We start from the raw sequence: 114,933 nt of genomic DNA on the forward strand, positions 1-114,933 counted from the left end.
CTCTCAGATCCCGCAAGCTCCGCCGCCCACGTTTCTCTTTCTTCCAATCTTCAATTGTCAAATAACAGACGACACATAAGCCGTCGRCAAAACCCGCTCCAAACCTAAGCCCAGAACACAAACCAGCATCAGCCAATCCGCTTGAGTTTCACTAGAACGAGTAACTTCGTCGCCAGCAGCGCCGCCGCCCTCGTCAGTGAGTGGGCTTATAGAACTAACCCTCCCAAACAGTCAACACTCATTCCAAAAGTTTTTTGACATTTTTGTAACAGGTTGATTCGGCAGGCATTTTTGCCGCTCAACTTTATCCACAGGCGGCCTTTTCGGATCAGATTCCCGAAAATTCTTTTATCGGCCGGTCAAAAAACCATCGAAAGCCTGCTCTCCACCGCCGAAATATGACTAGAAAACAGCGCCTTGAGCGAATTTATGGTTAATGGAGGATTAAAGCGCCTCCGACCGGCGCGCTTTAAATTTCCGTCACAAATCAACGACCGACATTCGGAACCTATCGCGGTCTGGAGTGTTGTTTCTCCCATTGTAAGGAAGGAGACCGACATGGCTGCCAATACCGATGATATCAGAGCATCTGTGAGCAAGGACATTGCCGCACTCCAGCAGGAAGTATCCCGCCTGCAGAAGATGATTTCCGCTCAGGGCGCCGAAGCCTATTACGAAGTGCGCGGCCGCGCCGGCAAAGCCTATGAGGATGCCCTGCCCCGCGCAAAGAACGCCGTCGCCCAGATCCGGGCGGAAGGGGCGGCTGCCGCCGGTGCCGCCCGCGAGCACGTGGCCGTGACCACCACTGCACTGGCGCTTGCAGGCGCCATCGGCTTTCTTGCCGGATATCTGCTGTCCGGCAATTCGCAGCCACAGCCGCGCCATTGGTGGCACTGAACGTCAAGTCCGTTTAAAATCAGCTTTTTTACGCACCCGCCGATCCATTTTTCGGCTGGGTGCGTAAAGGCTTATGTCTCAGAAAAACCAATTTTTAATGCAAGTGGTGGGAACATAAAAAACTAAAGGGAGGACGACAATGGAAAACAAGAGGGCCAATTGCATCATTGAAGTCAGCGTCGACGGCGCCAACGGCCGTTACGCGGTCGGTATCATGAATATGCGCCAGGCACTCGAACTGCCGGAAATGCCGAGCCTGTCCTACACACATCCCGACCCTGTCAAAGCCGCCGCCGGTATCGTCGTGAGCCGCAAGGAACTGGCCGGCTTCATGGCCTGCCGTTAAGGCAGCGCGGCCTCCTATCCTGTCTGACGGCGCTTTTCTCCAAGCGCTGATGATTTCTGACGACGCCTGTTTTCCCGATCTTTGATTGCCTTGCCGGCATCCCTGGCGTGCCTTACTGGCATCGTTGCGCCGTTCATGCCAAGAAAAGGCATCGAGGCAGACAAGGACGACAGATGAGGGAGCGGCGCCCACCGCATAAAAGGCGCGAGCGGGCAAAACCCGCCGCCGAGGCCGCAGCCAAGCGAGTCACGCTTTCCCGCGCCCTTTCCAAGCTCGGTTATTGCTCCCGCACGCAGGCCGAGCGGCTGATTGCCGAAAGCCGCGTCGCCGTCGACGGCCGTATCGTCAGCGATGCCTCCGCATGGCTCGATCTCGCCACGGCAAGGATCAGCGTCGACGGCTCCCCCGTCGCCGCAGAGGCGAAGATCTATCTGATGCTCAACAAACCGCGCGGGCTTGTCACCACCCGTCACGATCCCGAAGGCCGGCCGACGGTCTATGATTGTCTCAAGGGTTTCGACATTCCGCATCTCTCTCCCGTCGGCCGGCTCGACAAGGCGAGCGAAGGCCTGCTGCTCTTTACAAACGACACGGAATTCGCCCAGGTCCTGCTCGATCCGGTCACGCATGTCACCAAGACCTATCATGTCCAGGTCGACCGCATCATGGACGACGAAACGCTGGCCGCCATGACTTCGGGCATCCGCCATGACGGCGAGCAGCTGACGGCAACGGCGGCGCGGCGGCTGCGCCAGGGCGACAGGAATTCCTGGATCGAAGTCGAGCTCGACGAAGGCCGCAACCGCCAGATCCGCCGCATGCTGGAGGCGCTCGGAGCCGAATGTTTGCGCCTCGTGCGTGTCGCGATCGGCGGGCTCGAGCTCGGCGAATTGCCGAAAGGCGCCGTGCGTGCGCTGACCGATGCGGAATTGCAGGCGCTGCGCCGCAAAGCCGGCATGGAAAGGACGAGGCGCAATTGAGCGATGTGACTGACATGGCGCCGCACGATTTCTGGCAGAAACTTCACCCGCCCGGCACCTTTGCCGAGGAGACGGAGTTCACTTCCTTCTATGTCGCCGTGCTGGAAGATGGCCGCCAGCTTCGCCTGCCGATCCGGGTGCTCGCCGATGGCGATCGCGCCCTCGCCTCGCTGATCGTCAACCAGGCGAGCTTCGCCGTGCTCGATGCGCTTGCCGAAAGCCTCGCCGACAGGATCAGGCCTCTGCAGATCGATATCGTCGCCGGCCTACCGACGCTCGGCCTGACGCTCGCCGCCGCCGTCGCACAAAAGCTCGGCCACCAGAGATATGTTCCGCTCGGTACCTCGCGCAAATTCTGGTATCGCGACGATCTCTCGGTTGCCCTGTCCTCGATCACCACGCCGACGCAGCAGAAGCGCCTCTATATCGATCCACGCATGCTGCCGCTGCTTCTGGGACGGCGCGTCGCTCTGATCGACGACGTCATCTCCAGCGGCGCCTCGATCGTCGCGGGCCTGGACCTGCTGACGGCCTGCGGCATCGAACCCGCCGCCATCGGCGCGGCAATGCTAGTCGGAGCGCTGGCGCGAAAGTCTCGCCGCCGCCGGTCCGCAATGGGCGGCGCGTATCGTCAGCGTCTTCGCAACGCCCATCCTGGAGCGCAATGCCGCGGGCCGGTGGCAGGCGGCACCGTAACGAAATATCGGGATTGCATCTCGCCGGCCGGCACCGCTTTATAGCGAACCGGACGACCACAGTCCGACCGATAGACGCACTACGGATCCGCCCATGTCGTTCGAACAAGCATCCCTGCTGATCCTTCTGCTGGCGATGCTCATTCTCTTTTCGCTCGGTCGCATCCGTATCGAGGTCGTCTCGATCGCCGGCCTGCTTGCCGGTCATGCGCTTGGCCTTTATCCGGCCGACCAGATCTTCACGGGCTTTGGCAGCCCCGTCGTCATCACCGTCGTCGAAATCCTGCTGATCGTCCAGGTGCTGGCGCGCGCCAAGCTCTTCGACAGCCTTGCCGCGCGTTTCTCAGCCGCAAGGCCCTCAAACTTCAAGGTGATCGCTGGCACATCGGCGCTTGCCGGCTTCATTTCCATCTTCATGAACAATATCGGCGCCTTCGCGATCACCCTGCCGGTGACGCTGCGGCTCGGCACGGCGCTCACCATCCCCCGTCGCCAGATCGTCATGCCCCTCTCCTTTGCAGCGCTGCTCGGCGGCCTCGTTTCGCTGATCGGCACGCCGGCCAATCTGCTCGTCAGCGACGGGCTCGCCAAGGCAACGGGAACAGGCTTTCGTTTCTTCGATTTCGCCTATGTCGGCCTGCCGGTGGCAATCGCCGGCATTCTTCTCATCACTTTTCGCGTGCAGCGTCTGTTTCCCGAACCTGACGAAGCGCCGGCGACGGTCTCCCCGGCGGTTCGCCGCATCGTCGTCGAGCGCCGTGTTCCCGACGTCTCACCGCTGATCGGCGTGAAGCTTTCCGATTGTTCGGCGCGTTTCGGCATCAAGCCGCACGCGCTGATCCGGGCGGACAATTTCGTCTTCGGCCCGCTCGATCAATCGGTGATCGAAGCCGGCGATGTCCTGCTTGCCGAAGGCGGCGATACGATTTTTGCCGGCCTTGCCGCCGCGCAGGCGCTGGTGGCCGATATCAATCCGCACGGCCTTCAGCCGGATTTCGCCCGCGTCGAAAGCGTCGTCATGCCGGAAAGCACACTGGTCGGCTCGCGCATCCGCTCGCTCGAAGTCTTTCACAGCCGCGGCGTCGCGGTCACCGCTCTTTCCATGCGCGCGCCGCGCATCGAGGGACGCTTCCTCGACCTGCAATTGTCGATCGGCGATATAGTGACGCTCGAGGGACCGCGTATGGCGATCGCCGAAGCGCTCGAGGAAAGCGAGTGCCTGCCGCTTGCCCCGACAACTCCGGCCGAACCGATCCTCCTCTCATGGCGGCCCTTTGCCCTCTTTGCCTGCGGCGTCGCCGCCTCCGCGGCCGGCCTGCGTCCCGACATCGCCTTTGCCTGTGTCGTGCTCGTGCTCGCCCTGCTCAATCATCTGAACATCCGGCAGGCGATGGCCGACCTCAACTGGCCGATCATCATCATGCTCGCGGCGATGATCCCGCTCGGCCAGGCGATGGCCACCACCGGAGCGGCCGAAACCATAGCCGGCTGGCTGAGCATCGTCGTGCCCATCGCCCACCCGCTTGCCGGCATCGCCCTCATCCTCTTTCTCGCCATGGCATTGACGCCCTTCGTCAACAACGCGACCGTCGCGATCGTCCTGACCCCGATCGCATTGGAATTCGCAAAGACCGGCAGGCACGGGCCGGACGCCTATCTGATCGCGGTCGCCGCCGGCGCATCGCTCGATTTCCTCACGCCCTTCGGCCATCACAACAATACCTTGGCGATGGGGATCGGCGGCTACCGCTTCGGCGATTTCCTGCGCGCCGGCTGGCCGCTCACCCTTGCAAGTTATGGCCTCGCCCTCTTTCTCCTGGCCCTGTTCTGGCTGTGATGCGATAGTTGGCTCGACTTGACTTCCCCGGCAATGAAACTAGAGCAGGAAAACTTCACTCAATCATAAGGACCGTCGAGCGCCGTGCGAATCCTCTCCGAAGCCTATTTCCCGGAACTGCCGAACTACTACCGCGGCAAGGTGCGCGAGAATTACGACCTCCCGGACGGACGCCGCATCATCATCAGCACCGACCGGCTGAGCGCTTTCGACCGCATCCTGACCTGCATTCCCTATAAGGGCCACGTGCTGACGCAGACGGCGCGCTACTGGTTCGAAGCGACCAGGGATATCTGCCCGAACCACGTGCTCGACTATCCCGATCCGAATGTCGTCATCGGCAAGCGGCTCGATATCCTGCCGGTCGAGATCGTCGTGCGCGGTTATCTCGCCGGCACCACCGGCACCTCGATCCTGACTCTCTATAAGAAGGGTGAGCGGGAAATGTACGGCATGCGCCTGCCGGACGGCATGCGTGACAATCAGATCCTGCCGGAGCCCGTGATCACGCCGACCAGCAAGGAATTCGACGGCGGTCATGACGAGCCGCTGACCCCTGCCGAAATCGTCACGCGCGGCCTTCTGACCAAGCAGCAATGGGAGACCCTGTCACAATACGCGCTCGCCCTCTTCGCCCGCGGCCAGGAGATGGCGGCCAAACGCGGCCTGATCCTCGTCGATACCAAATATGAATTCGGCACCGATGGCGACGGCAACATCATCCTCGCCGATGAAATCCACACGCCGGACAGCAGCCGCTACTGGCTTACCGAAAGCTATCCGGCAAGCTTTGCCGCCGGAAAGCGGCCGGAAAGTTTCGACAAGGATTTCGTCCGCGCCTGGGTGGCGGAGCGCTGCGACCCCTACAAGGACGAAATCCCCGAAATTCCCGTCGACCTGATCGAGCAGACCTCGGCCGTCTACATCAGGGCTTACGAAGCGATCACCGGCGAACGCTTTGTTCTCGACGACAGCGGCGAGACGCCGCTTGCCCGTGTCCGCAACAACCTCGCCCCTTATTTCCCTTGAAAAGACGACACGCGAAAGCCGCCGGGCCTGGCATCGGCTTGGCAGTTTTCGCTCAACAGCGCTAGCATTGGAAAAAAGGGAATACCGGGCGCGGCCCGGCGGGGGATAAATGGTAAGAAGGCCGAGACGCAAGGCCGAGGAAACGCGACAGGACATCCTCTCCATGGCGGAGATGCTGTTTCGCGAGCGCGGCTTCGTGGCCGTGTCGATCGCCGATATATCAGGCGCGCTGCATATGTCGCCCGCCAATGTCTTCAAGCATTTCCATTCCAAGATCGCGCTGGCCGACGCCATCGCCGGGCGCCATCTCGACAACGCCACCGAGCGTTTCGTCGCCGACCCCAACTTGCCGCCGAAGGAGCAACTGCTCCGCTTCGTCCTGCGCCTGCTGGAGGGCCATCTACAGGACATCCAGAAGAGCCCTTACATCTTCGAAATGGTGCTTTCCACGATCGAGGCCAAACTCGAGGCCGGCAATCGCTACCGCGCCCGTATAGAGGAAAAGCTCGGCGAGATCATTCGCGAAGGCATCGCGGAGGGCAGCTACCATTGTAGTGATCCCGGCAACGCGGCACACACCGTCGCAGACCTCCTGACCTGCGTGCTGCACCCTGTTCTCATCGTTCGCGACGACAAGGAGACGCTGGTGCGCCGCGCTGAGAATATCGTGTGCTTCGTCGATGCCGCACTGCAAAATAGCGCTTGCTAAGTGACGGTTGCTGACTTACGTCACTTCGTAAAGCTTTTCTTAGACTCGGACAATGGCATTTGAAGCCAAGCCAATCCTGACGCTTATATAAGCCTGCGCCCGGCCCGCCGAGCCCGTGGATCGAACGGCGATTGCCACCGCATGAGGAAATTCAGAATGATCCGGCGTGCCCTCCTCATCTCCTCGGCCCTCGTGGCCGGCGCATTGCTTGGCGCCTGCAGCGACAACGCCGGCAAGCCCGCCGGCAATGCCGGCGCGAGCGCGGCGCAGCAGGCGACCCCGGTCGGCGTGGTCGCCCTGACGAAGGCAAGTTTCCCGATCACGACGATCCTTCCCGGCCGCGCCGAAGCCTTCCAGACGGCCGATATCCGGCCGCAGGTCAGCGGCATCATCCGCGAGATCGCCTTTAAGGAAGGCGGCGAGATCAAGAAGGGCGCTCTTCTCTATCAGATCGAGGATGCGCCCTATATCGCCGCCGTCGAGCAGGCCAAGGCGGCCATCTCCAAGGCCGAGGCAAGCGTTCCGAGTGCTGAAAGCAATCTCGAACGCTACCAGCGCCTCGTCGGCAGCGGCGCGACACAGATCGAATACGAGACGGCCAGGACGACGCTTCTCCAGGCGAAGGCCGAGGTCGAGTCGGCAAAAGCAGCCCTTTCCGCCGCACAGATCGACCTCGATCATACGAAGATCGTCGCGCCCTTCGACGGCGTCATCGACCAGACCGCCTACAATATCGGCAACGTCGTCTCGGCCAACCAGACCACGGCGCTGACGACGATCCGCCAGCTCGATCCGATCTACATCTCTCTGACGGAATCGAGCACGAACCTCCTGAGGCTGCGCGATGCGATGGCCGCCGGCGATATCAAGGGCGCGGAGAACGTCGCCTTTCACCTGATCCTCGAAGACGGCAAGGAATATAATCAGCAGGGCAAGCTCGACATGTCGAAGCAGGTGGTCAGCGAGACCACGGGCACCTTCATCATCCGTGTGCTCTTTCCCAATCCCGACCGTATCGTCCTGCCCGGCATGTATGTCCGCGCCACGGTGGAGCTCGGCGCCGAAACCGGTTACGCGCTGCCGCAGCTGGCAACGAGCCGTGACGCCAACGGCCGGCTGACGGCGCAGTTCGTTTCCGCCGACGGCAAGGTCGAAATCCGGGCCTTCGAGAACAGCTCGCCCTCCAACAATTCCTGGCTGGTGACCGAAGGCATCAAGGACGGCGATCAGCTGATCGTCAGCGGCCTGCAGTCGATCACCGCAGGCATGCCGGTGAAGCCGGTTCCGATGAAGATCAACGACAATGGCGTGGTCGTGGCTGCCGAGCAGCCCGCGGCCGGTGACGCTGAGAAGCCCGCAGCGAAGTAATCGCTCCGAGCCCGCATCGTCACCGTCTCAGCCGCACAGGAACAACCGATGGCCAAGTTTTTCATCCGACGTCCGATTTTCGCCTGGGTCATTGCGATCACCATCATGCTCGCCGGTCTTCTGGCGATCTTCACCCTGTCGATCTCGCAATATCCCGACATCGCCCCGACGACGGTCCGCATCAACGCCACCTATCGCGGCGCCAGCGCCGAGACCGTCGAGAAATCGGTGACGACGATCATCGAGGACGGCATGACCGGCCTCGACGACCTCACCTACATGACCTCGACCTCGTCGACCGGCTCGGCCAGCATCCAGCTCACCTTCGGAACCAGCATCGATCCCGATATCGCCCAGGTGCAGGTGCAAAACAAGCTGCAGCTCGTTCAGTCGCAGCTTCCAGGCGACGTCATCGATGCCGGCATCAGCGTGACGCGCTCGACCTCGAGCATTCTTCTCGTCGGCTCGCTCGTTTCAACCGACGGCAAGCGCAATTCGGTCGACCTCGGCAACATCATGTCGACCTCCATCGAGGATCAGATCCAGCGCCTGGAAGGCGTCGGCAGCATCAACGTCTTCGGTTCCGGATACGCCATGCGCGTCTGGCTCGATCCCTTCAAGCTCCTGAAATACCAGTTGACGCCAAGCGACGTCACGGCTGCGATCCAGGCGCAGAACACCCAGGTTTCCGTCGGCTCGCTCGGCGCCCAGCCGACGATTTCAGGTCAGCAGCTCAACGTCACCATCACCGCGCAGAGCCAGCTGACCACCGTCTCCGATTTCGAACACATCATTCTCAAGGTCGAAAAGGACGGCGCGACGGTACGCCTGAGCGACGTCTCGCGCATCGAGATCGGCCAGGAAAGCTACGGTGGCGGCTCGCGCTACAACGGCCAGCCCTCGACCGGTTTCGCCGTCAACCTCGCAATCGGCGCCAACGCCATCGATACCGCCGCCCGCGTGCGCTCCGCGCTCGACGTCATCGGCCGCACCCTGCCGGAAGGCGTGAAGATCACCTACCCCTACGACACGACGCCCTTCGTGGAACTGTCGATCGAAAAGGTCGTGCATACGCTGATCGAGGCGATCGTGCTCGTCTTCGTGGTGCTGCTCGTCTTCCTGCAGAACCTTCGCGCTACGCTGATCCCGACCATCGCCGTTCCCGTCGTCCTGCTCGGCACCTTCGGGGTGCTGGCGGCCACCGGCTATTCGATCAATACGCTGACGATGTTCGCCATGGTGCTGGCGATCGGCCTTCTCGTCGACGATGCGATCGTCGTCGTCGAAAACGTCGAACGCATCATGTCGGAAGAGAAGCTTTCGCCGCTCGAAGCGACGGAGAAGTCGATGGGCGAGATCACCGGCGCCATCGTCGGCATCGCGCTCGTGCTGACCGCCGTCTTCATTCCGATGGCCTTCTTCGGCGGCTCCACAGGCATCATCTATCGCCAGTTTTCGATCACCATCGTCTCGGCCATGCTGCTGTCGGCGCTCGTCGCCATCGTGCTGACGCCGGCGCTCTGCGCCACGATGCTGAAGCCGGTCGGCGAACACAGGAAGCACCGTGTCGGCGACTGGTTCAACCGCAATTTCACCCGCTCGACCAACGGCTATGTCAGGAGCATCGGCTATCTCCTGAAACGGCCGATCCGCGTCATGCTGGTCTTCCTTCTCGTCGGCGCCGGCTGCGCCTATCTCTTCACCCGCCTTCCGAGCTCCTTCCTGCCACAGGAAGACCAGGGCGTGCTGCTGACCATCGTCACCACGCCGCCGGGCTCGACCACGCAGCAAACCCAGGCGGTCGTCGAGAAGGTCGAAAATTACTATCGTGAGAATGAGAAGGACGCCGTCGAGTCGGTCTTCGGCGCGCTGGGCTTCGGCTTCAACGGCTCCGGACAGAACAGCGCCATCGTCTTCACCAAACTCAAGGACTTCTCGCTGCGCACCGATCCGAACCTGAGCGCGCAGTCGGTCGTCAACCGTGCGCTGCGCAGCTTCTTTGCGATGCGCGAGGCGCAGGTCTTCGCGCTTCTGCCGCCGGCGATCCAGGGTCTCGGCGTATCGAGCGGCTTCTCCATGTATCTCGTCGATACCGGCGGCCACGGCAACGACGCCCTGACGGCCGCCTCCAAGCGGCTGATCCAGATGGGCAACTCGTCAGGCAAGGTCGTGGCGCTGCGCAGCAGCAGCAAGGAAGTCGAGCCGCAGATGCGCATCGTGCTCGATCAGGAAAAGATCGGCGCCATGGGGGTTGATATCGCTTCGGTCAATTCGATGCTGTCGATCATCTTCACCGGCCGCGACGTCAACGACTTCACGCTGAACGGTGAGATCAAGCCGGTCTATGTCCAGGGCGACGCGCCCTTCCGCATGCAGCCAGACGATCTCAATCACTGGTATGCGCGCAACAATGCCGGCGAGATGGTGCCCTTCTCCGCCTTTACCAAAACCGAATGGGTGAAGGGCGCGCCCTCGCTTGCCCGTTTCAACGCCGTCAGCGCCATTCCGCTCGACGGGGCTTCGGCTCCCGGGGTTTCCTCCGGCGATGCGATGAACGAAATGGAAGCGCTGACCGGGCAACTCGGCGGCGGTTATACTGTGGCCTGGCAGGGCATCTCCTATCAGGAGCGCCTCTCCGGCTCGCAGGCGCCGATGCTCTATGCGATCTCCGTCCTCGTCGTCTTCCTCTGCCTGGCCGCACTTTACGAAAGCTGGTCGATCCCTTTCTCGGTGATCATGGCGGTGCCTGTCGGCATTCTCGGTGCGCTGGCGGCGGCAACGCTCTTCGGCCAGGCGAACGACGTCTATTTCAAGGTCGGCCTGCTCACCACGATCGGACTGGCGGCCAAGAACGCGATCCTGATCGTCGAGTTCGCCAAGGACCGCATGGAAACTGGCATGGGACTCTACGAGGCGACGCTGGAAGCGGCGCGATTGCGCCTGCGGCCGATCATCATGACCTCGCTCGCCTTCATTCTCGGCGTCGTGCCGCTGGCGATCGCGACGGGCGCGGGCTCGGCCGCACAGAACGCCATCGGCATCGGCGTTCTCGGCGGCATGCTGGCGGCGACGATGCTGGGAATTTTCTTCGTGCCGTCCTTTTTCGTCGTCATTCGACGCATCTTTGCCACACGCGCCAAAAATGCGGCAGGACTGTGATATAAATGCACTGTGATAATGCTGTTCCGATTGCTACATTGCGCCCGACTGCTTCGGTGTGTGTGTTTGTGGTAGAACGAGGCGCGGCTGCGATAGTGAAGCATGAAGCTTTGGACAAGAATTGACTTGCTCGAGTACAGGATGAAATGAATGGTATCTCTTCGTTTTGCCACGCCGGCATTATTGTTATTACTGTCGGGCTGTGTTGTTGGCCCGGATCATGCTCCTCCTGAAATGCCGCTGCCCGCCAAATTCGGGGAAGGTGGAACGAAGAGTGTTGGCGACGTTGCTACCGCAGCCTGGTGGACCGCCTTCAACGACCCCAAGCTGAATGGCTATGTCCATGCCGGCCTCGATCAGAACCTGTCGGTTCAGCAGGCGATCGAACGCATCAATGCGGCCTCTGCAAACGTCACCACCGCCGGCGCAGGCGGCCTGCCGAGCCTGAACGTCGGCGCTTCGCACACGGTCAGCGGCCAGAAGGGCGAACTGCGCACGCAGGTCGACACGCGCAACACCAGTGCCGGCGACGTCCAGCTGAGCTGGCTGCTCGATCTCTTCGGCCTCTACAAGCGCAGCACCGAGAGCGCGCTCGCTTCGCTCGATTCCGCATACGCATCGGCTGATGTCGCCAAGCTGACCCTCGTGCAGGACCTCGTCTCGAGCTATATCGACGTTCGCTACTATCAGCAGCGCCTGGCGCTTTCGAGGGCCAACCTGAAGTCTCGTCAGGAAACCTACGAACTGACCAAGTTCCAGCTTGAAGCCGGTGCGGCCTCGCGTCTCGACGTCGTTCAGGCCGAAGGCCTCGTACAGTCGACGCTCGCCGAAATTCCCGGCCTCGAAACCAACATCCGCATATCAGCCCATCACATCGCCACGCTGCTCGGCCTGCCGGCCTCGGCCCTTGTCGATGAACTGCTGAAGGGGCGCGGCCAGCCGGTATTCCGCGGCGGCATCAACTCCGGCATCCCGGCGGACCTGATCCGCAACCGTCCGGACATTCGCGTCGCGGAGCGTGATCTCGCCGCCGCAACGGCCAATATCGGTGTTGCCGAGGCGCAGCTTTATCCGAGCATCTCGCTCAGTGGCTCGATCTCGCCGTCCTTCATCAACCAGCGCGGCATCCATGGCGACCTGACCCCCTGGTCCTTCGGTCCGACCCTCAACCTGCCGATCTTCGACGGCGGCCGCCTGCGCGCCAACGTCAAGGCGACGCAGTCCGACGCCGCAACCGCCTACCTCAATTGGAAGTCGACGGTGCTGACCGCGGTCGAGCAGGTGGAGAACGCACTCGCGGCTGTCCGCCGCGACGCCCAGACGGTCGCCGCCCTCCAGGCCCAGGTGAAGACCACGCAGGAAACGCTCGAACTGTCGACCGCGTCCTACAAGGACGGCGCCTCCTCGCTGCTCGACGTTCTCGATGCGCAGCGCCAGGTTTCGCTTGCCCAGGCAAGCCTTGCCCAGGCCGTCCAGCAGATGGCCAAGGATTACGTCTCGCTGAACATCGCAGTCGGCGGCGGTTATGCGCCCGGCGGCAAGACCACCGCGCCGGTGAAGCCTGCGCCGGCGAAGGCCAAGAGCTGATCGGCATTTTGCCTTTCTGGAAATACCAAACCCCGCGATCGCCTCGCGGGGTTTTTTCATGCCCGGCGAATTCGGGAAATAATCCCGCATGAGCAGGATTTGGATTCGACAAGCCAAAAGAGCTGCTATAGGACTGATTAAACGATTAATCAGAATGTTCTCAATCATGGCTTCATCGCGCCCGGGACCGAACCTCAGCAGGATAGCGACCTCGCTCGGCGTCTCCATCGCGACCGTCTCCAATGCGCTCTCCGGCAAAGGCAGGGTCTCCGGCCAATTGGTCGAAAGAATCCGCGAACATGCCGCCGAGCTCGGTTATGTCCCGAGCCAGGCCGGCCGCGCGCTCCGGACCGGCCGCAGCGGCGTTCTCGGCCTGGTGCTGCCCGATATCGCCAATCCTCTGTTCCCGAAGATCGCGCAGGCGATCGAATTTGCCGCCTCCGCAGCAGGTTACGGTGTGCTGATCGCCGATTCCCGCGGCGACGCCGCCGCCCAGGCCGAGGCGATCAATCGCCTGGTCGAGCGCGGTGTCGACGGCATGGTCGTCATTCCCCGCCGCGCTACCCGCATTTCGTCCGCCGCCTGCCCGGTCGCAGTCATCGACACCCCCTCGACGCCTGGCAATACCGTTTCCGCCGATCATTGGCAGGGCGGCCGCGAAATCGCCCTCCATCTCGCCGATCTCGGCCATCAGCGCATTCTCATCATCGGCAACAATCAGGAGTCCAGCGTCCAGAACGACCGCGCCGACGGCATCCGCGCTGGCATGCGCCCGGGCATGTATTCCGAGACGCTATGGATCGAGAAGGTGGAGCTGGATGGCGGCAGGGGCTGCCCGCTCGGCCTCGCCGAAAAAGCCCGGCAGGGTTTCACCGCTTTCGCGGCCCTCTCCGATCTGCAGGCGCTACGCGCGCTGACGGAGCTGCAGCAGGCCGGCATCAACGTTCCCGCCGATGTCAGCGTCACCGGCTTCGACGATCTCATCTGGTCGCCTGTTGTCACGCCGTCGCTGACGACGGTCAGGATGGACATGGATAGGATTGCCGGGATTGCCGTGTCGGCGCTGGCCGATACCATCAGAAAAAGCCGTTCCCGCGAGGGCGTGCTCGTTACCGCGGAGATCGAACGCGTTGCAATGCAGCTGGTCGTCCGCCAATCATCCGGGCCTGCGAGCCCGGCACTAAAAACCTCAGAGATGGAGAACATGTAGATGAAAAAAGCTCTCTTTGCGTCGGTGGCGCTCGCCGCACTCTCTCCGCTCGGCGCCTCCGCGGCCGAACGCACACTGACCATTTCCGTCTATGCCTTCGCACAGGACGATTTCAAAACGCTGGTCTACGACCCTTTCGAAGCCCAATGCGGCTGCAAGCTGGTGGTCGAGACCGGCAACAGCGTCGAGCGGCTGGCTAAGATGGAGGCGAACAAAGCCAATCCCGTGGTCGATCTCGCCGCCGTTTCGATGGCGGATGCGCTCGCCGCATCGCGCGCCGGCCTGATCGAGAAGGTCGATACCGCCAAGCTTGCCAACTTCGCCAAGCTCTATGACGTCGCCAAGGATCCGAACGGCGACGGCATGAGCGTCGGCTATACCTTCTATGCCACGTCGATCGCCTATCGTTCCGACAAGATGAAGATCGAGTCCTGGGCCGACCTCCTGAAGCCGGAATATGTCGGTCATGTCGCCTTCCCCAACGTCACCACCAATCAGGGCCCGCCAGCGCTCTATATGCTGGGCCTGGCGCTCGGCAAGGATACGCCTGATCTACAAGGCCCGATCGCAGCGCTGGGCGAGAAGAAGGACGACATCGTCACCTTCTACGAAAAGTCCTCGCAGCTCGTGCAGCTGATGCAGCAGGAGGAAATCTGGGCAGCCCCCATCGGCCGGTTCTCCTGGGCAGGTTTCACCAAGCTCGACCTTCCCGTCGCCTGGGCAACGCCGAAAGAAGGCCAGACCGGCGGCATGAACGTGCTGGTGCTGACCAAAGGTTCGCAGAACCAGGATCTAGCCATGCAGTTCATGGATTTCTGGCTCTCGACCGAGACCCAGGCCAAGCTCGCCGAAAAGCTGATCGACAGCCCTGCCAACAGCGAGGTCAAGCTTTCCGAAGCCGCCGCCGGCAACCTCACCTATGGCGAGGAAACGGCCAAGAGCCTCAACCTGATCCCTTCCGCCATCGCCCTCGACAACCGCGCCGGCTGGCTGAAGACCTGGAACGAGAAAGTCGGCCAGTAAAGCCCTCGTGAATCGGTCCCGGCGTCTCCCGCCGGGGCCGCCCCTCCTCTCCTGGAAAGGCGCCTCATGTTCCAGAACCGCGCGGAAGCCCTGGCGCTTGCCTTGCCGGCAGCCCTCTTTGCGACGGTGGTCTTCCTGCTGCCCGTCGCAATCCTGCTGTCGGAGGGTTTTCGCGCCGGCGGCGCCTGGACGCTGTCGGCCTATACCGGCTTCTTTTCCGAGACGCTGAACCGCACCGTTTTCCTGCGCTCCTTCCGGCTCGGCCTCGAAGTCACCGCCGTCTCGGCCGTCATCGGCTATGCCGCAGCCTTTGCCATCGTCAACCTGCCGCCGAAGGGCAAAGGCCGCATGATCGGCCTCATCACCTTGCCGCTGATGATCTCGCCGGTGGCGCGCACCTATGCCTGGATCGTCATTCTCGGCCGCACGGGCATCGTCAACCAGGCGATCACGGGCCTCGGTTTCAGCGCCGAGCCGCTGCGCCTGCTCTTCACCGAGACCGCCGTCTTCATCGGCCTCCTGCAGCTTTTCCTGCCGCTGATGATCCTGTCCTTGATCAGCGCGCTCGAAAACATGCCGAGGGATGCGATCCCCGCCGCCCGCGTGCTCGGCGCCAACTGGTTCCAGGTCTTTTGGAAAGTCGTCCTGCCGCTGACCAGAGAAGGCCTCGTCATCGGCGGCACGCTCGTCTTCACCGGCTCGCTCACCGCCTACATCACGCCGGCCATCCTCGGCGGTTCCAAGGTGCTGATGCTCGAAACGCTGATGTACCAGCAGGTGTCCGTCGCCAATGATTTCGTCTCGGCAAGCGTCATCGCCTTCATTCTGATCGTCATGAGTTTTGCCGCCAACATCCTGCTGAAACGCCTTGCGACGGCGAGGAGCCGCAGATGAGCATCCGTCTCTTTTCGCCCGTCGTGCTCTTCCTACTGCTGGTCTTCTTGATCGGCCCGTTCCTGATCATCATCGCCGCCTCGCTCTCGGCGGGCGACACGCTGGCCTTCCCGCCGCAGGGCCTGTCGCTGCGCTGGGTGATGAAGGTCTTCACCATCGAAAGCTTCCGCGACAGCTTCGCCATGTCGATGTTCCTCGCCGTCTTCGGAACGCTGGCAGCCCTCATTCTCGGCATCCCCGCCGCCTATGCCCTGTCGCGTTACCGGTTGCCCGCAGCCGAAACCGTCCGCACCATCGTCTCGTTGCCGATCATCGTGCCCGGCATCATCGTCGGCCTGGCATTGCTGCGTTATCTCGTCGTGCCTTTCGGCTTCAACATCACGCTCGCCCTCTTCTTCGCCCATGCGGCCCTCGTGCTGCCCTATGCCGTGCGCGTCGTCTCGGCGAGCCTCGACAATCTGCGCTCGGATATCGAGGAAGCCGCCGTCCTGCTCGGCTCCTCCAGGCTCGGGGCCTTCTTCCGCGTGGTGATGCCGAATATCCGCGGCGGCATCCTGGCCGCCTTCATCCTCGGCTTCGTCACCAGCTTCAATCAGGTGCCGGTCTCGCTCTTCCTTTCCGGCCCGGGTGTACGGACGCTGCCGATCGACATGCTGGGCTACATGGAAACCACCTACGACCCATCCATCGCGGCGCTCTCCGCCCTTCTCGCTTTCCTGTCGATCGGCATCGTCTTCCTCGCCGAACGCTTCCTGGGATTTTCGCGTTATGTCTGATGCCTACCTCCAACTCGACAAGCTGACGCTTGCCTATGGCGATACGGTCGCCGTAAGAGAGCTCGATCTCGCGATCGGCAAGGGCGAGCTCGTCGCCCTTCTCGGGCCCTCCGGCTGCGGCAAGACGACGACGATGCGCGCCATCGCCGGCTTGCTGACGCCGGCATCCGGCCGCATCGGCCTCGATGGCGCCGATATCACCCGCGTCTCCGCCAACAAACGCGCCGTCGGCCTCGTCTTCCAATCCTATGCCCTCTTCCCGCATCTGACGGTCTACGAAAACGTCGCCTTCGGCCTGCGCCTCAAGGGCATCTCGGGCACCGATCTCGATGCCCGGGTCGGCGCCGGCCTGAAATCCGTCGGCCTCACCACCTTCGCCGCCCGCAAGCCCGCCGAACTCTCCGGCGGCCAGCAGCAGCGCGTAGCACTCGCGCGATCCATGGTGATGGAGCCGAAGGTGCTGCTGCTCGACGAGCCGCTCTCCAACCTCGACGCCCGGCTTCGCCTGGAAATGCGCGCGGAATTGCAGCGCGTGCAGAAGGAGACCGGCGTCACCATGATCTTCGTCACCCACGATCAGGTGGAAGCCCTAGCGCTTGCCGACCGCATCGTCGTGATGCTGAACGGCGGCATCGAGCAGATCGGCACGCCGGAGGAGATCTACAACCATCCCGCCTCCGCCTTCGTCGCCGATTTCGTCGGCTTCGACAATGTCTTCGCGCTGAAGGAAGGAAAGCTTGCGACGCCGAATGGTCCCGTCGCTCTTTCTGTTCCGGCGCCGCAAGCCGCGGCCGGCCTGGCCTGGCGTCCGCGCGCAGTGACTCTCGGCTCCGGCCCTTTCCAGGGCACGGTTCGCGGCACGTCTTTCGCCGGCAACAGCCGCGAATATCTCCTCGATACGCCGCTCGGGGCCATCAAGGCCGAGATCGACGCAAGCCTGCCGACGCACGCGATCGGCAGCGCGCTCGCCTTCGACCTGCCGGTTGCCGGTGCAGCCAATCTCAAACGCTTCGGGTGACATCATGGGTGTGTGGATCGATACCGACATGGGCTTCGACGACATCGCCGCCATTCTGGTGGTGGCGCAGTCGGAATATGCAATCGACGGCGTCTCGCTGGTTTTCGGCAATGCGCCGCTGCCGCAGGTGAGGGCGAATGCCGCCGGGGCGGCGGCCGCCTTCGGCTGGACCTTTCCCATCCATACCGGCCGTGCTGCGCCCGTTCTCGGCAAGCTCGAAACCGCCCAGGCGATCCTCGGTGAAACCGGCATCCCGACATCAGGCAAGAACCTGCCTGATGCCCCTGCCCTTGCCGAGAGCGATGCCTTCCCCGCGCTCTGCCGCTGGCTCGAGGGCAACGGGCCACACCGCATCCTGGCGCTCGGTCCGCTCACCAATATCGCCGCAATAGCGCTCGCCCGCCCCGATCTTGCCGCCCGCATCACCGACCTCGTCTGGATGGGCGGCGGCGTCACCACGGGCAACCATACGGCCTCGGCCGAATTCAACGCGCTCGCCGATCCCGAGGCACTGGCAATTATCATCGCCCATGGCCTGCCGCTGCGCATGGTCGACCTCGACCTCTGCCGCAAGGTAGTGGCAAAGCCCGAGGATGCCGAGCCGGTGCGCAATGCCGGCGGCGTCAATGCCGAACTGATCGCCGACATGTTTTCCGGTTATATCAGCATCGGCACCAGCCGCGGCCGTCCCGGCATGGCGATCTACGATCCCTCCGCCGCCGTCGCCTTCGTCGCTTCCGACATCGTCAGCTTCCGCCCCGCGCGCATCGACGTCGAACTGCACGGCGCCTTCACCCGTGGCCGCACCGTCGTCGAGACCCGCGCCACGCATGCGACCTTCAACGCGCAATTTGCCGCCGACATCGACGCCGACAGCGCGCGCGCCATCATTCTCACCGCTTTGGTCAACGAGGCCCGCAAATGAACGCCACACCTCGTCAGGAACCTTTCGATCTCAACGATCCCGCCTTGCGCGCCCGCGCCGTTGCCGCCGCCCGCGGCGACGCCCCATTCAATATGCTGATTACCGGCGGCCGCCTGCTCGATGCCGTGACGGGCCTGATCCGAGAGGCTGATATCGGCCTCATCGGCGCGCTGATCGCAAGCGTCCATGCCCCCGCAAGCCGCACGGACGCGCTAGAAATCATCGACGCAACTGGCACCATCCTCACGCCGGGCCTGATCGACACCCACATGCATGTCGAAAGCTCGATGGTGACGCCTGCAGAATATGCGAGCGCGGTGCTTCCGCGCGGTGTCAGTACGGTCGTCTGGGACCCGCATGAATTCGGCAACGTCCATGGCCTCGACGGCGTGCGCTGGGCGATCGAGGCGGCGCGCGCCCTGCCGCTGCGCATGATCCTGCTCGCCCCCTCCTGTGTGCCCTCCGCACCGGGCCTGGAGCTTGCCGGCGCCGATTTCGACGCTTCCATTATCGCCGAGATGCTGCGCTCGCCTGCCGTCGGCGGCGTTGCCGAGGTCATGAACATGCGCGGCGTCATCGATGGCGATCCACGCATGAGTGCCATCGTCAACTCAGGCCTTGCCTCCGGCAAGCTCGTCTGCGGCCATGCCCGCGGCCTCGAAGACGCCGACCTCAACGCCTTCATGGCAGCCGGCGTCACTTCCGACCACGAACTCACCTCGGGCGCCGACCTCGCCGCCAAGCTTTCCGCCGGCCTGACGATCGAGCTGCGCGGCTCCCACGATCACCTCTTGAAAGAATTCGTCGAGGTGCTGAACGGTCTCGGCCACCTGCCCCCGACCGTGACGCTCTGTACCGACGACGTCTTTCCCGATGAACTCTACCAAAGCGGCGGCCTCGACGACGTCATCAGACGCCTGGTGCGCTACGGCATGAAGCCGGAATGGGCGCTGCGTGCAGCGACCTTCAATGCGGCACAACGGCTGAAGCGCTCCGATCTCGGCCTCATCGCCGCCGGCCGCCGCGCCGATCTCGTGCTCTTCGAAGATCTCACGGAATTCCGCGCGCGCCTCGTCATATCAGGCGGCCGCATCGTCGCCCGCAATGGCGGCATGGAGGCAGCCGTTCAACCGCTCGATACCGCGCCGCTCACCAATTCCGTGAAGCTGCCGCCGCTCACCGAGAACGATTTCCGCATCCCTGCGAAAGGCGCGCGCGTCCGCGTCGCCACCATCGACCGCCCACGCTTCACGCAATGGGGTGAGGCCGAAACGGAAGTCCGGGACGGCTTCGTCGTGCCGCCGGCGGGAAGCGCCATGATCGCCGTCGTCCATCGCCATGGAAAGGCCAGTGGCATCCCGCGCATCGGCTTCCTCACCGGCTGGGGCGAATGGCGCGGCGCCTTCTGCACCACCGTCTCGCATGACAGCCACAACCTCACCGTCTTCGGCGGCAACGCCCACGACATGGCGCTCGCCGCCAACACCGTCGTCACAGCCGGGGGCGGCATGGCCGTCGCCAGGGACGGCCGGATCGAGGCGTTCCTGCCCCTGCCGCTCTCCGGCCTCGTCACCGACGCCTCGCTGCAGGACACGGCCCTCGCCTTCGCCAACATCCGCAAAGCCATGGACAAAATCGCCGACTGGAAACCGCCCTACCGCGTCTTCAAGGCCTGCTTCGGCGCAACACTCGCCTGCAACGCCGGCCCGCATCAGACGGACCGGGGGATCGCGGATGTGGTGACGAGCAAGGTGCTGGGGAGTCCGGTGCTCGAGGTTTTGTAAGTCGGGACGCACGGACCGCAAACGAGAGCGAGTGCCGTGCAGCCCCCTCTCGATTCCCCCTTCGCCCCAGCGGGAGAAGGTGCCCGTAGGGCGGATGAGGGGGCCGCAAACGCGACCTATACCTTCAACTCCCGCTCCACCAACGCCACCCAATAAGCCGCCCCATATCCAAGCGCCCCATCGTTGAAATCATAAGCCGTGTTGTGATGCAGCGCCCCGTCCACCGCCGGCCCATTGCCGAGCCAGACATAACAACCCGGTGCGTTCTCAGCGAAGAAAGCAAAATCATCCCCCGCCGTCGAAGGCGGAAAGCTCGTCCGCACCTTCTCGCCAAAAACAGTGCCCGCCGCGGCGAGCGCCCGGGCGGTCGCATCCGCATCATTGAGGACAGGCGGAATGCGCCGCTCGAAACGATATTCGGCTGATATGCCGTACATCGCGGCCGTTCCGCTGGCCAATCGGCCGATCTCGGTTTCCAGCTGGTCGCGCACCTCAGGCGAATAGGCCCGCGCCGTCCCGCCGATCTCGACGCTATCCGGAATGACGTTCAGCGCCTTCGCATCGCCTGCCTGCAGGAAACAGGCGCTGACGACGGCCGGCTGCAGCGGGTCGACCACCCGCCCGACGATCGTCTGCAGCGACGACAGGAAAGTGCCGGCCGCCGTGATCGGATCGCGGCCGAGATGCGGCTTGGCGCCGTGCGTGCCCACGCCGCGAAAAGTGATGCGCCAGCTGTCGGAGGAGGCGAGCTGCGGCCCTTCGACCACGGCAATCTCGTCGACATCCAGCCCCGGCATATTGTGCAGGCCATAGACGGCATCGCAGGGGAAAAGCCGGAAGAGCCCCTCTTCCACCATGCGCTTTGCCCCGCCGCGGCCCTCTTCGGCCGGCTGGAAGATGAAATGCACCGTGCCGGAAAAATTCCGCGTCGCCGCAAGATGCCGCACAGCGCCGAGCAGCATTGCCGTATGGCCATCATGGCCGCAGGCATGCATCTTCCCCGGCACGGTCGATTTATAGGGCCGCTCAGCCATTTCAGGCATGGCGAGCGCATCCATATCGGCCCTCAGCCCGATCCGGCGCGTACCATTGCCGACCTGCAGCGTGCCGACGACGCCGGTGCCGGCAAGCCCGCGATGCACCGTGATCCCGGCCTCTTCGAGAAGCCTCGCGACGATACCAGCGGTGCGCTCCTCCTCGAAGCCGAGTTCCGGATGGGCGTGCAGATCGCGGCGCAAGGCGGTAAGGAACGGCAGATCGTCCTTGATCCCAGCGGGAATGCTCATGGGAATATCCCTTCATGCGAAACGGGCGCCGAACGGCGCCCGCCTCAGATCATTCCTTGTTCATCAAACAAGCTGCGACTTCAACCCTCAAGCCTCTTCGACGAACACCTCCTCGCGCTTCTTCCTGACGCTCGGCAGGAAGACGACGATGAGCACGGCCAGCGCGATCGCCAGAAGCGTGGCGCTGATCGGCCGGGTGATGAAGGTGGTGGCGTCGCCGCGCGACAGGATCATCGCGCGCCGCAGGTTCTCTTCCAGCAGCGGGCCGAGCACGAAGCCGAGCAGCAGCGGCGCCGGCTCGCAGCGGAGCTTTGCCAGCACGTAGCCGATGAGCCCGAAGAAGGCGACGGCATAGAGGTCGTAGACGTTGGAATTGACGCTGTAGACCCCGATCGAGCAGAAGGCCATGATGATGGGGAAGAGCACGTAGTAAGGCACGGTCAGCAGCTTCACCCAGAGCCCGATCAGCGGCAGGTTGAGGATGACGAGCATCAGATTGCCGATCCACATCGAGGCGATGATGCCCCAGAACAGCGCCGGCTGCTCGGTGGCGACATTCGGGCCCGGCACGATGCCCTGGATGATCATCGCGCCGATCATCAGCGCCATGACGGGATTGGCCGGGATGCCGAGCGTCAGGAGCGGAATGAACGAGGTCTGCGCGCCGGCATTGTTGGCCGATTCCGGTCCTGCGACGCCCGCAACCGCACCCTTGCCGAATTCCTCCGGCGTCTTCGAGATGCGCTTTTCCACCGTATAGGAGGCGAAGGAAGCAAGGATTGCTCCGCCGCCGGGCAGGATGCCGAGCGCCGAGCCGATCGCCGTGCCGCGAATGACGGGAGCGATCATCTCCTTGAATTCCTGGCGCGAAGGCAGGAGGCCGGACACCTTGGCCATCAGCACCGTGCGCGTGGACTCACCCTCGAGATTGCGCAGGATTTCCGCCACACCGAAGACACCGACGGCGAGTGCCACGAAATTCAGCCCGTCCGCATATTCACGGATGCCGAGCGTGAAACGCGGCGTGCCGGTGTAGATATCGGTGCCGACGAGGCCGAGCAGCAGCCCGAGCGCCACCATCGCCAGCGCCTTGATGACCGAGCCATGCGCCAGCGCGATCGAGGAAACGAGGCCGACGATCATCAGCGAGAAATACTCGGCCGCACCGAATTGCAGCGCGATGTCGGTGAGCGGCGGCGCGAAGATCGCGACGAGGAAGGTCGAGACCGTGCCGGCGAAGAATGAGCCGAGAGCCGCGATCGCAAGTGCCGCCCCCGCCCTGCCCTTGCGGGCCATCTGGTAACCGTCGATCGCGGTGACGGCGGACGAGGATTCGCCCGGCATGTTGATGAGGATCGCCGTCGTCGAGCCGCCATACTGCGCGCCGTAGTAGATGCCGGCGAGCATGATGAGCGAGGAGACCGGCTCGAGCTGGAAGGTGATCGGCAGGAGCATGGCGATCGTCGCCGTGGCGCCGATGCCCGGCAGCACGCCGATCAGCGTGCCGAGCAGGACGCCGATCAGGCAAAAGAGAAGATTGTCGAGTGTCGCCGCTGTGGCGAAGCCGAGCGCGAGATTGCTGAAAAGATCCACCGTCGCCTCCTAGAACCGGACCCAGGGACCGAAACGCTCGAACGGCAGCCCCAGCCCATAGCTGAAGACAGCGACCGAAAAGATCGTCAGCAGCAGCGAGAGGATGACCGCGGACACCACATTCATCTTGCGCGACGCAAAACAGGCGATGAAGGCGGTGAAGAACAGAGCCGGCGCAAATCCGAGCCCCCGCACCGTCAGCCCGAAGAAGACGGGAGCCGGCAGGATGAAGAGCATGCCGCGCCAGGCAAAGGGATCGACCGGCTCACCCTCCACGCGCAGCGCCTGAATGAAGATGATCGCGCCGAGAAGTATCAGCGCGCAGGCAAGGATGAACGGGAAATAGCCCGGGCCCATGCGAAAGGCGGTGCCAAGCTCGAGCCCGAGCGACTGGAAGGCGAAAAAGGCGCCGGTCGCGACAAAAAGCCCGCCACAAATCGCATTGGTGGTATCGAAACTGATGGATTTCATGGTGTCTCCTGGAGTTGGAGATGGTTGATGTCGTACCGTGGCGCCCCCTCATCCGCCCTGCCGGGCACCTTCTCCCCGAGGGGAGAAGAAGACTCGCGGCACGCTCTTCCCGTCTTTCGACAGCGACGACATTGCGGCGGATGCGGCCTACACATGGGACGTCCCCTCTCCCCAGCGGGGAGAGGGTAGGGTGAGGGGGCTCCTGGCACCCCCTCACGACTAGTCGGCATATTCCTCGGCAGCCTCGATCACCGGCTTCCAGCGGGCGATCTCGCTTTCGAGCTTGGCTTTCAAAGCGGCGGGCGTCGCATCGGCGTCGGAAGACGGCGCGGTGCCGAGCTCGGCGAAGCGGGCGCCGACATTCGGGTCCTTCAGCGCCACCTGCAGCGACTTCGACAGGCGTTCGTTGATCTCGGCCGGCGTGCCCTTCGGCGTGTAGATGCCGTGCCAGATGCCGACCTCGAAGCCCGGCAGGCCGGCTTCGACAGCCGTCGGAACGTCCTTCAGCACGTCGAGGCGCTTCGGCGAGGTCACGGCATAGGCCTTGATCGTGCCGCCGGTGATCTGCTTCGTCGTGTTGGTGGTCTGGTCGCACATGATATCGACCTGGCCGCCGAGCAGATCGGTCATCGCAGGGCCGGTTCCCTTGTAGGGAACCGTCGTGAGCGGCGTCTGGATGGCGCTCATGAACATCATGCCGCAGAGATGCGAAGCCGCGCCGATGCCGGCATTGGCGACCGTCACCTTGTCCTTGTTGGCCTTGACGTAGTCGATCAGCCCCTTGAGGTCGGTCGGCTCGAAATCCTTGCGCGCGACGATCGTCATCGGCACCTCGGTGACGAGGCCGACATAATCGAAGGCGCCGAGCGTGTCATAGGCGAGCTTGCGGTAGAGCGTGGCGCTGGTCGCCATGCCGATATGGTGCAGCAGGATGGTGTAACCATCGGGATCGGCACTCGCCACGCGGCCGGCGCCGAGCGTACCGCCGGCACCGCCGACATTTTCGACGACGATCTGCTGGCCGAGATCCTTCGACATGGATTCGGCGACGAGGCGCGCAACCGTATCGGTCGGGCCGCCGGCGGCGAAGGGCACGACCATGGTGATGGTGCGTTCGGGATAGGTCTGCGCCGAAGCGACGCCGGCGAGAAGAGAGACCGCGGCAGCCGCGGTCAGTCCGAGCATGGCCTTCAGGATTTTCATCGTTTCCTCCCTGATGAAATAAGCGAGCCCGCCGACACATCCTCCGCGCCGGTTCGGATTGCCTATTTGCCGCCGGGAAAAATCGGCCCGCAATCATCGCCACCGCTTTTGGAAGAGGATTCTGCGACAGTGCGATGCAGCATGGGTCGATTTGGAAACAAACGGCGGATGCGCTGGGTGGAATTCCACCCATCGCACCTGGAGAGAAAGCACAGCCCAACTGCTGAAGACTAACTTTCGGTGATCATCATCCGCTTATCCAGGCCGTATTTCTGCATCTTTTCGTAGAGGGTCTTCCGGGAAATCCCGAGCGACTCGTAGACCGGCTTGAGGCTGCCGCCATGCGCCACCAGCGCGCTGGCGATGACCCCCCGTTCAAATTCGGCGACCCGCTCCGCAAGCCCGGTCGCCTCTTCGGCCTGCCGTCCGCCATTGTCGAGGCCGAGAACCAGACGGTCGGCGGCATTCCTGAGTTCCCGCACATTGCCGGGCCAGTCGCGCTGGGCAATGTCGGAGATCACCTCCGGCAGCACGGCAATCTCGTCACGGCCGTAGCGGGCGGCCGCTTCCCGCACCAACTGCAGGAAGAGCAGCGGAACATCCGCCCGCCGCTGCGACAGCGACGGCACGTGCAGCGTCGCGACGTTCAGCCGGTAGAAAAGATCGGCGCGGAAGCGGCCGGCGGCAACCTCCGCCTCCAGATCGACCTTGCTCGTCGCGATGAAGCGCACGTCGAGCGGCACGACCTCGTTCGATCCGAGCCTGGAGATCACCCGCTCCTGCAGCACCCGCAGGAACTTCGCCTGCAGGTCGAAAGGCATGGAGCCGATCTCGTCGAGCAGGATGGTGCCGCCGCGCCCATGTTCGAATTTTCCGTAGCGCGGCCTGACCGCACCGGGGAAGGCGCCGGGCTCGTGGCCGAAGAGCTCGCTCTCGATCAGGTTCGCCGGCAGCGCGGCGCAGTTGATCGCAATGAACGGCCGGCTCGCCCGGGCGCTGATATCGTGAAGCGCGCGCGCCACCACCTCCTTGCCTGCCCCGGTCTCGCCGACGATGAGCGTATCGGCATCGCTGGCGCCGATCGCGCGGATGCGGTAGCGCAGATCCACCATCACCTGGGTGCGGCCCGGCAACCGCGCCTCGATATCGTCGCGTTTGCCGGCGACTGCCTTCAGCAGCCGGTTTTCGAGCACGAGGCCGCGCCGCTCCATCGCCCGGCGGATGACGCCGGCGAGCATTTCAGGCGTGAACGGCTTCTCGATGAAATCATAGGCGCCTTCACGCATCGCCTTCACCGCAAGCTGCACGTCGCCATGGCCGGTGACGAGAATGACCGGCACCTCCTGATCGATCTCGCGGATCTTCTGCATCAAGGTCATGCCGTCCATGCCGGGCATGCGGATATCGCTGACGACGACGCCGGGAAAGCTGTAGCCGATCAGCTCCAGCACGTGATCGCCGTTCGAAAAAGTCTCGACGCTGAAGCCGGAGAGCTCCAGCGCCTGCGCCGTCGAGCGGCGCAATTCTTCCTCGTCGTCGACGAGCAGGATTTTCGCATCATTCATTCCGCTGCCTCCGGCATCAGCCCTGCCGCCGATTGCAGCTCGATACGGAACACCGCGCCCCCTTCGGGATGATTGGCAGCCGTCAGGCTGCCGCCGAAATCCTTGACGATGTTGTAGGAGATCGAAAGCCCGAGGCCGAGCCCCTTGCCGACACCCTTAGTCGTGAAGAAGGGATCGAAGATACGCTCGGCGATTGCCGCCGGCACGCCGGGTCCGTGATCGCGCACCGTCAGCACCACCTTGCCGGCCTCCTCGAAGGCCGAAACCTCGATACGCCTGTCATCCAGGCCTTCCACCGCATCGGCCGCGTTGGAGATCACATTCACCAGCACCTGCTGGAGACGCACCGAGCCGGCACGCACGACCGGCGGCCGCATTCCGAGATCGAGCCGGAGCTCGGCGTCGGCCGCCTTCAGCCGCCAGGCGATGATCTCCAGCGTATCGCGCATCGCCTCGTCGAGGGGAACCGGCCCGAGCTTCTCGTTCGGTTTGCGGGCGAAGTTGCGCAGGTGGCGGCTGATCGAGGCCATCCGGTCGATCAGCCCGCCGATCCGCCTTATATTGTCGCGCGCCTCCTCCGTCCGGCCGCGATCGATCAGCACGGAAGCGCTGTCCGTATAGGTCTTGGCGGCGGCGAGCGGCTGGTTGAACTCATGCGAAAGCGCAGCCGACATCTGCCCGAGCCCGGCAAGTTTACCGGCCTGGATGAGATCGGCCTGGGTCTGGCGAAGCTGCTGCTCGGTCAACCGCCGCTCGGCGATCTCCTCCTCGATGCGGCTGTTGACGCGGGCAAGATCCGCCGTGCGCTCCTCCACCCGCCGCTCGAGTTCACCCCGCGCTTCGGCCTGCATCTGCATGCGCTCGGCCAGCCGCGCCCGCCGCTGGCGAATGACCGCCACGGCAAGCCCGGCAATGCAAAGGATGAGAAAGACGGCAACAAGCGCGGTGCGCGCCTGGGCGCGGATGGAACTCGTCTCCATCAGCACATTCACCGTCCAGTCCTCGGCCGGCATGTAATGCGACAGCACCAGATACTCACTTGAGCTCCGGTCGCCCGCAAGCGTCATCAGATCATGCGGCTCGAAGCGATGGCGCGTCACCGGCAGCGCCGTGAGCTTCGCATTGGCATAGCGCCGCGACGCTTCCGTGCGGGCGATACGGTCGGCCGTCAGCGGCAGGATCGCGCCGTAGAGCCATTCCGGACTGCCGGACATGAAGATGATGCCTTCCGGATCTGAAACGAAGATCTTGTATTCCCCGCCGCTCCAGGAGGATTCGATCATGTCGATATCGACCTTGAAGACGATGACGCCGCGAATATCCGCGCCGACCCTGATCGGGGCCGAAAAATAATAGCCGCGCTTCAGGGACGTGGTGCCGAGAGCGTAGAACCGGGCCTGCCGGCCTTCGATCGCTTCCTGGAAATAGGGGCGGTAGTTGAAATTCTGGCCGACGAAACTTCCCGGTCCATCATAATTGCTCGCCGCGATCGTCTCCCCGTCCGGCTTCACCACATAGATGTCGGAGGATTTCAAGAGCCCGTTGATCTCCTTGAGATAGAGATTGGCGGCACCGCGCAGCACCATGTCGTCAGGCGCGCTGACCAGTTCCTTGATATCGTCGTGATCGGCGATCAGCGCCGGCAGCGCCTCGTAGCGGTTAAGGTGGCCGCTGAGCGCCGAGACGGCAAGGCGCAGCGCCGTTCCCGCCTGGGCCGAAGCTTCCTGCATATAGGCACGCGTCGCAATCGCGCTTCCATAGGTGAAGAAGGCGAAAATAACGAGCGGCACCACCAGCAGCGCCGCTATCGCACGATATCTCGAAGACAGATCCGGCTCCTCCCTTTCTGCCTTCACTCCCCAGCAAGGCATGCCCGACGGGCTCAGTTTAATGAGGCAAGCGAGGTTTTCCAAGAGCGCGCCGAAACTTGACACTCCGCAGGGGTGAATGTCCTATTGCGGCACCGCAAGGAGACCCCTTCCATGAGCGACGACCAGACGCCCGCCGACAGCAAGCTCACCAGCTCCAAGCGCCGCTGGGCGGCAGAGGGCAAGTTCCTGACCGGCCGCATCAGCCGCCCCGAGGCCGAGCGCCTGCCGCCCGGCCAGCACCTCGTCAAGAACTGGCCGGTGCTCGATCTCGGCCAGCAGCCCGTCATCTCAACCGAGAGCTGGCGGCTTGAGGTACGCGGCCTTGTCGAAACGACTCTTACCCTCACCTGGGCCGATTTCCAGGGGATCGAGCAGAGCAGCAAGATCAGCGATATCCACTGCGTCACCACCTGGTCGCGCTACGATAACAAATGGAAGGGCGTTTCGACGCGCGATCTGCTCGATCGTGCCATGCCGAGGCCGGAAGCAGCTTACGTCATGCTGACGAGCTACGACGGCTATACCACCAACCTGCCGCTTGCCGATTTCGCCGCCGAGGACGCGATCCTCGCGACCTCATGGGAAGGTCTGCCGCTGACACCAGATCACGGCGGCCCGATGCGCCTCGTCGTGCCGCATCTCTATTTCTGGAAGAGCGCCAAGTGGCTGCGCCGCATCGAGCTGATCGCTGCCGATGAGGCCGGTTTCTGGGAAAAGAACGGCTACCACATGCTTGGTGATCCGTGGCGCGAGCAGCGTTATTCCGACGATTGAGCCTTCGGCCGCAGGAAACGGCGAAGCGCCAGGACGGCAAACCCCAACAAGGCGGCAAGCCCCGCCAGTGACGCCATGCTGGCGAAATGAAGTGGTATCTTGCTCCAGCGCGGCTTGATGATATCGGCCGTGTTAAAGGCCTCGCCGCTGAACTGGCAGGTGACGAGCGCAAGCCCACGCCGCACCATATCGGCGTCGACGGCGGAGATGATTTCTCCTGCTGCAGGCGCCTCCAGCGGCATCTCCCGCATCGCCATCAGCACGGCTTTCGTTGCCGCGAGATAGGCATGGGCGCATTCGTTGAACGGACTTTCCTCGTCCGTCACGCTGCCCGGCACCCTGCCCCACAGGCAATAGGAATATTGGATCTCGGCATAGTTCAGCACGCGGCGGAACGGCTCGTTGGTATCGACTGCACGGGATGCGAGGTCGATGATCCCACGGCGATAGTCCGAAATCACTGCCATCTCGCCGTGGGAAATTTCCGGGATATCGATACCGCCATGGCTGCCGCCTGCGCTGCGAGAATGCGCGCAGGCGTCACCGGCGATGATGAGAAGCAGGCTTGCCCCAAGGAGAACACCAAGCCTGTCGTCGCGCCGGATCACCGGAAAGCTGGCCGTAGACCACTCTTGGCGCCGAGACGCCTTTCGGCCAGCGCTCCGAAAACAATACCGAGCGCTGCCCAAAGGATCGCGTGCATTCCGAGCGTGGTCGTGCGGAACCGCCAGAGCACCATCGCCGAGAAATTCTCCGGCACCTCGTTGATCGGCGGCAAGAGATAGAGAACCGCACCGATGAAGACGAGATAGGCGGAGCCGGCGATGATCGCGCCGTTCCAGAGACCGAAGCGTCCGGCAAGGCGGCGCGAAAGCGCCACCGCCGCAATCAGCGAGGCGAGCGAAACGACGATCATCAGGAAGAACAGCTCGGTCCTGACACCGATCGTATCGGGATTGCCGACCGCCGGCGGATTGGCCGGATATTTGACGGCAGGAACCAGAACGACCGCCACGAAGGCGGCAATGGCGATGACGGCCGAGGTGCCGCGCGGCGAAAGGCTGCTGAGGCGGCCGTGCACGAAAGCGAAGGCAAGCGAAAAAAGCCCGCCGACAGCAATGCTGTAGGCCATGACGCCGGTGAAAAGGCCGAGACCGGCCTGCGTGGCCCGGCTGACGATCTCAGGTTCGGCGGCTTCGCCGGCCGCCTGGGCACTCGCCTCCTCGAAGGCGATCGCCGCATCGACCAGCGGCTCGCCGAAGGTATGGGCAAAGGCAAAAATCAGGATGCCGGCAATCACGCCCGCGAGCATGCCGCGAAGCAGAAGATTTCCAACCATGTCAGTATCCCCCTAAGCATGTCGCGCAAAACTGTGCAGCGGTTTTGCGAGAACGACATGCGTAAAACAAAGACCTAAAGCGCGAGAAGCGAATCTGAAAGATCGCGATGCGCTTTAGTGGCAGGGAAAGCCGAGGAGATGGCGGGCGTCATGCACGAATTCGTGCACATACATGCCGTTGAACAGCGCCATCGCGCCTTCCTCGGTGCCGACAAAATAGAGAACGATCAGCATCAGCAGGCCGCCAAAGATCGCCCAGGGCAGGATTTCCCCTACCGGGATCGGCGCCGGTGCCGCGACAGGTGCAAAAGTAGTGTCAGACATGTATTCCTCCGGAATGACGCGTTCAGTCGAAAGAGTGTTGTGCGGCAGGGTCTGACTTCCAGCGCGAAGAAGTTTCGACACGCTGGTCACAGTGGCGCGACCGCGCCGGATTTCCACCGGCTTCCAAACCCGCAACGCCACGGTTATATCTGCACGCCGGAGAGACTGTCAACGAAACTTCACGAGCCGGCAAAGCGCCGTCCCCACCACATTGCGGAGATCGGAACGATGGTGAATACGCGCCTCACCTGGATCTGCCACGGCGCGACGGCGGCAAGCCGCAAGGCCCTGTTTCCGCTCGACGAACCGCTGGAAGACAAAGCGGTCGAGGAAGCCGGCAGGATGGCCCGCCTGCCCCACGCCGACCGTATCGTCACCAGCCCGGCTTTGCGCGCCCGCCAGACCGCTGCAGCACTCGGTCTCGAAGCCGAAATGGAACAGCGGCTTGCCGACTGCGACAATGGCCGCTGGGCCGGCAGATCGATAGCGGCGATCGGGACTGAAGAGCCGGAGAATCTCGTGGTCTGGATGAGCGATCCGGAAGCCGCCCCACACGGAGGCGAGAGCTTTCTCGGCCTGCGCAGGCGCGTCGCCGGCTGGATGGACGAGCAATCCCTGCTCGGAGGCCATGTGATCGCCGTCACCCACCCGGCCGTCATCCGGGCGGCGACCGCGCATGTGCTTGAGGCGCCGCTCCCGTCCTTCTGGCTCATCGACGTCGAGCCGCTGGCGGTCGTTCGTATGACCAGCAATGGACAGCGCTGGTCACTGCGCTTCTAGAGAATTAGATACCCCTCATACTGTCCAGCCTTACGCAAGCAAATAGCGTCATCTCTATTGAACCGGGTTTGACCGGGACTACTTCCTTGTCCCAAGGAGATGGAAGACATGACATATGATTGGAGTGGGGAGCGTACGCGGCGCCTGCGTTTGATGCGGGTTGCGACGTTCACCGTAATTCTGGTCGGTCTGGTCGTCAGCGTCCCGCTGCTGATCGTCACCGCCTGAAAAAGCGAGACAGGGCGAGCGATGCGGCAGCACGCTCGCCCTCGTTCTTCCCGCTCTCTCCCCTCGCCGTTCAACCCGACTCCCCTGTCTTCCCAGCCGCGCCGACGAACGGCCGCAGCGCAATCGCTGCCCCTGTAGCGCCGAAACAGGCTGCTTCTCCAACAATTCGCCTTCTGGTTTCAACGAACATTTCAGATTTTCGTGATACCTCGGCGCAGGGTGGAGATGGAGAAGGCAATAATGCCGGCGTTTTTCCAAAGCAGGGCCGGAAGGCAATGCGTGTCAGTCGTGGTGTTCGGAGTAACCCTCTGGATCCTCAGCACGCTGCTGCACTTCGACGACGGCCTCGTCTCCTTCATGACCGGTTTCGGCAAGTACGGAGCGAACAAGCTCATTCTTGCCCTCGGCATCGCCGGCGCCATGAGCTTCATCTATTCCGTGCTGCGCATCGCCGACCTGCGCAAGGAAATGGAGCTGCGCGCCACCGCACAGGCGAAGGCCGACTGGACAGCCACCCACGACCATCTGACCAGACTGCCGAACCGCTACGCCTTCGAGCGCAAGATCCTCTCGCGGCCGATCCTGGACGAGGAAGCCGAGATCGAGGAGTGGGCTCGCAACGTCACCATCTTCTCCGTCGATCTCGACGGTTTCAAGAAAGTCAACGATCTCGTCGGCCACAAGGGCGGCGACGTCCTGCTGATCGAGGTCGCCAAGCGTATCTGCGCAATCGGCAATGCCGATTGCGTCTATCGTTTCGGCGGCGACGAATTCATCATCGTCGCCTTCGGCCTGACGGCGCAGCGCGAGGAGCGTTTCGCCAAGCTTTTGATCCAGGCCGTCACCCGGCCGATTCACATAGACGGCTTTGCCGTCGAAGTGGGCGCCAGCGTCGGCTACGACCGCTGGGCCGAGGGAGCCGAACCGCTTGAGAATGCCGCGCACCGCGCCGACCTTGCCATGTACGAAGCAAAATCGCGCGGCCCCAACCACCATCTCGTCTTCGAAGCCTCGATGCAGGACAAGGTGGCGGAACGCGCCGCGCTGGAAACGAGGCTGCGCGCCGCGATCTCCAAGAAGGCGATCAAACCCTTCTATCAGCCGCTGATCGACCTCAAGACCGGCCAGCTCTGCGGCTTCGAGGCGCTGGCCCGGTGGATCGGCGAGGATGGCGTCAACATTCCGCCGCCCGTCTTCATCGGCATCGCCGAGGAAACCGGCATGATCACCGCTCTGTTCGAGGATCTTCTCGCCCAGGCCTGCGGCGACGCGCTCGCCTGGCCCGAGCAGGTGATGCTGTCCTTCAACGTCTCGCCGGTGCAGATGGAAGACAAGCTGCTGACCTCGCGCATCCTCAAGGTTCTCTCCGCAAGCCGGCTGCCGCCGCAGCGCCTTGAAATAGAGATCACCGAAAACGCGTTGATCCAGGACCCTGCTGTCGCCGCCCTCGTCCTCGACGAACTGCACGCGGCCGGCATTCAAATCGCGCTCGACGATTTCGGCACGGGCTATTCGAGCCTCGCCCAGCTCGCCCGCTACCGCTTCGACAAGATCAAGATCGACAAGAGCTTCACCGCCACCTGCCGCGACGACGAACGGCAGGAAAAGATCGTCCGCGCCATGCTCGGCCTCGGCAGGAGCCTGAACATCAAGACGACAGCGGAAGGTGTCGAGGACCACGGCCAGCTCGCCTTCCTGCTGCAGCTCGGCTGCGATATCGGCCAGGGCTATCTCTTCGGCAAGGCGATGCCCGCCGCCGAGGCGAGCATCTTCATTGACGATCGCAAGGCCAATCTGGCCTCCACGGCCTGACTCACCGACTGCGAGCTATGTAGCGAAAATGCCCGATCGGCGGACAAATGCCTTTCCGTCCGAAGCCCCGGCGCTAAGTTCGGCCATCGTGACGCCTCGTGCGGAGTCTCTGAAGACATGCCATCGACCGACCTCCTCCTGACCTTCAACGCCGGCTCATCGACCGTGAAGATCGGCATCTTCGCGATCGAGGGAGCCAGAGCGCGGCGTATCGGCAAGGGGGTGATCGATTTCCGCGCCGAGCCGCTTTCGCTCAATCTGACGGAAGGACCGCAGAGGTTCGAGGTGCCGTTGAAGTCAGAGGTGACGGAAGACCTGCATGACGTCATCGACGAGACCTTCGCTCTCCTCGCCGATCATTTCGACATTGCCGCCGTGCGCGCCGCCGGGCACCGCGTCGTCCATGGCGGCGACCGCTTTACGGGGCCGGTCGCGCTCGACGCCGCCGCCATCGATGCCGTCGATGCGCTGACCCCGCTTGCGCCCCTGCACCAGCCGCAGGCGCTGCGCTTCATCCGTGCGCTCAGGCATTTGAAGCCGCACCTTCTCCAGACGGCGTCCTTCGACACGGCCTTCCATGCCACACAGGATGATCTCGTCCGCCGCTTCGCCATCCCCCGGGCGCTGCACGAGGAGGGTATCAAGCGTTACGGCTTCCATGGCCTCTCCTATAAATTCATCGCCGGCGAACTCCGCCGCAGGTCGCCGCAAGCGGCAAAGGTGGTCATTGCCCATCTCGGCAGCGGCGCCAGCCTCTGCGCTTTGGACCATGGTCTCAGCCGCGATTGCAGCATGGGCTTCTCGACGCTCGACGGCATCCCGATGGCGACGCGTCCGGGCTGGCTCGATCCCGGCGTCGTCCTGCATCTGGCCTGCGAGAAGAAGCAATCCCTGGGTGAGATCGAGGACCTGCTCTATCACCGCTCCGGCCTGCTCGGCGTTTCCGGCATCAGCGCCGATAGCCGCGACCTGTTGAAGGACGACCGGCCGGAGGCACGGCAGGCAATCGACCTCTTCACATTGCGCATTGCCGGCGAAATCGGCCGCATGGCGGTCACACTCGGCGGCCTCGACGCCGTCGTCTTCACGGCCGGCATCGGCGAGCATCAGCCTGAGATCCGCGCCGGCGTGGTGAACCGGCTGTCATGGCTCGGCGTCACCATCGACGAAAAGACCAATGCTGCCAATGACTTCGCCATCAGCGCCGGGGATAGCCGCATCGCCGTCCATGTCATCGCCACCGATGAGGAGCAGGTCATCGCCGACGAGGCGATCTCCATTCTGGGCAGTGACTGATTCAGATCAACGACAGGCGGGCAGCCCCGCTCGTATTTGACGTGAACAGGTTTTCGAACGGGAGAAACCGATGGAAAAGCATGTCTCGACCGCCGCTCTGACCGACGCCGAACTCACCCTGATCGACCGCTACTGGCGGGCCGCCAACTATCTCTCGGTCGGCCAGATCTACCTGCTGGCCAATCCCCTGCTGCGCGAGCCGCTGAAGGCGGAACACATCAAGCCCCGCCTGCTCGGCCATTGGGGCACGACGCCTGGCCTCAACTTCATCTATGCGCATTTGAACCGCCTCATCCGCGCCAGCGATCTCGATATGATCTATATGTGTGGCCCCGGCCACGGCGGACCGGGCATGGTCGCCAACACCTATCTCGAAGGCACCTACAGCGAGATCTATCCCGATATTTCCGAGGATGCCGAAGGCATGCGCAAGCTCTTCCGGCAATTCTCCTTCCCCGGCGGCATCCCGAGCCATGCAGCACCCGAAACGCCGGGATCGATCCACGAAGGCGGCGAACTCGGCTACGCCCTCGTCCATGCCTATGGCGCCGCCTTCGACAATCCCGACCTCATCGTCGCCTGCGTCGTCGGCGACGGTGAGGCCGAGACCGGGCCGCTGGCCGCCAGCTGGCATTCAAACAAGTTCCTGAACCCCGCCCGCGACGGCGCCGTCCTGCCGATCCTGCACCTGAACGGCTACAAGATCGCCAACCCCACGATTCTCGGCCGCGCGAATGATGACGACCTCAGGCATCTCTTCGAAGGCTACGGCTACGAACCGTTCTTCGTCGAAGGCCATGAGCCGCGCGACATGCATCAGAAGATGGCCTCGACCCTCGACCGGATCTTCGACCGCATCGGCGAGATCCGCAGGCAGGCCCGTAACGGTGAGGCCGGGGACGGTTGCCCGCGCTGGCCGATGATCGTGCTGCGCAGCCCGAAAGGCTGGACCGGCCCCAAGGAGGTCGACGGCAAGAAGGTGGAAGGCTTCTGGCGCGCCCATCAGGTGCCGGTCTCCAACTGCCGCGAGAATGAGGCTCATCGCAAGATCCTCGAAGACTGGATGCGCGGCTATGATCCGGAAGATCTGTTCGGCGCCGACGGCCGGCTGAACCCGGAGCTGCGCGCGCTCGCCCCTGCCGGCAACCGCCGCATGGGCGCCAATCCGCATGCCAATGGCGGCTTGCTGCGCAAGGAATTGGTTGTTCCCGATATCCGCGACTATGCGGTCGATATCGGCAAGCGGGGCGGCGCCATGGTGCAGTCGACGGAGATCCTCGGCCAATACCTGCGCGACACGATGAAGCTCAACACGGAGGCTGCCAACTTCCGCATCTTCGGCCCCGACGAAACGGAATCGAACCGTCTCGGCAGCGTCTTCGAAGTCACCGAGCGCGTCTGGATGGAGGATATCGAACCCTACGACGTCAAACTCTCCCGGGACGGACGCGTCATGGAGGTGCTCTCCGAGCATCTCTGCCAGGGCTGGCTGGAAGGCTACCTGCTGACCGGCCGGCACGGCCTTTTCTCCTGCTACGAGGCCTTCATCCACATCATCGATTCCATGTTCAACCAGCACGCCAAATGGCTGAAGGTGACGCGCGAGCTCGAATGGCGAAAGCCGATCTCATCACTGAACTATCTGCTGACCTCGCATGTCTGGCGCCAGGATCATAACGGCTTCAGCCACCAGGACCCGGGCTTCATCGATCTCGTCGCCAACAAGAAGGCCGATATCGTCCGCATCTACCTGCCGCCGGACGCCAACACCCTGCTCTGGGTCGGCGACCACTGCCTTCGCACCTATGACCGCGTCAACGTCATCGTCGCCGGCAAGCAGCCGGAGCCGCAATGGCTGTCGATGGACGAGGCGGTGAAACATTGTGAGGCCGGCATCGGCATCTGGCACTGGGCAAGCAACGAGGACGACACGATCGCTCCTGATCTCGTCATGGCCTGTGCCGGCGATGTCCCGACGATGGAGACGCTCGCCGCCGTCGACCTCTTGCGCAAGGCCGTTCCGGAACTGAAGATCCGCACCGTCAACGTCGTCGATCTTCTGGCACTGCAATCCAGCGACCAGCATCCCCACGGCCTTTCCGACGAGGCCTTCGACGCGATCTTCACGTCGGACAAGCCTGTCATTTTCGCCTATCACGGCTATCCCTATCTCATTCACCGCCTGACCTATAAGCGCACCAACCACGAGAACATCCACGTCCGCGGCTTCATCGAGGAAGGCACGACGACCACACCTTTCGACATGACCGTCCTCAACCAGCTCGACCGTTTCCACCTCGCCATCGAAGCCATCGAGCGCGTACCGGGCCTGAAGGAGAAGGCAAAAGACGCGCTCGCCGCCTTCCAAGGCAAGCTCGCTGAGCATCACGACTATGTCAGGGAGCACGGCGAGGACATGCCGGAGGTGCGGAACTGGGTGTGGCCGGCAGCGTGAGGCGAAAATTTGCGCCGGCGCACCCGAACCTATGCGCCCTCGAGCCGAACCTTCTCTCTCACGCGCCAGATGCGCGGCGTTTCTCCCGCATATTTCAGGAAGAAGCGCGAGAAATAGGCGGGATCGGCAAAGCCGAGCCGAAACCCGATCTCCTGAACGCTGCCAAGCGTGAAGACCAGCTGTCGTTTCGCTTCCTCGATGAGTTTGCCGGCGATCAATTCATGCGGCGTGCTGCCGGTCATCGACCGGACGATACGCGTGAGATGCGTCGGCGAAACGCCAAGTTCTCTGGCGTAGAAGGAAGCAGGCCGATGCGATCGGAAATGCTGCTGGATGAGTTCGTTCAGCATCTCCATCCGCCTCTCATTTTCGTTTGACGGAAGCTCCTGCGCATTCCCCTCATGGGAAATGCGCGCCGTCAGCCGCAACGCCAGCCCGACATAGGCGGCCAGCACCTCGTTGCGGCCGCTGCGGCGGTTTTCGAATTCGTCGCCGAGCCGTCTCAACGTCTGCATGACATAGGCCGCCTCGGCATTGCCGGGATCGAGCGGCGTCAGATGCGGCGTCGCCAGCCATTCTCCGAGATGGCTTCGCTCGCCGGGCGGGTGGCTGAGATGAGATCTCAGCATGGTGATCACGAGGCCGTCGATATCACGTGAGAAGCGAAAACCGTGATGGAGGCCAGGGGGAACCGTGATGACCGCCGGCGGGCGGATGGCATGGCTCTTCTCGCCGAAAATCGCATCGCCCGAACCGGCCCCGATGTACAATATCTGAAAGAAGCTCTCGTGGCGGTGGAGCCGGATTTCCCATTGATGCAGGCTGCTGCGGGAGCGAATTGTTTCGCAATGCAACCAAAACTCCGGCGCTTGTCCCGTGTTTTCGCCGTAGAGCTCATAAGTAGGCACATGTCTGCTCATGGGGATCCTCCCGCGCCAATGTTCGATTAGTGCAATTTTTAGGCTGGAATGTCCATTGTTGCGGTGATGGCGGCGCGGCAAAATCTGACAAAACGCAAAAAATGTGAGGGAGGAAGCATTTGCGAACCCAGGTCGCCATTATCGGTTCGGGTCCATCCGGCCTGCTTCTCGGCCAGCTTCTGACCGAAGCCGGAATCGATAACGTCATCCTCGACCGCGTGAGCAAGACCTATATTCTCGGCCGGGTGCGCGCCGGTGTGCTGGAAGAAGGCACCGTCGGGCTGCTGGACGAGGCCAAAGCCGGAGCGAGATTGCATGCCGAAGGGCTGCCGCATGACGGCTTTTCCCTCGCCTTTGACGGGCGCGACCATCGCATCGACCTCTCCGAATTGACCGGCGGCCGGCACGTCACCGTCTACGGGCAGACCGAGGTGACGCGTGACCTGATGGAGCGGCGCGAAATGAGCGGCGCCCTATCGATCTACGATGCCGCCGATGTCGCGCCGCATGATTTCGACGGTCGCTCCCCCTTCGTGACCTATGCAAAGGACGGCGCCGCCAAGCGCATCGATTGCGATTTCATCGCCGGCTGCGACGGCTTTCATGGAGTGAGCCGCAAATCCGTTCCCGAACGGGCGATCCGAAGTTTCGAGAAGGTCTATCCCTTCGGCTGGCTGGGCCTGCTGGCCGACGTGGCGCCCGTCAGCCATGAACTGATCTACGCCAACCATCCAAGGGGCTTCGCGCTCTGTTCGATGCGCTCGGCGACGCGCAGCCGCTACTACATCCAATGCCCGCTCGACGAAAGGGCCGAGGACTGGAGCGACGAGCGCTTCTGGGACGAACTGAGACGGCGCCTGCCGGCGCATCATGCCGAGGCGCTGACGACTGCGCCCTCCTTCGAAAAATCGATCGCTCCCTTACGCTCCTTCGTCGCTGAGCCCATGCGTTTCGGCCGGCTCTTCCTTGTCGGCGATGCCGCCCATATCGTACCGCCGACCGGCGCCAAGGGGCTGAACCTTGCAGCGAGCGACGTCCATTACCTCTTCTGCGGGCTCATCGGGCATTATCGCGAAGGCTCCGATAGCGGCATTGACGGCTATTCGCAAAAGGCGCTCGCCCGCGTGTGGAAAGCCGTCCGATTTTCCTGGTGGATGACGTCGATGATGCATCGTTTCCCCGATACGGGCGATTTCGACCAAAAGATCCAGGAGGCCGAACTCGATTATCTCACACATTCCCGCGCGGCCTCGACGGCGCTCGCGGAAAACTATGTGGGATTGCCTTTCTGATGCGCGGTTGGCGTCAAATCATAATCGCACGGTGATGCATTACGGCATTTATTTCATTTTACATCACCACTTCGCATGACAAGCTGGCGCTGAAACCTCGGTAGCTAGGAAGTACGGCGCGGGAGTGCGCCAAAAGGGAGAGAGAAACATGAAGAAACTGCTTCTGGCCGCCGTTGCGGCAATCGCCATGGGCGCGAGCGCCTATGCCGACACCATCAAAGTCGGCGTCATCGGGCCGTTCTCCGGTCCGTTCGCGCTCCAGGGCAAGAACTTCAAGGCCGGCATCGACGCCTATATGGCCGTCAACGGCAACAAGGTCGGCAGCGATACGGTCGAGATCGTCTATCGCGACGTGCCGCAGGCCGATCCCGCCCAATCCAAGGCGCTGGCCCAGGAACTGATCGTCAAGGAGAAGGTCCAGTATCTCGCCGGCTTCTACTTCACGCCGGATGCCATGGCGGTGACGCCGATCCTGAAGCAGGGCAACGTGCCGATGGTTATCATGAATGCCGCGACTTCGGCGATCGTCACCAAGAGCCCGCTCGTCGTGCGCACCTCGTTTACCACCTGGCAGACCTCGACGCCGATCGCCAAGGTCGCCTTCGACGCCGGCGTCAAGAAGGTGATTTCGGTCGTCAGCGATTATGGCCCGGGCATCGATGCCGAGAACGCCTTCAAGACCGGCTTCGAAAAGGCCGGCGGTCAGGTGGTCGAGGCGATCCGCATGCCGCTTGCGACCAACGACTTCAGCCCGATCATGCAGCGCATCAAGGATTCCGGCGCGCAGGGCGTCTTCGCTTTCCTGCCGTCCGGCCCGACGACGCTCGGTTTCGTCAAGGCCTATAACGAAAACGGCCTGAAGGCGGCCGGTATCAAGTTCTTTGCGCCCGGTGATCTGACGCAGGAATCCGACCTGCCGGCGCTTGGCGATGCTGCGCTCGGCATCCAGACGACCTTCCACTATGCGGTGTCGCACGATTCCCCCGAGAACAAGGCTTTTGTCGAAGCCGCCGCCAAGGCGATCGGCAACAAGGCCGAACTCTCCTTCCCCTCCGTCAGCGCCTATGACGGCATGTATGTCATCTACAAGATGATTGAGGCGACGGGCGGCAAGCAGGATGCCGCAAAGGCTGTCGATGCGGTCAAGGGCCTGGCCTGGACGAGCCCGCGCGGCCCGGTTTCGATCGACCCGGAAAGCCGCCACATCACGCAGAACATCTATCTCCGCGAAGTCGCCAAAACCGATGACGGAACCTACATCAACAAAGAGGTCCAGACCTTCGAAAAGCAGGGCGATCCGGGCCTGGCAGCAGCCAAGTAAATATCCGAAGTCCGGTGACGCGGCGGGCTCCGCATCGAGCCCGCCGCGCCGAAGCAAGGTATTTCCATGCAGACAGTCTTCAGCATCGCCGTCGACGCCTTTGCCTATGGCATGGTGCTCTTCGTGATCTCGATCGGCCTTTCCGTGACCATGGGGCTGATGCGTGTCGTCAACCTGGCGCATGGCGCCTTCGCCATGATCGGAGGCTACATCGCTTCCTATGCCGCCCGTGACCTCGGGCTCGGTTACGCGGTCGCAGTCGTCGCGGCCGTCATCGCCACGATCATCATCGCAATTCCGCTCGAGCGTTTTCTCTACCGCCGGATCTATGGCGCGCCCGAACTGACCCAGGTGCTGATGACCATCGGCATCACCTTCTGCGTCATCGGCATCGCAAATTACGCAATGGGGCCGACGCTGAAAACCATACCGCTTGCCGGCGCCCTGCAGGGATCGGCCGATCTCGGCTTCCGCACCATTCCCGTTCACCGGCTTTTCGTTATCTTCTGCGGTCTCACCGTTGCGTTCGCCCTCTGGTTCGCGATCGAGCGAACCAGCTTCGGGGTGAAGCTGCGCGCCTCCGTCGACGATGCGGCGATGGCGGCGGCCCTCGGTGTGCGCACCGAGATCATCTACGCGGTGAGTTTCGCCATTGCCGTCGGGCTTGCCGCCTTCGGCGGCGTGGTCGGCGCCGAACTCCTGCCGGTCGAACCTTATTACGCGCTGCGCTACATGGTCACGTTCCTGGTCGTCGTCTCCGTCGGCGGCGCGGGCTCCATTCCCGGTGCACTGATCGCCTGCCTGCTGCTCGGCGCGATCGATACGACAGGACGCTATCTGATGCCGGAATTCGGCGAGTTCTTCTTCTATCTCGCCGTGATCGCCATCATCTGCGTCTTCCCACGCGGCCTTGCCGGAAGGGTGAAATGAAATGACGCTGGTGATAGATAACGAAAACGCACGCCTCCGGTCTCGGCGCGGCGTCAGCGGCGATTTCGCCGGCGTGGCGGTCATCACAGCCATCGCCGCGATTGGCTATTTCGCCTTTCCCGACAATCTGGCGCTTCTGACACGGATGATCACGATCGCCCTGCTCGTGCTGTCGCTCGATCTCGTCACCGGTTATTGCGGCGTTGCAACGCTCGGCCATGCCGCCCTTTTCGGCTCCGGCGCCTATGCCGCCGGCATCCTGTCGGCGCATTACGGCATCAACGACCCGCTGCTGATGATGCTCGCCGGCATTGCAGGCGGCGCGGTTGCCGGGCTGCTCTGCGGCGCGATCATCCTGCGCGCGCATGGGCTGCCGCAGCTCGTGCTGTCGATTGCGCTCATCCACCTCTTCCACGAATTCGCCAACAAGGCCTCGTCCTGGACAGGCGGCAGCGACGGACTTTCCGGCATCGCGCCGGATCCGGTCTTCGGCCTTTTCGAATTCGATCTCTACGGCCATACCGCCTTCTTCTTCGCAATGGCGCTGCTGCTTGTCGTCTTCGTGCTGCTGCGGTTGCTGGTCCGCTCACCCTTCGGCATGCTCTGCCGCGGCATCCGGCAGGACCCGCTGCGCATTCGCGCCATGGGCGGCTCACCCAAGGCCACGCTGATCAGGATGTACGTGATCTCTGGCGCCGTTGCCGGCGTCGGCGGCGCCCTGAATGCGATCTCGACCCAGGTCGTCGGCCTCGACAGCCTGTCCTTCACGCAATCGGCCGAAGCGCTTGTCATGCTCGTGCTCGGTGGCACCGGTTCCCTCTTCGGCGCGCTTTCCGGCACCGTCGTCTTCATGCTCTTCGAGGATTACGTCTCGGCAGCCAATCCCTTCCATTGGCTGACCATGGTCGGCGCGCTGCTGATCGCCGTCGTGCTCTTTGCACCGAAAGGCCTCTACGGAACGGCCGCCGCCTTCCTCAGCCGCCGGAAGGAGGCGCGCGCATGAGCCCCGTCTTCGAAGTCGCCAATCTCAGGAAAGCCTTCGGCGGCTTGGCCGTCACCAGTGATGTCTCGCTCGCCATGTCGCCAGGCGACCGCATTGCACTGATCGGCCCGAACGGCGCCGGCAAGACCACCTTCGTCAATCTCGTCACCGGCAATCTCTCACCAGACTCCGGCGAGGTTCGCCTCGGCGGCGAGGCGGTGACGAAGGTCGATGCGATCGGCAGGGTCAAGCGCGGCCTCGTCCGCTCCTTTCAGGTAACCCGGCTTTTCCAGGACATGACGCCCGCCGAACATGTCGGGCTCGCCGTGCTCCAGCGCGACGGAAAGACCCGCAGGATGTTCGGGAATTTCCTCGCCATGCCCGGCGTCATGACGGAGGTCGACGATCTCCTCGGAAAACTCGGGCTTGCCTCGCTGATGCATCGCAAGGTCAGCGAAATCGCCTATGGCCAGCAGCGGCTTCTCGAAATCGCGGTGGCACTGGCGCTGAGGCCGAAGGTGCTGCTGCTGGACGAGCCGGCGGCGGGCGTGCCACAGAGCGATACCGGCCGCATCGAGCAGGCGCTTGCCGATCTGCCCGCCGATCTCGCCGTCCTGATGATCGAACACGACATGGACCTCGTCTTCCGTTTCGCCAAACGCGTCATCGTGCTGGCGGCAGGCGCGATCATCTTCGATGGCCTGCCTGAAGACGTCACCAAGGATGCGCGTGTGCGCGAGGCCTATCTCGGGAGCTATGCCAATGCCAGCCATATCGCTTGAGGTCGAAAATCTCTCGGCAGGATATGGGCCGACACGCGTGCTGGAAGGCGTTTCCTTCTCCGTGCCGGCAGGCGCGCGGCTCGCCGTGCTCGGCCGCAACGGCATGGGCAAGACCACGCTGCTGGCAACGCTTGCCGGACAGACCAGGCGATATGACGGCCATATTCGCCTCGGCGGGTCGGATGTCACCGCGGCGCCAAGTGCTGCACGGGCGCATAAGGGCCTCGGATATGTTCCGCAGACGCGCTGCATCTTTCCGACGCTGACGGTCGAGGAAAACCTGTTCGTCGGATTGAAGGCGCGGCCGAAAACGGCACTTGAGGAAGCCTATGCCATGTTCCCGCGCCTGAAAGAGCGCCGCCGCAATCTCGGCAGCCAACTCTCCGGCGGCGAGCAGCAGATGCTCTCCACCGCCCGCACCATTCTCGGCCGCCCGTCGGTTCTGCTCCTCGACGAACCGCTGGAGGGCCTTGCACCCGTCATTTGCGAGGAGCTGATGGCCGCCTTCGCCGAACTCGCCAAATCAGGCGACATGACCATCCTCCTCGTCGAACAGCGCATCCAAAGCGCCCTCGACTTCGCCGATCAGGTCATCATTCTCGAACGCGGCAAGCTGGCCTGGGCGGGAACGCCGGCGGACCTATCCAGGGATCACGAAGCGGTAGAAAGCTTGCTCGGAGTGGGCGGCCTGCATTGAAGCAATCAATGCAGTATATCGTCATGATCACGTCATCATTATTCTGGCATTGTTACGCCGCCCGAAAGATTTCTTCCGGCAGAAATTGATAGAACGCCTGCAGAAAAAGAAATACCCCGCGCGCCGAAACAGCATCAGCGTAAGACAGGGCATAAATCTTTCTTGCCAAGGGAATAGACGCCGACATCGATGCCTCTATTGGAATATTTGAGCTGCAGACAAATTGCGCCTGTTGGATTTGACAGGCTGAATTGATCTGACACTCCGTCAAATTTCGTTGCCAAGCACCCGATAGAGTTGCATATTCGAACAGATATTTCAGACGGGAGGTAGAAATGGCAAACCACAAGCCGGTCGCAGGTGACGTATACCAGCCTATTTTCGACGTCGACAACCCGATCGACGGCAACATCCTGGACAGCACCAGTTCCACAGATGCCGACGGAGATCTTGTGCGTCTCAACTTCGTGAACGGACAGCGAATTCCGCAACCGGCCAATCCGGATGGACCGGCCACGACGACGACGATCGAGGGAAAATACGGCACGCTGACCGTCTATTCCAACGGCAACTACACCTATGAACTCGATCACTCCAATCCGGTGGTATCAGCGCTCGGCCCGGGAGATCAACTCGTCGACCAGTTCAATTTCAAGATCTCGGACGGCAAAGGCGCCACCGACTTCGGCTTGCTCAATATCGCGGTCGACCTGCCGGAACGCGGCGACGTCTTCGTCAATTTCGAGGATGTCGGCAAATACGACTTCCCCACCGGCTACAAAGGCTTCGATTGGGGCGCCTGGCACGATGGTGACGACGCAACGGTACACAAGGAAGCCGACGGCAACCATTATCTGTCAGGCGGCGTGTTCTGGACGCCCATCCAGGCCGCCGATGGCGGCACCTTCCAGATCGAACAATTCAGCGTGGCAAACGGCACATCGGACTATGACAACGTCCTGACGATCGAAGGCCGCCTAAATGGCGATACCGTATTCTTGGTCACGGTCAACGTCACCGCCGACAATATCCATGACCCGCAAGTGATCGATCTCAGCGCCTACGGCTCGATCGATTATCTCATACTCGACACCGAACCCGTCATCACAGAAACGAGCGGTCCTGACTATTACGGCGCGCAATACGACAATTTTCATTTCATTGTTTGAGGGATTGGGCGAGCGGCGCGGGGGATCTCCCCGCGCTGGAAGGCGGGATTGGCGATTGGCGGATTCTGTTCACGGAAGACGGACAAGTGATCTCCATTATTAAGGTCGCCCCGCGAGGTAGTGCTTATGAATAAGCGAAATAGCTTCATGAACGCTCAGTTCATCACCACCGCATCCGGAGAACGGATGGCAGTTCGCCGAGAACGATTATCGCCGGCTTCTCGACAACTTGGAAGACGCTCTCGATGGGATCGCCGTAGCTTCCTTCCGGGAGAAACTTGCGTCCGGCCAGGAAGAGCTTGTCCCGGGCGAATTCGCAAACCGGCTGATCGACGGAGAAAACCCGAGCAAGGTGTGGCGCGAATATCGTGGGATGACATCCCGCGACTTGGCCGCAAAGGCTGATATCAGCCCCGGCTTTCTTTCGCAGATTGAGAACGGCGCACGCGATGACAGCTTCGAAACGATCAGAAGATTGCCGCTGCCCTGAATGTGGCCTTAGAGCATGTCGCGCAAAAGTGTGCAGCGGTTTTGCGGCAAAGACATGCGCAAACCAAAGACTTAAAGCGTGGCAAGCGAATCTGAAAGATCGCGACACGCTTTAGACGACCTCGCATAGCGACAACGCCTGCATCGGGCAACCGAGAGCCAAGCTACTACTATCCATCTGTTTTATAAGAAAGAATGGTAGCGGAGGAGGGATTTGAACCCCCGACACAAGGATTATGATTCCTCTGCTCTGACCTACTGAGCTACTCCGCCACTGGTCAAACGATACCTGCTCGCGAAGCGCTGCGGGCTCGTGGGATGAGCGGCTTATAAGGTGCGGCTCGGCTTTGTGTCAAGCGCATGATGGAGAAAAACGGTGGGCCTTTGTCGCCCGCCCGCTCCTACCGGTTTCAGGCGGCGACGGGGCCGGCCAGCAGGGCCTTGAGTGAAGCCTCGGCCGAAGGTTCGCGCTCGGAGCGCTCGATGAAACCGCCGCCGAAGACGCGGGCGTCGTCACCGGGCGCGGAATAAAGCGCACAGGCCTGGCCGGGCGCAATGCCCGCCTCGCCGACCGTCAGGTCGACATGGATGCCGGTCGTATCGACGTGCAGCACGGCGGGCGCCGGCGCCCGCGTCGAGCGGACCTTGGCGTAGCAGGCGAAGCCTTCGCCGGACGCGGCTTCCGCAAGCGTCTCGTCGCCCAGCCAGTTGACGTCGCGCAGATAGACGCGGTGCGTTTCCAGCGCCTCCTTCGGCCCGACGATGACGCGGCGCGAGCGGGCATCGAGATAGACGACATAGAGCGGCTCGCCGGTGGCGATGCCGATGCCGCGGCGCTGGCCGATCGTGAAGTGCAGGATACCTTCGTGGGTTCCGAGCACGCGGCCGTCGAGATGGACGATCTCGCCGGCGAGCGCCGCATTCGGCTTCAGCTTGGTGATGATGTCGGAATATTTGCCCTGCGGCACGAAGCAGATGTCCTGGCTGTCGGCCTTCTTGGCGACGACGAGGCCCATCTCTTCGGCGAGCCTGCGGGTCTCGGCCTTCGGCAGGCCGCCCAGGGGAAAGCGGAGATAGTCGATCTGTTCCTGCGTCGTGGCGAAGAGGAAATAGCTCTGGTCGCGGTCGGCGTCAGCAGGCCGGAAAAGCGCCCGGCGGCCGGGCTTCTCAGCCGAAGGGTTCGGCCGCGAGCGGATATAATGGCCGGTCGCCAGCGCATCGGCGCCGAGTTCCTTGGCTGTCGCCAGGAGATCGGCAAACTTGACGGTCTGGTTGCAGGAAACGCAGGGGATCGGCGTTTCGCCCGCCACATAGCTTTCGGCGAAGGGATTAATCACCGTTTCGCGGAAGCGCTTTTCGTAATCGAGCACGTAATGCGGAATGCCGAGCGTCTCGCAGACGCGGCGCGCATCGTCGATATCCTGGCCCGCGCAGCAGGAACCGGCGCGGTGAACGGCCGCTCCGTGGTCGTAAAGCTGCAGCGTGATGCCGAGCACATCGTAACCCTGCTGTTTGAGAAGGCCGGCAACGACGGATGAATCGACGCCGCCCGACATGGCGACGACGACACGGGTCTCTTCCGGCTTCTTGTCAAAATCCAGTGTGTTCAACGATAGTGCCAATTCTGCGCTGTTTCGATCCGCCGTTCTGACTTCGGAATGTGGCGGATTTCCTGCATTTCCGGCGGGATCGGCCGCCAGCTTTCATGGGCGACGGATATAGAAATTATTGCGCCCGCGCGCAAGTGCCGGCGTTTCGGTTGGAGTTGCCGGCGTCATACGCCGCTCATGCATTGCAGCTATTCGCAATCGGTCTTTGCCAGCCCGCATTTCGTCGCGTAGATGAACTGACCCACCTTTAGAAGATTCGAATACATGACAACCGCCTCAACCACGCTTCGCGGCGTCCTTGTCGCATTTGTCGGCTATGCCGTCTTTGCCTTCAGCGATGCATCCATCAAAGCCCTGCACGGCGCCGTTCCCTCCTTCCAGATCGCCTTCACCGGCGCGGTGCTCAGCCTGTCGGCCCTTCCCTTCATCAAGGGGCCAGGCGATTCATGGCTCGACATATTCGCAACGACGAACCGGCCGCTCTGGATGGCGCGATTTGCCGCCGGCGCCACCGGCTCGATCGCTTCCATCATCGCCTTCACCAAGCTGCCGATGGCCGAGGCCTTCTGCCTGCTGTTCCTGCTGCCGTCGGTCGTCACCATCCTTTCGGTGATCTTCCTGAAGGAGGATGTGCGCTGGCAGCGCTGGGCTGCCGTCATCGTCGGCTTCCTCGGTGTGCTGGTCGTTCTCCGGCCGGGCTTCCGCGAACTGTCCGCCGGCCATCTGGCGGCAACCATCGGCGCTGTCTCCGCCGCCGTCGCCATCGTCATCCTGCGCGCGCTCGGCCCGGCAGAGAAGCGCCTGTCGCTCTATGGCGCGTCCCTGCTCGGCACGCTTATCGTCAGCGGCGTTCTCATGCTCTCCGAGATCGTCGTGCCGAGCCCGCAGCAATGGGTCTTTCTTGCAGGCTACGGATTGCTCGGCGCTGCGGGAAACGTGATGCTGATGACGGCCGCGCGGCTCGCCCCGGCAACGCTCGTAGCGACACCGCAATACAGCCAGATGATCTGGGCCATCGGCTTCGGCTACCTCTTCTTCAACGATCGTGTCGACCTGCCGATGGCGGTCGGCATCGTGCTCATCATCTGCTCCGGCCTGCTGACGCTGATCCGCGAGCGCAAGCGCCACGTACCCTTGCCCGCAGCCGTGGCCTCCGGCGACGCGCAATCGCCGCTCGCCACGACGCCGGCCGAAGGCGATGCGCAGGCACCCGCGCGATAGGCTTATTGCCCCTGACGTCGATTTTGCGCCGGTGTTCGTTATCAGGCCTCCTGCGCCCTGGGATTAATCCGATCTTACTAAAATAATTGATGCGCCATGGAACGATTCCTTCGATCATGCGTTGCAGGGACATAAATGCCGCAATCGAATTGCTGAGGAGGGTTTCATGGGCAGGTTCGGCACGACGACGGAGTACAGCAGAATCAAACATTGGATCGAAGAGCGCGGCGGCCATCCCGTGCGCATCAAGAACGCGAGCGACAGCGAAACGGTCCGCGTCGATTTCTCTCCGGAAACGCAGGAGGATATTTCCTGGGACGAATTCTTCCAGGGCCTCGACGGCAGCAGGCTCGCCTTCCTTCACCGCACGAAGGCTGAGGACGAAAGAGCTCGCTTCGGCAAGCTCGTCCGCCGGAAACGCTTGCCTCACTGAAATTCATTCCGTTCCTGACGCAGAAAACCCGGCGCATTTCCCGCGCCGGGTTTTCAGTATTTCCTTGGGAGGGAAACTTGGAGCATGTCGCGCAAAAGTGTGCAGCGTTTTTGCGATAACGACATGCGTAAAAACAAAGACCTAAAGCGCGAGGAGCGAATCTGAAAGATCGCGACGCGCTTTAGTCGATGTTGAAGGTCAGCAGCTTTGCCTGGCGGATCGCCTGGTGCGCCGTCAGCTGTGCCAGCACAGTGTCATCCACCTCGCCGTCGACATAGAGCAGCGCGATGGCGTCCCCGCCCTGCTTGTCGCGGCCGAGCTGGAAGTTGGCGATGTTGACGGCGGCAGTACCGAGCGTCGTGCCGATGAAGCCGATCATGCCGGGAACGTCGGTATTGGTGATGTAGATCATGTGCGAGCCGACATCGGCATCAAGGTTGATGCCCTTGATCTGGATGAAGCGTGGCTTGCCGTCCGAGAACACCGTGCCGGCAACCGAGCGCGTCATGCTTTCCGTCGTCACCGTCAGCTTGATATAGCCGTCGAAGACGCCCGTCTTGTCGCGCTTGACCTCGGAGAGCACGATACCCTTTTCCTTGATCATGATCGGCGCCGAAACCATGTTGACGTCGGCGACCTGCGGGCGGATGAGGCCGGCGAGCACCGCGCTCGTCAGCGCCCGCGTGTTCATGCCGGCGGTGATGCCGTCATAGAGGATTTCGATTTCCTTGATCGGCTCTTCCGTGACCTGGCCGACGAAGGCGCCGAGAACGTCGGCAAGACGGATGAAGGGCTTCAGGATCGGCGCTTCCTCAGCCGTGATCGACGGCATGTTGATGGCGTTGGAAACGGCACCCTTGACGAGGTAGTCCGACATCTGTTCGGCCACCTGCAGAGCGACGTTTTCCTGTGCTTCGGTCGTCGAAGCGCCGAGATGCGGCGTGCAGACGACGTTCGGCAGGCCGAAGAGCGGGCTTTCCTTGGCGGGCTCGACTTCGAAGACGTCGAAAGCGGCGCCGGCGACATGACCGGACTTGATGGCTTCGGCAAGGGCCGCTTCATCGACGAGACCGCCGCGGGCGCAGTTGATGATGCGCACGCCGGGCTTGGTCTTCGCCAACGCTTCCTTGTTGAGGATGCCGCGCGTCTTGTCGGTCATCGGCACATGCAAAGTGATGAAATCGGCGCGGGCGAAAAGCTCGTCCAGCTCGACCTTGGTGACGCCCATCTCCTCGGCGCGCTCCTTGGAGAGGAAGGGATCGTAGGCGACGACATGCATCTTGAGGCCGATGGCGCGGGCGCAGACGATCGAGCCGATATTGCCGGCGCCGATGACGCCGAGCGTCTTGCCGGTGATTTCGACGCCCATGAATTTCGACTTCTCCCACTTGCCAGCCTGCGTCGAGGTATCGGCGGCCGGAAGCTGGCGGGCGACGGCGAACATCAGCGCGATCGCATGTTCGGCCGTGGTGATCGAATTGCCGAAGGGCGTGTTCATGACGATGATGCCGCGGCGCGAAGCGGCCGGGATATCGACATTGTCGACGCCGATGCCGGCGCGGCCGACGACCTTGAGGTTCTTCGCCCCTTCGATGATCTTTTCCGTCACCTTGGTGGCGGAGCGGATGGCGAGGCCATCATACTTGCCGATGACTTCGAGCAGACGGTCCTTGTCCTTGCCGAGCTGCGGTTCGAAATCGACTTCGACGCCGCGGTCGCGGAAGATTTGGACGGCGGTTTCCGACAATTCGTCGGATACGAGAACGCGAGGTGCCATTGTGGCCTCCTTCAAAAGTGTTCAGCGATGAATAAAAATGGGATGCTGGGCTCCGCCCTCAGGCGGAGCCGGATGCGATCACGTCAGGCGGCGGCCTGAGCGAGCTGCGCCTTCTGCGTTTCGAAGGCCCAGGAAAGCCAGGGCATCAGCTTCTGCATGTCGGACGCCTCGATCGTGGCGCCGGCCCAGATGCGCAAGCCCGACGGCGCGTCGCGGTAGTGGCCGACGTCGTAAGCAACGCCTTCCTTTTCCAGGAGGCCGACCAGGCCCTTGGCGAAATTCGCCTGGCCGTCTTCGTCGAGCGCCGCGATATCCTTGTCCACGATCTTCAGGCAGACGGAGGTATTGGAGGCCGTTTCCGCCTTGACGGCGAGATTGGCGATCCAGTCGTTTGCCGCGACGAAATCGTGGATGACCTTGGCATTGGCATCGGCGCGCGCGATCAGCGCCTTGAGGCCGCCGAGCTCCTTGGCCCAGACAAGCGCATCGATATAATCCTCGACGCAGAGCATCGACGGCGTGTTGATCGTTTCGCCCTGGAAGATGCCTTCCGTCAGCTTGCCGCCCGAGGTCATGCGGAAGATCTTCGGCAACGGCCAGGCCGGCGTATAGGTGGTGAGACGCTCGACGGCGCGCGGCGAAAGGATGATGACGCCATGCGCGCCCTCGCCGCCCAGAACCTTCTGCCAGGAGAAGGTGACGACATCGAGCTTGGCGAAATCGAGTTCCTGCGCGAAAGCGGCCGAGGTGGCGTCGCAGATCGTCAGGCCCTTGCGGTCGGCTGGGATGAAATCGCCGTTCGGCACGCGCACGCCCGAGGTGGTCCCGTTCCAGGTGAAGACGACGTCGCGGTCGAAATCGACGGCGGAAAGATCGGGAAGCTCGCCGTAACCGGCTTCGAGCTTGCGCACATCCTTGAGCTTCAGCTGCTTGACGACATCAGTCACCCAGCCTGCGCCGAAGCTTTCCCAGGCGAGCATGTCGACGCCGCGTTCGCCGAGCAGCGACCAAAGCGCCATTTCGACGGCGCCGGTGTCGGACGCCGGAACGATGCCGATGCGGTAATCCGCCGGCACTTCGAGAATTTCACGGGTAAGGTCGATGGCCTGCTTGAGCTTGGCCTTGCCGACCTTCGCGCGGTGCGAACGGCCGAGAGCCGCGTCGGAAAGGGCTTCGAGCGACCAACCGGGGCGCTTCGAGCAAGGGCCAGAAGAAAAATGAGTATTGTGCGGACGGATGTCCGGCTTTGCGGTCTTCGCCATGATGCTATCCTCTCAGATAGAAAGCCCTTCGTTGGGGAAGGGTGTCCCGCCGCCGTGTGTATGGATCGGAGGCTTCACAGTCAAGATCGAAATGTCGCAAGAGGAGGATATTTTGACGCAGAGAGGTCGTCAAAATGAAAAAAGCCGTCCGGAGGTCGGACGGCTTTCTGATGCAAGAGATTGGATTTACTTGTAGACCGGCTGCTGCAGCGGGATTTCCGGCGGCGGTTCGTAGCTCGCCTGGGCGCATCCGCCGAAGAGGTAGCGGCCACCGACGCGGACTTCATGGGCGCTGAGGCCCTTGTCGCGGCCCGGACCGCCATTTTCGGCATAGCCGAACATGTTGCCGCCATCGATATGCAGGTATCGGTAGCCGACATCGGCCTTGAAGTTGCAGGTGACGTCGACCGACGCGCCGGCCATGAGGGCGTAGGTGAAGCGCCAGTTGCCCTTGCCGCCATGGGTGACCTCGTCGTCGCAGAAGCTGCCGTCATCGGCGCAGGCGACGTTGCGCAGGTTCTTCCATTTCACGTAGGAACCGCCGATACCGGCGCCGACATAAGGCGTCACGTAGCCGTAAGTGCCAAGGTCGACATAGGCGTTGGCAAGCAGCGTGTAAGCGGTCAGCGAAGAGCGGTCGCTCGAGGTGCAATCCACCAGCGGGAAGCCGCACTGCCCGACCGTCGAGCCGCGGAAATCAGCCTGCGTGAGATAGTCGAAAGTCAGATCGGTGCGCAGATAGCTGTTGATCTGATAACCGACACCGCCGCCGATGGTCCATGCGTCGTCGAGGTCGGCATCGTCGAAATCGACTTCCGTGGCGTTGCTGCCCTGGAAATAGCGCGCGCCGCGCAGATCGGTGAAGGCATAACCGACATCGCCGCGCAGATACCAGCCGGTCGCTTCGGTAACCGCCACCTCGGGCGGCTGTTCAGGGATGGGTTCGGCAGGAGCGAGATCCGCGGAATAGGCGTTTGTCGCTATCAACAATGCGGCGAGGATGCCGGACAAGCTTCTCTTCATGGATTTCACTCCAAAATCCGGTTGCGTCGGCAGGCTCAGTCGCTGCCAATCTGATACGCTTTGCATGGATAATGAATTGAAAACGTTAAAAGCTGCTTAACCACGATTATTTACTGTATTTGGCAGATATTCCTGAAGGAAAAACTAGAGCATGTCGCGCAAAAGCGTGCGGCGATTTTGCGATAACGACATGCTTAAAAACAAAGACCTAAAGCGCAAGGAGCGAATCTGAAAGATCGCGACGCGCTTTAGGATCGTATCGATAAGAATTCGGTCTGCAGCGACCATATGCTCTGGCTGAACCAATCCGCATAACGAAAAAGCCGGTGCTTGTGCACCGGCTTTCGATAATCTGCCCTCGCTGGGATCAGGCGGCGGTGCGAACGTTCGAGATCGTGCCGATCAGCTCGTTGACGATGCGCTCGATCTGGGCGCGGTCGTCGCCCTCGGCCATCACACGGATCAGCGGTTCGGTGCCTGAGGGGCGGATGACGAGGCGGCCGTTCCTGGCGAGCTCGGCCTCGGCGTCGGCGATCGCCTTCTGCACCTGGATATCCTCCAGCGGCTTGCCGCCGCTGATGCGGACATTGCGCAGGAGCTGCGGCACCGGCTCGAATCGGCGGCAGACCTCGCTGACGGTGCGCCCCGTGCGCTTGACCGCGGCAAGGATCTGCAGCGCGGCAACCAGGCCGTCGCCCGTCGTGCCGTAATCCGAGAGCACGATATGGCCGGACTGCTCGCCGCCGACATTGTAATTGTGCTGGCGCATATGCTCGACGACATAGCGGTCGCCGACCTTGGTGCGGGCAAGCGCCATGCCGCGATCGTCGAGGAAGCGCTCGAGACCGAGGTTGGACATCACGGTGGCAACGATGCCGTTGCCGCGCAGCTGCTGGCTCTCGGCCCAGCTCTCGGCGATGACGGCCATCAGCTGGTCGCCATCGACGATCGAACCGTTCTCGTCGATGATGATGACGCGGTCGGCATCACCGTCGAGCGCGATGCCGATATCGGCGCGGACCTCGTCGACCTTCTTCTGCAGCGCGACGGGGCTGGTGGAGCCGCAATTGAGATTGATGTTGGTGCCGTTCGGCTCGTTGCCGATGGTGACGACGTCGGCGCCAAGCTCCCAGAGCACGGCGGGCGCCACTTTGTAGGCAGCACCGTTAGCGCAGTCGATCGCAATCCTCAGGCCCTGCAGCGTCACGTCGCGCGGCAGCGTGCGCTTGGCATGTTCGATATAGCGGTCGTGAACGCCGTCGACGCGCTTGGCGCGGCCGATGTCGTCGGATTTGGCAAGCTGCGCGTTGAGGTCTTTTTCGAGCAGATCTTCGATCTCCGCCTCGATATCGTCGGACAGCTTGTAACCATCGGGGCCGAAGAGCTTGATGCCGTTATCCTCGTAAGGATTGTGCGAAGCGGAGATCATCACGCCGATATCGCAGCGCAGCGAGCGCGTCAGCATGGCGACGGCAGGCGTCGGGATCGGGCCGAGAATGAAGGCATCGAGGCCCGCGGCCGTGAAGCCCGCAACCATGGCGTTCTCGAGCATATAACCGGAAAGGCGCGTATCCTTGCCGATGACGACGCGATGGCGATGGTTGCCGCGGCGGAAGATCGTGCCGGCGGCAATACCGACCCGCATCGCGAGATCCGGCGTCATCGGGAAGACATTGGACTGGCCACGAATGCCGTCGGTCCCGAAATAGCGTCTTTTCATCTGCACTCCTAAGCTTTCCGCGCGCCATTCAAGGCTGCGCATCGTTCCAAGCGATCTGGTCCCACCGGTCTGTCGTCAGTCCGGGAACCTTTGAATCACACTTGCTTCCATTCATCGGGATGCCACAAAACATGAGCATCAGCACGTAAATTACCGAGAAAAATGATTATATCCCGTTACCAATGAAAAAGGCCGGCTTTCCCTCGCGGGAAAGCCGGCCTTTTTCGGAGTGATGCTGGCCGCTCAATGCGGCTGCGGTTCGAGGCCGCCTTCGGGCTCGTCGCCCTTGGTGGCGGGCCGCGCGCCGGCCTTCGGAACGGCCGAGCCACGGCTCGGCGGAGAATCGTCGCCGAGATCACGCGACGGCTTCTCGCCGCGGATCAGCGCCTTGATCTCATCGCCGGTCAGCGTTTCGTATTCGAGCAGGCCCTCGGCAAGAGCGACGAATTCGTCGTGCTTTTCCGTCAGGATCGTGCGGGCCTGAGTATAGGCTTCGTCGATCAGGCGGCGCACTTCATTGTCGATCTTCTGCGCGGTCGCCTCCGAAACGTTCTTCGACTGCGAAACCGAGTGGCCGAGGAAGACTTCCTGCTGGTTTTCGCCGTAGGCGACCTGACCGAGCTGATCGGAAAAGCCCCATTGCGTGACCATGGCGCGGGCAAGCTTGGTGGCCTGCTCGATGTCGGACGAGGCGCCCGAAGTGATGTTCTCCTTGCCGAACGTCAGCTCTTCGGCAACGCGGCCGCCCATCATGATGCAGAGGCGCGAAACCATCCACTTGTAGCTCATCGAGTAGCGGTCGCCCTCAGGCAACTGCATGACCATGCCGAGCGCACGGCCGCGCGGAATGATCGTCGCCTTGTGCAACGGATCGGCGACGGCGACATTGAGCGCGGTGATGGCGTGGCCGGCTTCATGGTAAGCGGTGAGCTTCTTCTCCGCTTCGGTCATCGCCGAAGAGCGGCGCTCGGCGCCCATCATGATCTTGTCCTTGGCGTCCTCGAATTCCTGCATGGTGACGACACGCTTGTTGCGGCGTGCGGCCATGAGGGCCGCTTCGTTGACGAGGTTCATCAGGTCGGCGCCGGAGAAACCGGGCGTACCGCGGGCGAGAACCTTGAGATCGACATTCGGCGCCAGCGGAACGTTGCGGGCATGCACCTTGAGGATGCGCTCGCGGCCGACGATATCCGGGTTCGGCACCACGACCTGACGGTCGAAACGGCCGGGACGCAGCAGCGCCGGGTCGAGAACGTCGGGACGGTTGGTGGCGGCGATCAGGATCACGCCCTCATTCGCCTCGAAGCCGTCCATTTCCACCAGCAACTGGTTCAGCGTCTGCTCACGTTCGTCGTTGCCGCCGCCGAGACCGGCGCCGCGATGGCGGCCGACAGCGTCGATTTCGTCGATGAAGATGATGCAGGGCGCATTCTTCTTCGCCTGTTCGAACATGTCACGCACGCGGCTTGCGCCGACGCCGACGAACATTTCGACGAAGTCGGAACCGGAAATGGTGAAGAACGGCACATTGGCTTCGCCGGCGACCGAGCGGGCGAGCAGCGTCTTGCCGGTGCCGGGAGGACCGACGAGCAGCACGCCGCGCGGGATCTTGCCGCCGAGACGCTGGAATTTCTGCGGATCACGCAGGAATTCGACGATTTCTTCGAGATCCTGCTTGGCCTCATCGACGCCTGCGACGTCTTCAAAGGTCACGCGGCCATGCGCTTCGGTCAGGAGCTTGGCTTTTGACTTGCCGAAGCCCATCGCGCCGCGCGAACCACCCTGCATCTGCCGCATGAAGAACAGCCAGACGCCGAGAATCAGAAGCATCGGCAGCAGCGTGCCGAGATAGCTCAAAAAACCCGAAGAACCGTCCGTTTCCGGACGGGCTGAAACCAGAACATTCTTCTGCTGCAGGCGATCGAGCAGACTGTCGTCGATGACAGGCGAATAGGTCTGGAAGGTGCTGCCGTTTTCAACATAGTTTCCGGACACACGGTTGCCCGTGACCACGACTTCCTTCACCCGGCCCGCATCGACCTCACGCAGAAACTGCGAATAAGGGATTTCGCGGGAGCCCGTCTGCGCCGGCGCCGTCTGAAACATACTGAAAAGGGCGATCAGCAGAAGCGCTATGATTGCCCACAAGGCGAAATTACGTAAGTTAGGGTTCATCGAACTCCCCAGCACTGGAACAGCCGCCTCATGGCGACCGTCTTATTTGGTTCTAACATAGGGTTGCGCCGTGCGATTGCCAAGGCGACACCCCAGGTCAGATGGTTTTTCCGTCAATACTTCTTAAAGGCAGCCCCGCATAGGGCGCCGTTGCGAAAACCGCCGAAAGCCTGTCGGCAAAGATGAAATCAAATCGTGTCAAAAAGCGGTCGAAGGGTGCGAAATACGGCGTCAGATCGATCGAGCGGGAGGATTCCGGAGCCAAATAGGCTCCTTCTGAGGATAAGGCGGGCGCCGAGGCGATTGCGCGCTTCCATGCTGCTTTGGGAAGGTGCTGCATACTCTCCCTCATTCCTGTGCTCGTCACAGGAATCCAGCCACCGCGCGTCTGCGCGATGACCGACTCAACGAAGCGCAAAGTGCCTTTTGCGCCCAAGGACTTGGGCGCGCTGGATTCCTGTGACAAGCACAGGAATGAGGGAGCGCGTGGAGTAGCGGCCTCGGCCTCTATCGACGTGGTCAACCCATTCCACACATAAAACCTCCCATCCCAAACCCCAGCCTCTCCCGGCCTCAACACCAGAGGCAATATCCCCCGGCTCTCCCGCGCCAGATAAAGCCCGTCACGCCGCAGATCGAACACCACCCTGCCGGCGGTCATTCGCCCCGGCTTACCGCCGGCGGCAAATGCCAGAATCCGTTCCATCTGTCCTCTGCCCGGCACGAATGGCTGGCCGCCGAAGACGGCCGTCAGACGGCCGAGCGCGTAATCGAGCACTGCACGATCCTCACGCAACCCATCAGGCGCTACCTGCCCAAGCAGGCCGCCATGAAGCATGAAATGACGATCCAGCCAATCGGCGGCTCGGGACGACAGGGCCAGCCGCTCCTCCCAGGTGGCGCGAATATCCGTCTCCGCTGCCGCATCGGCAGGTGGCTGCCGGCGAACCCGAACGCGCTCGTACTTCTCATCCTCGTTGCTTGGGTCGTCGATCCAACCCACGCCCCGCTCCCGCAGGAAAGCGCGGATATACGCTCGGGTGGAGAAAAGAAGCGGCCGTAAAATCCAGAATCGCCGGTCGAAGAGCACGGCGTCGGCGATACCGGATGAAACCTGCTCCGTTCGCATCCCGCGCATCTCAAGTGTTTCGCGCTGGTCGTCGAAAGTATGGCCGGTGACGATGAGATCGGCGCCGAGCGCTTCCGCCGCCTCGGCCAGAAGTCCGTAGCGGGCTTCGCGGGCAGCTGCCATGATTCCGGTCTTCGGCTTTTCGCCCTGCCAGATCCTGACGGAATGGGGAATGCCGAGCGACGCGCAAAGGGCTGCGATCTCTCGCGCCTCCTCTGCGGAGCCGGCGCGCAACGCGTGGTCGACGGTCGCGGCGCATAGGGAAATTTCGGGATTGGATGCGGCCTTCACGGCTTCATCGAGAAGGAGAAGCAGGCCGGTGGAATCGCTGCCGCCCGATACCGCGACGAGAATGCGCGCGGGGCGTCGAAGCGAGAAGAGAAACTGGCGGATCGCCAGCCGAGGCAATGACGTGCCGTCCGCAGACATGGCGGAAAGCCTTAGCAGGAGAGGCGCTTCTGTTCGCTCGCAACCTTGCTTATGACGGCGCGTGAAGCCTTCGGATAACGCTTCGAGACTTCGCGCAGCGTCGCGCACGCCGTCTCGGTATTGTCGAGGGCGGCAAGCGACATGCCGAGCTTCAGGAGCATTTCGGGAGCCTTTTCCGATGTCCCGTATTTCTGATGCGCATTGAGGAAAGTTTTGGCCGCCTCATTGTACTTGCCCTGTGAATAGAGCGCCTCGCCGAGCCAGAAATTGGCATCCGCCGCCCGCGCGCTGCTGGGGTAGCGGGTAATGTACTGCTCGAACTCCTGTTCGGCCGTGCCGTAATCGCCTGACAATACGTGGCCGTAGGCCGCCTTGTACTGATCGGCCTCGCTGCCGAGCGAGGCGGTCTGCTGCGGCGTTCCGCTGCTGGCATCGGGAAGCGGCGCGGAGCCGATGGTGGCGTTTTCATCCATGGTTTCGCCAACCTGGTTGCCGTTCTGATCGAACTCGATCGAACCCAGCTGCTTCGGCGGCTGCCCGAGCCCGGTATTGGCGGGTACATCGGTGGAGGGAGCCGTTTCGGCTCCCTGCGGTGCTTGGATCACCTTGGCGACATCGTCCCCGCCGGAAGCTGCCGGAGCGGTTTCGGTCTCGCTCTTCTTGACGGGTGTCTTGGCGGCACCGCCGCCGGAACCGGTCTTTTCGAGCTGCTGGAAGCGGAATTCATTGTCTTCCTGCTGTTTGCGGATCGTCTCCTGCATCTGCAGAAGCTGGAAGCTCATCTCCTCGATCCGGCCGTTCAACTGCCGCAACTGCTCTTCGAGCTGCTGCACGCGGACCTCCGCGTCGCCGCTCTGCACCTTGACAACAGGCGGCGCCGACTGGCTTTCCGCGGGTCGGCCGCCGAGATGCAGCCCAAAGAACGAGGCCGAATAGGCCACCCGTTCGCTCCCGGTCACAGCCGCGAGGCACAGCATGCCTGCCACGACAAGTTTCTTCATATGTATCGTCCTGTCCCAGTGATTCTTCGCGCCTTAAGGCACGAACAGGAGATTTTTCCAATTGCTGTCAAAAAGCAACGGAGTCTGGCCAAAGTGTGGTCAAAAAGAAAAGGCGGCCCGCAAGGGACCGCCTCGTCAAGATCCGGCTTTTGCCGGGATTTACATGCCGGCGCCGCCGAGAACGGTGACTGCGCGGCGGTTCTGCGACCAGCAGGAGATATCGTCGCAGACGGCGACCGGGCGTTCCTTGCCGTAGGAGATCGTCTTCATGCGCTGTGCCGGAACGCCGCGCGAAGCGAGGTAATCCTTGGCAGCGGCGGCACGGCGGGCGCCGAGAGCCAGGTTATATTCGCGCGTGCCGCGCTCGTCGGCATGGCCTTCGACGGTGATCTGGTAGTTGGGGTAGCGGCCGAGCCACTGCGCCTGACGATCGAGCGTCTGCGAGGCATCGGCGCGGATCGACGAGGAGTCGGTGTCGAAGAAGATGCGGTCGCCGACATTGACCGTGAAGTCCTGGGCCGAGCCCGGCGTCGCAGCACCTGCACCGAGGCCCATATCGCCGGCGCTGTTCGGCATGCCGCCGTTCTTCTTGTTGGCGCAACCCGCAAGCGCGAGACCGGCGACGAGCGCGATCATGACGGGGTTGCGGGCGAAATTCTGCATGCGGCTCATTGCCGGGGTGTGAATTCGGCTCATGGCCGGGTCTCCTTGCGATTTCAGGGTTTCCGGACAGTAACCGCACTCGGTTAACCGCCCCTCAAAGTTTATGGTTAACAATTTACTGATTTGTCCCGTAGTCGCCCGGTTTTCATGATTCTGAGGCGACATGAAGGCATTGCCGCGCCTGCTACTCCAGAAGCGGCGACCAGGCCGGGTCGGAACCGTAGGTCGGCGTCTTGACGAGCTGCTCGTTGTAACCGGTCAGATCGATCGAATAGAGCTGCGGACCGCCTGCCCCTGCCGCCTGGCGGAAGAACATCAGCACGCGGCCGTTCGGCGCCCAGGTCGGACCCTCGTTGTGGAAGCCGGTCGTCAGGATACGCTCGCCCGAGCCGTCCGGCTTCATCACGCCGATCGAGAACTTGCCGCCGGCCTGCTTGGTGAAGGCGATGAGATCGCCGCGCGGCGACCAGACCGGCGTCGAATAGGAGCCGTCCCCGAAGGAAATGCGGGTCTGGCCCGATCCGTCGGCGTTCATCACGTAGATCTGCGGCTTGCCGCCACGGTCGCTTTCGAAGCTGACGCGGGCACCATCCGGCGAATAGGAGGGCGAAGTGTCGATCGCAGCCGTCGAGGTCAGGCGCGTCGTCGTTCGCGAGCGCAGGTCCATCGTGTAGATGTTGGAATTGCCTTCCTGCTGCAGGCTCATGATCACCTTCTGGCCATCCGGCGAAAAGCGCGGCGAGAAGGTCATGCCCGGGAAGTTGCCGACGACCTCGCGCTGCCCGGTTTCGAGCTGCAGCAGATAGACGCGCGGCTGCTGGTTGGCAAAGGACATGTAGGTGACTTCCTGCCGGCTCGGCGAGAAGCGCGGCGTCAGCACAAGATCGCTGCCGTCGGTCAGCATGCGCACGTTGAAGCCGTCCTGATCCATGATCGCCAGCTGCCGCTTGCGCTGCTGCTTGGTGCCGGATTCGGAGACGAAGACGACGCGGGTATCGAAATAACCCTCTTCGCCGGTGATCTGCTTATAGATCGCGTCGGCGATGATATGGGCGACACGCCGCCAGTTCTCCGGCTGGGTAAAGAACTGCTGACCGGTCATCTGCTGCCCGGCAAAAGTATCCCACAGGCGGAATTCGGCGCGAAGACGGCCATCCGCTTCCTTGGTAACCCGGCCGGTGACCAGCGCCTGTGCGTTGATGACCTTCCAGTCCTCGAAGCGCGGCGCGGCATCCGGATTGGAGATCTTTTCGATAAAGGCGGTCTTGTTGATCGGAGCAAACAGGCCGGAACGCTGCAGATCGGCGGCGATGACCTGCGAGACCTGCGCACCTATGTCGCCCTGGAAGTCCGTCACCGCAATCGGCATCGGCTGGACATTGCCTTTTCGAAGGTCGAGGGTGACCAACGCGTTCGCCGGCGTCGTAAAGGCTGCGACCCCAATCAGGCCTGCAATGACCATCAGAGCGCGGATGAGGGAACACTTGACCATATCAAACAAGCCTTTCAGCATCTTATTGGGCAAAGCCGCTGGTGTCGAAGTTCAAAACGACTTCCTTCCAGACATCGTATTTTTCTTTCGGGAGCATGGTGAATGGCGCGGAACGCCGAACGGCGCGGAGGGCCGCAGCCGACAGTCTTTTCCGAGCGGCTTCGGTGCCGCCCGAAGCTGTTACCTTAGGTGAACCAACGATCGCGCCAGTCTTATCGAGCCACAGGTGGATAGTGATCACGACTCCGCCGTCGCTCGCCCGCACGGGAGGAACATTGAAGGAGGAAGCGATTGCGCGCTGCAAATCCACGGCCGACTTATCAGAGATCGCCGCGTCGACCGGCTGCGCCAACACTTCAGGCGCACAGGCCAGAATCGTTCCGAGCATGATGACGGCTGCAATAGACTTGTTGCCATGGGACAGGTCCATCAGCATTCAGATCCCCATATCGCTGGGATGAAAGTTAAGGACGACCTCGTTCCACACGTCATACTTGTCCATCGGAAGCGTCGTACGGAACGAGGGAGCAGATTTCATCACGGCACGGTAAGCGCCACTTTCCAGCGCACGGCGCGTTGAATCGGTGCTGCTTCCGCCGGAAGACTCGATGTCAGGCTGGCCGATAATGTTTCCATCTTTATCGAGCTTGAAATGCACCGTGATGACCATGCCGGAAAGGCCTTCCATTCCCGGAGTGATAAGCCAGTTACCCTGGATCAAACCCTGTAGCGCATCTTGTTCGCTTTGGCTGAGCTTGGAACCGCCATTGCTCTTCTTCGCCCCCAGCGATGCTTCCTGTGTCGAGCGCTTCGCACCCCCAGCGGAAGGATCGGTCTTGTTCAGCAAGGCCGAAATCTCATCCGCATTGAAATCGCTTTTCATCGAAGAGGCCGCTTTCGCCACTTCCTGCTTCTTGTCGGCCTTCTTCTTGTCCGTCGGCGTGTCGGCGGTCTTCGGTTGGTCCTGGGTCTTTTCCGGTGGCTTTTCGGCGGGCTTCTGAGGTTCCGGCGGCTTCACCTGCGGCTTGGCAACAGGGGTCGGCACATTGTCCGGCAATGCTTCCGCATCCGGCTTCGGCGGCTCTTCAGGTTTGGCCTGCTCTTCCGGCGGCTTTTCCTCCGGCTTCGGCGGCGTCACTTCGACAGGCTTCGGCGGCGGAATGGAAGCGACTTCCTTCGGCTGCTCGACCTCGGTCTCTTCCTTGTTGACTTCCTTGACGTCGTTCGGCTTGGGATCGATCGTCGGCAGCGGTTTCTCGCTCGAATTCGCCGCCGCAGCTTCGCTGTTGCTGGGCTTGGCGTTCGGGACCGGCGGCGTCTTCAGGTCGGCATTGTTGTCGCCGGCATTCTCCGCCGGCTGCGCGATCGGCGGCCGGGTCGTCGGCACCGGGGCTGATGTCTCCTTCTTCGGAGCCTTCTTGTCGCCCTGCTGCATCTGCGTGATGGATTCCACCGGCACGAGATCGACCGGCATCGCCTCGAAATCCTCCACCTTGAAGGATTCCGGCGCGCTCAAAGACACCATCGCCCAGGTGAGCACCAGGCAATGCAGAACAGCAGATGTGACGACGCTGGTCTTCATCTTGAGCGCTATTGGTCCTTCTTCTGCTGCGTCACGAGGCCGATATTCTTGAAACCGGCCCCCTGGATGCGAGCCATGACGTCGGCGATGACGCCGTAGGGCGCCGTTGCATCGCCGCGCACGAAGATACGTTCGTTATAACCGGTGGTCGCGATCGCCTCGAGCTTGGCGGCGATCTCGGCTGCCGGGATCGGCGTTTCCTGCAGGAACACTTCGCCGTCGTTCTTGACCGAAATCGTGATCGGCTGCGTCTCGGAATTCAGCGCCTTGGCCTGCGTTTCCGGCAGGTCGATCGGCACGCCGACCGTCATCATCGGTGCAGCCACCATGAAGATGATCAAAAGCACGAGCATGACGTCGACGAGCGGCGTCACGTTGATTTCGGAGATCACGGCCTTGTTCCGACCGCCGCGACGGCGGCGTCCGCCGCCCCCGCCGCCATTGCCTCCAACAGCCATACCCATGTCAGAATACTCCGTTGGTTACTGAGCGGCAGCGCGCGGCTGCAGCTTCTCGTCGATCTGGCGCGAAAGTATGGCGGAGAATTCATCCGCGAAACCTTCCATGCGCGCCGAGAGCTTGCCGGCGTCAGCGGAGAACTTGTTGTAGGCGATAACCGCCGGGATAGCGGCGACGAGGCCGATCGCCGTGGCGAGAAGCGCCTCGGCGATACCGGGCGCCACGACCGCAAGGTTGGTGGACTTCGAACCGGCGATCGCCTGGAACGAGGTCATGATGCCGACAACCGTGCCGAAGAGGCCGATGAACGGGCCGGCCGAACCGATGGTCGCGAGCGATCCCAGGCGGGCGCCGAGATATTCGGTTTCACGGGCGAGCGTCACGTCCATGGCGCGGTCGATACGCATCTGCAGGCCGATCGGCGAACGGGCGCCGCGTTCGAAGGATTTCTTCCATTCGCGCATGGCCGCGACGAAGATCGACGCCAGGCCGGTATTGTTGCGTTCCGACAGCGAGCGGTAGAGCTCTTCCAGCGACTGGCCCGACCAGAAGACCTGCTCGAACTTGTCGAACTGGCGCCGTGCGCGGCCATAGGCCAGGTATTTGTCGATGACGATCGCCCACGTCCAGACCGAGGCCGCGATGAGCCCGAGCATGACGAGCTTGACGACGATGCCGGCCTGCATGAATAGCGACCAGAGGCTGACGTCCGTCGTGGCTGCTGCCAATCCTACTTGTTCCATTGATCCAAAATCCCCGAATCCAAACGCCCGGCGCAGGACCGGGCGGCACAAAGTGATCTCGCAAGAAGTGTCTGGCGGCCGCTGCCCAAAGCCCTGGTCAAGCTTCCAAGCTCATCTTCCGCCTTCTTGCCGTCAAATTTGGTCAAAGGAAGGCGTGTACCGCGCAAACTCCGACTTTCCGAGTAAGACACTATTATGGTTAATAGATCGTTAGTGCCGGACTGTGACAGCAAGCTTATATTTGGGAGATTTTGTTCCATGGATTACTTGACCGGAGCTGAAATCCGGCCGCCCGAGCGCTCATCCTGCGGCGCGGGAATTCCTTCACACAAAACTCAAGTTTTGACAAGCGTCGATTTTCAGGCGATTCGAACCTAAAGCGGCCTGCTGCCTTCCAGGAATTTCGCCGCCAGCGTTTCCGGCAGCCGCCTCGGCCGGCCCTTGGCGTTGATGACGGCGATGATCACCTTGGCGGCGATCAGCAGCGTCTCGCCCGAACGAATCTGCTGGTTGAGCACCATCTTGGCGCCGCCGGCCTTTTCGGTGTGCGTCAGGATCGTCAGCACGTCGTCCATGCGCGCCGGGCTTTTGAAGTCGATCTCCATGCGATGGACGACGAAGACGAGGCCCTCCTCGTCGGCGCTGACCAGCTCACGCTGCTCGACGCCGAGACAGCGCAGATAGTCGGTTCGGCCGCGCTCCAGGAAATGCAGGTAGCGGGCGTGATAAACCAGGCCCGAAAAATCCGTGTCTTCATAATAGACCCGCTGGACGAGGCGATGCCCCGCCTCCGTCAGCTCTCCCGAAATGGAAAAAGGGCGTTCCGTCATAATTTTCTCCAAACTCAGGTGCCCTCTTTGGCGCAACGCTTCGCGGCAGGCAAGCATTGAATGCCCGGCAGGCCGGCATTGAATGCGCCGCCGACAGGCATTGAATGATTGTCATAATTCCTAACTATTCCCGACAATGAGCGACCGATCAGGAGACGATACGATGAAGATTGCGGTTATGGGTGGAGACGGTTTCATTGGTTGGCCAACCTCGCTGCATCTCTCCGACGCCGGTCACGACATCCATATCCTCGACAATCTCTCGCGCCGCTGGATCGACACCGAACTGGGCGTCCAGTCGCTGACGCCGATGGATTCGATCCAGGAGCGCACCCGTATCTGGCATGCCGAAACGGGACGCCGCATCCACTTCAACCTGATCGATCTTGCCAGGGATTATGAGCTGCTGAAGAAGTGGCTTGCCGAAAACCGGCCCGATGCCATCATCCATTTCGCCGAACAGCGCGCCGCGCCCTATTCGATGAAGAGCGACCGCCATAAGAACTACACCGTCAACAACAATGTCAGCGCCACGCATAACCTCCTGAACGCGCTGACAGAGCTCAATCTCGACGCCCACCTCATCCATCTCGGCACCATGGGCGTCTACGGCTATTCGACGGTCGGCGCCGCAATCCCCGAAGGTTATCTGCCCGTCGGCATCGAAACCGCGGGCGGCGAGAGGGTCAGTCAGGAGATCCTCTATCCCTCCAATCCAGGCTCGATCTACCACATGACCAAGTGCCTGGATCAGCTTCTCTTCCAATTTTACGCCAAGAACGACGGACTGAGGATTACCGACCTGCACCAGGGCATCGTCTGGGGCACCCACACCGAGCAGACGCGCCGCCACGCGCAGCTCATCAACCGTTTCGATTACGACGGCGATTACGGCACGGTGCTGAACCGTTTCCTGATCCAGGCCGCGATCGGCTATCCCCTGACGGTGCACGGCACCGGCGGCCAGACCCGCGCCTTCATCCACATCCAGGATTCGGTGCGCTGCATCGAGCTGGCGCTGAAGAACCCGCCCGCCCGCGGCGCCCGCGTCGAGATCTTCAATCAGATGACGGAGACCCATCGCGTGCGCGACCTCGCCGAGATGATCGCCAGGATGAGCGGCGCCAAGATCGCCTGGCTGCCCAACCCGCGCAAGGAAGCCGCCGAAAACGAGCTGATCGTCCGCAACGAAAAATTCCGCGATCTCGGCCTCGAACCGATCACGCTGGAAGCGGGCCTGCTCGGCGAAATCGTCGACGTGGCGAAAAAATTCGCCTATCGCGTCGACCGCTCGCGCGTTCCGGCCGTCTCCGCCTGGACCAAGGACATCGCCGCGACGCTCGACCACGATCCGGAAGGCAAGCGGCTGAAGTCGGTGTCGTGAGCGAGGAATGGGGCAAATTGAAAGACTCAATCAGAACTCCCTCATTCCTGTGCTCGTCACAGGAATCCAGCCACGGCGCGTCGGCGCCGTGAATAACTCCGACCGACTGTCAAAAGAATCTCTCGCGCCCACGGACGTGGGCGCACTGGATTCCTGTGACAAGCACAGGAATGAGGGAGAATGTAGAGGCGCGCGGCGCCGATGACCTCTACCCCAAACCTTGCCTACGTCACCCTCGTCACCAACGCCGACTACGCCATGGGCGCCACCGCCCTCGCCCGTTCCCTGCGCCGCACTGGCACCACTGCCGATATCGTCATCCTCCGCACCGGCGGCGTCGATGCAGCCGCCCTCGCCCCCTTGGAAACCCTCGGCTGCCGCCTCATCGAAGTCGAGCATCTGCCACTGTCGGATGCCTTCAACGAGCGCCACGCCCGCGGCAATCTCCATTCCGCCGCCCCCTTTACCAAGGGCCGCAAGCCGGATTTCCATTCGCCGCTCGACAATTTCTGCAAGCTCAGGCTCTGGCAACTCATCGAATACGAGCGCTGCGTCTTCATCGACGCCGATGCCCTGGTGCTGAAGAACGTCGACAGGCTCTTCCTCTACCCGGAGTTTTCCGCCGCTCCCAACCTCTACGAAAGCCTCGCCGACTTCCATCGCATGAATTCCGGCGTCTTCGTCGCGACACCCTCGCATGACACGTTCCGGCACATGCTCGAAAAGCTCGACCGGCCTGATGCCTTCTGGCGGCGCACGGACCAGACCTTTCTGGAGGCTTTCTTCCCGGATTGGCACGGACTGCCGGTTTATTTCAACATGCTGCAATATGTATGGTTCACCATGCCCGATCTTTGGGACTGGAAGAGCATTTCGATCCTGCATTACCAGTATGAAAAACCGTGGGAAAGAGATCATCCCAAAGCGGCGCAGCTACAACCTTTGATCGATTTATGGCATCGTTTCCATGATGATGGCGACGTACCGGAGATTGCGACGCTGGCCAATCCGGAAGGGACGGCATGAAAGTATTGGTATCCGGCGGAACGGGCCTCGTCGGCCGTTATGTCGTCGAGGAACTGCTGGCCGCCGGCTATCAGGTGATCGTCGGCGGACGCCGCGCGCCGATGCCTCGCCTCTTCTCCCGCCCGGTCGAGTTCGCAGCGCTCTCCCTCGATCCCGACAAGGATCAGATCGATATCTTCGACGATGCCTATTTCTTCGTCCATGCCGCCTTCAGCCATGTCCCCGGCAAATATCGCGACGGCGAGGGTAACGATCCGAAGACCTTTCAGAAGCTGAACCTCGACGGCACCGTCCGGCTTTTCGAAGCCGCCAAACGCGCCGGCACGCGCCGTTGCGTCTTCCTGTCCAGCCGCGCAGCCTACGGCGATCATCCGCCGGGAACCGAACTTGCCGAAACGATGATGACCGAGCCCGAGACGCTCTATGGCAGGGTGAAACTCGACGCCGAACGGGCGCTCGCCGACCTCGCGGCACCCGGTTTTGCCGGCGTGAGCCTGAGGGCAACCGGCGTCTATGGCGATCTCTTTCCGAACAAATGGGAAGGCCTGATCGCCGATTACCTCGCCGGCCGGCCGGTTGCCGCCCGCGCGGGAACGGAGGTTCACGGCCGCGACCTCGGGCGCGCGGTGCGGCTGATGCTGGAAACGGAAAGCACCCGCATCTCCGGTGAGATCTTCAATGTATCCGACATATCGGTCGACACGAACGATATCCTTTCGCCCATCCGCCGCGAGACCGGCTGTCGATACGCGCTGCCGGCTCCCGCCGACGGAACGGCGCTCAATCCCATGAGCACGGCAAAAATCCGCGCGCTCGGCTGGTCGCCCGGCGGAGCGCCGCTGTTCGAGGAGACGATGCGGCGGCTGGCCGCTCAGCTGCCGGCCTCCCCGCACAGGTCCACGCAAGTCTGACGTTGCAGGATGCGCCCGAATCGTCATCGGGGGCCGATTTATCGTCGGGGGGATTGTCCATGCAGGTTGCAACCACCTCCGCTTCCGTCATTTTGCGCGGCACGTCTTCGGCAGCGGAAACATCCGCCACCGGAAGCGAAGCCGATCAGGGCGTGCTGAAGCTGCAGCGCACGACCCAGGCGCTGCAGCAGCTGCGGCAGGCCCTGGCGAACTCGGGAGACGAAGCCAAGGCGCAGGCGCAACGCAAGCTCGAAGAGGCCAAGCAGGAGTTGGAGATGCTGAAGAGCTCCAACATGCCTCCCGAAGTGGTCGCGCGTCTGGCGTCCGAGCTGGCCCGCAAAGTCGGCACCGCCGCCTCTGAATTTGCTTCATCTGTCGCGACCGGCGCCACGGCGACTGCCGTTCCCGCGGATGCAGCCACGGATTCTGCAGCCGCGGCCACGAGCGGCGCCGATGCTGCGTTGACGGACACGACGGTGGAAACCGCCGCGCCGGAACCGACCGACGCCGCTGAAGCGCGCAAGGCCTATGAGAGCACCGCTGAGGATAGCCCGAAATTTTCAGGCATCTCGGCCGATGATCGCGAGGCGATGGAAGAGTTCAAGGAAGTCGTTCGCGAACTCAAGCAGCTCCTCGAAAAGGCGATGCGCGAGCTGCGCCAGCAGGCTGACACCAATACCGTTCCCGATATGGCAGCTCTCTCCATCAGCACCGCAACGATACCGACAAGCATCATCGTCTGACCAACCTCGTGCGGCAGGACGGGAGAGGAACCGGCGCGTGCTTGTCGCACCCGGCATTGCATCGGGCACCGAGCCGTCTATGCTCGGCCGACTTCCCATAACGGCAGATCCAATGACCGCTAGAGAATTGAAAGCGCAATTGCGCAACGAACGGCTGGCCGCACGCGACGCCATCCCCGCCGAGGAACGCGCCTCCAAAAGTCTCGCCATGGCCGACCACGCCGGCGAGGCGGTCGGCTTCGCGCCGGGCACGGTTGTTTCCGGCTTTCTGCCGATCCGCTCGGAGGCCGATCTCAGGCCGCTGATGGCGCGCTTTGCGGCGCGCGGCGCGCGGCTCTGCGTCCCGGCGATCCTCGACAAGCATACCATCGTCTTTCGCGAACTGGCCGAAGACGGGCCGCTTGTCGCCACCGGTTTCGGCACGGTCGGCCCGACCGGGGACGCCGCCGTTCTCGATCCCGAAATCATGCTGGTGCCGCTTTCGGCCTTCGATATCAGAGGTCATCGCATCGGCTATGGAGCGGGCTACTACGACCGCGCCATCAGCCGTCTCAGAGAGAAAGGACTGCATCCGAAGCTGATCGGCATTGCATTCGACTGCCAGGAAGTGGCACATGTGCCCGATGAGCCGCATGACATAAGCCTGGATGCCATCCTGACAGAAAGCGGCCTTCGCTTTTTTGCCTCTTGGATTGGATAGGGAATGCGGCTGCTTTTTCTGGGTGACATGGTCGGCAAGACGGGACGCACGGCGGTCTGGGACCGTCTCCCCGGCCTGATCTCCGACCTCAAGCTCGATTTCGTCGTCGTCAATGGCGAGAACGCCGCCGGCGGCTTCGGCATCACCGAAGACATCTTTCTGGAAACGATCAATGCCGGCGCCGACGTGGTGACGACAGGCAATCATGTCTGGGACCAGAAGGAAGCCGTCGCCTTTGCCGGGCGGCACGATCAATTCCTGCGGCCGGCCAATTATCCGCAAGGCACGCCCGGGCGCGGTTCCGGCCTTTTCTATGCAAGGAACGGCGCGCGCGTGCTCGTCGCCAACGTCATGGGCCGGGTGTTCATGCATCCGGAACTCGACGATCCCTTCAAATCGGCGGAAGCGATCCTCGATGCCTGCCCGCTGAAGGAGCAGGCCGATGCGATCATTTTCGATTTCCACGCGGAAGCGACCAGCGAAAAGCAATGCTTCGGCCATTTCGTCGACGGCCGCGCCAGTTTCGTCGTCGGCACCCACACGCATGTGCCGACAGCCGACGCGCAGATCCTGAACGGCGGCACCGCCTATATGTCGGATGCCGGCATGTGCGGCGATTACGACTCTTCGCTTGGCATGGATAAGGAGGAGCCGCTCAACCGCTTCATCTCCAAGATGCCGAAGGGCCGCATGGAAGCGGCGAGCGGTCCCGCGACGATCTGCGGCGTGGGCGTGGAGATTTCCGATGCCACCGGGCTGGCCGAAAAGATCGCGCCGCTCCGGCTCGGCCCGCGCCTGGCCGAAACGGTGCCGGAGTTTTGGCGGTAAAGCACCCGCTCCACACGCAAATGTGAGCGTCCGTGGTCTGGACCGCTGCGACCTCATGCCGCATCCTCCGGCCGCCAATTCAAATGATCGAGCGTCCTTAGCGCGCCCTTCGGGCGCGCGGCGCTCTCAGTGAAAGCGCCGGAGGGATGGCATGAAGCCGCGATATCTTATCCTCGCTATCGCATGCCTTGCGGCCTCCGCAGCGTCAGCCCCTGCCGGGGCGCAGGAACAGCGCAAACCCGCCAGCCAGTGCCAGGCGATCGCCGAAAACATCCCCAAGGCGACCTTCGCAAGCTTTTCCGCCGCCCCGCCGATAATATCGGCCGTCTCCGAGGGCGAGGACGTCAAATTCAACTATCTCGGCCACTCCACCTTCGAGATCGACACGCCGGCAGGGATCATCATCGCGACAGATTACAATGGCTGGTACAGGCCGATGACGACGCCCGATGTCGTGACCATGAACAAGGCCCACACGACCCACTTCACCCTGACGCCCGATCCCGGCATCAAGCATGTGCTGCATGGGTGGAGCGATGTCCCCGGCGAGAAGGCCAACGTCAATCTCGTCGTCGGCGATGCCTATATCCGCAACGTCACGACGGATATCCGCTTCAGCTACGGCCTCGGCGGTTCGCAGGAGGACGGCAATTCCATCTTCATCTTCGAGGTTGCCGGCCTCTGCATCGGCCATCTCGGCCATCTCCATTACGAGCTGACGGATGCGCATTACACCGAGATAGGCCGCCTCGATGTCGTCATGGTGCCGGTCGACGGCGGCCTCACCATGGGGGCCGACAGCATGAGCCGCGTCATCAAGCGGCTGCGTTCGTCGCTGATCCTGCCGATGCATCGCCGCGGCCCTCCGGTCAACGCCTTCGTTTCCATGTTCGGCAAGGATTTCGATATCGCCTACGCCCCCGATGACAGCATCACCGTTTCCATGCGCACCTTGCCGAAGAAGCCGCTGATCTATGTGATGAAAGGCGTGCAGTAACGGGGACCTGCAATCAGGCGAATTGCAGGTGCCGTTTGACGCCAACGTCGGGCATCTTGTCGTCGTCGAGATTGGCCTTGGCGATTTCCCAGCCGAATTTGAGCGTGCTGGCGGTAGAGACCCAGATCTCGGCATCGTCGACATGCAGGGAAAGCATGGTGAGTTTGGGATCTTTCTTGCCGCCGTCATACCAGGCGGCCACCATCGAACTCCAATATTCCTCGATCTTGGCAGGGTCGGGACGCACGTCGATCATGCCGGCAAGGCAAGCATGATAGTCGTGATCCCTGCCGATGACGCAGAAATGCGCGCGGCTGCCGGGCTTGATGGCGCGGACGATATCGGCGTCGGTCTTGGTGTAGAACCAGATCGTATTCGTGGTCGGATCGGCGTGGGGGGCCATCGGCTGCATGTGCATATCAAGCCCGGAAATGCCGAGCATGCCGGCATGAACATCGTTGACCTGATCCCAAAGCTGACGTGCCGGTTGTTCCCGCGCCTCGCTGAGACTTGCCATGACCGTTCCTTTCCATTGAATGAAGTTCGGTTGAAACGTCATCCCCTGGCCTTTGTTCCGAACTGCTTTTTCCTTGAACGGCTGCCGTTTCGCTCTTATAAGGCGGCCCATTCCGAACAATGAGACGTGAACAGGGGTGCCATGGCTGGCCATTCACAGTTTAAAAACATCATGCATCGCAAGGGCCGTCAGGACGCCGTGCGGTCGAAAATGTTCTCCAAGCTTGCGCGCGAAATCACCGTTGCCGCCAAGGCCGGCCTGCCCGACCCGACGATGAATGCCCGCCTTCGCCTGGCGATCCAGAACGCCAAGGCCCAGTCCATGCCGAAGGACAATATCGACCGCGCCATCAAGAAGGCAGCCGGCGCCGACGGCGAAAACTACGACGAAGTCCGCTACGAGGGCTACGGCCCGGGCGGCACGGCGATCATCGTCGAGGCCTTGACCGACAACCGCAACCGCACCGCCTCCAACGTCCGCTCGATCTTCACCAAGGCCGGCGGCGCTCTTGGCGAAACCGGTTCCGTTTCCTTCTCCTTCGACCATGTCGGCGAAATCACCTACAAGCTTTCGACGGGCGACGCCGACAAGATGATGGAAGCCGCGATCGAAGCCGGCGCCGATGACGTCGAGACCGACGAGGAAGGCCACTACATCACCTGCGCCTTCGAAGCCCTCGGCGAAGTGTCGAAAGCCCTCGAAACAAGCCTGGGCGAAGCCGAAACCGTCAAGGCCGTCTGGCGCGCCCAGAACAACGTGCCCGTCGACGAGGAAAAGGCTCAGTCGCTGATGAAGCTCATCGACTCGCTCGAAGACGACGACGACGTGCAGAACGTCTATTCCAACTTCGAGGTCTCGGAAGAGGTTCTGGCGAAGCTCTCCGCCTGACTTTCTCGAATGATCCTATTAGAAAACCCGGCCATGACGCCGGGTTTTTCTGTTTTTCGGGATGCTGTCTGCAATGCTACGCGGCGGCCCGCATGAAGTTCCCAAGCCCTGCGAACAGTTCCACCGACCTCAGCCGCGCCTCGATGTCGTGGATCGGCATCGAGATGATCACCTCGTCGGCCTCCGTTTCCCGGAGGAACTCCGTCAGCTTCGCCTCAGCCGTTTTCGGCGAACCCACCACGGCATAACGCAGCGTGTGTTCGACGTTCATCTTCTCCATCGGCGACCAGAAGCCCTCCATATCGGTGACAGGGCGCGGGAACGGCCCGCGGACATTGCGGCGCAGGTTGACGAACTGCTGCTGGGCGGACGTGAAATGGTATTGCGCCTCCTCGTCCGTTTCCGCCACCGCCCCCATGACGCCGACCATCACATAGGGCTTGTCGAGCGTTGCCGAAGGCTGGAAACGGTCGCGGTAAATCGCGATGGCATCGAGCAGCATGTCGGGCGCGAAATGCGAGGCGAAGGCGTAGGGAAGCCCAAGCATGGCGGCAAGCTGGGCGCTGTAGAGGCTGGAGCCGAGCAGCCAGATCGGGATATGCGAGCCATTGCCTGGGACCGCGAGGATCGCCTGGTTCTCGACCGGCGTGCCGAGCAGCTGCTGCAATTCCACCACGTCGTTCGGGAAGCTGTTCGCGCCGGCCTCGAGATTGCGTCGTAGCGCCTGCGCCGTGCGCATGTCCGTTCCCGGCGCACGCCCGAGGCCGAGATCGACGCGGCCGGGAAAGAGCGCCTCCAGCGTGCCGAACTGCTCGGCGATGACAAGCGGCGAATGATTGGGCAGCATGATGCCGCCGGAGCCGATGCGGATGCGCTTCGTCGCCGCCCCGACATGGCCGATGACGACTGATGTGGCGGCACTGGCGATCCCCGGCATGCCGTGATGTTCGGCAAGCCAGAAGCGTTTGTAGCCGAATTCCTCGGCCTTCTCGGCCATCCGCGCCGAACTCTCGAGGGATTGGCGCACGGTGCTGCCTTCGGCAACGGGGGAAAGGTCGAGTATGGAGAAGGGAACCATGGGGAACCTGCCGGGCAGTTGACGGATGCGACCTATGTAGGTTCCCGCTTGCGCCATTCCAAACCATGCGCGCAAACAAAAGGGCCGCGCGAAGGCGGCCCTTGTGAGGTATCTGAAGCGGTGGCTTACCGGTGACGGCGCAGCACATGCACCTCGGCGCTCGGCGCGTGATGGCCCTGCGGCAGCGTGAAATTGCCGAGCTGACGGTCCATTTCCAGGGCTTCGGTCGCCAGCCGGTGGATCGCCTCCGTCGTCTCCTCGACCATCGAGGCGTTCTGCTGCGTCATCGCATCGAGTTCGGCGACGGCGCTGTTGATCTCGCGCAGCGTATTGGCTTCCTCGCGGGTCGATTCCATGATCTCGTTGATCTGCCCGTTGATCGCCTCGACATGGCCGCCGATGCCCGTCAGCGCAAGGCCTGCCCGTTCGACCAGCGCCACGCCGCTTTCGACCTCATGCGTCGATTTCTGCAGCAGGCTGGAGATTTCCTTGGCAGCACTCGATGAACGCTGGGCGAGCTCGCGCACTTCCATGGCGACGACGGCAAAGCCCTTGCCCGATTCCCCGGCGCGCGCCGCCTCGACGCCGGCGTTGAGCGCCAGGAGATTGGTCTGGAAAGCAATGTCGTCGATGACCGATATGATCGTGTTGATCTGACGCGAGGAGGTCTGGATCGCCTCCATCGCCGCGATCGTCTCGCGCATGATCTGGCCGGAACCGGTTGTCTCCTTCTTGGCGTCGCGCGCGATGCGCTCCGCCTGCTCGGCCCGCTCGATCTGCCGGCGCACGGACTGGGTGATGGCGCCGATCGCATTCGCCGTCTCGGTGATCGAGCTGGCCTGGCGCTCGGTGCGCCCGGCAAGCTCGTCGGCGCCGGTGCGCATCTCCTCGGAACCGGCGCGTACCGCCATCGAGTTGCCGCCGATCGCCGTCATGGTTTCGCTCAGCGTCGCGAGCGCCTCATTGAAGTTGACGCGCAGGCTTTCGAGTTCGTTCGGGAAGCGGGTATCGATCTGATAGGCGAGATCGCCGCTCGCCAGATGGTGCAGACCCTCGTCGATCGCCTCGACCACCTGCTGCAGCGTCTTCGCCTCGGCCTCGCGCTCGGCGAGGTTCTGCTGGCGGTCGTGCTCGGCCTGCAAGCGCGTCTCTTCGCTCGCGGCTTCGAGTTCGCGGCTTTCGATCAGCGATTGGCGAAAACGAGCGAGCGCGTTCGCCATCGTGCCGATCTCGTCCTTGCGGTTCAGGCTGCCGATCTCGCTGTCGAGCTTGCCGTCGGCGACGTCGCGGGTGACACCGGCAAGCCGCGCCAGCGGCGAAAACAGGAAATTGGTGACGAGCCCGGTTGCGACCGCCATGACGACGAGCACACCGACACCGATCATCGTCAGCAAGGTGGCGATCTCGATCGAGCCGGCGTTCAGTTCGCTGAGCAGCACGCTCTCGACCACGAGGAAGCGGTCGCCGCGATAGTCGATGCCGCGGACATAGGCGCGGGCCGCGCCATCCGCCCTGTCGAAATCGGCCACCGTCATCGCGGAGCTGGCAAGCGCGTCCTTGATGAAGGTGAAGGGTGTCACATCGAGCGGCGCAAGCCTGCCGTTCGCATCGAGACCGACCGCAGACCCATCGCCGGAGACGATCGCCGCCCGCGCCGTGCTGCCCTGAATGATGCCCTTGGCAAGGATGCCGGTGACGATGTCTTCGCGCACCTTGAAGAGGATGATGCCCTTGGCCGCTCCGAGCTTGACGATCGGCACGGCATAGAAGATCGCCGACTTGCCGCTGGCGGCATCGACGCGCAGGCCGGAAAAACCCGTTGGCGCCGCGTCATCGGTCGCCTTGGCGGTATTCTCGATCGCCTTGGCGAAAGCGATGCCGGCCCCCGTTGCCTTCCAGGCGTCCGACTTCAGGTTCTCGGCGAAATCGTCCTCCTTCTTGTAGGAATAGAGGACGGTGCCGTCGAGATCGGCGATCAGCAGATCGCTGAAGGCGGTGTCTTCGAGGTCGCGGGCGACTTCGCCCTGCGTCTGCTCATGGTTCGAATAATAGAAACCGCTCGGCCCTTCCGGCTTCATCAGCTTCTCGCGCTGGTCGACCGGGTTCGGATTGCCCGTGATGAAAACCTTCTTCAGCTCGGCGCGGGCATCGCCCGAAGTCTTCTGGATTGTCTTCCAGCCGCTCTTCAGGCTGGTGATCGACATCTGCAGCGCCTCGATGCGCGCGATGGAATTGGCCTGGTTCTCGAGCTGCGCCAGTTGGTCCTGCAACATGTCGCCACGGAAGATCAGCACGCTTTCCTTGGCCTTCAGCGCCTGCTCGTCGGAGATGCGGCTGCTGGCGAAATAGGCGAGCACGTCGATGACCGCGATCGACAGCACGGTCATCAGGATGAATGTGGCAATGACCTTGAAGGACAGGGACTGAAATCTCTGAGCCATATACGACGAACCCTCTGAACGGCGCCTGCCAGCGTGGACGCACGAGATGCGCCCGCTGGCTGATCTATAGACAGAACATCGGGAGCTTATTCTTTGCAGAACAAACCCCTCTCACATTCGATGAACTAGAATTCGGGCATCTCTTTTAATTCGCGGTAAATGACGCGCCCTAAAACCACGGGTGTTTTTGTTTTGTTCACATATCGATGGCACTTATTTCGCAATCGCTATAGGTTGAACCATGCAAAATACGATTCGCATCATCGGTATCGATCCCGGTCTTCGCCGCACCGGCTGGGGAATTATCGATACATTAGGCAATTCCCTGAAATTCGTGGCATCGGGCACGGTGACGTCAGATGGCGACATGGACCTCGCCTCCCGCCTCTGCCAGCTGCATGACGGTCTCGCCGACATCGTCCACGCTTACAAACCCGATGAAGCCGCCGTCGAACAGACCTTCGTCAACAAGGACGCGGTGGCGACCCTGAAGCTTGGCCAGGCCCGCGGCATCGCCATGCTGGTGCCGGCGCGCGCCGGGTTGCCGGTCTCCGAATATGCTCCCAACGCGGTGAAGAAGGCGGTCATCGGCGTCGGTCACGGCGAGAAGCACCAGATCCACATGATGTTGAAGATCCTGATGCCGAAGGTCGAATTCAAGGGCGACGACGCCGCCGATGCCTTGGCGGTCGCCATCTGCCATGCTCACAATCGCGGCGGCCACCGGATGCGTCAGGCGCTGGCCGGATAATATGTTCTTGACTTGTTCTCGCTCGATGATAAGTAATACCTCAGAGGTATTACCATGCGCGTGACGGAAAAAGGGCAAGTGACCATTCCCAAGGACATCAGGGACCGCTTGAAGATCGGCCCGGGATCCGAGGTCGATTTCATTGCGGATGAAAAGGGCGCCCGGCTCGTCGTTCTGTCCAGCCGCACGGAGTCATCGCAGGATGATTTTGAATCCTGGCTCGGCAGCATGAGCGGCACTTTCGACACCGGCGGCATGACGACGGATGAATTCATGGAATGGTTGAGGGGGCCGCGTGATGACCTCGGTCCTCATTGATACGAACATTTTCATCGACATTTTCGGCCCGGAGAATCCTTTCAGGAAATGGTCCGCACGAGCGCTGAGCTCATTACGGCCGGATTCGCAATTCATCATGACGCCGGTCGTCTGGGCGGAACTGGCAAGCATGACCCCGCGCGAGGAAACCCTTGCATTTCTCCTGTCGCGGTTAAATCTCATGCGCGAAGCCTTGCCGTTTTCCGCCGCTTATCGCGCAGGCATCGCACATGCGCAGTACAGAAAGAATGGCGGCCTGCGTGAGCGGACCCTGCCCGATTTCTTCATCGGCGCGCATGCTCTCGTTCGATCGCACCGCCTTTTGACACGCGATGGCGGACGCTACAGCTCGTATTTCCCTGAGTTGGACATCATTTCTCCCGAAACGCATCCTTGAGAGACCGCGCCCCATGATCGGCAAGCTGAAAGGCACCATAGACGAAATCGGCGAAGACTATGTGCTCGTCGATGTGCACGGCGTCTGCTACGTCGCCCATTGCTCGGCCCGCACCCTGTCCAAGCTCGGCTCGGCGGGCGAAGCCTGCGTGCTGTTCATCGAGACCTATGTGCGCGAGGACCAGCTGAAGCTCTTCGGCTTCATGAGCGCATTGGAGCGGGAATGGTTCAACCTGCTCCAGAGCGTCCAGGGCGTCGGCGCCAAGGTCGCGCTTGCCGTGCTCTCGACGCTGACGCCAGGCGAGCTTGCCAATGCGATCGCCCTGCAGGACCGCGCCGCCGTCTCCCGCGCGCCGGGCGTCGGCCCGAAAGTGGCGATGCGTCTCGTGACCGAACTCAAGAACCGCGCACCGGCCTATGCCGGCGAGGCGATCAATATCGCTCTCAAGCAGGAACTCGGCGAAGGCGTCGCCGCCGCACCGGTCGCCGATGCGGTATCCGCTCTGACCAACCTCGGCTACAGCAGAGATCAGGCCGCAAATGCCGTTGCCGCGGCGATGAAAACGGCCGGCGACGGCGCCGACAGCGCCAAGCTGATCCGATTGGGATTGAAGGAATTGGCGCGGTGATTTCCTTGAATATATCATAATTCCTTACTAAACTCGGATGGTAAGGAGATCGGCATGAATATCTACTACGGCACGATGACATCGAAAGGCCAGACGACAATTCCGGCGGAAGTACGTGAATTGCTGAATCTGAAGTCCGGCGACAGGATCCGTTACATCAATCGCGATGGTGAAATCATCATGAAAGCCAAGAACAAACGCGCCATCGACCTCGCAGGCAAATTTCACGATCCAAACAGGCCGGCGATCACTTTGAAGGAAATGGATGAGGCGATCGGAGAAGCTATCGCCGATCATGTGATGAGTGCAGGATGATTGGCCTCGACACCAATATCCTGCTGCGCTTCCTTCTGAAGGATGACGCAGCCCAGACGGAAAAAGTCACAGCGCTCTTTGGGAGCCTCTCCGATACGACACCCGGCTACATCAGTTGCATCACGCTGATGGAATGCGCGTGGTTTTTGAGACAGCGGATCAAGTTGAAGAGAGAACAGATCATGGAGGCGATTTCGGATTTGTTGGACTCTGCCGATCTGATCCTTGAAGATGAAAGGGTCATCGAGGAGACACTCGGAATCATGGCGCGGACAAATGCGGAATTTGCGGATGTCTTCATTGCTCTTCGCAATCGCGACGCCGGCTGTATGGCAACTAAGACATTCGACGCCCAAGCGGCAAAAACCATACCTGGCATGGAGCTTCTTTCATGAGCGAACCCGCCCGCCTGATATCGCCGGAAAAGCGGGGCGAAGACCTTGATGTGACGCTGCGGCCGCAATCGCTGGACGAATTCACCGGCCAGGCGGAAGCACGCGCCAATCTCAAGATCTTCATCGAGGCGGCGAAGAACCGCGGCGAAGCGCTGGATCATGTGCTCTTCGTCGGCCCGCCCGGCCTCGGCAAGACGACGCTGGCGCAGATCATGGCGAAGGAACTCGGCGTCAACTTCCGCTCGACCTCAGGCCCTGTCATCGCCAAGGCCGGCGATCTCGCCGCGCTCCTCACCAATCTCGAAGAGCGCGACGTGCTCTTCATCGACGAGATCCACCGCCTCAACCCGGCCGTCGAGGAAATCCTCTATCCCGCCATGGAGGATTTCCAGCTCGATCTCATCATCGGCGAAGGCCCTGCCGCCCGCTCGGTGAAGATCGACCTGTCGAAATTCACCCTGGTCGCCGCCACCACCCGTCTCGGCCTGCTGACGACGCCGCTGCGCGACCGCTTCGGCATCCCGGTGCGCCTGAGCTTCTATACCGTCGAGGAACTGGAACTGATCGTGCGCCGCGGCGCACGGCTGATGAACCTGCCGATCACCGAAGAGGGGGCGCGCGAAATCGCCAGGCGCGCCCGCGGCACGCCGCGCATCGCCGGCCGGCTGCTGCGGCGTGTACGGGATTTTGCCGAAGTGGCAAGGGCCGAGGCCGTCACCCGCGAAATCGCCGACGAGGCTCTGACCCGCCTGCTCGTCGACAATGTCGGTCTCGACCAGCTCGACAAACGCTACCTCAACATGATCGCCGTCAATTTCGGCGGCGGCCCGGTCGGTATCGAAACCATCGCCGCCGGCCTTTCCGAGCCGCGCGACGCGATCGAGGACATCATCGAGCCCTATATGATCCAGCAGGGTTTCATTCAGCGCACGCCACGCGGCCGTGTTCTGACCGCAATCGCGTGGAAGCATCTGGGAATGCAGCCGCCCAAGGATCTGGAGGCGGCGCAGTTCCGGCTGTTCCAGGAGGACGACTGAGTGATCACCCGCCGCGGATTTTTCAAGGTTCTCGGCGGCAGCGTCGCAGGCGTCATGTCGCTCGGCGGCTACGCCTTCGCCTATGAACCGCTGGCGCGACTCAGCATCACCCGCTACCGGCTGACGCCGCCGGGATGGACGCCTGGCCTGAAGCTCCGCATCGTCGCACTCGCCGATCTCCACGCCTGCGAACCCTGGATGTCGGCAAGCCGCATCGCCGCGATCTGCCATAGGGCCAACGAACTCGAAGGCGACGTGACCGTCCTGCTCGGCGATTATGCCGCCGGCATGAACATGGTGACGCAATACGTGCATTCCAGCCAGTGGTCCAAAGCGCTCGCCACCCTGCAGGCCCCGCTCGGCGTCCATGCGATCATGGGCAACCATGATTGGTGGGAGGACCGGACCGCCCAGACGAACGGCGGGATGGAAACCTTCGGGCACCGGGCGCTTGCCGCCGTGGGCATCCCTGTTTACGGCAACCGCGCCGTCCGGCTCGAAAAGGACGGTCGCGGCTTCTGGCTTGCAGGGCTCGAAGATCAGCTGGCGCTGCTCCCCGGCCGGAAGTGGGGCCGCAAGCGCATGACCGGCCTCGACGATCTCGATGGAACGATGGCCCAGGTCACAGACGATGCGCCCGTCATCCTGCTTGCCCATGAGCCCGATATCTTTCCGCGCGTGCCCCAGCGCGTCTCGCTGACGCTGTCGGGCCACACCCATGGCGGACAGATCCGCTTCCTCGGCCGTTCGCCGGTCGTCCCCTCGCGTTACGGCAATCGCTACGCCTATGGCCATATCGTCGAAGACGGGCGTAATATCATCATCTCCGGCGGCCTCGGCTGCTCCATCGCACCGATCCGTTTCGGCGTGCCGCCGGAAATCGTCGTGATCGATTTCGGATAGAATAACATGAGCAAGCGCACTCTCATTCGCCTGACTGCGGGCGCTGAGCGTTTCAATTATCGTATCGCCGGCCTCGGCTTCCGCGATGGGCATGTGCTCGTCCACCGCGCCGTGCATGAGCCCTTCTGGACCTTCCCGGGCGGCAGGGCGGAAATCGGCGAAACCTCGGAGGAGACGCTGAAACGGGAGATGATGGAAGAACTGGGTGTCAACGTCACCGTCTCCCGCCTGCTCTGGGTGGTCGAGAATTTTTTCCACTTCGAGCAGCGCGACTGGCACGAACTCGGTTTCTATTATCTGATGGAGATCCCGGCGGAATTCCCCTTTCGGTCGCACGAGATCATCCATCGCGTCGAAGACGGCAACAACCATCTCGAATTCAAATGGGTGTCTGCGACGCGCACAGCCCTGACCGCGCTCGACATACCGCCCTATTTCATCGCTGATGAAATCGAGAACCTGCCGGCAGCGCCCCGCCATCTCGTCTGGCGCGACGGCAATCTCGATGACGAGGACTGACGCGAGATCGGGATCCGATCTCGCTGCATCTTAGCTTACGACGGCGGAAATGTTTGGCAGGTGGTTACAGGATATGGCAGAATAGAACCATGAAAAACACAGTTGAGATTGCAGAAGACCTTAGCCGCCGGATCGACATGCTGGCCGAACGTTCAACGTTGACACGCGGGCAAATCATCGAGGATGCTCTGGCCCATGGCCGTTCTCTGGCGTGGCAGGAAAAGTGGATTGCAGGCGTTCAGGCCGGGATCGAGGACGCCGACAGAGGCGAGTTTGCTACCGACGAGGAAATCGCCACCGTATTGAATAAATACAGTCAGGCGTAACGTGCGCATCGTCTGGACGAGGCGCTATCTCCAAGAACTGTCCGCCATCGGCGATTACATCGGGGAACGCAATCCGCGCGCGGCTACCCGCGTGATGAATGACATCCACACAAAGACCGGCAAACTCCTGTCAGCAAATCCGTTCATTGGCCGCCATGGTGAGATCAAAGCACCCGTGAACTCGTCATTCCGCAAACGCCCTACATCGTGGCTTATCGTGTTCGGGAAGAACATGTCGAAATCCTCTTTGTTCAACATGGCGCGCGGGAATGGCCGGATGAGGTTTGATTTCAGGAACCATCTTGCCGATGAAGCGAGGCGATCGGCGCGTCCGACGATTTTTAAGTCTTGCAGATTCGCCAGGTAAATCTGCGGGAGGGTTGGCTGCAACGGGCCGCCTGCTCGACCGACCAGTCGATCATGCGACTCCGCTTGAGCCAACAGAACGCTTCAATCTAACCCGGAAAAGCTCTACCTTTCCAGCAGCGACTGAAGAGGAGATGCGCCGATGCCGACCTTCGATCCCGTCAGGTCATTTCGCAAACTCGCCTATAACAATGCCCTTGCCAACCGCCGCCTGCTTCAGGCCTGCGCGGCATTGAAGCCCGGTGAATTCGAAGCGCCGCGCACGAGCTTCTTCCCTTCGATCAAGGAAACCCTGAACCACATCGTCACGGTCGACTGGTTCTATGTCGACGGGATGGAGGGCGGCACGCTCGGTTTCCAGGCCTTCGAAGTCGACGAGCCCTTCGATGACGTCGCATCGCTGGCGCAAGCGCAGGCAGAGGTCGACCGGCGCCTGATGGCGCTGTGCGAAGCCCTGACGCCGGAGAAGCTGGCATCGACCGTCCGTCTCCATCGCGGCGACCGCATCCAGGAGGAGCGAATGGAAGACGTGCTCTCACACCTCTTCCAGCACCAGACCCATCATCGCGGCCAGGTACATGCGATGCTCGCGGGCACCAGCGTCGCTCCGCCGCAGCTCGACGAATTCATCGTCGCCGACGACGCCAGATTTCGCGGCAGCGAAGTCGCGGAACTCGGCTGGAGCGAAGAGACGATCATGCGTTAGAGCGGTTCAGCTTTTCACGGAAGCGCATAACCGCTCTAAGTTTTTGTTTTTACGCAATTCCCGGCAAAAGCGCTTCGCGCTTTGCCTGGAATTGCTCTAATGTTCTAGCCGCTTTTTCAGCCCATCGATGATCGTCTTGGTGAGAATGTCGTAATTCTCGTCGAAGTGATGATCGCCCGGCAGTTCGACGACTTCGGCGCCGCTTTCACGCACCGCCGGACAGGCGACATCGTCATCATCATCCTTGCCGTAAATACACTGCACGAGCTTCGGATCGACGTTCTTCAGATCGGCGACGGGATCGCCTCCCGCCCCGTCCGTCTTCTGGCCCAGCCAGCCGAGAACGGAGATGACGTAATCGACCTCGTGCGAGAGCGACAGCAGCGACAGCTGGACCACCGCGGACTTCTCGGCCGGTTTGAGGAGCTGGTAGGTCGCGGGCACGACGTCGGCGCCGAAGGAGTAGCCGACGAGCAGCACATGCTTCACCTTCCACTGCTTGCGATAGAAGTCGATGATCTTCGAAAGATCGCTCGCCGTCTCCTCCGGCTTGCGCTCCGACCAGAAATAATGGAGCGAATCGACACCCACGACGGGAATGCCTTCCTTCTGCAGCGTGCCGCCGACTTCCTTGTCGATGTCGCGCCAGCCACCGTCACCGGAATAGATCACGGCCATCGTATCGAAGGCAGGCGTTGCCTCGAGCACCGCCAGCGGCAGGCCGAGCGGATTGCCGAAAGCGCCGGAAGCGGTGACGAGGTCGTCGAGCGTATCGCCGAATACCGTCTGCGCATCGTCTGTGGAATCGCGGATCTCGATCCCGGAATGGGCTTTCTGCAGCGCCTCGGCATGCACCCGGCCGTCCTTGTCCGCTTTGGGCGTGAAGACCGATATGATCGGGTCCGGCAGGGCGCCGTCGCTGAGGCCATAGACCGTGCGTTGGCCGACCACCTTCTTGGAAGCCGGCGTGCAAAGCTCCTTGGCGAGCGGAATGCCGGCCAGGGGATCGACGGCGAGCGTCTGGCCGATCGTCGCATCGGGCGTCTGCGCCGCGATTGCCAGCGCCAGGGCTCCGCCCTCGCCGATGCCGGCGACGATCGGCAGATGATAGGCATTGTTGCCGGTCGCGCGCTGCACCTGCTGGCTCAGCGATTCGATGTCCGAGACCATGTAGACGCAGCCGTCGTTGAGACTGACGTCGTAGCGGCTGAGCGCCTGGATATAGGAAGGAAAATCGACGCCGATGACGACGGCGCCTTCGGAGACCAGCCTGTCAGCCTCGCCCTTCTCAAAATCGCCCCAGCCGGCGGCATCCGAGATCAGCATCACCGTGCCCTTCACCTCCCCTTCCGGCAGGAAGATGTGCGGCGACGGGATGAGCCCGGTTTCGAAGCTCTGCTTGGTTTCCTCGGCGGCATAGGCCGGTGCGGCCGCGAGCATGCAGGCGCATGCCGTGGCAAGAAGGATTGTTCTGATCATTTTCTCACTACCCCTTTCAATCCGCCCCCGATCAGAAATGTCGCGTCCATCAACGCGATCATCGGATTGCCCCCTCCGGAGACCGCAAGATAGCGCGGTTGCCAGTGCGGATGAAACTTGGATTTGAATGCCCGAAGGCCCTTGAAGTTATAAAAGCGCTCGCCGTGTTCGAAGACGGTGCTGCCGATGCGGTCCCAGACGGGCGCCGCCTCGCGTTTCGACATGCCGGAGAGAGGCGCCATGCCGAGATTGAAATGAGTAAAACTCTGGCTGCGCAGATATTCCATGATCTGCACGAAGAGAAAGTCCATCGACCCCTTGGGCGCGTCCGGCGAGAAGCGCATCAGATCGATCGTGCCTTCCTCCCTGGATTCGGTGACGAGGATATTGGCGAAAGCGACGATCTTGCCGTCCTTCTTCAGGATGCCAACCGGTTGCGAAGAAACGTAGTCGGGATCGAAGGAGCCGAGCGAGAAACCTTTCTCCTTGGCATTGTGATGTTCGAGCCAAGCCGTGGAAACGGCGGCAAGATCGTCGATGATCCCGTGCACGTTCTCAGGCTCGACGACCGCGAATTCCAGCCCGTCCCGCTGGGCGCGGCTTGCCGTCTGGCGAAGGTTCGCCCATTTGCCGCCCTTCATTTCGAAGGTCCTGAGATCGGCCACCGCCAGTTCGCCGAGCTTGAAGGCGCGAAGGCCGGCATCGGCGCAATGGGAAAGCAGGGCCGGCGAGATCTGGTAGAAGACGGCGCGGCAGCCGGCAGCACGCGCCGCTTCGACGAAACGCCAGACGAGCTCCTGCACGGCGCGATGATCGCCGACCGGGTCGAACAGCGCGATCCATGAGCGGCCCTGCCGGCCGTACATGATGAAGGCATCCCCCTTTTCGGAAAACATGATGCTCTTGTCGCCCATGCGCACCAGATTGGCATCGGCATTGCCCTGCTTCCCGACGATGTCGACGGCGCGCGCCAGCGCCTCTTCCGTCGCCGGTTCCGGCCGGAAAGCCGCCGGCCGGAGCAGGCTGAAAATGGCGATCGCCGAGGAGATGATGGTGATACCGAGCAAGGCGCGGAGGCCCCGAGGCGCTTCGGCGGTGAATTCGAACTGCCACCAGAGCTGGTTGCTGTATTCGACGTCACGATAGACGAAGAGCAGGATGACGACGGCGCCGACGACGATGACGGCAATCGCCATCAGCCATGACGCCGTCATCGCCTGGTTGAGCAGCGACGCGTGGCGGGTGAAGAGCCGCCGGCTGACGAAAAGCCCGAAGACGAGGAAAGCGAGAAACGCGGCTTCGACGAGCGCGATTGCCTTCAGGAGCGACAAGGTCAGCGCGGCGACGGCCGAGAACACGGCGACCCACCATGCGCCGTCCAGCCGCTGACCGAGGCCGCGCGCGGCCACGACGAGCGCAAGCCCCAGCAGGCTGGAGAGAAAATGCGCCCCTTCGACCATCGGCAGCGGCAGATAGTTGGAGAGGAATTCGAGGTTCTGGTCCGGCGTCGGCGTAACGCTCGAAAACACCAGCATGACGCCGAGCAGCAGCGCGAGAGCCGACAGCAGCTGCGGCATCAGCCGTCCGCCGATGCGCCGCACGCTGGAGGCGGCCGGATGATCGACGAAACGGCGCAGTTCCGTCGCCGAGACCGCGAGCACGGCGATCAGCAGCGGCAGCACATGGTAGATCAGCCGGTAGAGCACCAGCGATCCGAGCACGGCGTCGATGTTCACCGCGCTGCCGAGCGAAGCGATGATCACCGTCTCGAACACGCCAAGTCCGGCCGGAACGTGGCTGAGCACGCCGAGACCGACGGCGATCGCATAGACCGCGAGGAAGACCGGCCAGCCGATCGCCGTCTGCGGCAGCAGCACATAGAGCACGGAGGCCGAGGCGGCGATATCGAAGGCGGTGACGAGGAACTGGCGCGACCAGGTGCGCGAATCCGGCAGACGCACCGCGACCACGCCGAGATCGAGCACACGGCCGTCACGGCCGATGATCATCACCGCTCCGAGAATGGCGATGATCGAGCCGGCGATCAGCCGGAGAAGGAAGGCGCTGACGCCGATGAGCGGCCCGATCTGGTCGGCGATGATGATGAGGGCGATTGCCGCCACACCCGCAAGCCCGAGACCGAAGGAGAGCGTGACGAAGGCGATGATCCGGCCGATATCCTCAGGCGAGAGCCCGAGGCGCGTATAGGCGCGATAGCGGATCGCGCCGCCCGAGAGCGCGCCGAAGCCGGCGGTATTGCCGACCGCATAAGCGCTGAACGCCGTCAGCGCCACATGCGGAAAAGGCAGCTTCTTGCCGATGTAATCGATGGCGTTGAGATCGTAGAAAACAAGCGAAAGGAAACTGAGCGCCGTGAAGAACAGCGCAAGCAGGATCGCGCTCGGCCTGGTCGCCGCCAGCGCATCGACGACGTCGTCATAACGCACCTCGTTGGTGAGCTGCATGATCGCGTAACCGACGAGGCAGAAGAGCACCAGTGTCGCGGCTGCCGTCAGCGGCGTCCTGTAACGCCGGAAAAGCCCGCGAAAAGAAAACCCGTCCGTCTCGTCCATCTCTTCCAAATTGCCGTGCCCCGACATCTCTTACCTGCCTGCAATTGCCAGCTGACGGTGGATCATTCCGAAAGACGTAACATGACAGGCATATAAGCTCTATGAAGCCATGCCCGACGCTGCCCCAGCCCCGCCGCCTGCGCCTCCATCATCCTCAATTGGGGCGAATTTGCGCAGACCGGCCGAACGGCGCATTGCATTTTCGTAAGCTTGCAAAGAGCTTTAACGAGGATTTGAGAGGCGAGAGAAGGTTTCCGCCCGTTTAATGGCCGGACCTTCGCCATATCCGCCTTTGGCGACCTGCCGATCGAAGCTGCCGCGACGATATGACCTCATGCGGCGGGCTCGCCGCCGGCCCGCGCATGCGCGGCATAACGCGCCACGGCGGCATCGAGATCCGCGTCTCGATCGCCCGCCACCTGTACGGTCGGCACGGCGAATTCGATGCCGTTTTCCTTGAAGGCATTGCGAATCATCGCCAGCGCATTGCGGCGGATGACGAATTGCTCGCCGGGCTTCGTCATCATCGACAGCCGGATCTCGATCGCGAATTCACCGAATTGCTCGACGCCCTTCATTTTCAGCGTCTCGATGATATGCGGGCCGAATTCCGGGTTTTCGAGCAGCGTCTGGCCGATCTGCTTGATCACCTTCTTCGCCTTGACGAGATCGGTGTCGTATTTGACGTTGAGGCTGATCTTGTCGATCGTCCAGTCGCGGTTGAGGTTTTTCACCGCGCCGAGTTCGCCGAAGGGCACCGTCGTCAGCGGCCCGCGGTGATGCCTGAGCTTCACCGAGCGCAGGCTGAAGGCCTCGACGACGCCCTTATGGCTGCCGCTTTCGATATATTCGCCGACGCGGAAGGCATCGTCCCAGAGATAGAACATGCCGCTGATGACATCCTTGACGATCGTCTGCGCCCCGAAGCCGACCGCGACGCCGACGACGCCGGCGCCCGCGATCAGCGGCCCGATTTCGATGCCGAGACCCGACAGCACCATCAGCACGGCGATGACTGCGATGACGACGGCGAGAATGTTGCGGAAGATCGGCAGCAGCGTCTGTATCCGCGCGCGCTTGGCCTTCTCCTCGTCCGTCGCCGTGCCGTCCAGGGGAGAATCGAGCAGCTTGCCGTCGATATAGGCTTTGACCACATGCCAGAGCAGATCGGCCGCCAGCAGGATGACGACGCCGCCGATGACGCCGCGCGCGATCTTGTCGGCCATCCTATCGCCGGCGGCCATCGTGTCGGCGCCGACGCCGAGCATCCGCCCGAGCCAGATGGCGGCAAAGCCGATGATCAGCGCCCGCACGCCGCGGTCGAGCAGCACGGTCGCAATGCGGCGCGTGGCAAGGAAGCTCGCTTCGGTCTGCCGGAGCGATTTCACCGCAAGCGTCGAAACCGCGAGCACGCGCGGCAGCAGCAGCGCATAAATGCCGAGCCAGAGCAGCCAGTTGAAACCTGCGACCCAGATGCTCCACAGCAGCAGGAAATAGACGGTGAACGCCCACGAGATCCCGTGACCGCGCTCATCATCCTTGTGAGGCCGCGACCAGACCGCCTCGATTGCGATCAGCAGCAGCCCGATGCCGAGGAAATAGCCGATCAGGAGCCGGCCGCTCGGGGTATAGCCGAGCGGCTCCGTCGACTGGATCACCGCCCAGCCGAAAATGAAATAGATGACGAAGACCGCGCAGCGGCGATACCAGAAGAGCGCCACGGCACGCCCGGGCATGGCCGGAGCGGTGACGCCCTGCCGTTCTTCCTCGGCCCGCGCCAGCCGGATGAGATCGACCAGCACGCCGCCGAGGCAAATCGTGAAGCGCTGGACGATCAGCGCAACGACGACGACGATCGCGATGCTCTGGCTGATCGGCGGCCAACTGAAGCTGAGAAGCCCAAACACCGTTGCCGCCGCGAAGATCAGCGCCGGGATGACGCGCGGCGCCAGATGCATGCCCGCCATCTGGGACAACCGACGGCGACGGCGGCGAAAGGCATAACGGGCAATGCTTTCGACGATGCCGCCGAAGAGGAGGATCGCCAGGAACTGTGCCGCCATGCGCGGCCAGCCGGTGGCCGCGATTTCGCCGAAGAACAGCAAGGATGCATTGCCGATCTGCGAGGGCAACGTCATCGCCGCATCGGAAACCATCGAGACGTGCCGGCGGGCATGCTGCAGCAGACCGGACAGGACCGACATCTGATTTTCAGACGCGGCATTGGCCGCGGGTGTGGCCGCCATCTGCGTCGACATCCACTGCTTGACCTCGGGCGTCTGCATGAGCTGCATCATCTGACGCACCTCAGCCGGCGGGGCGGCCGCGGCCGGCGCTTGCGCCGGCGTTTGGCAGAAGCCGGGCGAAGCCGCAGAAAAAAGCGCAATGAATGCCAGTATGCCCGATATGGCGGCCGTCAAGCCTCCTGCCCTGCCACGCTTCATGACCGCCCTCCAATGAAGTGCCGGCGTGCACAAAGCCAAGCCGACATCTTGCAATGGATACCCGCGACTGTTGCCGCCAGCAAGCGGTAGGAAAACCATACCGATGGCTAGGAAAGAACGCCGTCGCCGCCTACCCGAGCCGGGCCGTCAAGCCCGCCATTGCGGCGTGGCGACCGCATCCTGCTCCACGAAAGGAGACGCCCAGCCTTCAGGTTTTCGGAGCAGGCTTTTCCACGTGGCCGCCGAAGCCCGCGCGCATCGCCGACAGCACCTTGTTTGCGAATTCGTCGTTGTCGCGCGAGGAGAAGCGGCCGTAGAGCGCGGCACTCAGCACCGGCGTCGGCACGCTTTCGTCGATTGCCGCCATGATCGTCCAGCGGCCTTCGCCGCTGTCGGAAACGCGACCGGCATATTTCGACAACGCCGGGTCGGCATGCAGCGCATCAGACGTGAGATCGAGCAGCCAGGAGGTGATGACGCTGCCGCGGCGCCAGACTTCCGCGACATCCTGCAGATTGAAGTCGTATTGGAAATGTTCGGGATGAGCGAGCGGCGCGGTTTCCGCATCGGCCGCGTGCAAGACAGCGCCGATATTGGCGTGTTTCAGGATGTTGAGGCCTTCGGCATAGGCGGCCATCAGGCCGTATTCGATGCCGTTATGCACCATCTTGACGAAATGGCCGGCGCCATGCGGGCCGCAATGCAGGTATCCCTGCTCGGCGGTGCTCGCCGCAGCCGCTTCGGCGGAACGGTTCGGCGAGGCTTCCGTCGTACCGGCGCCGGGCGCCAGTGTCGCGAAGATCGGCGAAAGATGCTGGACTGTGCCCTTCTCGCCGCCGATCATCAGGCAATAGCCGCGCTCGAGGCCGAAGACGCCGCCGCTGGTGCCGACGTCGACATAATGAATGCCCTTGGTGATGAGTTCGGCGCCGCGGCGGATGTCGTCATGGTAATAGGAATTGCCGCCGTCGATGACGATATCGCCGTTCTGCAGCAGCGGCACCAGACTCGCCAGCACCTTGTCGACGATCGCAGCCGGCAGCATCAGCCAGATCGCTCTGGGGTGGCTAAGCTTGGAGACGAACTCCTCGAGCGAGGCGCTGCCCGTCGCCCCAAGACCTGCAAGCTCGGCAACGCTTTCCGGCCTGGCGTCATAAACGACGCATTCGTGACCGCCCCGCATCAGCCGCTGGACCATGTAATTGCCCATGCGGCCCAAACCAACCATACCAAGCTGCATAATGAATCTCCTGGAAACCGAGATGAAGTATCGACTCCGGAAATTAGCATCCGCAGTGTGACAGGCAAGCGAAGTCTGGCGGTCCCGCCAGACCGGCCGCTCGTCAGGCATCCGGCGCGCCGGCCGGCTCGCCCTTCATTTCGCTGAGGAACATGCCCTCGCGCAGATTGATGCCGTATTCGACGAAGGCCTTCATGCTGCAAAGCATCTGCGTCCAGCCTTCGCAGTTGAGATAGGTGCCGCGCCGGCCGGCCTCATCCTCGCGCCAGCCGTTTTCGGCAATCGTCACCAGCGTGCCGCCGTCCTCCAGCGGCTTGAAGTTCATCTCGACAAGCGTCTTGTATGTCGTCTTGTCCTCGGCCGTGCCGCCATCCCAGCGGAGCACGATGCGGCTTTCAGGCACCAGCTCGACCACTTCGACCGGCGCATCCTTCCACCAGGTCACCGTCGTACCCTGAACGAGCGGCGCGCTCGCCCCGCCGATCGTGGTGAAATAGCTGCTAAGCTTCTTCGGATTGACGACTGCGTCGAACACCTCTGCGACAGGACGGCCGATACGGCCGGAAACGCGGATTCCGAGAGACATGATACTTCTCCTCTTCTCCATTGTGCCTGACCTCATTATGTTATAAAAATATAACATGTCAAGCGAATCGAAAGACGACCCCGTTTTCAAGGCACTGGCGCATCATCGCCGCCGCGAAATCCTCGATCTCCTCAAGGACGGCCCCCGCACGACGGGCGCGCTCTGCGAGATGTTTCCCGGGATGGACCGCTGCACGGTGATGCAGCATCTGAAAGTGCTGGAGGACGCCGAGCTGGTCGTCGCCAGGAAAGAAGGCCGCGAACGCTGGAACCACCTGAACAGCCTGCCGATCAAGCAAATCTATGATCGCTGGATCAGCGCCTATGCCGGCCACGCGCTATCGATCCTCGACCGGCTGAGAAACGATCTCGAAGGCCAGCCGGAATAAAGATCCGGCTGCCGGACCGACCTGCCTGCCGGCTCGCCGAAACCTTCTGGCAGAAAACATGGGATGCAGCGCAGATGACGATATCAGGGGCAGACATTCGCCGCATGCGGCTGCTGCGCAGCATGAAGCAGCAGCATCTCGCCGAGCTCCTCGGCGTCAACCAGGCGACCGTTTCGCGCTGGGAGCGCGATCAGTTCCCCCTCTCGCCGGAGCAGGCCGTCAGGCTGGAGCGGATTTTTGCCTCGTCGCGACATGCTGCGGCCGATGTGGCGCTCAAGCGGCTGGTCGAGGATTCCGTCCGGCCGGTGCACCTGATCTGCGACGTCACCCACCGGCTGCTGTCCGCCTCCCGCCCGCGCCAGGCGGAATGGCGCGCACCGCTCGCCGCCTTTCTCGGCCGCTCGCTTTTCTCCTACGCATCCGCTGAAATCGCCGCCGCCGAGCAGTCCCTGGAGGAGCGTGGCTGGCATGAGGGCAGGCTTCTGTCGCTGACGTTCGAAACCGGCGCCAACGACAATGCATCGATGCCGATCGCAGCCGGCCGGGTGACATGGGAGCGGATCACCCTTCCCCGACGGCAGCGCCGGCCGCCTCGTCACGACAATCGGCTGAGCCTGCAGCTTTCCTGCATTCCCATGCATAATTTATGCGTTGTCCCCAGACCCCGGCCTTTATAGCGTCCACCGCCGAAGGGTCAGAAGAGGATGCGATGACGATACTGGTGACGGGAAGTGCGGGACATCTCGGCGAGGCGCTGATGCGCACCTTGAGAGCGCAGAGCCGGTGGGCGCGCGGCATCGACATCAAGCCCTCGGCCTTTACCGACAGGATCGGATCGATCGGCGACCGCGACTTCGTCAGGCAGGCCATGTCAGGCATCAGCCACGTCCTCCATGCCGCGACGCTGCACAAGCCGCATGTGGCGACGCACGGCAATCGCGATTTCCTCGACACCAATGTCGGCGGCACGCTGAACCTGCTCGAAGAGGCCGCCGCCGCCGGCGTTTCGAGCTTTGTCTTCACCAACACCACCAGCGCCTTTGGCGCCGCATTGACGCCGGCAGAAGGCAAACCCGCAGCATGGATCACCGAAGACGTGCTCCCTGTAGCGAGAAACATCTACGGCGTGACGAAACTCGCCGCCGAAGGCGTCTGCGAACTCTTCGCCCGCAAATCCCGTCTGCCCGTCGTCATCCTCAGGACGTCGCGTTTCTTTCCCGAAAGCGATGACGATCCCGGCATCCGCAATAGATATTCGGCGGAAAATGCGCAGGGCAACGAGCTGCTTCATCGCCGCGTCGATATCAGCGATGTGGTCGGCGCCCATTTGCTCGCGCTCGAAAGGGCGCCGGCCATCGGTTTCGGCCGCTACATCGTCTCGGCCACGACGCCCTTTTCGTCAGGCGATCTCGCAGCACTCCGGCAAGACGCGCCCGCTGTCGTCGAACGGCTCTTTCCGGATGCCGGCGCCCTCTATGCCGAACGCGGCTGGAAGATGTTCCCCACGCTCGATCGCGTCTATGTCAACGAACGCGCAAGGCGCGAACTTGGCTGGCAGCCGCGATATGATTTCCGCTTCCTGCTCGATTGCCTGCGTGAGAACCGCGAATGGCGAAGTCCGCTGGCGCTCGACGTCGGTTCCAAGGGTTATCACGAGGAAGTCTTCACCGAAGGACCTTATCCGATCGACCACCGTCAATAGATCTGTGAAGGATGGGAGAAGCCAAATCCAAGACACACGAGATTGCTTCCGCCCGTCCATCGGCGTCTTCGTTGGCTATATGAGGGAAAGGTGCGATCCACGACAGCCGATGGATGTTTACGATCCTGGGTGCCTACAAACGTAGGTGGGCGCCGTGTGTCCAGGCCCACGGGCCTGGCCAGGGACAGCTCCCTTTGGATCGAGTATGGCCCCAGGGATTGTGGTTCCTGTCGAGAGGCGCAGACCGCACGGCGATATATAAGGACGTTTGCGCTGACGCGCCAGTGGCGACGGCGGGCCACCTCTATTTATATTGAGATCAGTTGAGCTCGGGGGCAGAGCGGCCGTTCAGCTTGTCGGTAATGCCGCGGATGCGGCTCGAAACCTCACTGAGCGCCGCCGCGAGGTTTTCCTCGGTGCGAGCGGTCGCGGCAAGCACGGTATCGCGGTTGCTGCGCAACGACTCCAGCTCGGATTCCAGCCCGGCGATGCGGCGCGTCAGCTCGGAGATCTCGTCCATGATCATGATGCCGGCCATGACGGTGATCCTGAGATCGCCGATTTCGCCGAACTGGCTCTTGAGATGGCCGACATAGCGATCGAAGCGGGTGGCGAGATCGGTCAGGTGATCCTCCTGCCCTTCCTCGCAGGCCATGCGATAGGCCTTGCCGTCAATCGTTACCGTTACCTGCGCCATGCCACAATCTTTCTATCAGCGATCCAGAACCGCGCGGATCGTCTCCATGGCCGTCACCAGCCGCCGCGACACCTCGCGATTGACCTCTTCCAGCCGGTTGGCGCGGAATTCGGCCTGGTCGAGCTCCTGCGCCAGCCGGGAGCGGTCGGCATGCACACGGCGAACCTCACCTTCGATCTCGCCCTGCTCCCGCTCCCGCTCGACGCGCATGTCGACGGCGTTCTCAAGGCTCGAAATCGCCTGCCTCAGCTCATTGAGCGCTGCTTCCATGGTTTTGCCTGTGGGCGTCATGCCTTCCGCTTCCCGTGCAGGACCCGCGAATCGACACCGAAAGCCGATCCTGTGATTTCAAAAGGATATGCAGCTCGCCAACGGCCCGTCAATAAATCCTGTCACCTGCCGGCCGGCCTATCTTGTGGATGAGCGCTTTCCCGCTGTCCACCGCGCAAGATTTGTCATTTGTACAATCGCGCGATCAAATGTCAAAAAATGCCGCAGCGCACCCGGATTCGGCCTGCCATTTATTGACTTGCCCGTCTTAACTGGTATGTCTCAGCCGCTTTCATCGATGGCCTTGGAGGCTCGAGGCCATCCCCCGACACCCCGGAGCTTGCGGAAAAGCCATGACCTCTCCCGAACAACACGACCGGATGGCGAATGCGATCCGTTTTCTCGCCATGGACGCCGTTGAAAAGGCGAATTCCGGCCACCCGGGCATGCCGATGGGCATGGCTGACGTGGCAACGGTCCTGTTCACCAAATATCTGAAGTTCGATCCGAAGAAGCCGCACTGGCCGAACCGCGACCGCTTCGTGCTCTCCGCCGGCCACGGCTCGATGCTGCTCTATTCGCTGCTCTATTTGACCGGCTATCCCGACATGACCGTCGAGGATCTGAAGCAGTTCCGCCAGATCGGCTCCAAGACCGCCGGCCATCCGGAATACGGTCATGCCACAGGCATCGAAACCACCACCGGCCCGCTCGGCCAGGGTATCGCCAATGCCGTCGGCATGGCGATCGCCGAGCGCAAGCTGCGCGAGGAGTTCGGGTCTGACCTGCAGGACCACTACACCTACGTCATCAACGGCGACGGCTGCCTGATGGAAGGCATCAGCCATGAGGCGATCGCGCTTGCCGGCCACCTGAAGCTGAACAAGCTGATCCTCTTCTGGGACAACAACTCGATCACCATCGACGGCGCCGTCTCGCTGTCGGATTCGACCGACCAGATCGCCCGCTTCAAGGCCGTTCACTGGAACACGATCGAGATCGACGGTCACGATCAGGCCGCCATCGCCGCCGCGATCGAAGAGGCCCACAAGTCCGACCGCCCGACCTTTATCGCCTGCAAGACGGTCATCGGCTTCGGCGCCCCCAACAAGCAGGGCACCCACAAGGTTCACGGCAATCCGCTCGGTGCCGACGAAATCGCCGCCACCCGCAAGGCGCTGAACTGGGAATACGAACCCTTCGTCATCCCGTCTGACGTTCTCGACAGCTGGCGTGCGGCCGGCACCCGCTCGGTCGACCTCGTCAAGGCCTGGGAAGACGGCCTCGCCAAGGCTCCTGCCAAAGCCGAGTTCACCCGCCGCATGGCAGGCGAACTGCCCGATGGTTTCGACGCCGCGATCAGCGCATATAAGAAGAAGCTCGCCGAGACCAGGCCGACGCTTGCGACCCGCAAGGCATCCGAAGACGCGCTAGAGATCATCAACGGCTTCCTGCCGGAAACGCTCGGCGGCTCCGCTGACCTGACGCCCTCGAACAACACCAAGACCAGCCAGATGCACTCGATCACGCCGACGGATTTCGCCGGCCGTTATGTGCACTGGGGCATCCGCGAGCACGGCATGGCCTCAGCCATGAACGGCATTGCGCTGCATGGCGGCCTCATTCCCTATAGCGGCGGCTTCCTGATCTTCTCGGATTATTGCCGCCCGCCGATCCGCCTCGCCGCGCTGATGGGCATCCGTGTCATCCACGTCCTGACGCACGACTCGATCGGCGTCGGCGAAGACGGCCCGACGCACCAGCCGGTCGAACAGCTCGCCGGCCTGCGCGCCATTCCCAACCTGCTGGTCTTCCGTCCGGCCGACGCCACGGAAACGGCGGAATGCTGGCAGATCGCCATCAAGACGCACAACCGTCCGTCGGGCCTTGCCCTGACGCGCCAGAACCTCAGCCCGGCCCGCACCGAATACAGCGAAAAGAACCTCTGCGAACAGGGTGCTTATACGCTCGCCGGCAATGCCGACGCCAAGGTGACGATCTTCGCCTCCGGTTCCGAAGTCGAAATCGCCATTGCCGCCCGCGCAGCGCTCGAAGCCAAGGGTGTGACGGTCCGCGTCGTATCGGTTCCCTGCACGGAACTGTTCTTCGAACAGCCGGAAGCCTATCGTAAGCAGGTGCTCGGCAACTCCCCAGTCAAGATCGCCGTCGAAGCCGCCGTCCGCGAAGGCTGGGATGCCTTCATCGGGCCGGAAGGCACGTTCATCGGCATGAAGGGCTTCGGCGCTTCCGGGCCGGTGAAGGACGTTTACAAGCATTTCGGCATCACCGCCGACGCTGTCGTTGCGGCCGCGGAAGCAAAGCTTTAATGAGAGCGCCTTGAGGCGCTCTCCATCTCCTCAATTCCAGGCCGCCCGGCCTATCGGGCGCTATTCTATCGGGAGTGAATGAACATGACAGTCAAGGTTGCCATCAATGGTTTCGGCCGCATCGGCCGTAACGTCCTCCGCGCTATCGTCGAATCCGGCCGCGCCGACATCGAAGTCGTCGCCATCAACGACCTCGGCCCGGTCGAGACCAACGCCCATCTGCTGCGTTACGACTCGATCCACGGCAAATTCCCGGCCGAAGTGAAGGTCGAAGGCGACACGATCATCGTCGGCGGCGGCAAGCCGATCAAGGTCACGGCGATCAAGGATCCGGCAACGCTTCCGCACCGCGAGCTCGGCGTCGACATCGCCATGGAATGCACCGGCATCTTCACCGCCCGCGACAAGGCCGCCGCCCACCTGACGGCCGGCGCCAAGCGCGTCATCGTCTCGGCTCCCGCCGACGGCGCTGACCTGACGGTCGTTTTCGGCGTCAACCATGACCAGCTCACCAAGGAGCACATGGTCATCTCCAACGCCTCCTGCACCACCAACTGCCTGGTGCCGGTTGTGAAGGTTCTCGACGACGCCGTCGGAATCGACCACGGCTTCATGACGACGATCCACTCCTACACCGGCGACCAGCCGACGCTCGACACGATGCACAAGGACCTGTATCGCGCCCGCGCCGCCGCGCTTTCGATGATCCCGACCTCGACGGGCGCTGCGAAGGCCGTCGGCCTCGTGCTGCCGCACCTCAAGGGCAAGCTCGACGGCACCTCGATCCGCGTTCCCACCCCGAACGTCTCGGTCGTCGACTTCAAGTTCGTCGCCAAGAAGGCGACCACGGTCGGCGAAATCAACGAGGCCATCAAGGCTGCCGCCAACGGCAAGCTGAAGGGCATTCTCGGCTACACCGACGAGCCGCTCGTCTCCCGCGACTTCAACCATGACAGCCATTCGTCGATCTTCGCAACCGATCAGACGAAGGTCATGGAAGGCAACTTCGTGCGCATCCTCACCTGGTACGACAACGAGTGGGGCTTCTCCAGCCGCATGTCCGACACGGCCGTGGCCTTCGCCAAGCTCATCTGAGGCGGATAACTGAAAATCATGAACGGCCCGGGAAACCGGGCCGTTTTGTTATAGGCGTCTGAAGCCGGTCGTGGCATTGTTGACAACCCCGGAGCCGCCGTCGCACCCGGGGAGATAAAGAGGGATGGATGGATTACTTTACCGTTGAAATCGCCGGCCGCGCCGTCGCCAGCTTCCGTTCGAAAAACCATGAGGAAGCCACGCATTTCTTCGAAGCGGAAGATTTTCGCGACGACCTGACCATCCTGGAGTCCGAGGGCAAACCGCTCTGGGACCGCAAGGCGACGCTCAGCCTGCGCAAGGCAACCGCCGAGGAAGCCAGCGAAGTCGAGCACGCCTATGAATTCGACGACGATCCGGAAAGGACCATCGACGACGAGTTCGTCGTCTTCCTGGTCCCGGTCGAAGACCTGACCGATGGGAGCGAAGACACCGAAGACTGACAGTCGATCTGCATCGATCTTCCGGTACGCCGGCCAAGCGTGATAGACTGAGAAATGCATAGCGCTGCAAAATGGCTGAGATGATCCAAGTGGAGGCGATCGATGGCAGAGGCGCAAAAACGCTTGTCCCAGACCACCCTGAAGCGGCGGCAGCGGTTTCACCCCAAGCGGGACGTCAAACCTGCCGTGTTGGCGAAGGCCAATCGTCTGGTCGTCTCGGTCGCCGCCTTCATCGGTCTCTCATTTCTCGCCGTCATCATACTTCAGGCGGTCTTCTGACGGGCCGCATGGAGGAATGTGTCTGTCCTGCTGCGCTTGGCGGATACCGCCAGGAAAAATCGAAGCTTCCCGCATTTCGCCCTCCTCTTGCCTGATTTTCTTATACATTCTTTGTAGAGAGTTTCTCCCGTAGCATTTCCGTGTCGGTGGCCGTCCGGCAGCCGTTCAGCAGCATGATGCAGCACGAGACGAGGTTAAGCCGCAAGGCCTACCCTTCTCTGCCGTTTTGCCGTTTACTGGTGGATCGACGCGCGCGGCGGAGGGGTTGAGACGGACGGATCGGTCGGGGGTGACCGTATCCGCGAAGCAGTCGATGGAAAGGGGTGGGCATGGAAGCGTTCTATATCGTGGTGCTGGTCGCGACGGCGCTCGTGCTTCTTGCCGCTTTTTCCAGCCTGCTCGCCTTCCGTTTCGGCGCTCCGCTGCTGCTGCTTTTCCTGATGATCGGCCTTGCCGCCGGCGTCGACGGCCTCGGCATCGAATTCAGCAACAATTACCTCGCCTATATTCTCGGCTCGATCGCGCTTGCCGTCATCCTGTTCGATTCCGGCTTCGGCACGCCGATGCAGGCCTTCCGGCTCGCGGCCGTGCCCTCTCTCACCCTCGCCTCGGTCGGCGTGCTGATCACCGCCTCGCTCTTTGCCGTCGCCGCCATGTGGCTGCTGAACTTCACCTGGCTGGAAGGCCTGCTGCTCGGCTCGATCGTCGCATCGACGGATGCCGCCGCCGTCTTCTTCCTGCTGCGCATCGGCGGCATCAACATCCGTGACAAGGTGCGCTCGACACTGGAAGTCGAATCCGGCACCAACGACCCGATGGCGATCTTCCTCACCATCGCCCTTGTCGAAGTGCTGGCGAGCGGCGAACGCTATTCCGGCATCAATATCGGCATGCTCGCCATGTTCATCCAGCAGATGGGACTCGGCGTCATCCTCGGCCTGCTCGGCGGCATGATGATCGTGCTGATCGTCAGCAAGCTCGATACCGATCGCGGCCTGACCCCGATCTTCGTGCTGGCGCTCGCTTTGCTCGTCTTCTCCTTCGCCGGCACGGTCGGCGGCAGCGGTTTCCTCGCGGTCTACGTCGCCGGCATCTACGCCGGAAACCGCAAGATGCAGGCGATCGGCACCATCAAGCGCTTCCAGGACGGCATGACGTGGCTGGCGCAGATCATCATGTTCCTCGTGCTCGGCCTGCTCGCCACGCCGTCGCAGTTCCCCGTCATCATCGTGCCGGCCATCCTGCTCGCCCTCTTCCTGATCTTCGTCGCCCGGCCGCTGGCCGTCTGGCTGTCGCTGCTTCCTTTCGACTACACGCAGCAGGAAATCGGCTTCGTCGCCTGGGTCGGCCTGCGCGGCGCCGTATCCATTCTGCTGGCGATCATGCCGATCCTCGGCAAGCTGGAAAACGGCCAGATCTATTTCAACACCGCCTTCATCATCGTGCTGGTCTCCCTGCTCGTCCAGGGCTGGACGATCAAGCCGGTCGCCAAGAAGCTCGGCCTGATCATTCCGCCGCGCATCGGCGCCGTCGACAAGGTCGAGGTCGACCTGCCGGGTGCGGCCAACCACGAACTGCTCTCCTACCGCGTCATCAAGGACAGCCCGGTGCTGCGCGGCGAGCGCATTCCGCGCTGGGCGACACCCTCGCTCGTCATCCGCGACGGCAAGTCGATGCGTTACCAATATGCCGGGCGGCTGCGCGAAAACGATCTCGTCTATCTCTTCATCGTGCCGAGCTATTCCCGCCTGCTCGACCGCCTCTTCGCCAGCCGCGCGCCGGTTGATGAGGACGATGCCGAATTCTTCGGCGCCTTCGCGCTCTCGCCCGCCCGCCCCGCCGCCGATCTCGATGCCGCCTATGGGCCCGGCCTGCTCAACGAATCCGAAAAGGGGCTGACGATTGCCGAACTGATGCGGCAGCGCCTCGGCGGCAAGGCCGATTATGCCGACCGCGTCCGCCTTGGCTCGATCATCCTGATCGTCCGCGATCTCGACGAGCACGACCACATCACTTCCGTCGGCATGTCGCTGGAAGCGGTCGAACCGGCGATCACGCTGCCGATCTTCATCAATCTCAAGGACATCATCCAACGCATCCGCGACCGGCTGAATGGACGCCGAAACCGGGAAGCCGCAGCCGCCGAAACCGCGCCGAAAGCATCGGCCGGACGCGACGAAGCCAAGCGCGAAAACGGCCGTTGAACGCCTTGCGTCTCGAATGATCCTTGCTATGGTCTGCGCGACTTCCGCCAACCAAGACTGGATCTTCCCCATGCCTTCTTTCAAGACCCTCGACGATCTTTCCGATATCAGCGGCAAGCGCGTTCTCGTCCGCGTCGACCTCAACGTCCCGGTCAAGGACGGCAAGGTCACCGATACGACCCGCATCGAGCGTGTGGCGCCGACGATCCTCGAACTGTCGAACAAGGGCGCAAAGGTGATCCTGCTTGCCCATTTCGGCCGGCCGAAGGATGGCCCGTCGCCGGACCTGTCGCTGTCGCTGATCGCTCCTTCCGTCGAGGAAGTGCTCGATCATGCCGTTCTGACGGCCTCCGACTGCATCGGTGAGGCCGCCGCCTCCGCCGTCGCCGCGATGAATGACGGCGATATCCTGCTCCTGGAAAACACCCGCTTCCATAAGGGCGAGGAAAAGAACGATCCCGATTTCATCAAGGCGCTCGCCGCCAACGGCGATATCTACGTCAACGACGCCTTCTCCGCCGCCCACCGCGCCCACGCTTCCACCGAGGGGCTAGCCCACCACATGCCGGCCCATGCCGGCCGCACCATGCAGGCCGAGCTGGAAGCGCTGGAAAAGGGTCTCGGCGCTCCCGCCCGCCCCGTCGTCGCCATCGTCGGCGGCGCCAAGGTCTCGACCAAGATCGATCTCTTGATGAACCTCGTGAAGAAGGTCGATGCGCTCGTCATCGGCGGCGGCATGGCCAACACCTTCATCGCCGCCCGCGGCACCAATGTCGGCAAGTCGCTTTGCGAGCATGATCTTGCCGATACCGCCAAGCAGATCATGATCGAGGCCGCGACATCAGGCTGTGCCATCATCCTGCCGGAAGACGGCGTCGTCGCGCGCGAATTCAAGGCAGGCGCGGCCAACGAAACGGTCGACATCAACGCCATTCCGGCCGATGCCATGGTGCTCGACGTCGGCCCGAAATCCGTCCAGGCCATCAATGCCTGGATCGAGCGCGCTTCGACCCTCGTCTGGAACGGTCCGCTCGGCGCCTTCGAGATCGAGCCCTTCGATGCCGCAACCGTCGCTGCCGCAAAATACGCCGCCGAGCGCACGGCCGCCGGCAAGCTCACTTCCGTTGCCGGCGGCGGCGATACCGTCTCGGCGCTCAACCATGCCGGCGTTGCCGACGAGTTCAGCTATGTCTCCACCGCCGGCGGCGCTTTCCTGGAATGGATGGAAGGCAAGGAGCTTCCCGGCGTCGCGGTCCTCAACGCCAGCAAATAACTGCCAAGCCTGATTTGACAGGTTTTACATGTGGATAGACCGCGGCGGGCAGAAGCCTTCCGCGGTCTTTTGCTCAAGGCGCGGAAAAATTCCCATTTTTTCAAACGATTGAATTGATTTCAATCGTTTCAGTGACTTAGGCTTCCATTTTCCTCTCTATAAACTTCTGTTATCGCCGTCCTATATTCTTAAACCGCCGATGTTTCATGCAGTGGAGAGAACGAGATGAGCGAACGACTGGAAGATATTGCAGTGCAGATGGTTGCAGGCGGCCGGGGACTGCTTGCTGCCGATGAATCGACCTCCACCATCAAGAAGCGTTTCGACACGATCAATCTCGAATCGACCGAAACCAGCCGCCGCGATTACCGCGAGATGCTCTTCCGCTCCGATGAGGCGATGAAGAAATATATCTCCGGCGTCATCCTTTTCGAAGAGACGCTGTTCCAGAAGGCTGCCGATGGCACGCCCTTCGTCGACATCATCCGCGCCGCCGGTTCCATTCCCGGCATCAAGGTCGATACCGGCGCCAAGCCGATGGCTAATTTCCCCGGCGAAACCATTACCGAAGGCCTCGATGGCCTCGGCGAGCGCCTCGCCCGCTATTATGAAGCCGGCGCCCGCTTCGCCAAGTGGCGCGGCGTCATCGCCATCTCCTCGTCGCTGCCGACCCGCGGTTCGGTCCGCGCCAACGCTCAGGCGCTTGCCCGCTATGCGGCTCTTTGCCAGCAAGCCAAGATCGTTCCGATCGTCGAGCCGGAATGCCTGATGGATGGCAAGCCGGGCGACCATGATATCGACCGCTGCGCCGAAGTCACCGAATCCACGCTGCGCATCGTATTCGAGGAACTGGCCGATGCCCGTGTCAGCCTCGAAGGCATGATCCTGAAGCCGAACATGGTCATCGACGGCAAGAACGCCCGCAAGGCTTCGGTCGCCGAAGTCGCCGAACGCACCGTACAGGTGCTGAAACGCACGGTTCCGTCCGCCGTTCCCGGCATCGCCTTCCTCTCCGGCGGCCAGTCGACCGAAGAGGCGAGCGCGCACCTTTCGGCCATCAACGCCACGGCCGACCTGCCCTGGTTCGTCACCTTCTCCTACGGCCGCGCCCTGCAGGACAGCGCGCTCAAGGCCTGGAACGGCAAGCCGGAAAACGTCGCCGCTGGCCAGCGCGAATTCACCCACCGCGCCGAGATGAACAGCCTCGCCGCCAAGGGCAGCTGGAAGAAGGACCTGGAAAAGGCAGCCTGAGTTTTTGCATCTGGGATTCGGGCAAGAGCAGCAACCACAACGTTGCTGCTCTTGCCTAATCCCCTCGCCTCCCTCATTCTTGTGCTTGTCACAGGAATCCAGTTCGTCCAAGTCTTTGGGCGCGGAAGACCCTTTCCCTTGAGATATTGATTCATTCACGGCGCAGACGCGCCGTGGCTGGATTCCTGTGACGAGCACAGGAATGAGGGAGTTCGGAGAGGCCTCGCACTCCCCATCCGACGAATCTGCGTAAAAAATCAGCGCAACGCGATAGACAGCCCTCGGCATTGTCTCGGCGACAAGAAACCGCTTCGTCCCGCGAAAAATCGTGATTATTCATAACGGCCCGCTGCAAGAGGAGCCGCTATGGACACCATTTCCTACGTCACCGTCGATGTCTTCACCTCCACGCGCTTCGAGGGCAATCCGCTTGCCGTCATCTCCGATGCGCGCGGCCTCACCGATGCGGCGATGCAGAAGATCGCCACGGAGTTCAATTATTCCGAAACCACCTTCGTCCTGCCGCCGGAAGATCCAAAGAACTCCGCCCGCGTGCGCATCTTCACCCCGACGATGGAGGTCCCCTTCGCCGGCCATCCGAATGTCGGCACCGCCTATGTGCTCGGTCAACAGCCGGAGATTTTCGGCAGGCCGGTCGGCGATACGCTGCGCTTCGAGGAAAAGGCCGGCATCGTCGAAGTCAACCTGAAACGCGACGGCGGAAAGGTCGCGGCCGCAGCCATCCGCGCGCCGCAGCCGTTGACGATCGGCGATATCATCGCCGAGGAAACCGTCGCCCGCTGCGTCTCACTCGATCCCGGCCTCGTCCTCACGACCACACATGCCCCGGTCTTTGCCTCCGTCGGCCTGAACTTCGCCGTCGCCGAATTGAACGGGCTCGAGGCGCTCTCCGCCGCCCGTCCGAACCTTGCGGGCTTCCAGGCGGCCGCCGGCCGGCAGACGACGAGCGGCCACGACTTCTCGCTCTTCGTCTATGCCAGGACAGCCGAAGATCCGTGGAAGATCCGCGCCCGTATGTTCGCGCCGCTCGACAATGTGCCGGAGGATCCGGCCACCGGCAGCGCTTCGGCGGCCCTTGGCGCCCATCTCGTCTCGCTGGCGCCCGAGGCCGATATGAAGGTCAGCATCACCGTCGAGCAGGGCGTCGAAATGGGCCGCCGCAGCGTCATCGCCCTCGATATCGTAAAATCCGGCGGGATCGTCACCGATGTCGTGATCTCGGGAAGCTGCGTTTTCGTCATGCGTGGAGAAATCACGCTACGGGACTGACGATCGCAGATCAGGCCCTGCATCCGATTTACATCAGGAAATCGCGCGACAGCAACGCCACTGCCCAGATGCCGAAGGCAAAGAGCGCGATCTTCCAGAAGTCCATCCGCCGCCTGAAGCCGGGAAGGGCGAGCGGCTTGATCACCTGTATCGCCATGGCAAGGATGAGCAGCAAGGCTATCAGCTTTGTCATGCTTTATTTTTTCCGTTTTTCGGAATGCCACAGGACAGACATTTTTCCGCGCGAACAAGAGGATCACTACACGCCGTAAAGACATTCCGGGGCACAATCAATCATCTTGAGGCTGGGCTGAAGCAGGTCTTGCCTTATGTCCATGTCAATCGCTTGAGACCTGAGTCGGGGAAATGAAGAGAAACCTGCTGTCCGTCGCCGCGCTGCTCTTTGGCACGCTCTTCCTTTTCATGGGCAACGGCCTGCAGGGCATCCTGCTTCCGGTGCGCGGCAATATCGAGGGCTACGCCACGACGACCCTTGGCCTGCTTGGCACCTCATGGGCCGGGGGCTTCGTCATCGGCTGCCTGGTGGCGCCGAAACTGGTGCGCCGTGTCGGCCATGTCAGAGCCTTCTCGGGCTTCATCTCGATCATCGCCATCATCGCGCTGGTCAGCGGCATCATCATCGATCCGTTCTGGTGGGTGGTCCTGCGCGCCGTGACCGGCTTCTCCACCGCCGGCACCTCGATGATCATCGAAAGCTGGCTGAACGAGCGTGCCAGCAACGAGAGCCGCGGCGCGATCTTCTCGCTTTATATCGGCATCACGCTGCTCGGTGTCGTCGGCGGCCAGATGATGATCCCGCTCGAGGATGTGCGCACACCGGTGCTCTTCATGATCTGCGGCATCTTCTATTGCATCGCCATGCTGCCGACGACGCTGTCGACCGCCGCTTCGCCGCAGCCGCTGAAGGCGGTGCGCCTCGATCTGCCGGCGCTTTACCGCAACTCGCCGGTCTCCTGCCTCGGCATCCTGCTCGTCGGCATCGCCAACGGGGCCTACGGCACGCTCGGCGCCGTCTTCGGCGCGGGCGCCGGCCTCTCCGATACCAGCATCGCCGTCATGATGAGCGCCACCATCTTCGCCGGCGCGCTGATGCAGCTGCCGGCCGGCCGGCTTTCCGACCGGATCGACCGGCGCTACGTGCTGGCCGCCATGTCGGCGATCGCAGCCGTTGCCGGCTTGCTGATCTTCCTGATCCATCCGACGTCTGCCGCCCTGCTGATCGGGCTCGTCGTTCTCTATGGCGCGGTGGCGAACACGCTCTACCCGATCGCCGTCGCCCATGCGAACGACTTCGCGGCGGCCGAGGATTTCGTCAAGGTCTCTGGCGGCCTGCTGCTGCTCTACGGCATCGGCACGGTGATCGGCCCAACGATCGGCGGCCCGGTCATGTCGGCGATCACCCCGCATGCGCTCTTTCTCGTCACCGCCATCGCCCACCTGCTGATCACCGTCTATGCCATCATCAGAAGCCGCATCCGCGCCGCCGTGCCGGCAAGCGACCGCGACGCCTACACGACGATCCCGACCGGCACCTCGCCGATGCTGACGCCGCAAAGCATGTCGCTGGCCGATCGCGGCGCCGGAAAATCTCCTGAAACCGGAAAGTCTCCCGAAAGCGGCGATCCTGCTGTAAAGTTCGGCTGAGCAATTCCAGCAAAGCGCAGCGGTTTTGCGTTCAAAATTGCGAAGGACGACATTCCGGCAACGGAGGAGGAACCATGAGCTTCATCGATGACGACCGGCCGCAGAAAAAGGCCGCCCACGAGATCGGCGCCGATCTCTCCATGCTTTCGGTGGATGAGCTGAAAGCACGGGTGGAATTGCTGAAAGCGGAGATCGCCCGGCTCGAAGCCGAGGCCACCCGCAAGGCCTCGGGGCGGCAGGCGGCGGAAAGCTTCTTCCGCTCTTAAAGCGCGTCCCGTTAAACCCAATTCAAGCGACGCGCTTCAACTCCTCGTTTCCATGCATGCCGTTGTCCCGGAATCGCTGCACGCTTCCGGGCGACATGCATGAGCTGCATGTCGCGCTGAAACCCAGAGAAAACAAGGCGCTGGATAGTAAAATGAGCCGCCCTCAAGTCTTGATTCGGCACAATGTTAATAAATTATTAAGCTTTCTAAGATATTACTGTACTCGTCCAGATTTTCTCTGGGTTCTCAGACAGTTTTCCAAGCGGTGAATTGGTCTGATTTTTCTCCCTGTTTTACCTTGAGAGCCGCTTTTGCGGCTCTTCTTTTTGCTATTTCAGCGGCTTTCCACGAAACTGTGGAGATTAACCCTTTCTTAAGAAACGACTTGCGCAATTCCGCTAATGATACCATTCTTAGAGGCATAGAGACCGGCCCGGAAACTTTTCCCATGGCGCCGGCGTTACCTGAACATAAGTAGCTGCGTGCAACAGGGACTATTGCGATGTCGGAAGTTGGAGTGAACACGATCAGTTTTGCAGGCCGCGCCGCTGCATCTTCGCAGTTCAAGGCACTCTATGCGGAAGGCATGTCGCTGGTTGAAGAGACCGCCGCCTATCTCGACGGCCAGGGCCGCGCAGCTTCCAAGGTTCTGCCGCGCATGGCCTCCGTTCTCTACGCCGCGGAATCGATGCGCCTTACCACCCGCCTCATGCAGATGGCCTCCTGGCTGCTGCTGCAGCGCGCCGTCAACAACGGCGAAATGTCTCGCGATCAGGTGCTGGCCGAGAAGAACAAGGTCCGCCTCGACGGCTTCAACGTCGATCGCGCCGCACCCGGCTGGGGCGACCTTCCGGAATCCTTCCGCGACCTCGTCGAGCGCTCGCTGCGTCTGCAGAACCGCATCGCCCTGCTCGACCGTGAAATCTACCGTCCGTCCGAAGCCGTGATCGTTCACGACAATCAGAACAGCGTCCAGGCCCAGCTCTCCCTGCTGCAGACGGCCTTCGGCAACAACTGATCGGATCTTCCGGAATTCAATATCGGACCGGCTGCGCCCCGCGCGGCCGGTTTTTTGTTTGTCATTCGACAACCACGTCCCGAGCAGTGTGCAAACGCAAAAAAGCCCGGCAGAACCGGGCCCTTTTCAATTGCTGTCCAGCAGAAGCGATTAGAGGCCGAGGCCGCCGAAACGCTTGTTGAACTTGGAAACGCGGCCGCCGCGGTCCATGAGCTGCTGGTTGCCACCGGTCCAGGCCGGATGCGACTTGGAATCGATTTCGAGGTTCATGACAGCGCCTTCCGAACCCCAGGTCGAGCGGGTTTCGTATTCGGTGCCATCGGTCATGACTACCTTGATCGTGTGATAGTCGGGATGGATGCCTGCCTTCATAACAATCTTCCTGCGATACCGGAGTTCAATTTGCCGCATGCAGTTGCGGCCAAGGAACCGTTTGAATAAATGAAGCCGCAGTCGTGATGGCTACGGCTTCCCATTAGGATGCGGTGCCTATACATGAAGGACGCCTAGATAACAAGAGCCAACAGGCCGCATTGCGCGGGTCCTGCGGGCGAACGGAGACGATTTGGCAGAACAGGCACGGGCTGAGGAAAATAAGAGGCGGTCGCTGCGTCCGCTCGGCACGCTGACGCCATATGTCATGCGTTATCGCGGCCTCGTGGCCGGCGCGCTGATTTCGCTGACGCTTGCCGCCGTCACCTCGCTGGCGCTGCCGCTTGCCGTGCGCCGCATGATCGATCACGGCTTCACGCACTCCGACGGCCGCTTCATCAACAGCTACTTCGCCATGCTGATGGTCATGGCGATCGTGCTCGCGGTCGCGAGCGCGCTGCGCTATTATTTCGTCATCACCATCGGCGAACGGATCGTCGCCGATCTCCGCCGCGATGTTTTCACCCATGTGACGCGGCTGTCGCCCTCCTTCTTCGACGTCAACCAGTCCGGCGAGATCGTCTCGCGGCTGACCGCCGATACGACGCAGATCAAGTCCGCCGTCGGCGCCACCGCCTCGGTGGCGCTCAGGAACCTCATTCTCTGTCTCGGCGCTATGGGCATGATGATCGTCACCTCGCCGAAGCTTTCGAGCCTGGTCATCGGGGCGATCCCGCTGATCGTCTTCCCGCTCGTCGCCTTCGGCCGGTCGGTGCGCAAACGCTCCCGCGCCGCCCAGGATACACTCGCCGAAGCATCCGCCTTCGCCAACGAGACGGTCGCCGCCACCCGCACCGTGCAGGCTTTCAACGGCGAGGACGCGGCAGCGGCACGCTATGGTGCCGCCGTCGAATCCGCATACGCGGCCGCCCGCGCCGCCATCCGCTCCCGCGCGCTGCTGACCGGGATTGCCATCACGCTGATCTTCGGCAGCGTCGTCGCCGTGCTCTGGGTCGGCGCCCACAGCGTCCTTGCCGGCACGCTGTCGGCCGGCACGCTCGGCCAGTTCCTGCTCTATGCCGTCATCTCCGCCGGCTCGCTCGGCGCGCTGTCGGAGGTCTGGGGCGAACTCTCCCAGGCCGCGGGTGCCGCCGACCGGCTGACCGAGCTTCTCGACGAAGTCTCCCCGATCGCGGCCCCCGCCCATCCGGAAGCTCTTCCTTCGCCCGGCCGGGGCCATGTCGAGTTTACCGACGTGCATTTCGCCTATCCCTCCCGCCCCGGCAAATCGGCACTGCACGGCTTGAACTTCGCGATTGCGCCCGGCGAAACGGTCGCCATCGTCGGCCCGTCCGGCGCCGGCAAGAGCACCGTCTTCTCGCTGCTCCTGCGCTTCTACGATCCCCAGCAGGGCAGCGTGAAGATCGACGGCATCGACGCGCGGCTGACGACGCCCGACGAACTGCGCCGGCGCATCGCCATCGTGCCGCAGGACGTCACCATCTTCGCCGCCTCGATCCACGACAACATTGCCTTCGGCCGTCCCGGCGCCTCGCGCGACGAGGTTCGCGCCGCAGCCCTTGCCGCCCAGGCCGACGAATTCGTCGCCCGGCTGGACAAGGGCTACGAGACCGAAGTCGGCGAACGCGGCGTGACGCTCTCCGGCGGTCAGCGCCAGCGTATCGCCATCGCCCGCGCCATCCTGAAGAATGCGCCGGTGCTGCTGCTCGACGAGGCGACCTCCGCACTCGATGCCGAAAGCGAGACCTTGGTGCAGAAAGCGCTCGACGGCCTCGTGGACGGCCGCACGACGCTCGTCATCGCCCATCGCTTGGCAACCGTGCTGAAGGCCGATCGCATCCTCGTCATGGACCAGGGCCGCATCGTTGAGGAAGGCACGCATCAGAGCCTGATCCGTCACGGCGGCATCTATGCGCGGCTGGCGCGGCTCCAATTCGATGCCGCCCACGAGGATGTGCTCGCCGCAGCGAAATAACCGGCATAGGCTCTCCAAACACACCGACTAAAGTTTGACGCCGCCGCACCCTCCCTGCGGTTGTCTTTCGCGCGCTCTGCCCTACCCTCTTCATGCCCCGGGTGGGGATATTGCTGCTGAAATCCTTGGGAGGAGATAGGAATGGCGCTTTCCGATATCACGCGACGCACGGGCCTTGCGCTCGCTCTCGGCCTGACTGCAACGCTCGGTCTCGGCACTGCTTCCGTTGCGGCGGATTTTCCCGATCGCGCGATCACCATGGTCGTGCCCTTCGCCGCCGGCGGCTCGACCGATGTCGTCGCCCGCATCGTCGCACAGAAGATGTCGGAAGATCTCGGCCAGCAGGTGATCGTCCAGAACGTCGCCGGCGCCGGCGGCAATCTCGGGGCCGGCAACGTCGCCCGCGCCGACGCTGACGGCTACACCATCCTGATGGGCACGGTCGCGACTCACGCCCTCAATCCGTTGATCCTCAAATCGACGCCTTACGACCCGGAGAAGGATTTCGCGCCGGTCTCGCTGCTCGTCGTCGTGCCGAACGTGCTGGTCGTCAATCCGGAACTGCCGGCAAAGACCGTGCCGGAGCTGATCGCACTGCTGAAGGCCGAGCCCGACAAATACAGCTATGCCTCGTCGGGCAACGGCACGCCGCTGCATCTCTCCGGCGAGCTCTTCAAGAGCATGGCCGGCGTCAGCATGCAGCATATTCCCTATAAGGGCGCCGGCCCGGCGCTGAACGACGTCATCGGCAACCAGGTGCCGATCATGTTCGACAACCTGCCTTCCTCCTCCAGCCACATCAAGGCGGGCACGCTGCGGGCGCTGGCGGTGACGACCGCCGAGCGCGCGCCCTCCTTCCCCGATCTGCCCACGATCGCCGAGTCGGGCATACCGGGCTACGAAACCTATACCTGGAACGCGCTTTTTGCCCCGGCCAACACACCGAGCGAGGTGGTGACGCGGCTCAACGCCTCGGCCAACAAGGCGCTCAAGGACCCGGCCGTTGCCGAACGCATGAAGGAATTCAGCGCCACCATCGTCGGCTCGACGCCGGAGGAACTCGCCGCCCATGTGAAAGCCGAGCTCGCCAAATGGGGACCGGTCGTCAAGGGCGCGAACATCCAGATGGAGTGACGCCGGGGTCCATGCCGCCGCTCGCCTCGCTTGCGTCCGATGGAAGCGGCGGCAATTGGACGCTGTGCAATTCATTTCTAATTAAGGTAGTGGAAAAGCTCACCATTTTGGTCTAGCCTCCGTCACGCTGATGGTTGGAACGCAGCGTTTTGGGAGACATCAATGTATAAATTCGAAGTCTACAAGGATAAATCAGGCGAATTCCGTTTCCGCTTCAAGGCATCGAACGGCGAAACCATGTTCAGTTCCGAAGGCTACAAGGCAAAGGCATCCGCCCTGAACGCCATCGAATCCATCAAGAAGAACTCGCCCGGCGCCGACATCGTCGACCAGACCAAGACCGAAGCCTGATCAAGGCGGCAGCAGCGGCTTGAACGCCGCTCTGCCTTCCGCGCCTATGAGCAGCGCCGGTGCTTTCGAGCCTGGCCTGTTTGCTTGTGAATCGTGCGCAATTCCTATCTTTGCAAATTTTTTTGAAAGTCATGTCGAAATGACCGTTGGCCGCGCCTCATTGTCTCGGAACGGCTGAGCCGCTCCGCCGGGCGTCACGGCTGCCTGGATCAACGCCACCAACGAGATCAGGAGTTTCCCATGCAATATGCTCTCATCATTCGCGAAGCCGCCGAGGATTTTGCGCGACGCAGCGATCCCGTCTATCGCGACGGCTGGGTTGCCTATAGCAAAGCGCTGGCTCAAGCGGGGATCATGACCGGCGGCGCCGGGCTGACAGCCCCTGAAACCGGCACGATCGTGCGTCGCAAAGGCGAAAACCACGATGTTCAGGACGGCCCCTATCCGGAGGGCAAGGAACAGCTCGGCGGCTTCTATCTGATCGAGGTTCCCGACATGGATACGGCGCTCGAATGGGCGATACGCGTTCCGATCTCCGACAAGGGGTCGGTCGAGGTACGGCCGCGCCTGCAGATGTGAGGCTGCGATGCCGCTCGATGCCGGACGCGCCGCCGAACAGGTGGCGCGTCAATCCTACGGCAAGCTGATCGCCTTTCTCGCCGCCCGCTCGCGCGACGTGCCCGCAGCGGAAGACGCGTTGTCGGAAGCACTGGCTTCAGCCCTTCGCGTCTGGCCGGAACGCGGCGTCCCCGATAATCCGGAAGCCTGGCTGATGGTCGCCGCGCGCCGCAACCTCATGCAGGCGGCCCGCCACCGCACCGTCCAGGCCAACGCGCAGGCGACGATATCGCTCGCCTTCGAGGAGGCGGAGGAGCGCATGAACGGGGCCGGAAAATCCATCTTCCCCGATGAGCGGCTGAAGCTGCTTTTCGCCTGCACCCATCCCGCCATCGACAAGTCGGTGCATACGGCACTGATGCTGCAAACCGTTCTCGGCATCGAGGCGAAAACCATCGCCAGGGCCTTCGTCGTGTCACCGGAAGCGATGAGCCAGCGGCTGGTGCGGGCCAAGGTGAAGATCCGCGAGGCCGGCATTCCCTTCGCCATTCCCCCTCGCCCCGCTTTATCAGGGCGGCTCGCCGCCGTTCTCTCAGCGATCTACGCCGCCTACGGCCTCGGCTGGGATGGCCTCGACGGTGAGGAGGAGCGCCATTCGCTCGCCGGCGAAGCCATCTGGCTCGGCCGCACGCTTCTCACGGTACTGCCCGACGAGCCGGAAGCGATCGGTCTTCTTTCCCTCATGCTTCATTGTGAAGCCCGCCGCGGCGCCCGGCGGGACGGCAACGGCCGATATGTGCCGTTGGACGAGCAGGGTACGGCGGCCTGGAATGCGATCATGATTGCGGAAGCAGATGCGCTGCTGCGTAAGGCAGGAAGCTTCGACCGGTTCGGCCCCTTCCAGTGCCAGGCAGCGATCCAGTCCGTGCATGCGGCGCGGCGGCTTTCGGGAGTGACCGACTGGCAGGCGCTGACGACGCTCTACGCCGCGCTCGTGACGATGAAGCCAACGCTTGGCGCACGCGTCGGCCAGGCTGCGGTGATCGGCAGGGCGTTGAGTGCGGCAGCCGGCCTGGAGCGGCTCGACACGCTCGATCCGCGCGACATCGCGGGCTATCAGCCCTACTGGGCCGTTCGCGCCTTTCTTCTGGCTCGCGTCGGCGATATCGCGGCGGCCGATGCCTATATGACGGCCATCGGTCTCAGCGACAGTCCCGCCGTGCGCGACTTCCTCGCCGGCCGGCTGGAGCAGGTGCGCCAAACCTCGCCAGGTTGATCATTTCTCGGTCAGCTTCAGCTCGATGCGGCGGTTGGTGGCGCGTGCATCCGGTGTGTCGCCCGGCGCGATCGGCTGGAACTCGCCGAAGCCGGCGGCAACGAGCCGGTCGGCCGGCACGCCCCGCCCGATCAGGAATTTGACGACCGAAATCGCGCGCTCAGAGGAGAGTTCCCAGTTGTCGCGATAGCGGCCGGTCCCGGCGAGCGGCACATTGTCGGTATGGCCGTCGACGCGCAGCACCCAGTTGATCTCCGGGGGAATTTCCTTGGCGAGATCGAGAAGGGCGGCGGCGAGCTTCGCCATCTCCGTCTGCCCTTCCGGATTGAGATCGGTGCCGCCCGAGGGAAACAGCACTTCCGACTGGAAGACGAACCGATCGCCGACGATGCGGATATTCTCGCGATCCGACAGGATTTCGCGCAGGCGGCCGAAGAAGTCGGAGCGATAACGGTTCAGTTCCTGCACACGTGCGGCCAGCGCCACATTGAGGCGGCTGCCGAGATCGGCGATCTTGGTCTGCGAGACCCGGTCCTTCTCTTCGGATGCCTGCAGCGCCGCTTCGACGGCGGCGATCTGGCTTCGAAGTGCGGCGATCTGCTGGTTCAGGAGTTCGACCTGGCTCAGCGCCCGCTCGCTCACCTGCTTCTGCTCGTCGAGCTCCTGCGTCATCGCGCCTATACGCTTCTGGGCCGCATCCTGACCGCCCGAACCGGCGTTCAAGAGCGCCTGCAGCCGCGAGCGGTCGCCTTCGGCGGTCGCGAGCGAGGCTTGCAGATTGGCGACCGAATCCTGGAGATCCTGATTGCTACCCTTTTCGAGCGCGAGAAGCTGCGTCAGCTCGTTGATCTGGCTGTTGAGGCGGTTCAGCACCTCGTCGCGTCCGGTGATCTCGCGGCTGAGGATGAATTGGCCGACGACGAAGACCGTCAGCAGGAACATGATTGCGATGAGCAGCGTCGACAGCGCATCGACGAAGCCCGGCCAATAATCCACCGTGCGTTCGCGGCGGCGGTTGCGGGCGAGAGCCATGGCTTACTTGCCCTCGCTCTTCTCTGTCTGGCTCGCGCGGTCGCGCTGGCGTTCGGTCTTCTCGCCCCCCCGCTCCTGCAGGCCGATGCGTTCGGCCAGCCGGTCGAGCGTGCGGCGCATCGCCTTCGCCTCGTCCTGCTGCGCCTCGATCCAGTCACGCAGCATCTGCTGCTCATTGCGCATGT

General features: G+C 62.4%; 107 protein-coding genes, 1 tRNA gene, 1 other RNA gene, 3 pseudogenes and 1 riboswitch (1 of these 113 only partly in view). Of the genes and pseudogenes, 71 read left to right on the forward strand and 41 right to left on the reverse strand.

Translation table 11 applies throughout. The annotated features are described in order from the left end of the window. Positions 1-558 precede the first annotated feature (558 nt). From QD408_RS05240 to QD408_RS05320, 17 genes and pseudogenes are all read left to right on the forward strand, one after another. Positions 559-897 carry a hypothetical protein gene (locus QD408_RS05240; RefSeq protein WP_088682731.1) on the forward strand — a complete coding sequence of 113 codons (339 nt, stop codon included), beginning with the start codon at positions 559-561 and terminating at the stop codon, positions 895-897. Between the two features lie 139 nt (positions 898-1,036). Continuing rightward, entirely contained in the window at positions 1,037-1,243 is a 207-nt protein-coding gene (locus tag QD408_RS05245; protein ID WP_004679163.1) for a hypothetical protein, read from the forward strand. A gap of 173 nt (positions 1,244-1,416) precedes the next feature. Beyond that, positions 1,417-2,223, forward strand: coding sequence for a pseudouridine synthase (locus tag QD408_RS05250; protein WP_414138571.1), 807 nt, complete (start codon positions 1,417-1,419; stop codon positions 2,221-2,223). A gap of 14 nt (positions 2,224-2,237) precedes the next feature. Next, positions 2,238-2,919, forward strand: a pseudogene (locus QD408_RS05255) (phosphoribosyltransferase). A gap of 93 nt (positions 2,920-3,012) precedes the next feature. Continuing rightward, on the forward strand, positions 3,013-4,755 hold the full coding sequence (locus tag QD408_RS05260) for an SLC13 family permease (RefSeq protein ID WP_414138572.1): 1,743 nt from the start codon (positions 3,013-3,015) through the stop codon (positions 4,753-4,755). A gap of 84 nt (positions 4,756-4,839) precedes the next feature. Continuing rightward, entirely contained in the window at positions 4,840-5,784 is a 945-nt protein-coding gene (locus tag QD408_RS05265; RefSeq protein ID WP_414138573.1) for a phosphoribosylaminoimidazolesuccinocarboxamide synthase, read from the forward strand. Positions 5,785-5,893: 109 nt separating this feature from the next. Continuing rightward, positions 5,894-6,493, forward strand: coding sequence for a TetR family transcriptional regulator (locus QD408_RS05270; RefSeq protein WP_414138574.1), 600 nt, complete (start codon positions 5,894-5,896; stop codon positions 6,491-6,493). Between the two features lie 156 nt (positions 6,494-6,649). Next, on the forward strand, positions 6,650-7,861 hold the full coding sequence (locus QD408_RS05275; RefSeq protein ID WP_414138575.1) for an efflux RND transporter periplasmic adaptor subunit: 1,212 nt from the start codon (positions 6,650-6,652) through the stop codon (positions 7,859-7,861). A gap of 48 nt (positions 7,862-7,909) precedes the next feature. Beyond that, entirely contained in the window at positions 7,910-11,020 is a 3,111-nt protein-coding gene (locus tag QD408_RS05280) for an efflux RND transporter permease subunit (RefSeq protein ID WP_414138576.1), read from the forward strand. Between the two features lie 150 nt (positions 11,021-11,170). Then, complete coding sequence (locus QD408_RS05285) at positions 11,171-12,607, forward strand: efflux transporter outer membrane subunit (RefSeq protein ID WP_088682739.1); 1,437 nt, start codon at positions 11,171-11,173, stop codon at positions 12,605-12,607. A gap of 166 nt (positions 12,608-12,773) precedes the next feature. After that, the gene (locus QD408_RS05290) at positions 12,774-13,817 is read left to right on the forward strand and encodes a LacI family DNA-binding transcriptional regulator (RefSeq protein WP_414138577.1); all 1,044 of its coding nucleotides are present in this window, start codon (positions 12,774-12,776) and stop codon (positions 13,815-13,817) included. Continuing rightward, positions 13,818-14,840 carry an ABC transporter substrate-binding protein gene (locus QD408_RS05295; RefSeq protein ID WP_414138578.1) on the forward strand — a complete coding sequence of 341 codons (1,023 nt, stop codon included), beginning with the start codon at positions 13,818-13,820 and terminating at the stop codon, positions 14,838-14,840. It abuts the gene before it with no gap. Positions 14,841-14,906: 66 nt separating this feature from the next. After that, positions 14,907-15,734 (forward strand): ABC transporter permease, encoded by an 828-nt coding sequence (locus QD408_RS05300; RefSeq protein WP_414138579.1) that lies wholly within the window; start codon positions 14,907-14,909, stop codon positions 15,732-15,734. Beyond that, positions 15,731-16,510 carry an ABC transporter permease gene (locus tag QD408_RS05305; protein ID WP_414138580.1) on the forward strand — a complete coding sequence of 260 codons (780 nt, stop codon included), beginning with the start codon at positions 15,731-15,733 and terminating at the stop codon, positions 16,508-16,510. The genes QD408_RS05300 and QD408_RS05305 overlap by 4 nt, the downstream gene beginning before the upstream one ends. Continuing rightward, positions 16,503-17,528, forward strand: a complete 1,026-nt coding sequence (locus QD408_RS05310) for an ABC transporter ATP-binding protein (RefSeq protein WP_088682744.1) — start codon at positions 16,503-16,505, stop codon at positions 17,526-17,528. The genes QD408_RS05305 and QD408_RS05310 overlap by 8 nt, the downstream gene beginning before the upstream one ends. A 4-nt stretch (positions 17,529-17,532) precedes the next feature. Further along, positions 17,533-18,453 (forward strand): nucleoside hydrolase, encoded by a 921-nt coding sequence (locus tag QD408_RS05315; RefSeq protein WP_414138581.1) that lies wholly within the window; start codon positions 17,533-17,535, stop codon positions 18,451-18,453. After that, positions 18,450-20,237 carry an adenine deaminase gene (locus QD408_RS05320; RefSeq protein ID WP_414138582.1) on the forward strand — a complete coding sequence of 596 codons (1,788 nt, stop codon included), beginning with the start codon at positions 18,450-18,452 and terminating at the stop codon, positions 20,235-20,237. Before QD408_RS05315 ends, QD408_RS05320 begins: the two co-directional genes overlap by 4 nt. A gap of 116 nt (positions 20,238-20,353) precedes the next feature. Here the strand turns inward: QD408_RS05320 and QD408_RS05325 are convergent, their stop codons facing one another. The 6 genes from QD408_RS05325 to QD408_RS05350 all read right to left on the reverse strand — a co-directional run bounded on the left by QD408_RS05325 (position 20,354) and on the right by QD408_RS05350 (position 28,226). Continuing rightward, positions 20,354-21,523: a M20 aminoacylase family protein gene (locus QD408_RS05325; protein WP_414138583.1), complete on the reverse strand. Its 1,170-nt coding sequence runs from the start codon at positions 21,521-21,523 to the stop codon at positions 20,354-20,356. A gap of 87 nt (positions 21,524-21,610) precedes the next feature. Beyond that, positions 21,611-23,116, reverse strand: coding sequence for a tripartite tricarboxylate transporter permease (locus tag QD408_RS05330; protein ID WP_414138584.1), 1,506 nt, complete (start codon positions 23,114-23,116; stop codon positions 21,611-21,613). Between the two features lie 9 nt (positions 23,117-23,125). Continuing rightward, positions 23,126-23,587 (reverse strand): tripartite tricarboxylate transporter TctB family protein, encoded by a 462-nt coding sequence (locus QD408_RS05335; protein WP_088682749.1) that lies wholly within the window; start codon positions 23,585-23,587, stop codon positions 23,126-23,128. A gap of 219 nt (positions 23,588-23,806) precedes the next feature. Then, on the reverse strand, positions 23,807-24,790 hold the full coding sequence (locus QD408_RS05340) for a tripartite tricarboxylate transporter substrate-binding protein (protein ID WP_414138585.1): 984 nt from the start codon (positions 24,788-24,790) through the stop codon (positions 23,807-23,809). 230 nt (positions 24,791-25,020) lie between these two features. Next, positions 25,021-26,355, reverse strand: coding sequence for a sigma-54-dependent transcriptional regulator (locus QD408_RS05345; protein WP_414138586.1), 1,335 nt, complete (start codon positions 26,353-26,355; stop codon positions 25,021-25,023). Beyond that, positions 26,352-28,226 (reverse strand): sensor histidine kinase, encoded by a 1,875-nt coding sequence (locus QD408_RS05350; RefSeq protein ID WP_414138587.1) that lies wholly within the window; start codon positions 28,224-28,226, stop codon positions 26,352-26,354. Before QD408_RS05350 ends, QD408_RS05345 begins: the two co-directional genes overlap by 4 nt. A 111-nt stretch (positions 28,227-28,337) precedes the next feature. Between QD408_RS05350 and QD408_RS05355 the strand changes: the two genes are divergently transcribed. Continuing rightward, positions 28,338-29,000 (forward strand): sulfite oxidase-like oxidoreductase, encoded by a 663-nt coding sequence (locus QD408_RS05355; RefSeq protein WP_414138588.1) that lies wholly within the window; start codon positions 28,338-28,340, stop codon positions 28,998-29,000. Here QD408_RS05355 and QD408_RS05360 read toward each other — a convergent pair. The 3 genes from QD408_RS05360 to QD408_RS05370 all read right to left on the reverse strand — a co-directional run bounded on the left by QD408_RS05360 (position 28,985) and on the right by QD408_RS05370 (position 30,663). Next, positions 28,985-29,608, reverse strand: a complete 624-nt coding sequence (locus tag QD408_RS05360) for a hypothetical protein (protein ID WP_414138589.1) — start codon at positions 29,606-29,608, stop codon at positions 28,985-28,987. The two genes, QD408_RS05355 and QD408_RS05360, sit on opposite strands and share 16 nt — an antisense overlap. Further along, the gene (locus QD408_RS05365; protein ID WP_414138590.1) at positions 29,605-30,339 is read right to left on the reverse strand and encodes a CbtA family protein; all 735 of its coding nucleotides are present in this window, start codon (positions 30,337-30,339) and stop codon (positions 29,605-29,607) included. The genes QD408_RS05360 and QD408_RS05365 overlap by 4 nt, the downstream gene beginning before the upstream one ends. A gap of 114 nt (positions 30,340-30,453) precedes the next feature. Continuing rightward, on the reverse strand, positions 30,454-30,663 hold the full coding sequence (locus QD408_RS05370; protein WP_088682755.1) for a CbtB domain-containing protein: 210 nt from the start codon (positions 30,661-30,663) through the stop codon (positions 30,454-30,456). 25 nt (positions 30,664-30,688) lie between these two features. Next, positions 30,689-30,839, reverse strand: a riboswitch (cobalamin riboswitch). 55 nt (positions 30,840-30,894) lie between these two features. Here QD408_RS05370 and QD408_RS05375 point away from each other — a divergent pair. The 4 genes from QD408_RS05375 (at position 30,895) to QD408_RS05390 (ending at position 37,234) form a co-directional block, all read left to right on the forward strand. After that, complete coding sequence (locus QD408_RS05375; protein ID WP_414138709.1) at positions 30,895-31,443, forward strand: histidine phosphatase family protein; 549 nt, start codon at positions 30,895-30,897, stop codon at positions 31,441-31,443. A gap of 468 nt (positions 31,444-31,911) precedes the next feature. Further along, positions 31,912-33,483: a putative bifunctional diguanylate cyclase/phosphodiesterase gene (locus QD408_RS05380; RefSeq protein WP_414138591.1), complete on the forward strand. Its 1,572-nt coding sequence runs from the start codon at positions 31,912-31,914 to the stop codon at positions 33,481-33,483. A gap of 117 nt (positions 33,484-33,600) precedes the next feature. Then, a complete protein-coding gene (locus QD408_RS05385; protein WP_414138592.1) occupies positions 33,601-34,779 on the forward strand; it encodes an acetate/propionate family kinase in 1,179 nt (392 codons plus the stop codon). A 70-nt stretch (positions 34,780-34,849) separates the two neighbouring features. Next, complete coding sequence (locus QD408_RS05390; RefSeq protein WP_414138593.1) at positions 34,850-37,234, forward strand: phosphoketolase; 2,385 nt, start codon at positions 34,850-34,852, stop codon at positions 37,232-37,234. A 29-nt stretch (positions 37,235-37,263) separates the two neighbouring features. Here the strand turns inward: QD408_RS05390 and QD408_RS05395 are convergent, their stop codons facing one another. After that, the gene (locus QD408_RS05395) at positions 37,264-38,154 is read right to left on the reverse strand and encodes a helix-turn-helix domain-containing protein (RefSeq protein WP_414138594.1); all 891 of its coding nucleotides are present in this window, start codon (positions 38,152-38,154) and stop codon (positions 37,264-37,266) included. Between the two features lie 119 nt (positions 38,155-38,273). Here QD408_RS05395 and pobA point away from each other — a divergent pair, with 119 nt between their 5' ends. From pobA to QD408_RS05435, 8 genes are all read left to right on the forward strand, one after another. Then, entirely contained in the window at positions 38,274-39,446 is a 1,173-nt protein-coding gene (gene pobA, locus QD408_RS05400) for a 4-hydroxybenzoate 3-monooxygenase (protein WP_414138595.1), read from the forward strand. A 148-nt stretch (positions 39,447-39,594) separates the two neighbouring features. Further along, positions 39,595-40,767 (forward strand): ABC transporter substrate-binding protein, encoded by a 1,173-nt coding sequence (locus QD408_RS05405; protein ID WP_088682761.1) that lies wholly within the window; start codon positions 39,595-39,597, stop codon positions 40,765-40,767. A gap of 66 nt (positions 40,768-40,833) precedes the next feature. Then, positions 40,834-41,697, forward strand: coding sequence for a branched-chain amino acid ABC transporter permease (locus QD408_RS05410; RefSeq protein WP_088682762.1), 864 nt, complete (start codon positions 40,834-40,836; stop codon positions 41,695-41,697). Between the two features lies 1 nt (position 41,698). Continuing rightward, entirely contained in the window at positions 41,699-42,700 is a 1,002-nt protein-coding gene (locus QD408_RS05415; protein WP_088682763.1) for a branched-chain amino acid ABC transporter permease, read from the forward strand. Further along, the gene (locus QD408_RS05420) at positions 42,697-43,461 is read left to right on the forward strand and encodes an ABC transporter ATP-binding protein (RefSeq protein ID WP_088682764.1); all 765 of its coding nucleotides are present in this window, start codon (positions 42,697-42,699) and stop codon (positions 43,459-43,461) included. The genes QD408_RS05415 and QD408_RS05420 overlap by 4 nt, the downstream gene beginning before the upstream one ends. Further along, a complete protein-coding gene (locus tag QD408_RS05425) occupies positions 43,442-44,158 on the forward strand; it encodes an ABC transporter ATP-binding protein (protein WP_088682765.1) in 717 nt (238 codons plus the stop codon). Before QD408_RS05420 ends, QD408_RS05425 begins: the two co-directional genes overlap by 20 nt. Positions 44,159-44,493: 335 nt before the next feature. Continuing rightward, positions 44,494-45,327, forward strand: coding sequence for a VCBS domain-containing protein (locus QD408_RS05430; protein WP_088682766.1), 834 nt, complete (start codon positions 44,494-44,496; stop codon positions 45,325-45,327). Between the two features lie 373 nt (positions 45,328-45,700). Then, complete coding sequence (locus QD408_RS05435) at positions 45,701-45,817, forward strand: helix-turn-helix domain-containing protein (RefSeq protein WP_245313576.1); 117 nt, start codon at positions 45,701-45,703, stop codon at positions 45,815-45,817. 195 nt (positions 45,818-46,012) lie between these two features. Here QD408_RS05435 and QD408_RS05440 read toward each other — a convergent pair. Continuing rightward, a tRNA-Met gene (locus QD408_RS05440) sits at positions 46,013-46,089 on the reverse strand. A gap of 137 nt (positions 46,090-46,226) precedes the next feature. Further along, complete coding sequence (mnmA, locus tag QD408_RS05445; protein WP_088682767.1) at positions 46,227-47,426, reverse strand: tRNA 2-thiouridine(34) synthase MnmA; 1,200 nt, start codon at positions 47,424-47,426, stop codon at positions 46,227-46,229. A gap of 264 nt (positions 47,427-47,690) precedes the next feature. On the opposite strand from mnmA, the gene QD408_RS05450 reads away from it, so the two are divergent. Beyond that, positions 47,691-48,647: a DMT family transporter gene (locus QD408_RS05450; RefSeq protein WP_088682768.1), complete on the forward strand. Its 957-nt coding sequence runs from the start codon at positions 47,691-47,693 to the stop codon at positions 48,645-48,647. 166 nt (positions 48,648-48,813) lie between these two features. Then, positions 48,814-49,080, forward strand: a complete 267-nt coding sequence (locus QD408_RS05455) for a hypothetical protein (protein WP_088682769.1) — start codon at positions 48,814-48,816, stop codon at positions 49,078-49,080. A gap of 181 nt (positions 49,081-49,261) precedes the next feature. Here QD408_RS05455 and serA read toward each other — a convergent pair whose 3' ends face one another. The 14 genes from serA to ybgC form a co-directional block, all read right to left on the reverse strand. Beyond that, positions 49,262-50,857: a phosphoglycerate dehydrogenase gene (serA, locus tag QD408_RS05460; RefSeq protein ID WP_088682770.1), complete on the reverse strand. Its 1,596-nt coding sequence runs from the start codon at positions 50,855-50,857 to the stop codon at positions 49,262-49,264. A gap of 83 nt (positions 50,858-50,940) precedes the next feature. Continuing rightward, a complete protein-coding gene (locus QD408_RS05465) occupies positions 50,941-52,119 on the reverse strand; it encodes a phosphoserine transaminase (RefSeq protein WP_414138596.1) in 1,179 nt (392 codons plus the stop codon). Between the two features lie 186 nt (positions 52,120-52,305). Further along, positions 52,306-53,142: an outer membrane protein gene (locus tag QD408_RS05470; RefSeq protein ID WP_088682773.1), complete on the reverse strand. Its 837-nt coding sequence runs from the start codon at positions 53,140-53,142 to the stop codon at positions 52,306-52,308. 367 nt (positions 53,143-53,509) lie between these two features. Further along, positions 53,510-54,862, reverse strand: a complete 1,353-nt coding sequence (gene glmM / locus QD408_RS05475) for a phosphoglucosamine mutase (RefSeq protein ID WP_088682774.1) — start codon at positions 54,860-54,862, stop codon at positions 53,510-53,512. A gap of 243 nt (positions 54,863-55,105) precedes the next feature. Further along, positions 55,106-57,037 (reverse strand): ATP-dependent zinc metalloprotease FtsH, encoded by a 1,932-nt coding sequence (gene ftsH, locus QD408_RS05480; RefSeq protein WP_088682775.1) that lies wholly within the window; start codon positions 57,035-57,037, stop codon positions 55,106-55,108. 97 nt (positions 57,038-57,134) lie between these two features. Continuing rightward, positions 57,135-58,595: a tRNA lysidine(34) synthetase TilS gene (gene tilS, locus QD408_RS05485; RefSeq protein ID WP_414138597.1), complete on the reverse strand. Its 1,461-nt coding sequence runs from the start codon at positions 58,593-58,595 to the stop codon at positions 57,135-57,137. A gap of 11 nt (positions 58,596-58,606) precedes the next feature. After that, positions 58,607-59,596, reverse strand: a complete 990-nt coding sequence (gene ybgF / locus QD408_RS05490) for a tol-pal system protein YbgF (RefSeq protein WP_414138598.1) — start codon at positions 59,594-59,596, stop codon at positions 58,607-58,609. 159 nt (positions 59,597-59,755) lie between these two features. Beyond that, positions 59,756-60,292 carry a peptidoglycan-associated lipoprotein Pal gene (gene pal, locus QD408_RS05495; protein ID WP_088682778.1) on the reverse strand — a complete coding sequence of 179 codons (537 nt, stop codon included), beginning with the start codon at positions 60,290-60,292 and terminating at the stop codon, positions 59,756-59,758. Positions 60,293-60,443: 151 nt separating this feature from the next. Beyond that, positions 60,444-61,751 carry a Tol-Pal system beta propeller repeat protein TolB gene (gene tolB, locus QD408_RS05500; protein ID WP_088682834.1) on the reverse strand — a complete coding sequence of 436 codons (1,308 nt, stop codon included), beginning with the start codon at positions 61,749-61,751 and terminating at the stop codon, positions 60,444-60,446. Positions 61,752-61,773: 22 nt separating this feature from the next. Continuing rightward, positions 61,774-62,187, reverse strand: coding sequence for a hypothetical protein (locus QD408_RS05505; RefSeq protein ID WP_414138599.1), 414 nt, complete (start codon positions 62,185-62,187; stop codon positions 61,774-61,776). Further along, positions 62,188-63,333, reverse strand: coding sequence for a hypothetical protein (locus QD408_RS05510; RefSeq protein WP_414138600.1), 1,146 nt, complete (start codon positions 63,331-63,333; stop codon positions 62,188-62,190). A gap of 8 nt (positions 63,334-63,341) precedes the next feature. After that, entirely contained in the window at positions 63,342-63,797 is a 456-nt protein-coding gene (gene tolR / locus QD408_RS05515; protein WP_003566333.1) for a protein TolR, read from the reverse strand. 18 nt (positions 63,798-63,815) lie between these two features. Continuing rightward, the gene (tolQ, locus tag QD408_RS05520; protein WP_004671617.1) at positions 63,816-64,535 is read right to left on the reverse strand and encodes a protein TolQ; all 720 of its coding nucleotides are present in this window, start codon (positions 64,533-64,535) and stop codon (positions 63,816-63,818) included. A gap of 374 nt (positions 64,536-64,909) precedes the next feature. Then, entirely contained in the window at positions 64,910-65,365 is a 456-nt protein-coding gene (ybgC, locus tag QD408_RS05525) for a tol-pal system-associated acyl-CoA thioesterase (RefSeq protein ID WP_085779323.1), read from the reverse strand. A 163-nt stretch (positions 65,366-65,528) separates the two neighbouring features. On the opposite strand from ybgC, the gene QD408_RS05530 reads away from it, so the two are divergent. From QD408_RS05530 to QD408_RS05560, 7 genes are all read left to right on the forward strand, one after another. Next, a complete protein-coding gene (locus tag QD408_RS05530; protein WP_414138601.1) occupies positions 65,529-66,749 on the forward strand; it encodes an NAD-dependent epimerase/dehydratase family protein in 1,221 nt (406 codons plus the stop codon). A gap of 201 nt (positions 66,750-66,950) precedes the next feature. After that, positions 66,951-67,775, forward strand: coding sequence for a glycosyltransferase (locus QD408_RS05535; protein ID WP_414138602.1), 825 nt, complete (start codon positions 66,951-66,953; stop codon positions 67,773-67,775). After that, positions 67,772-68,686, forward strand: coding sequence for an NAD-dependent epimerase/dehydratase family protein (locus QD408_RS05540; RefSeq protein WP_414138603.1), 915 nt, complete (start codon positions 67,772-67,774; stop codon positions 68,684-68,686). Before QD408_RS05535 ends, QD408_RS05540 begins: the two co-directional genes overlap by 4 nt. Positions 68,687-68,745: 59 nt before the next feature. Then, positions 68,746-69,429, forward strand: a complete 684-nt coding sequence (locus QD408_RS05545) for a hypothetical protein (RefSeq protein WP_088682785.1) — start codon at positions 68,746-68,748, stop codon at positions 69,427-69,429. A gap of 112 nt (positions 69,430-69,541) precedes the next feature. Next, positions 69,542-70,129, forward strand: coding sequence for a 5-formyltetrahydrofolate cyclo-ligase (locus QD408_RS05550; protein ID WP_414138604.1), 588 nt, complete (start codon positions 69,542-69,544; stop codon positions 70,127-70,129). Between the two features lie 3 nt (positions 70,130-70,132). Continuing rightward, on the forward strand, positions 70,133-70,957 hold the full coding sequence (locus QD408_RS05555) for a TIGR00282 family metallophosphoesterase (protein WP_088682787.1): 825 nt from the start codon (positions 70,133-70,135) through the stop codon (positions 70,955-70,957). A 151-nt stretch (positions 70,958-71,108) separates the two neighbouring features. Beyond that, positions 71,109-71,954 carry an MBL fold metallo-hydrolase gene (locus tag QD408_RS05560; protein WP_414138605.1) on the forward strand — a complete coding sequence of 282 codons (846 nt, stop codon included), beginning with the start codon at positions 71,109-71,111 and terminating at the stop codon, positions 71,952-71,954. A gap of 13 nt (positions 71,955-71,967) precedes the next feature. Here QD408_RS05560 and QD408_RS05565 read toward each other — a convergent pair whose 3' ends face one another. Next, positions 71,968-72,471, reverse strand: a complete 504-nt coding sequence (locus QD408_RS05565) for a pyridoxamine 5'-phosphate oxidase family protein (RefSeq protein WP_414138606.1) — start codon at positions 72,469-72,471, stop codon at positions 71,968-71,970. A 141-nt stretch (positions 72,472-72,612) separates the two neighbouring features. Here QD408_RS05565 and QD408_RS05570 point away from each other — a divergent pair, with 141 nt between their 5' ends. Then, complete coding sequence (locus QD408_RS05570) at positions 72,613-73,359, forward strand: YebC/PmpR family DNA-binding transcriptional regulator (protein WP_414138607.1); 747 nt, start codon at positions 72,613-72,615, stop codon at positions 73,357-73,359. A 76-nt stretch (positions 73,360-73,435) separates the two neighbouring features. On the opposite strand, the gene QD408_RS05575 is transcribed toward QD408_RS05570, so the two are convergent. Next, positions 73,436-74,437, reverse strand: coding sequence for an LLM class flavin-dependent oxidoreductase (locus QD408_RS05575; protein WP_414138608.1), 1,002 nt, complete (start codon positions 74,435-74,437; stop codon positions 73,436-73,438). Positions 74,438-74,562: 125 nt separating this feature from the next. Next, entirely contained in the window at positions 74,563-76,878 is a 2,316-nt protein-coding gene (locus tag QD408_RS05580; protein WP_414138609.1) for a methyl-accepting chemotaxis protein, read from the reverse strand. A gap of 241 nt (positions 76,879-77,119) precedes the next feature. On the opposite strand from QD408_RS05580, the gene ruvC reads away from it, so the two are divergent. The 12 genes and pseudogenes from ruvC (at position 77,120) to QD408_RS05640 (ending at position 83,539) form a co-directional block, all read left to right on the forward strand. After that, on the forward strand, positions 77,120-77,629 hold the full coding sequence (ruvC, locus tag QD408_RS05585) for a crossover junction endodeoxyribonuclease RuvC (RefSeq protein ID WP_414138610.1): 510 nt from the start codon (positions 77,120-77,122) through the stop codon (positions 77,627-77,629). A gap of 54 nt (positions 77,630-77,683) precedes the next feature. Then, positions 77,684-77,947 (forward strand): AbrB/MazE/SpoVT family DNA-binding domain-containing protein, encoded by a 264-nt coding sequence (locus QD408_RS05590; RefSeq protein WP_414138611.1) that lies wholly within the window; start codon positions 77,684-77,686, stop codon positions 77,945-77,947. After that, positions 77,928-78,344: a type II toxin-antitoxin system VapC family toxin gene (locus QD408_RS05595; RefSeq protein ID WP_414138612.1), complete on the forward strand. Its 417-nt coding sequence runs from the start codon at positions 77,928-77,930 to the stop codon at positions 78,342-78,344. The genes QD408_RS05590 and QD408_RS05595 overlap by 20 nt, the downstream gene beginning before the upstream one ends. Positions 78,345-78,357: 13 nt before the next feature. Next, complete coding sequence (gene ruvA / locus QD408_RS05600; protein ID WP_088682795.1) at positions 78,358-78,972, forward strand: Holliday junction branch migration protein RuvA; 615 nt, start codon at positions 78,358-78,360, stop codon at positions 78,970-78,972. A gap of 54 nt (positions 78,973-79,026) precedes the next feature. Then, positions 79,027-79,287 carry an AbrB/MazE/SpoVT family DNA-binding domain-containing protein gene (locus tag QD408_RS05605; protein ID WP_088682796.1) on the forward strand — a complete coding sequence of 87 codons (261 nt, stop codon included), beginning with the start codon at positions 79,027-79,029 and terminating at the stop codon, positions 79,285-79,287. After that, positions 79,284-79,682 (forward strand): PIN domain-containing protein, encoded by a 399-nt coding sequence (locus tag QD408_RS05610; protein ID WP_414138613.1) that lies wholly within the window; start codon positions 79,284-79,286, stop codon positions 79,680-79,682. The genes QD408_RS05605 and QD408_RS05610 overlap by 4 nt, the downstream gene beginning before the upstream one ends. Beyond that, positions 79,679-80,719 (forward strand): Holliday junction branch migration DNA helicase RuvB, encoded by a 1,041-nt coding sequence (ruvB, locus tag QD408_RS05615; protein WP_414138614.1) that lies wholly within the window; start codon positions 79,679-79,681, stop codon positions 80,717-80,719. The genes QD408_RS05610 and ruvB overlap by 4 nt, the downstream gene beginning before the upstream one ends. Next, positions 80,720-81,622, forward strand: coding sequence for a metallophosphoesterase (locus QD408_RS05620; RefSeq protein ID WP_414138615.1), 903 nt, complete (start codon positions 80,720-80,722; stop codon positions 81,620-81,622). A gap of 6 nt (positions 81,623-81,628) precedes the next feature. Beyond that, positions 81,629-82,141, forward strand: a complete 513-nt coding sequence (locus tag QD408_RS05625) for an NUDIX hydrolase (RefSeq protein WP_414138616.1) — start codon at positions 81,629-81,631, stop codon at positions 82,139-82,141. An 89-nt stretch (positions 82,142-82,230) separates the two neighbouring features. Then, positions 82,231-82,467, forward strand: a complete 237-nt coding sequence (locus tag QD408_RS05630) for a CopG family ribbon-helix-helix protein (RefSeq protein WP_088682801.1) — start codon at positions 82,231-82,233, stop codon at positions 82,465-82,467. Position 82,468: 1 nt separating this feature from the next. Beyond that, a pseudogene (locus tag QD408_RS05635) lies at positions 82,469-82,755 on the forward strand (type II toxin-antitoxin system RelE/ParE family toxin). 220 nt (positions 82,756-82,975) lie between these two features. Beyond that, positions 82,976-83,539, forward strand: coding sequence for a DinB family protein (locus tag QD408_RS05640; protein WP_414138617.1), 564 nt, complete (start codon positions 82,976-82,978; stop codon positions 83,537-83,539). 96 nt (positions 83,540-83,635) lie between these two features. On the opposite strand, the gene QD408_RS05645 is transcribed toward QD408_RS05640, so the two are convergent. From QD408_RS05645 to QD408_RS05665, 5 genes are all read right to left on the reverse strand, one after another. Continuing rightward, a complete protein-coding gene (locus QD408_RS05645; RefSeq protein ID WP_414138618.1) occupies positions 83,636-85,018 on the reverse strand; it encodes a virulence factor family protein in 1,383 nt (460 codons plus the stop codon). Next, on the reverse strand, positions 85,015-87,618 hold the full coding sequence (gene mprF / locus QD408_RS05650; protein ID WP_088682805.1) for a bifunctional lysylphosphatidylglycerol flippase/synthetase MprF: 2,604 nt from the start codon (positions 87,616-87,618) through the stop codon (positions 85,015-85,017). Before mprF ends, QD408_RS05645 begins: the two co-directional genes overlap by 4 nt. Positions 87,619-87,923: 305 nt before the next feature. Then, positions 87,924-90,035: a mechanosensitive ion channel family protein gene (locus tag QD408_RS05655; RefSeq protein WP_414138619.1), complete on the reverse strand. Its 2,112-nt coding sequence runs from the start codon at positions 90,033-90,035 to the stop codon at positions 87,924-87,926. Positions 90,036-90,243: 208 nt separating this feature from the next. After that, on the reverse strand, positions 90,244-91,275 hold the full coding sequence (gene gnd, locus QD408_RS05660) for a phosphogluconate dehydrogenase (NAD(+)-dependent, decarboxylating) (RefSeq protein ID WP_414138620.1): 1,032 nt from the start codon (positions 91,273-91,275) through the stop codon (positions 90,244-90,246). Positions 91,276-91,378: 103 nt separating this feature from the next. Further along, entirely contained in the window at positions 91,379-91,861 is a 483-nt protein-coding gene (locus QD408_RS05665; protein WP_414138621.1) for an SRPBCC domain-containing protein, read from the reverse strand. A gap of 55 nt (positions 91,862-91,916) precedes the next feature. On the opposite strand from QD408_RS05665, the gene QD408_RS05670 reads away from it, so the two are divergent. The 3 genes and pseudogenes from QD408_RS05670 to QD408_RS05680 all read left to right on the forward strand — a co-directional run bounded on the left by QD408_RS05670 (position 91,917) and on the right by QD408_RS05680 (position 93,951). Next, complete coding sequence (locus QD408_RS05670) at positions 91,917-92,249, forward strand: ArsR/SmtB family transcription factor (protein ID WP_414138622.1); 333 nt, start codon at positions 91,917-91,919, stop codon at positions 92,247-92,249. 74 nt (positions 92,250-92,323) lie between these two features. Continuing rightward, positions 92,324-92,861 (forward strand): annotated as a pseudogene (locus QD408_RS05675) (helix-turn-helix transcriptional regulator). A gap of 97 nt (positions 92,862-92,958) precedes the next feature. Beyond that, complete coding sequence (locus QD408_RS05680) at positions 92,959-93,951, forward strand: NAD-dependent epimerase/dehydratase family protein (protein ID WP_414138623.1); 993 nt, start codon at positions 92,959-92,961, stop codon at positions 93,949-93,951. 90 nt (positions 93,952-94,041) lie between these two features. Here the strand turns inward: QD408_RS05680 and ssrS are convergent. The 3 genes from ssrS to QD408_RS05695 all read right to left on the reverse strand — a co-directional run bounded on the left by ssrS (position 94,042) and on the right by QD408_RS05695 (position 94,939). Next, positions 94,042-94,200, reverse strand: a non-coding RNA gene (ssrS, locus tag QD408_RS05685) — 6S RNA. 70 nt (positions 94,201-94,270) lie between these two features. Then, on the reverse strand, positions 94,271-94,648 hold the full coding sequence (locus QD408_RS05690) for a cell division protein ZapA (RefSeq protein WP_088682812.1): 378 nt from the start codon (positions 94,646-94,648) through the stop codon (positions 94,271-94,273). A 15-nt stretch (positions 94,649-94,663) separates the two neighbouring features. Next, the gene (locus QD408_RS05695) at positions 94,664-94,939 is read right to left on the reverse strand and encodes a DUF4164 domain-containing protein (RefSeq protein ID WP_088682813.1); all 276 of its coding nucleotides are present in this window, start codon (positions 94,937-94,939) and stop codon (positions 94,664-94,666) included. Between the two features lie 332 nt (positions 94,940-95,271). On the opposite strand from QD408_RS05695, the gene tkt reads away from it, so the two are divergent. The 8 genes from tkt to QD408_RS05735 all read left to right on the forward strand — a co-directional run bounded on the left by tkt (position 95,272) and on the right by QD408_RS05735 (position 105,080). Then, complete coding sequence (tkt, locus tag QD408_RS05700; RefSeq protein ID WP_414138624.1) at positions 95,272-97,245, forward strand: transketolase; 1,974 nt, start codon at positions 95,272-95,274, stop codon at positions 97,243-97,245. Between the two features lie 84 nt (positions 97,246-97,329). Continuing rightward, positions 97,330-98,340: a type I glyceraldehyde-3-phosphate dehydrogenase gene (gene gap / locus QD408_RS05705; protein ID WP_414138625.1), complete on the forward strand. Its 1,011-nt coding sequence runs from the start codon at positions 97,330-97,332 to the stop codon at positions 98,338-98,340. 128 nt (positions 98,341-98,468) lie between these two features. After that, positions 98,469-98,783: a hypothetical protein gene (locus QD408_RS05710; protein ID WP_088682815.1), complete on the forward strand. Its 315-nt coding sequence runs from the start codon at positions 98,469-98,471 to the stop codon at positions 98,781-98,783. A 102-nt stretch (positions 98,784-98,885) separates the two neighbouring features. After that, positions 98,886-99,062, forward strand: coding sequence for a hypothetical protein (locus QD408_RS05715; protein WP_190237453.1), 177 nt, complete (start codon positions 98,886-98,888; stop codon positions 99,060-99,062). Between the two features lie 329 nt (positions 99,063-99,391). Next, positions 99,392-101,266: a potassium/proton antiporter gene (locus QD408_RS05720; RefSeq protein ID WP_414138626.1), complete on the forward strand. Its 1,875-nt coding sequence runs from the start codon at positions 99,392-99,394 to the stop codon at positions 101,264-101,266. A 70-nt stretch (positions 101,267-101,336) separates the two neighbouring features. Beyond that, a complete protein-coding gene (locus QD408_RS05725) occupies positions 101,337-102,539 on the forward strand; it encodes a phosphoglycerate kinase (RefSeq protein WP_190237454.1) in 1,203 nt (400 codons plus the stop codon). Positions 102,540-102,764: 225 nt separating this feature from the next. Continuing rightward, positions 102,765-103,790 carry a class I fructose-bisphosphate aldolase gene (locus tag QD408_RS05730; protein WP_414138627.1) on the forward strand — a complete coding sequence of 342 codons (1,026 nt, stop codon included), beginning with the start codon at positions 102,765-102,767 and terminating at the stop codon, positions 103,788-103,790. A gap of 366 nt (positions 103,791-104,156) precedes the next feature. Further along, positions 104,157-105,080 carry a PhzF family phenazine biosynthesis protein gene (locus QD408_RS05735; protein WP_414138628.1) on the forward strand — a complete coding sequence of 308 codons (924 nt, stop codon included), beginning with the start codon at positions 104,157-104,159 and terminating at the stop codon, positions 105,078-105,080. Between the two features lie 28 nt (positions 105,081-105,108). On the opposite strand, the gene QD408_RS05740 is transcribed toward QD408_RS05735, so the two are convergent. Then, positions 105,109-105,273: a hypothetical protein gene (locus QD408_RS05740; RefSeq protein WP_414138629.1), complete on the reverse strand. Its 165-nt coding sequence runs from the start codon at positions 105,271-105,273 to the stop codon at positions 105,109-105,111. 173 nt (positions 105,274-105,446) lie between these two features. Here QD408_RS05740 and QD408_RS05745 point away from each other — a divergent pair, with 173 nt between their 5' ends. The 3 genes from QD408_RS05745 to QD408_RS05755 all read left to right on the forward strand — a co-directional run bounded on the left by QD408_RS05745 (position 105,447) and on the right by QD408_RS05755 (position 108,029). After that, positions 105,447-106,745, forward strand: coding sequence for an MFS transporter (locus tag QD408_RS05745; protein ID WP_414138630.1), 1,299 nt, complete (start codon positions 105,447-105,449; stop codon positions 106,743-106,745). A 74-nt stretch (positions 106,746-106,819) separates the two neighbouring features. Further along, positions 106,820-107,011 carry a DUF1192 domain-containing protein gene (locus QD408_RS05750; RefSeq protein ID WP_088682822.1) on the forward strand — a complete coding sequence of 64 codons (192 nt, stop codon included), beginning with the start codon at positions 106,820-106,822 and terminating at the stop codon, positions 107,009-107,011. Positions 107,012-107,513: 502 nt separating this feature from the next. Further along, a complete protein-coding gene (locus QD408_RS05755; protein WP_088682823.1) occupies positions 107,514-108,029 on the forward strand; it encodes a DUF1465 family protein in 516 nt (171 codons plus the stop codon). A gap of 150 nt (positions 108,030-108,179) precedes the next feature. Here the strand turns inward: QD408_RS05755 and rpmE are convergent, their stop codons facing one another. Next, positions 108,180-108,401, reverse strand: a complete 222-nt coding sequence (rpmE, locus tag QD408_RS05760) for a 50S ribosomal protein L31 (protein WP_009990270.1) — start codon at positions 108,399-108,401, stop codon at positions 108,180-108,182. A 193-nt stretch (positions 108,402-108,594) separates the two neighbouring features. On the opposite strand from rpmE, the gene QD408_RS05765 reads away from it, so the two are divergent. From QD408_RS05765 to QD408_RS05785, 5 genes are all read left to right on the forward strand, one after another. Then, positions 108,595-110,397 carry an ABC transporter transmembrane domain-containing protein gene (locus QD408_RS05765; RefSeq protein WP_414138631.1) on the forward strand — a complete coding sequence of 601 codons (1,803 nt, stop codon included), beginning with the start codon at positions 108,595-108,597 and terminating at the stop codon, positions 110,395-110,397. 141 nt (positions 110,398-110,538) lie between these two features. After that, positions 110,539-111,531: a Bug family tripartite tricarboxylate transporter substrate binding protein gene (locus QD408_RS05770; protein ID WP_414138632.1), complete on the forward strand. Its 993-nt coding sequence runs from the start codon at positions 110,539-110,541 to the stop codon at positions 111,529-111,531. Positions 111,532-111,693: 162 nt separating this feature from the next. Continuing rightward, positions 111,694-111,882 (forward strand): YegP family protein, encoded by a 189-nt coding sequence (locus QD408_RS05775; protein WP_088682826.1) that lies wholly within the window; start codon positions 111,694-111,696, stop codon positions 111,880-111,882. A gap of 240 nt (positions 111,883-112,122) precedes the next feature. Continuing rightward, a complete protein-coding gene (locus QD408_RS05780) occupies positions 112,123-112,461 on the forward strand; it encodes a YciI family protein (RefSeq protein WP_088682827.1) in 339 nt (112 codons plus the stop codon). A 7-nt stretch (positions 112,462-112,468) separates the two neighbouring features. After that, entirely contained in the window at positions 112,469-113,716 is a 1,248-nt protein-coding gene (locus tag QD408_RS05785) for an RNA polymerase sigma factor (protein WP_414138633.1), read from the forward strand. Here the strand turns inward: QD408_RS05785 and QD408_RS05790 are convergent, their stop codons facing one another. Together QD408_RS05790 and QD408_RS05795 are read right to left on the reverse strand one after the other, a co-directional pair. Beyond that, positions 113,717-114,748 (reverse strand): peptidoglycan -binding protein, encoded by a 1,032-nt coding sequence (locus QD408_RS05790; protein WP_414138634.1) that lies wholly within the window; start codon positions 114,746-114,748, stop codon positions 113,717-113,719. A 3-nt stretch (positions 114,749-114,751) separates the two neighbouring features. Beyond that, positions 114,752-114,933 carry the final stretch of a flagellar motor protein MotA gene (locus QD408_RS05795; RefSeq protein WP_414138635.1) on the reverse strand. 916 nt of this gene lie beyond the right edge of the window, so only the last 182 of its 1,098 coding nucleotides appear in the window; its start codon lies beyond the right edge, outside the window — the gene reads right to left on this strand; it ends in the stop codon at positions 114,752-114,754.

The sequence above is a fragment of the Rhizobium sp. BR 249 genome, assembly GCF_047445895.1.
Lineage (GTDB): Bacteria > Pseudomonadota > Alphaproteobacteria > Rhizobiales > Rhizobiaceae > Rhizobium.

Coding starts and splice junctions, on each gene's coding strand:
- QD408_RS05690 (WP_088682812.1), bottom strand. CDS start 94,648: ATGGCGCAGGTAACGGTAACGATTGACGGCAAGGCCTATCGCATGGCC.
- QD408_RS05390 (WP_414138593.1), top strand. CDS start 34,850: ATGGAAAAGCATGTCTCGACCGCCGCTCTGACCGACGCCGAACTCACC.
- QD408_RS05275 (WP_414138575.1), top strand. CDS start 6,650: ATGATCCGGCGTGCCCTCCTCATCTCCTCGGCCCTCGTGGCCGGCGCA.
- QD408_RS05595 (WP_414138612.1), top strand. CDS start 77,928: ATGACCTCGGTCCTCATTGATACGAACATTTTCATCGACATTTTCGGC.
- QD408_RS05610 (WP_414138613.1), top strand. CDS start 79,284: ATGATTGGCCTCGACACCAATATCCTGCTGCGCTTCCTTCTGAAGGAT.
- QD408_RS05580 (WP_414138609.1), bottom strand. CDS start 76,878: ATGGCTCAGAGATTTCAGTCCCTGTCCTTCAAGGTCATTGCCACATTC.
- QD408_RS05345 (WP_414138586.1), bottom strand. CDS start 26,355: ATGAATGATGCGAAAATCCTGCTCGTCGACGACGAGGAAGAATTGCGC.
- QD408_RS05665 (WP_414138621.1), bottom strand. CDS start 91,861: ATGTCTCTCGGAATCCGCGTTTCCGGCCGTATCGGCCGTCCTGTCGCA.
- tolQ (WP_004671617.1), bottom strand. CDS start 64,535: ATGGAACAAGTAGGATTGGCAGCAGCCACGACGGACGTCAGCCTCTGG.
- QD408_RS05245 (WP_004679163.1), top strand. CDS start 1,037: ATGGAAAACAAGAGGGCCAATTGCATCATTGAAGTCAGCGTCGACGGC.
- tolB (WP_088682834.1), bottom strand. CDS start 61,751: ATGGTCAAGTGTTCCCTCATCCGCGCTCTGATGGTCATTGCAGGCCTG.
- QD408_RS05785 (WP_414138633.1), top strand. CDS start 112,469: ATGCCGCTCGATGCCGGACGCGCCGCCGAACAGGTGGCGCGTCAATCC.
- QD408_RS05365 (WP_414138590.1), bottom strand. CDS start 30,339: ATGGTTGGAAATCTTCTGCTTCGCGGCATGCTCGCGGGCGTGATTGCC.
- QD408_RS05380 (WP_414138591.1), top strand. CDS start 31,912: ATGCCGGCGTTTTTCCAAAGCAGGGCCGGAAGGCAATGCGTGTCAGTC.
- QD408_RS05320 (WP_414138582.1), top strand. CDS start 18,450: ATGAACGCCACACCTCGTCAGGAACCTTTCGATCTCAACGATCCCGCC.
- QD408_RS05730 (WP_414138627.1), top strand. CDS start 102,765: ATGAGCGAACGACTGGAAGATATTGCAGTGCAGATGGTTGCAGGCGGC.
- glmM (WP_088682774.1), bottom strand. CDS start 54,862: ATGAAAAGACGCTATTTCGGGACCGACGGCATTCGTGGCCAGTCCAAT.
- ruvA (WP_088682795.1), top strand. CDS start 78,358: ATGATCGGCAAGCTGAAAGGCACCATAGACGAAATCGGCGAAGACTAT.
- tkt (WP_414138624.1), top strand. CDS start 95,272: ATGACCTCTCCCGAACAACACGACCGGATGGCGAATGCGATCCGTTTT.
- QD408_RS05740 (WP_414138629.1), bottom strand. CDS start 105,273: ATGACAAAGCTGATAGCCTTGCTGCTCATCCTTGCCATGGCGATACAG.
- QD408_RS05790 (WP_414138634.1), bottom strand. CDS start 114,748: ATGGCTCTCGCCCGCAACCGCCGCCGCGAACGCACGGTGGATTATTGG.
- QD408_RS05455 (WP_088682769.1), top strand. CDS start 48,814: ATGGGCAGGTTCGGCACGACGACGGAGTACAGCAGAATCAAACATTGG.
- QD408_RS05430 (WP_088682766.1), top strand. CDS start 44,494: ATGGCAAACCACAAGCCGGTCGCAGGTGACGTATACCAGCCTATTTTC.
- QD408_RS05425 (WP_088682765.1), top strand. CDS start 43,442: ATGCCAGCCATATCGCTTGAGGTCGAAAATCTCTCGGCAGGATATGGG.
- QD408_RS05640 (WP_414138617.1), top strand. CDS start 82,976: ATGCCGACCTTCGATCCCGTCAGGTCATTTCGCAAACTCGCCTATAAC.
- QD408_RS05305 (WP_414138580.1), top strand. CDS start 15,731: ATGAGCATCCGTCTCTTTTCGCCCGTCGTGCTCTTCCTACTGCTGGTC.
- QD408_RS05370 (WP_088682755.1), bottom strand. CDS start 30,663: ATGTCTGACACTACTTTTGCACCTGTCGCGGCACCGGCGCCGATCCCG.
- QD408_RS05410 (WP_088682762.1), top strand. CDS start 40,834: ATGCAGACAGTCTTCAGCATCGCCGTCGACGCCTTTGCCTATGGCATG.
- QD408_RS05420 (WP_088682764.1), top strand. CDS start 42,697: ATGAGCCCCGTCTTCGAAGTCGCCAATCTCAGGAAAGCCTTCGGCGGC.
- QD408_RS05555 (WP_088682787.1), top strand. CDS start 70,133: ATGCGGCTGCTTTTTCTGGGTGACATGGTCGGCAAGACGGGACGCACG.
- QD408_RS05340 (WP_414138585.1), bottom strand. CDS start 24,790: ATGAAAATCCTGAAGGCCATGCTCGGACTGACCGCGGCTGCCGCGGTC.
- ruvC (WP_414138610.1), top strand. CDS start 77,120: ATGCAAAATACGATTCGCATCATCGGTATCGATCCCGGTCTTCGCCGC.
- QD408_RS05385 (WP_414138592.1), top strand. CDS start 33,601: ATGCCATCGACCGACCTCCTCCTGACCTTCAACGCCGGCTCATCGACC.
- QD408_RS05250 (WP_414138571.1), top strand. CDS start 1,417: ATGAGGGAGCGGCGCCCACCGCATAAAAGGCGCGAGCGGGCAAAACCC.
- QD408_RS05745 (WP_414138630.1), top strand. CDS start 105,447: ATGAAGAGAAACCTGCTGTCCGTCGCCGCGCTGCTCTTTGGCACGCTC.
- QD408_RS05645 (WP_414138618.1), bottom strand. CDS start 85,018: ATGATCAGAACAATCCTTCTTGCCACGGCATGCGCCTGCATGCTCGCG.
- QD408_RS05325 (WP_414138583.1), bottom strand. CDS start 21,523: ATGAGCATTCCCGCTGGGATCAAGGACGATCTGCCGTTCCTTACCGCC.
- QD408_RS05670 (WP_414138622.1), top strand. CDS start 91,917: ATGTCAAGCGAATCGAAAGACGACCCCGTTTTCAAGGCACTGGCGCAT.
- QD408_RS05570 (WP_414138607.1), top strand. CDS start 72,613: ATGGCTGGCCATTCACAGTTTAAAAACATCATGCATCGCAAGGGCCGT.
- QD408_RS05240 (WP_088682731.1), top strand. CDS start 559: ATGGCTGCCAATACCGATGATATCAGAGCATCTGTGAGCAAGGACATT.
- QD408_RS05575 (WP_414138608.1), bottom strand. CDS start 74,437: ATGGTTCCCTTCTCCATACTCGACCTTTCCCCCGTTGCCGAAGGCAGC.
- QD408_RS05350 (WP_414138587.1), bottom strand. CDS start 28,226: ATGCCTTGCTGGGGAGTGAAGGCAGAAAGGGAGGAGCCGGATCTGTCT.
- QD408_RS05710 (WP_088682815.1), top strand. CDS start 98,469: ATGGATTACTTTACCGTTGAAATCGCCGGCCGCGCCGTCGCCAGCTTC.
- tolR (WP_003566333.1), bottom strand. CDS start 63,797: ATGGGTATGGCTGTTGGAGGCAATGGCGGCGGGGGCGGCGGACGCCGC.
- QD408_RS05535 (WP_414138602.1), top strand. CDS start 66,951: ATGACCTCTACCCCAAACCTTGCCTACGTCACCCTCGTCACCAACGCC.
- QD408_RS05565 (WP_414138606.1), bottom strand. CDS start 72,471: ATGGCAAGTCTCAGCGAGGCGCGGGAACAACCGGCACGTCAGCTTTGG.
- QD408_RS05630 (WP_088682801.1), top strand. CDS start 82,231: ATGAAAAACACAGTTGAGATTGCAGAAGACCTTAGCCGCCGGATCGAC.
- QD408_RS05395 (WP_414138594.1), bottom strand. CDS start 38,154: ATGAGCAGACATGTGCCTACTTATGAGCTCTACGGCGAAAACACGGGA.
- QD408_RS05720 (WP_414138626.1), top strand. CDS start 99,392: ATGGAAGCGTTCTATATCGTGGTGCTGGTCGCGACGGCGCTCGTGCTT.
- QD408_RS05755 (WP_088682823.1), top strand. CDS start 107,514: ATGTCGGAAGTTGGAGTGAACACGATCAGTTTTGCAGGCCGCGCCGCT.
- QD408_RS05415 (WP_088682763.1), top strand. CDS start 41,699: ATGACGCTGGTGATAGATAACGAAAACGCACGCCTCCGGTCTCGGCGC.
- QD408_RS05290 (WP_414138577.1), top strand. CDS start 12,774: ATGGCTTCATCGCGCCCGGGACCGAACCTCAGCAGGATAGCGACCTCG.
- QD408_RS05560 (WP_414138605.1), top strand. CDS start 71,109: ATGAAGCCGCGATATCTTATCCTCGCTATCGCATGCCTTGCGGCCTCC.
- QD408_RS05465 (WP_414138596.1), bottom strand. CDS start 52,119: ATGGCGAAGACCGCAAAGCCGGACATCCGTCCGCACAATACTCATTTT.
- QD408_RS05780 (WP_088682827.1), top strand. CDS start 112,123: ATGCAATATGCTCTCATCATTCGCGAAGCCGCCGAGGATTTTGCGCGA.
- QD408_RS05655 (WP_414138619.1), bottom strand. CDS start 90,035: ATGAAGCGTGGCAGGGCAGGAGGCTTGACGGCCGCCATATCGGGCATA.
- QD408_RS05775 (WP_088682826.1), top strand. CDS start 111,694: ATGTATAAATTCGAAGTCTACAAGGATAAATCAGGCGAATTCCGTTTC.
- gnd (WP_414138620.1), bottom strand. CDS start 91,275: ATGCAGCTTGGTATGGTTGGTTTGGGCCGCATGGGCAATTACATGGTC.
- QD408_RS05470 (WP_088682773.1), bottom strand. CDS start 53,142: ATGAAGAGAAGCTTGTCCGGCATCCTCGCCGCATTGTTGATAGCGACA.
- QD408_RS05625 (WP_414138616.1), top strand. CDS start 81,629: ATGAGCAAGCGCACTCTCATTCGCCTGACTGCGGGCGCTGAGCGTTTC.
- QD408_RS05285 (WP_088682739.1), top strand. CDS start 11,171: ATGGTATCTCTTCGTTTTGCCACGCCGGCATTATTGTTATTACTGTCG.
- gap (WP_414138625.1), top strand. CDS start 97,330: ATGACAGTCAAGGTTGCCATCAATGGTTTCGGCCGCATCGGCCGTAAC.
- tilS (WP_414138597.1), bottom strand. CDS start 58,595: ATGTCTGCGGACGGCACGTCATTGCCTCGGCTGGCGATCCGCCAGTTT.
- QD408_RS05280 (WP_414138576.1), top strand. CDS start 7,910: ATGGCCAAGTTTTTCATCCGACGTCCGATTTTCGCCTGGGTCATTGCG.
- QD408_RS05680 (WP_414138623.1), top strand. CDS start 92,959: ATGACGATACTGGTGACGGGAAGTGCGGGACATCTCGGCGAGGCGCTG.
- QD408_RS05510 (WP_414138600.1), bottom strand. CDS start 63,333: ATGAAGACCAGCGTCGTCACATCTGCTGTTCTGCATTGCCTGGTGCTC.
- ruvB (WP_414138614.1), top strand. CDS start 79,679: ATGAGCGAACCCGCCCGCCTGATATCGCCGGAAAAGCGGGGCGAAGAC.
- QD408_RS05550 (WP_414138604.1), top strand. CDS start 69,542: ATGACCGCTAGAGAATTGAAAGCGCAATTGCGCAACGAACGGCTGGCC.
- QD408_RS05270 (WP_414138574.1), top strand. CDS start 5,894: ATGGTAAGAAGGCCGAGACGCAAGGCCGAGGAAACGCGACAGGACATC.
- QD408_RS05505 (WP_414138599.1), bottom strand. CDS start 62,187: ATGCTGATGGACCTGTCCCATGGCAACAAGTCTATTGCAGCCGTCATC.
- rpmE (WP_009990270.1), bottom strand. CDS start 108,401: ATGAAGGCAGGCATCCATCCCGACTATCACACGATCAAGGTAGTCATG.
- mprF (WP_088682805.1), bottom strand. CDS start 87,618: ATGTCGGGGCACGGCAATTTGGAAGAGATGGACGAGACGGACGGGTTT.
- QD408_RS05355 (WP_414138588.1), top strand. CDS start 28,338: ATGAGCGACGACCAGACGCCCGCCGACAGCAAGCTCACCAGCTCCAAG.
- QD408_RS05295 (WP_414138578.1), top strand. CDS start 13,818: ATGAAAAAAGCTCTCTTTGCGTCGGTGGCGCTCGCCGCACTCTCTCCG.
- QD408_RS05450 (WP_088682768.1), top strand. CDS start 47,691: ATGACAACCGCCTCAACCACGCTTCGCGGCGTCCTTGTCGCATTTGTC.
- QD408_RS05260 (WP_414138572.1), top strand. CDS start 3,013: ATGTCGTTCGAACAAGCATCCCTGCTGATCCTTCTGCTGGCGATGCTC.
- QD408_RS05715 (WP_190237453.1), top strand. CDS start 98,886: ATGGCAGAGGCGCAAAAACGCTTGTCCCAGACCACCCTGAAGCGGCGG.
- QD408_RS05300 (WP_414138579.1), top strand. CDS start 14,907: ATGTTCCAGAACCGCGCGGAAGCCCTGGCGCTTGCCTTGCCGGCAGCC.
- ftsH (WP_088682775.1), bottom strand. CDS start 57,037: ATGAACCCTAACTTACGTAATTTCGCCTTGTGGGCAATCATAGCGCTT.
- QD408_RS05530 (WP_414138601.1), top strand. CDS start 65,529: ATGAAGATTGCGGTTATGGGTGGAGACGGTTTCATTGGTTGGCCAACC.
- QD408_RS05735 (WP_414138628.1), top strand. CDS start 104,157: ATGGACACCATTTCCTACGTCACCGTCGATGTCTTCACCTCCACGCGC.
- QD408_RS05750 (WP_088682822.1), top strand. CDS start 106,820: ATGAGCTTCATCGATGACGACCGGCCGCAGAAAAAGGCCGCCCACGAG.
- serA (WP_088682770.1), bottom strand. CDS start 50,857: ATGGCACCTCGCGTTCTCGTATCCGACGAATTGTCGGAAACCGCCGTC.
- ybgC (WP_085779323.1), bottom strand. CDS start 65,365: ATGACGGAACGCCCTTTTTCCATTTCGGGAGAGCTGACGGAGGCGGGG.
- QD408_RS05605 (WP_088682796.1), top strand. CDS start 79,027: ATGAATATCTACTACGGCACGATGACATCGAAAGGCCAGACGACAATT.
- QD408_RS05315 (WP_414138581.1), top strand. CDS start 17,533: ATGGGTGTGTGGATCGATACCGACATGGGCTTCGACGACATCGCCGCC.
- QD408_RS05545 (WP_088682785.1), top strand. CDS start 68,746: ATGCAGGTTGCAACCACCTCCGCTTCCGTCATTTTGCGCGGCACGTCT.
- QD408_RS05590 (WP_414138611.1), top strand. CDS start 77,684: ATGCGCGTGACGGAAAAAGGGCAAGTGACCATTCCCAAGGACATCAGG.
- pal (WP_088682778.1), bottom strand. CDS start 60,292: ATGAGCCGAATTCACACCCCGGCAATGAGCCGCATGCAGAATTTCGCC.
- QD408_RS05310 (WP_088682744.1), top strand. CDS start 16,503: ATGTCTGATGCCTACCTCCAACTCGACAAGCTGACGCTTGCCTATGGC.
- QD408_RS05335 (WP_088682749.1), bottom strand. CDS start 23,587: ATGAAATCCATCAGTTTCGATACCACCAATGCGATTTGTGGCGGGCTT.
- QD408_RS05725 (WP_190237454.1), top strand. CDS start 101,337: ATGCCTTCTTTCAAGACCCTCGACGATCTTTCCGATATCAGCGGCAAG.
- QD408_RS05540 (WP_414138603.1), top strand. CDS start 67,772: ATGAAAGTATTGGTATCCGGCGGAACGGGCCTCGTCGGCCGTTATGTC.
- QD408_RS05770 (WP_414138632.1), top strand. CDS start 110,539: ATGGCGCTTTCCGATATCACGCGACGCACGGGCCTTGCGCTCGCTCTC.
- QD408_RS05435 (WP_245313576.1), top strand. CDS start 45,701: ATGACATCCCGCGACTTGGCCGCAAAGGCTGATATCAGCCCCGGCTTT.
- ybgF (WP_414138598.1), bottom strand. CDS start 59,596: ATGAAGAAACTTGTCGTGGCAGGCATGCTGTGCCTCGCGGCTGTGACC.
- QD408_RS05695 (WP_088682813.1), bottom strand. CDS start 94,939: ATGACGCCCACAGGCAAAACCATGGAAGCAGCGCTCAATGAGCTGAGG.
- QD408_RS05405 (WP_088682761.1), top strand. CDS start 39,595: ATGAAGAAACTGCTTCTGGCCGCCGTTGCGGCAATCGCCATGGGCGCG.